63 protein-coding genes and 7 pseudogenes (1 of these 70 running past the window's edge) are annotated in these 86,761 nt (G+C 54.6%); 30 read left to right on the top strand and 40 right to left on the bottom strand.

Features of this window, described 5'->3' with window-relative positions; genetic code table 11:
- A partial coding sequence (locus SJI19_RS13500; protein ID WP_323478779.1) for an aldo/keto reductase occupies positions 1-729 on the bottom strand: 729 nt, incomplete at its 3' end.
- 165 nt (positions 730-894) lie between these two features.
- Between SJI19_RS13500 and SJI19_RS13495 the strand changes: the two genes are divergently transcribed.
- The gene (locus SJI19_RS13495) at positions 895-1,830 is read left to right on the top strand and encodes a LysR family transcriptional regulator (protein WP_323478778.1); all 936 of its coding nucleotides are present in this window, start codon (positions 895-897) and stop codon (positions 1,828-1,830) included.
- Between the two features lie 154 nt (positions 1,831-1,984).
- Here the strand turns inward: SJI19_RS13495 and SJI19_RS13490 are convergent, their stop codons facing one another.
- The 13 genes from SJI19_RS13490 to SJI19_RS13430 form a co-directional block, all read right to left on the bottom strand.
- The gene (locus SJI19_RS13490; RefSeq protein WP_323478777.1) at positions 1,985-2,476 is read right to left on the bottom strand and encodes a hypothetical protein; all 492 of its coding nucleotides are present in this window, start codon (positions 2,474-2,476) and stop codon (positions 1,985-1,987) included.
- Between the two features lie 11 nt (positions 2,477-2,487).
- Positions 2,488-3,204, bottom strand: coding sequence for a hypothetical protein (locus SJI19_RS13485; protein WP_323478776.1), 717 nt, complete (start codon positions 3,202-3,204; stop codon positions 2,488-2,490).
- A gap of 57 nt (positions 3,205-3,261) precedes the next feature.
- A complete protein-coding gene (locus SJI19_RS13480) occupies positions 3,262-4,821 on the bottom strand; it encodes a formylglycine-generating enzyme family protein (RefSeq protein ID WP_323478775.1) in 1,560 nt (519 codons plus the stop codon).
- The gene (locus SJI19_RS13475; protein WP_323478774.1) at positions 4,811-6,139 is read right to left on the bottom strand and encodes an ABC transporter permease; all 1,329 of its coding nucleotides are present in this window, start codon (positions 6,137-6,139) and stop codon (positions 4,811-4,813) included. The genes SJI19_RS13480 and SJI19_RS13475 overlap by 11 nt, the downstream gene beginning before the upstream one ends.
- Positions 6,120-6,818 carry an ABC transporter ATP-binding protein gene (locus tag SJI19_RS13470; protein WP_323478773.1) on the bottom strand — a complete coding sequence of 233 codons (699 nt, stop codon included), beginning with the start codon at positions 6,816-6,818 and terminating at the stop codon, positions 6,120-6,122. Before SJI19_RS13470 ends, SJI19_RS13475 begins: the two co-directional genes overlap by 20 nt.
- Positions 6,819-8,774: a vWA domain-containing protein gene (locus SJI19_RS13465; protein ID WP_323478772.1), complete on the bottom strand. Its 1,956-nt coding sequence runs from the start codon at positions 8,772-8,774 to the stop codon at positions 6,819-6,821.
- Between the two features lie 9 nt (positions 8,775-8,783).
- Positions 8,784-9,812, bottom strand: a complete 1,029-nt coding sequence (locus tag SJI19_RS13460; protein WP_323478771.1) for a hypothetical protein — start codon at positions 9,810-9,812, stop codon at positions 8,784-8,786.
- A gap of 6 nt (positions 9,813-9,818) precedes the next feature.
- Entirely contained in the window at positions 9,819-12,545 is a 2,727-nt protein-coding gene (locus SJI19_RS13455) for a putative virulence factor (RefSeq protein ID WP_323478770.1), read from the bottom strand.
- The gene (locus SJI19_RS13450; RefSeq protein ID WP_323478769.1) at positions 12,542-15,544 is read right to left on the bottom strand and encodes a virulence factor SrfB; all 3,003 of its coding nucleotides are present in this window, start codon (positions 15,542-15,544) and stop codon (positions 12,542-12,544) included. Before SJI19_RS13450 ends, SJI19_RS13455 begins: the two co-directional genes overlap by 4 nt.
- A gap of 4 nt (positions 15,545-15,548) precedes the next feature.
- The gene (locus SJI19_RS13445; protein WP_323478768.1) at positions 15,549-17,117 is read right to left on the bottom strand and encodes an SrfA family protein; all 1,569 of its coding nucleotides are present in this window, start codon (positions 17,115-17,117) and stop codon (positions 15,549-15,551) included.
- 414 nt (positions 17,118-17,531) lie between these two features.
- A complete protein-coding gene (locus tag SJI19_RS13440) occupies positions 17,532-19,073 on the bottom strand; it encodes a VWA domain-containing protein (RefSeq protein ID WP_323478767.1) in 1,542 nt (513 codons plus the stop codon).
- Between the two features lie 352 nt (positions 19,074-19,425).
- Entirely contained in the window at positions 19,426-21,249 is a 1,824-nt protein-coding gene (locus SJI19_RS13435; protein ID WP_323478766.1) for an EAL domain-containing protein, read from the bottom strand.
- Between the two features lie 401 nt (positions 21,250-21,650).
- The gene (locus tag SJI19_RS13430; protein WP_323478765.1) at positions 21,651-22,577 is read right to left on the bottom strand and encodes a hypothetical protein; all 927 of its coding nucleotides are present in this window, start codon (positions 22,575-22,577) and stop codon (positions 21,651-21,653) included.
- Positions 22,578-23,060: 483 nt separating this feature from the next.
- On the opposite strand from SJI19_RS13430, the pseudogene treF reads away from it, so the two are divergent.
- The 5 genes and pseudogenes from treF to SJI19_RS13405 all read left to right on the top strand — a co-directional run.
- A pseudogene (gene treF, locus SJI19_RS13425) lies at positions 23,061-24,749 on the top strand (alpha,alpha-trehalase TreF); the annotation flags it as partial.
- Positions 24,750-25,052: 303 nt separating this feature from the next.
- Positions 25,053-25,394: pseudogene (locus tag SJI19_RS13420) on the top strand (hypothetical protein); the annotation flags it as partial.
- 206 nt (positions 25,395-25,600) lie between these two features.
- Positions 25,601-26,161 (top strand): RNA polymerase sigma factor, encoded by a 561-nt coding sequence (locus tag SJI19_RS13415; protein ID WP_323478763.1) that lies wholly within the window; start codon positions 25,601-25,603, stop codon positions 26,159-26,161.
- Positions 26,158-26,378, top strand: a pseudogene (locus SJI19_RS13410) (hypothetical protein); the annotation flags it as partial. The gene SJI19_RS13415 and the pseudogene SJI19_RS13410, both read left to right, overlap by 4 nt.
- Positions 26,320-26,535: pseudogene (locus SJI19_RS13405) on the top strand (helix-turn-helix domain-containing protein); the annotation flags it as partial. The pseudogenes SJI19_RS13410 and SJI19_RS13405, both read left to right, overlap by 59 nt.
- 317 nt (positions 26,536-26,852) lie before the next feature.
- On the opposite strand, the gene SJI19_RS13400 reads toward SJI19_RS13405, so the two are convergent.
- The 3 genes and pseudogenes from SJI19_RS13400 to SJI19_RS13390 all read right to left on the bottom strand — a co-directional run bounded on the left by SJI19_RS13400 (position 26,853) and on the right by SJI19_RS13390 (position 30,019).
- Positions 26,853-27,098: a type II toxin-antitoxin system ParD family antitoxin gene (locus SJI19_RS13400; protein ID WP_323478762.1), complete on the bottom strand. Its 246-nt coding sequence runs from the start codon at positions 27,096-27,098 to the stop codon at positions 26,853-26,855.
- A gap of 168 nt (positions 27,099-27,266) precedes the next feature.
- On the bottom strand, positions 27,267-27,440 hold the full coding sequence (locus tag SJI19_RS13395; RefSeq protein ID WP_323478761.1) for a hypothetical protein: 174 nt from the start codon (positions 27,438-27,440) through the stop codon (positions 27,267-27,269).
- A 528-nt stretch (positions 27,441-27,968) separates the two neighbouring features.
- Positions 27,969-30,019, bottom strand: a pseudogene (locus SJI19_RS13390) (YgiQ family radical SAM protein).
- 369 nt (positions 30,020-30,388) lie between these two features.
- Between SJI19_RS13390 and SJI19_RS13385 the strand changes: the two are divergent.
- Complete coding sequence (locus SJI19_RS13385; RefSeq protein WP_323478760.1) at positions 30,389-31,309, top strand: Rpn family recombination-promoting nuclease/putative transposase; 921 nt, start codon at positions 30,389-30,391, stop codon at positions 31,307-31,309.
- A gap of 166 nt (positions 31,310-31,475) precedes the next feature.
- Here SJI19_RS13385 and SJI19_RS13380 read toward each other — a convergent pair whose 3' ends face one another.
- Both SJI19_RS13380 and SJI19_RS13375 read right to left on the bottom strand, forming a co-directional pair.
- Positions 31,476-31,622, bottom strand: coding sequence for a hypothetical protein (locus tag SJI19_RS13380; protein WP_323478759.1), 147 nt, complete (start codon positions 31,620-31,622; stop codon positions 31,476-31,478).
- A 227-nt stretch (positions 31,623-31,849) separates the two neighbouring features.
- Positions 31,850-32,866: an AraC family transcriptional regulator gene (locus tag SJI19_RS13375; RefSeq protein ID WP_323478758.1), complete on the bottom strand. Its 1,017-nt coding sequence runs from the start codon at positions 32,864-32,866 to the stop codon at positions 31,850-31,852.
- 80 nt (positions 32,867-32,946) lie between these two features.
- Here SJI19_RS13375 and SJI19_RS13370 point away from each other — a divergent pair, with 80 nt between their 5' ends.
- Positions 32,947-34,173 carry an MFS transporter gene (locus tag SJI19_RS13370; protein WP_323478757.1) on the top strand — a complete coding sequence of 409 codons (1,227 nt, stop codon included), beginning with the start codon at positions 32,947-32,949 and terminating at the stop codon, positions 34,171-34,173.
- 139 nt (positions 34,174-34,312) lie between these two features.
- Complete coding sequence (locus SJI19_RS13365; protein ID WP_323478756.1) at positions 34,313-34,939, top strand: NADPH-dependent F420 reductase; 627 nt, start codon at positions 34,313-34,315, stop codon at positions 34,937-34,939.
- A 66-nt stretch (positions 34,940-35,005) separates the two neighbouring features.
- Here the strand turns inward: SJI19_RS13365 and SJI19_RS13360 are convergent, their stop codons facing one another.
- Complete coding sequence (locus SJI19_RS13360; protein WP_416347541.1) at positions 35,006-35,746, bottom strand: SDR family NAD(P)-dependent oxidoreductase; 741 nt, start codon at positions 35,744-35,746, stop codon at positions 35,006-35,008.
- 114 nt (positions 35,747-35,860) lie between these two features.
- Between SJI19_RS13360 and SJI19_RS13355 the strand changes: the two genes are divergently transcribed.
- A complete protein-coding gene (locus SJI19_RS13355) occupies positions 35,861-36,451 on the top strand; it encodes a TetR/AcrR family transcriptional regulator (RefSeq protein WP_323478754.1) in 591 nt (196 codons plus the stop codon).
- A 209-nt stretch (positions 36,452-36,660) separates the two neighbouring features.
- Positions 36,661-36,993 (top strand): FlxA-like family protein, encoded by a 333-nt coding sequence (locus tag SJI19_RS13350; protein ID WP_323478753.1) that lies wholly within the window; start codon positions 36,661-36,663, stop codon positions 36,991-36,993.
- A gap of 1,772 nt (positions 36,994-38,765) precedes the next feature.
- Here SJI19_RS13350 and satP read toward each other — a convergent pair.
- From satP to malK, 4 genes are all read right to left on the bottom strand, one after another.
- Positions 38,766-39,323: an acetate uptake transporter gene (gene satP, locus SJI19_RS13345; RefSeq protein ID WP_323478752.1), complete on the bottom strand. Its 558-nt coding sequence runs from the start codon at positions 39,321-39,323 to the stop codon at positions 38,766-38,768.
- Between the two features lie 228 nt (positions 39,324-39,551).
- Positions 39,552-40,454 (bottom strand): maltose operon protein MalM, encoded by a 903-nt coding sequence (gene malM, locus SJI19_RS13340; RefSeq protein ID WP_323478751.1) that lies wholly within the window; start codon positions 40,452-40,454, stop codon positions 39,552-39,554.
- 86 nt (positions 40,455-40,540) lie between these two features.
- Positions 40,541-41,812 (bottom strand): maltoporin, encoded by a 1,272-nt coding sequence (locus tag SJI19_RS13335; protein WP_323478750.1) that lies wholly within the window; start codon positions 41,810-41,812, stop codon positions 40,541-40,543.
- 39 nt (positions 41,813-41,851) lie between these two features.
- Complete coding sequence (gene malK, locus SJI19_RS13330; protein WP_323478749.1) at positions 41,852-42,961, bottom strand: maltose/maltodextrin ABC transporter ATP-binding protein MalK; 1,110 nt, start codon at positions 42,959-42,961, stop codon at positions 41,852-41,854.
- A gap of 407 nt (positions 42,962-43,368) precedes the next feature.
- On the opposite strand from malK, the gene malE reads away from it, so the two are divergent.
- The 3 genes from malE to malG all read left to right on the top strand — a co-directional run bounded on the left by malE (position 43,369) and on the right by malG (position 47,118).
- A complete protein-coding gene (gene malE, locus SJI19_RS13325) occupies positions 43,369-44,553 on the top strand; it encodes a maltose/maltodextrin ABC transporter substrate-binding protein MalE (protein WP_323478787.1) in 1,185 nt (394 codons plus the stop codon).
- Positions 44,554-44,667: 114 nt separating this feature from the next.
- Entirely contained in the window at positions 44,668-46,215 is a 1,548-nt protein-coding gene (malF, locus tag SJI19_RS13320; RefSeq protein WP_323478786.1) for a maltose ABC transporter permease MalF, read from the top strand.
- 12 nt (positions 46,216-46,227) lie between these two features.
- A complete protein-coding gene (malG, locus tag SJI19_RS13315) occupies positions 46,228-47,118 on the top strand; it encodes a maltose ABC transporter permease MalG (RefSeq protein WP_323478748.1) in 891 nt (296 codons plus the stop codon).
- A gap of 209 nt (positions 47,119-47,327) precedes the next feature.
- On the opposite strand, the gene SJI19_RS13310 is transcribed toward malG, so the two are convergent.
- Positions 47,328-48,263 (bottom strand): LysR family transcriptional regulator, encoded by a 936-nt coding sequence (locus SJI19_RS13310; RefSeq protein ID WP_323478747.1) that lies wholly within the window; start codon positions 48,261-48,263, stop codon positions 47,328-47,330.
- Between the two features lie 162 nt (positions 48,264-48,425).
- On the opposite strand from SJI19_RS13310, the gene SJI19_RS13305 reads away from it, so the two are divergent.
- A complete protein-coding gene (locus SJI19_RS13305) occupies positions 48,426-49,304 on the top strand; it encodes an SDR family oxidoreductase (RefSeq protein WP_323478746.1) in 879 nt (292 codons plus the stop codon).
- A 218-nt stretch (positions 49,305-49,522) separates the two neighbouring features.
- Here SJI19_RS13305 and malQ read toward each other — a convergent pair whose 3' ends face one another.
- Positions 49,523-51,598, bottom strand: a complete 2,076-nt coding sequence (malQ, locus tag SJI19_RS13300) for a 4-alpha-glucanotransferase (RefSeq protein WP_323478785.1) — start codon at positions 51,596-51,598, stop codon at positions 49,523-49,525.
- On the bottom strand, positions 51,598-54,009 hold the full coding sequence (gene malP / locus SJI19_RS13295; RefSeq protein ID WP_323478745.1) for a maltodextrin phosphorylase: 2,412 nt from the start codon (positions 54,007-54,009) through the stop codon (positions 51,598-51,600). Before malP ends, malQ begins: the two co-directional genes overlap by 1 nt.
- A 243-nt stretch (positions 54,010-54,252) precedes the next feature.
- On the opposite strand from malP, the gene malT reads away from it, so the two are divergent.
- A complete protein-coding gene (malT, locus tag SJI19_RS13290) occupies positions 54,253-56,967 on the top strand; it encodes an HTH-type transcriptional regulator MalT (RefSeq protein ID WP_323478744.1) in 2,715 nt (904 codons plus the stop codon).
- 110 nt (positions 56,968-57,077) lie between these two features.
- Here malT and SJI19_RS13285 read toward each other — a convergent pair whose 3' ends face one another.
- Positions 57,078-58,079 carry an Ldh family oxidoreductase gene (locus SJI19_RS13285; RefSeq protein ID WP_323478743.1) on the bottom strand — a complete coding sequence of 334 codons (1,002 nt, stop codon included), beginning with the start codon at positions 58,077-58,079 and terminating at the stop codon, positions 57,078-57,080.
- A 305-nt stretch (positions 58,080-58,384) separates the two neighbouring features.
- A complete protein-coding gene (locus tag SJI19_RS13280; RefSeq protein ID WP_323478742.1) occupies positions 58,385-59,845 on the bottom strand; it encodes an MFS transporter in 1,461 nt (486 codons plus the stop codon).
- A 117-nt stretch (positions 59,846-59,962) separates the two neighbouring features.
- On the opposite strand from SJI19_RS13280, the gene SJI19_RS13275 reads away from it, so the two are divergent.
- Entirely contained in the window at positions 59,963-60,835 is an 873-nt protein-coding gene (locus tag SJI19_RS13275) for a helix-turn-helix transcriptional regulator (protein WP_323478741.1), read from the top strand.
- A gap of 57 nt (positions 60,836-60,892) precedes the next feature.
- Here the strand turns inward: SJI19_RS13275 and SJI19_RS13270 are convergent, their stop codons facing one another.
- Positions 60,893-63,139: a TonB-dependent siderophore receptor gene (locus SJI19_RS13270; protein WP_323478740.1), complete on the bottom strand. Its 2,247-nt coding sequence runs from the start codon at positions 63,137-63,139 to the stop codon at positions 60,893-60,895.
- A gap of 313 nt (positions 63,140-63,452) precedes the next feature.
- On the opposite strand from SJI19_RS13270, the gene fes reads away from it, so the two are divergent.
- Together fes and SJI19_RS13260 are read left to right on the top strand one after the other, a co-directional pair.
- Positions 63,453-64,757 carry an enterochelin esterase gene (gene fes / locus SJI19_RS13265; protein WP_323478739.1) on the top strand — a complete coding sequence of 435 codons (1,305 nt, stop codon included), beginning with the start codon at positions 63,453-63,455 and terminating at the stop codon, positions 64,755-64,757.
- The gene (locus tag SJI19_RS13260) at positions 64,735-64,947 is read left to right on the top strand and encodes an MbtH family protein (protein WP_323478738.1); all 213 of its coding nucleotides are present in this window, start codon (positions 64,735-64,737) and stop codon (positions 64,945-64,947) included. Before fes ends, SJI19_RS13260 begins: the two co-directional genes overlap by 23 nt.
- A 131-nt stretch (positions 64,948-65,078) precedes the next feature.
- Here the strand turns inward: SJI19_RS13260 and SJI19_RS13255 are convergent, their stop codons facing one another.
- Genes SJI19_RS13255 through fepD form a run of 3 tightly spaced genes read right to left on the bottom strand, consistent with a single transcriptional unit; the run spans position 65,079 to position 67,872 of the window.
- Positions 65,079-65,888 carry an ATP-binding cassette domain-containing protein gene (locus SJI19_RS13255; protein ID WP_323478737.1) on the bottom strand — a complete coding sequence of 270 codons (810 nt, stop codon included), beginning with the start codon at positions 65,886-65,888 and terminating at the stop codon, positions 65,079-65,081.
- Positions 65,885-66,886, bottom strand: coding sequence for an iron-enterobactin ABC transporter permease (fepG, locus tag SJI19_RS13250; RefSeq protein ID WP_323478736.1), 1,002 nt, complete (start codon positions 66,884-66,886; stop codon positions 65,885-65,887). Before fepG ends, SJI19_RS13255 begins: the two co-directional genes overlap by 4 nt.
- Positions 66,883-67,872: a Fe(3+)-siderophore ABC transporter permease gene (fepD, locus tag SJI19_RS13245; protein WP_323478735.1), complete on the bottom strand. Its 990-nt coding sequence runs from the start codon at positions 67,870-67,872 to the stop codon at positions 66,883-66,885. Before fepD ends, fepG begins: the two co-directional genes overlap by 4 nt.
- Positions 67,873-68,005: 133 nt before the next feature.
- Here fepD and SJI19_RS13240 point away from each other — a divergent pair.
- Positions 68,006-68,149 (top strand): annotated as a pseudogene (locus SJI19_RS13240) (MFS transporter); the annotation flags it as partial.
- Between the two features lie 18 nt (positions 68,150-68,167).
- Here the strand turns inward: SJI19_RS13240 and fepB are convergent.
- Positions 68,168-69,124: a Fe2+-enterobactin ABC transporter substrate-binding protein gene (fepB, locus tag SJI19_RS13235; protein ID WP_323478784.1), complete on the bottom strand. Its 957-nt coding sequence runs from the start codon at positions 69,122-69,124 to the stop codon at positions 68,168-68,170.
- A 579-nt stretch (positions 69,125-69,703) separates the two neighbouring features.
- On the opposite strand from fepB, the pseudogene SJI19_RS13230 reads away from it, so the two are divergent.
- Both SJI19_RS13230 and bhsA read left to right on the top strand, forming a co-directional pair.
- Positions 69,704-69,865: pseudogene (locus SJI19_RS13230) on the top strand (SDR family oxidoreductase); the annotation flags it as partial.
- 251 nt (positions 69,866-70,116) lie between these two features.
- Positions 70,117-70,374 carry a multiple stress resistance protein BhsA gene (bhsA, locus tag SJI19_RS13225; protein WP_323478734.1) on the top strand — a complete coding sequence of 86 codons (258 nt, stop codon included), beginning with the start codon at positions 70,117-70,119 and terminating at the stop codon, positions 70,372-70,374.
- A gap of 67 nt (positions 70,375-70,441) precedes the next feature.
- On the opposite strand, the gene SJI19_RS13220 is transcribed toward bhsA, so the two are convergent.
- From SJI19_RS13220 to SJI19_RS13210, 3 genes are all read right to left on the bottom strand, one after another.
- The gene (locus SJI19_RS13220) at positions 70,442-70,972 is read right to left on the bottom strand and encodes a DUF1993 domain-containing protein (protein ID WP_323478733.1); all 531 of its coding nucleotides are present in this window, start codon (positions 70,970-70,972) and stop codon (positions 70,442-70,444) included.
- A gap of 134 nt (positions 70,973-71,106) precedes the next feature.
- Complete coding sequence (locus SJI19_RS13215; protein ID WP_323478783.1) at positions 71,107-72,159, bottom strand: DUF1615 domain-containing protein; 1,053 nt, start codon at positions 72,157-72,159, stop codon at positions 71,107-71,109.
- A gap of 183 nt (positions 72,160-72,342) precedes the next feature.
- Positions 72,343-72,846: a M48 family metallopeptidase gene (locus tag SJI19_RS13210; protein ID WP_323478732.1), complete on the bottom strand. Its 504-nt coding sequence runs from the start codon at positions 72,844-72,846 to the stop codon at positions 72,343-72,345.
- 327 nt (positions 72,847-73,173) lie between these two features.
- Between SJI19_RS13210 and dhaK the strand changes: the two genes are divergently transcribed.
- From dhaK to dhaM, 3 genes are read left to right on the top strand one after another with little or no spacing between them, the layout of a single operon-like run.
- Positions 73,174-74,244 carry a dihydroxyacetone kinase subunit DhaK gene (dhaK, locus tag SJI19_RS13205; protein ID WP_323478731.1) on the top strand — a complete coding sequence of 357 codons (1,071 nt, stop codon included), beginning with the start codon at positions 73,174-73,176 and terminating at the stop codon, positions 74,242-74,244.
- A gap of 15 nt (positions 74,245-74,259) precedes the next feature.
- The gene (dhaL, locus tag SJI19_RS13200; protein ID WP_323478730.1) at positions 74,260-74,895 is read left to right on the top strand and encodes a dihydroxyacetone kinase subunit DhaL; all 636 of its coding nucleotides are present in this window, start codon (positions 74,260-74,262) and stop codon (positions 74,893-74,895) included.
- 26 nt (positions 74,896-74,921) lie between these two features.
- Positions 74,922-76,391 carry a dihydroxyacetone kinase phosphoryl donor subunit DhaM gene (gene dhaM, locus SJI19_RS13195; RefSeq protein WP_323478729.1) on the top strand — a complete coding sequence of 490 codons (1,470 nt, stop codon included), beginning with the start codon at positions 74,922-74,924 and terminating at the stop codon, positions 76,389-76,391.
- Here the strand turns inward: dhaM and dhaR are convergent.
- A complete protein-coding gene (gene dhaR / locus SJI19_RS13190) occupies positions 76,372-78,216 on the bottom strand; it encodes a dihydroxyacetone kinase operon transcriptional regulator DhaR (protein WP_323478782.1) in 1,845 nt (614 codons plus the stop codon). The two genes, dhaM and dhaR, sit on opposite strands and share 20 nt — an antisense overlap.
- A gap of 327 nt (positions 78,217-78,543) precedes the next feature.
- A complete protein-coding gene (gene surE / locus SJI19_RS13185; RefSeq protein ID WP_323478728.1) occupies positions 78,544-79,320 on the bottom strand; it encodes a 5'/3'-nucleotidase SurE in 777 nt (258 codons plus the stop codon).
- 293 nt (positions 79,321-79,613) lie between these two features.
- Here surE and SJI19_RS13180 point away from each other — a divergent pair, with 293 nt between their 5' ends.
- Positions 79,614-80,768 carry a Fic family protein gene (locus SJI19_RS13180; protein WP_323478727.1) on the top strand — a complete coding sequence of 385 codons (1,155 nt, stop codon included), beginning with the start codon at positions 79,614-79,616 and terminating at the stop codon, positions 80,766-80,768.
- A gap of 265 nt (positions 80,769-81,033) precedes the next feature.
- Positions 81,034-82,395, top strand: coding sequence for a hypothetical protein (locus SJI19_RS13175; RefSeq protein WP_323478726.1), 1,362 nt, complete (start codon positions 81,034-81,036; stop codon positions 82,393-82,395).
- Positions 82,396-82,400: 5 nt separating this feature from the next.
- Here SJI19_RS13175 and SJI19_RS13170 read toward each other — a convergent pair whose 3' ends face one another.
- Entirely contained in the window at positions 82,401-83,357 is a 957-nt protein-coding gene (locus tag SJI19_RS13170) for a sugar-binding transcriptional regulator (RefSeq protein WP_323478725.1), read from the bottom strand.
- 185 nt (positions 83,358-83,542) lie between these two features.
- On the opposite strand from SJI19_RS13170, the gene dalD reads away from it, so the two are divergent.
- The 3 genes from dalD to SJI19_RS13155 all read left to right on the top strand — a co-directional run.
- On the top strand, positions 83,543-84,943 hold the full coding sequence (gene dalD / locus SJI19_RS13165) for a D-arabinitol 4-dehydrogenase (protein ID WP_323478724.1): 1,401 nt from the start codon (positions 83,543-83,545) through the stop codon (positions 84,941-84,943).
- 32 nt (positions 84,944-84,975) lie between these two features.
- Positions 84,976-86,445 (top strand): xylulokinase, encoded by a 1,470-nt coding sequence (xylB, locus tag SJI19_RS13160; protein WP_323478723.1) that lies wholly within the window; start codon positions 84,976-84,978, stop codon positions 86,443-86,445.
- A 151-nt stretch (positions 86,446-86,596) separates the two neighbouring features.
- Positions 86,597-86,761, top strand: partial view of a substrate-binding domain-containing protein gene (locus SJI19_RS13155; RefSeq protein WP_323478722.1) — the 5' portion only. 795 nt of this gene lie beyond the right edge of the window; the window shows 165 of its 960 coding nt (coding positions 1-165); the start codon lies at positions 86,597-86,599; its stop codon lies beyond the right edge, outside the window.

Here is an 86,761-nt window from a genome sequence, read left to right as displayed (position 1 = left end):
GACTCCCGAAAACGTTTCCCCTTTGTCGAATGCTTCGCCGTTACGGTTGAAAGAACGGTGATCGTCAGAGGCAAAGGCAGTATCGGATTTCATTTTTCCGGTCAGCAGGCCAGAAGCCAGGGGAACTCGGGCAATGATGCCCACATTACGTCTTTTGGCTTGGTGAAGCAGGAGTTCGGCAGGACGCTGTCTGAAAATGTTGTAAATCAGTTGGATAGAAGACACATTTGGATACTCGAGTGCCTTTAGTCCTTCTTCGACTTTTTCAACCGATACTCCGTAGTGGCGTATTTTCCCTGCGCTGACCATGTCATCCATTATGTCAAAAACTTCGGGGGTGTAATAAATTTCTGTCGGCGGACAGTGCAGTTGAACCAGATCCAGCGCGTCGCTTTGCAAATTCTCCCGTGACCGGTCGACAAACGCATGTAGATTTTTTGCGGTGTAACCTTGTGCAACGTGAGGAGAAAGACGACGACCTATTTTAGTTGCCACAAACGGGCGTTCACCCCCACGTTCTTTAAGCACCTCGGCAATGATTTGTTCGGAACGCCCGTCACCATACACATCGGCCGTATCAATAAACGTAATGCCCGCATCCAATGCAGCATTCAATGCACCTTTGGCATCATCCCTACTGACTTCGCCCCAGGTACCCCCGATAGCCCAAGCGCCAAACCCGATTTCTGAAACACTGTGGTCTGTTTTACCTAGAATTCGTTGTTTCATGACGTCATTCCTCACTGCGGTTGACGGAAATTTGCGCGAAAACTCGCAAACTGTCCTGTTTGATTTTTTTAGACGTGACCTGAGCTTAGCCTTTACGCGCGAGGATAACCCGTGATAAAAGATGAATAAGGTTCATTCAAGCGGTTAATAGGGTTCATCTTAGTTATGGAACGTGTTGATTTTGCCGATCTTCAGGCTTTTCTGACGGTGCTAAGGTGTCGAAGTTTTAAACTCGCCGCCATTGAATTGGGCCTATCATCTTCCGCGGTAAGTCACGCAATGCGCCGGCTTGAAACGCGACTGGGCGCCAGATTGCTTAATAGAACCAGCCGAGCGGTATCTTCAACTGCGCTTGGGTTGGCATTAGCTGAAAAGCTTGCCGGCGGGTTTGACACGATTTCAACTGCGCTTGAGACGCTGAACGCTCCTGGCAGAGGACGATTTGGTGTGCTGCGGATCAACGTATTTGCCGATGCTGCCCATCAGCTTATCGTCCCCACGTTACCCGAGTTTGCGATGCGTTGTCCGGACGTCAGATTAACCATTGTAGTGGAAGATCGGCCGGTCGATATTACCGCCGAGGGGTTCGACGCCGGGATGCGTTATGGTCACCTGGTTCCGGAAGATATGGTAGCCGTTCCTCTTACCAGCGCACAAAGATGGATTGTTGCCGGCTCACCGGACTACTTGAAACGACAAGGAACGCCACAGACGCCAGCTGATCTGGCAGGGCATACCTGTCTTCAACTGCTACTGGGGAATAATGCCAGTTTTCGCTGGGAATTCGACGCAATGGGGGAAAATTTTAGTATGAAGGTTCCTGGCCTTATCACGATCAAGGATACAGCAACCACCGTATCGGCAGCCAAAGCAGGGATAGGCTTAGCCTACGTGCTTGAATCGCGTATACACGATGAGCTTGCCAGGGGAACACTCGTTAACGTGATGCCCGAACACTTTTGCCACGGCGAACCTTTTCACATTTACTACAGCAGCCGCCGACATGTGCACCCCGCGTTGAGAGAGCTGGTGAATATTATCCGTGTACAAAATGGGTTGCAGTCTCTTCCTGATTTTCCGCGCGAATTGAATAAGGAATGAGTGAAGATATTGGGTCGAGGTGCTCAGCACCCAGGCAACAGCATTGGTAAGAACTACAGCGCCGCCGTTTCGGCGGCGCCTTGTTTCACCTTTTGTGGAAATAGCCTCTGTGTATCATTGCCCCAACGTCGTCTTGCTCTTTAGATTCTGAGTCCTAATTTAACTCCAGATCCTGCTGCAAGCTGCTGACCTGGCTGCGCAAGTCCTCCAACTGCAGTTGTTTATCCAATACCGATTGGGATGGCTGCTGCTGCTGCGCTTGGTCCAGGCTGGTTTGCAGATCGTTGATCTGCTTTTGGTATTTCTTTTGACCCGCGGCTTTTTGTTTGAGCTGTGTCAGCAGGGTATTCATGGAACGATTGAGTTGGTCGGCACTGGCCTGGCGGCTCTTGAGTGAGCTGTTAGACTGGTTCTTTTCCTGTTCGATAGCCGCCAGCACCGCCTTGAACTCGTGGTTCAGGGCTTGCTCATGGGTTAACGTCTGCTGTTTGACGTTCACCCGCTGATCGTAGGTGCCGGAGTAGCGACAGTTAAACTTGGAGACGATGCTGACATCGCCGGTTGTCGGATCGCAGTCTGACATGCTGCTGGCGCAGCCGCTTAATGTGGCGACCAGTAGGATCAGCATCGGAGGTAGAATTCGCATCTGAGGTTCCCTTAGCTGACTTTTATCGCGGTACGTTGCGTGTAAAGGCTGTCCAGTTCGCCTTGCAATGACGCTACTTGGTGATGCATTTTTTCGATTTCGCTATCCAGTTTGACGGTGTCGTTGCCTTGGCGCTTGGACGCGACGGAAATATCGTCCCATTGTTTAGCATGGGTTTTCATATCGGCGACGGTTTTGCGCAGGGTGACGATATTCGCGTCAATGACCGCCAATTTTTTACTGGCAACGGCTTTGTCGACGTGTTTGGCGGCAATATCCTTGTCCAACTGCGTCATGGTTTTACGGTTGTCGGCAATCACTGATTTGGCAACGGTGGAGGCATTTTGCAGTTTTTTGTTTTCTGCCTGCACATCATTAATCGAGGCGTTTAACTGCAGCTCTTTACTGGCGTATTTTTGGCGTTGGTTATCCAGATAGGCATTTGCGCCCATGCCGACACCACAGCCGGCCACGGCGGCGGCGGCGATGCAGACCGCCTTATTACCGCTGTTGCTGATTGCACAGGCCAAAGTACCTAGGGCAGCACCGCCAGCGCAGGCTTGCCAACCTGATTTGCTGAAAAATGTCACGTCCGGGTTGTTCTGTAACCGGCTGTCGGCCTGGGTGGCGTTACTGGCGCTGACACCCTGGCCGGTGGTTTGGCAACCGGTCAGCACGAGGATCATACTCAGAAACAGCATTTTTGCCCATTGCGTGGTCGTCGTCATTGTAAATTTTCCTTCCCCATAAATACATCTTGTTGTTTTAATTATTGAATTGACTAGTTATTGTGTGTTTTTGCAGTTATCAAGCCACTCACTGCGCGCCACTTTTCCGTCTTTCCAATAGCCTTGTAAATTTTTCCAATAATTTTCCAGGTAATTGTTTAAATTGGTTTTTCCGCGTGCGGCCATTTGTTGTTGCACCACGTTAACCTGGGGTTTGACCTGTTCGATGCTATAGGTGGTGCCGTTATCCACCAGCGTGTCGGCGTAATAGCTGACGATAAAATCAAGTGCCTTTTTATGTTCGTCGAGTTGCTCCTGGCGACGGTCGCAGTTGGCGTCCACCGCCGTGCCGGCGGTTTTGCAGTTTTTGACGTACAGTGAATTGAGGCGGTCGTAGAATTCGCCGTCGTCCTTGAGCTTGGTGCAAAGAAATGCGCCCAGTTGCAGCGAGGAGCGTACCGCCTGGTTGCGCTGTTCATCGCGCAACTGACTATTGGCACGCATTTCGCCACGCAACTTTTCCAATTGTTTCTTTAACGTCTCATCCTGCACTTGCGCGGATAGGGTGTTAAGACTGGTTAATGAGGTATCAGCTGCCTTAGCCGTGCCTTTGGCGGTTTCGGCGGCGGTGCCGAGGGCTTTCCATTCCTGCTCAATTTGCTTGATACGATCGCGCGAAGTCAGTGTGGGTGCGACCACCACCAGACGCATGCCGATGGTCTTGTTTTCGTTCTGGCCAGCATTGGTATAATAGGGTTGTTCGGCGCGCAGTGAACTGCGCAGGTCGGCCTGGGGCGAGAGGAAGCTGCCGCCGCGGATGACATAGCCACCGGCTTTGCCGTGCTGACGGTCGAGTTTGTTCAGGCGAAAAGGCTCAAACATCATTTCCGCCGCGTTGCCGAGCATGTCATGCAGGCCGAGCGGGTTAGGTTTGAGCAGTCCTGCCAGTTGAAGTTTGCCGTTGGCTGACTGCGCGCCGGCAAACCAGCCGTAACTGGTGAGGCCTTCCGGCATTGGGAACCTTTGGTCGCGGAATTCCGCCGAGGAAACCGCCAATCCCCCCCGGGCGGCAAATTCCCATTCGGTTTCGGTGGGTAGGCGCAAGAAACCTTTGGCGCCGTCTTCGACGGGAAGGGCGTCGGGTTTTTCCTTACGCAGCCAGAGGTTGTATCTATTGGCCAGATCCATCGCATCAATCCAGCCGATATTGACCTGCGGCAGGCGCAGTGAGTTGTCCGGCACCGGGCAGGTGGCTGCAGTCAGCGCCTGATATTGCAGTTGGGTGAGTTCGTATTTCGCCATCAGATAGTAGCGGCTTTTACCTTTTTTGCCCTCGGCAAAGCTGCCTGCGATATGTTCGGGGCGGGTTTGTTCCAAATAGCCCCATTCATCACTGTCCTGACCGAGGGTGATGCTGTAGTCATCCAGTGGTTGAGCGAGCGGGATCGTTACTTTACGAAACGCCATGGCCCCGTCGCAGGGTAGCGGCAGGATCACGTCGTCGGGTAGTGGTTTAGGATTGAAGAATTTTTCGTCCCAGGCAGCATGGCCGGGTAGTGAGGCGCAGGCCAACGTAAGGCCCGTCACCAGCAAAAGCAGGCGTTGTTCAGATATCACGAAGGCTCTCCGCAGGTTGGATCTGGATCGCTCTTGCCGCGCCGATGCCCGCCACGACCACAGCAATGGTCAGCGTACTGGCCAGCGCCAGCATCAGGTGGGCCGGTTGGAGGCGGCAGACAAAGGTATTGCCGGGCAGATGGCGGCCCAGGATATGGTTAAACAGCGTGCTGCCGGCCAAATAAAGCATCAGGCCGCACAAGAAGGCGACGCCGGTGAGCAGCAGTGCTTGCAGCATGATATACAGCGATACTGCGCGACTGCGAAAACCCAGTAGGCGCAGCACGGCCATATCTTTGCGTTTGCGATCGATATTGGCCAGAAAGGCACCGATTAATGATGCGATGCAGCCGAGCAGCGAAACCCAGGCAATCACAGCGAAAATAACGCCCAGTACATAGGTAATCGCGCGGACAGATTCAATTTCCGCCTGCCGGGTCACCGTCTCGATATGCTGCTGGTTCAGCCATAACGCCAGCGGCGCCACTGCGTCGATATTGCGCGCATAGACCCGTGCTTTGGCAAACTTGTCGCGTATCGGTGCGGGACTCCCGGTATCGACGCCAAATTGTGGAACGTGAAAGCCGTCGCGAAAATCTTCCATGGCAACCAACTGCGGCAAGGTGACAAACGCGGCGGGGCGGGCAAAACGCGCTGCAGACAGGATGCCGCTGACGGTCATGATCATGTGGCCTCGTTCGCTGACGCCGTCGAGTTTGCGCGCCACAAAAAATTGCAATTGTTGACCCACTTTTATCTGCAAGCGTGCGGCTGCGCTGGCGCTTAAGACCAGATGTGCCGCATCAGGCGGGAGCGGGACACCAGCCAGCAGTGGATCGCCTATGGCGGTGGGCAACACTTCCGCATTGGCCACGAACAGTCGGCTGTCGCGCACCAGGTCGCCTTGCGTGTTCAGCGCCCGGGTCAGCGGTACGGCAAAACCTACCTCAGGACGTTGTGCCAGTTCGGCCAGCCATGGCAGTGGGTAGTTGCCGTTGCCGATCATGCGGACTTCCAGGTTGGCCGGGTCGTTAAGCAGTTCGGTACGCAGTTGGCCGACGATGCCGGTTTTTAGGCCGAACAGCAGCAACAGCGGTGCGATCACCGCCACGAGGGAAAAAATGATGCACAGTGCCACTTGGCGGTCATGCAGCAGATCGCGTATCGCCAGGCTCATCAACAGACCAAAACGGAGCGGTACGGCCGATACCTGATCATGGCTGAAATGGGATCTGGGGTGGTCATCACGTTTAATGGGGTCGGGACGCGCGTTGGTCGCATCGTGGCCGCGTTGCGGTTTATTGGGATTCAAAGACACTGTCCCGTTCTCCCTGCGGCCTGCCGTGCAGGCGGCGAATATGGAATGCGTCCACCAGTTGCCAGTCATGACTGACCACCAGAGCGCTGATATGCAACTCGCCGACCATCTCCAGCATTAAGGCAAACAGTTGACGGGCGTTATGGGGGTCGAGCGCCGCCGTGGGCTCATCGGCTAACAGCAACTGCGGCTGGTGCGCGATAGCACGCACAAACGCGACGCGCTGGCGTTCACCAATGGACAGTTGGCGCGGCATTTTTTTCAGCAATGGCGCCAGCCCCAGGTGCGCCACCGCTTTATCTACCCATACTGAAGCGATCGGCATGCCCAGCATCCGGCGCGGCAATTGGATATTGTGTTCAATGCTGAGATAGGGCAGCAGTCCGCCGTTTTGCAACACAAACCCCAGCCGGCGGGCGCGCAGGGCTGATAACTGATTTTGATCGCCGGCCAGCAGCGGGCGTGCCGCATCGGCGTGGTCAGGGCCGAGGCAATAACCGGCCAGCCGGTCAGGGCGCAGGATCAGGCCAATCATTTCCAGTAATGTGCTTTTACCGCACCCGCTCGGTCCGGTCAGCGCCGCCACTTCGCCGGGTTTAAGGCTGAGCGACGGCAGGCTGACCCCGTATCCTTGCTGTTTGCCACCCCGGTGGATGGCCATATCCGTGATCGTCAGCACTTAGGGTAAGTTTTCCAGTGGCACCGGGTAGACGTTATCACGCGGGTCGCTGCCGGGAGCCAGGGAGATCCAGCGGTCGACATCCTGGTTGTAGCGTTGGTAGTACTGCAGTTTGGTATTCAGCCGACGAATAAATTTCTCCTGTTCCAGCCCATCCCAGCTTTTCCACGTCTCCTCGTCGAGACCGAGGACTTCACTTAGGTATGGCAGGCCGGCGATGTATTCTCCCAGCAAGCCCAGTTCGCCCAGTTTAGTGGCGTTGTGCTGTTTGAGCTGGTTGGGATCGTTGCCCATGGTGGCGGCAATGGAACGCAGTCGGACAAACATATCATCCGGGGAGATCATGCCTTCATTGGCGGCATCGGCGATTTTTTTCACCACTTCGCTCAAATCGCTGAGTTCGCTTTTGGTCAGCAGCACCTTCACTTCAGTGGTGGGCAGGTTCTGTTTGACTAAATCGCGATCGCTGATCCAGGCTTTAAATACCGGTGGTGCTTTGGTGCCCTGGGTTTCGCCCAGATAGGCCAGGCGCATGGCGTGGCCCAGCAGTGCAGCATCTTGCAGCATTGGCTGTTCCGGTTTGCCGTTGTAGGCCGGATCGGCACCAAGGGCGCTGCCGGCAGTGGCTTCACCGCTGTAGGCGGTTTTGATCTGACTGGTGATGGCATTGGACAGGTTATCGACCATGGAGCCGAAGCTGTTGATATCCCCGGAATCTATCGGGTAGTACAGGGGTTTGTGCAGGAACGGATTGAGTGTCAGGTCCTCATACTGGGCCTGTGCCGAGGCATGATCTTTGACGCCGGACGGGGTTTTCAGATGCAGCGCATAGAGCGCGACGCCGCGATAGGCTGCTTCCTGGCGCACCTGCGCCGCGTCCAGGTGAGTAGACGACAGTGCGTCTGCGCCGGTCAGCGCGCCGGCATCGGTGATCAGCACGACGTAGCGTGCACCAAAATGGGTCCAATCGATTTTATCCAGCGCCAGCATGACGCCGCCGTAAGCATCTTCATCCACTCGGCTGCTGGAGACGGTGGCCTGTTGCAATGAACTGACCTTGGCCAGGAAATCCTTGCCATCTTTTACCTTGTTGGGGTCAACAAACATTTTGCTGTCGTACTCCAGCCCCGGTACCGCTTTTATATTGGAACGGTAGGCCACCAGACCAAATTTGACTTGTCCCAGCAACTTTTCCTTTTCGATGCGCTGATAGACTTTTTCGATCGCCTGTTTGGTGCGATCGATATACGGCCCCATGGAGAGAGTGGAGTCAATAACAAACACCACCGATGCCGAAAAGCCTTTCAGCATATTTTGCTGATCAGCCGGCGCGGCCTGGGGTTTGGCCTTGCTTGGTTCGGTAACCGACGCGACGTTGAGCACCCGTACCCGAAAACCGTTGTCGGTAAATACCTCATCGGAATCGAGCACCGGTAGCAGATAGAAGTTTTTCAACTGATCGATCATATAGTCTGGCTCGCGCGCCAGAACCTGAGGGTTGTGTTTATGCGCGGCCAAATCAGCCTGCAATGGAGCGACCAGCGTGGCCGGCTGTTTGCTGTTCAGGATATTTTCCACCTGTGCTTTGTCTTTGAAAAACAGCAGTGGATCGCGCCCCACCGGATTAGTAAACGCTAACGTCAGCTGCATTTTCCAGTCCACGGTGCAGGCGGCTTTCATCCAGCCTGAAACCTTGCCGAAACTGTCCGGACCGATTTGTAGCCACTCATCGGCCCCGGCCTGCTGGCGTTGATAGACGTAAAAACGACTAAAGGCGGGCTGGGGCTTGCCTTTGGCGCCTACGGTGTCCGCCAGTTCGCAGCCGGGAGTGGTTAACACCCGCTGAAACAGCGTCTGTTTTCCTGCCTGCAGCAGCGGTCGTGGTTCGGCCAGTGCTGCGCTGCCGGTGAATATCAGACCACACAGTAAACCACCTATCCAATGCAGAGACTTCATGGCACATCCCTATTTTTTTAACGCGTTCAGCCGGGTTTTCGCCTCGGCATTGTGAGCATCCTGGTTAATGACCATTTCGTACCAGTAGACGGCGGTTTCGGCATCGGCAGTGAAACATCCGCCTTTCACTGCGGTCAGCGGATCGTATTCATGGGCATATTTCAGTGCGATGGCGGTATCGCCCGACTGCGCTTTGTAGGCGTACAGTCGCTGGGCTACATCGCAGTGCTTCTGTTCTTTAGCCTGGCTGATGATCGCCAGTACCTGGGCGCTGTTTGGCTGGGACTGAAGGCAGCCTTTGACAAAATCCAGTTCCCCGGTAGTTTTCATGGTCTCAGGTGCGCAGGGTGCCGCAGCGTCCGCCGCCGTAACACCCGTGGCCGCTGTGGACGGTGTCGTAGGCGTAGCCGGTATCGGTACGGTTTCTGCCGCCGGTGAACGGGTCGCAGGCGATGTCATGCCGGCGGAGGGTTTAAGCAGCAGCCAAGCGCCAATGAGCCCGGCAAGCACTAACACGGCCAGTAATAACCACAGCCAGGTTAACGGTGGTTTTTTTACCGGCGGCACCGGCAGCGGCGGGTCAATGTCCGGTGGGGGAGTGACGATGGGTTCCGGGGCTGATTCGGCCACCGGCGGCTCACTGAGCGGTTCTGTCAGCGGTTGCAGCCGGTTGGGGATGACATTGCTGCCGCCGGCCAGCGAACTGATGACGTCGTTGTCAATTATCAGCCTGCCTTCATCTATTCTGAGGTTGTCGGACAGCTTCAGGCGGTAGGCGTTTTCCCTACTGGCAAGCAAGGGGTCGACAATGTCCGGTCCCAAACCGACGGAGAAGCTGTCGCCATCCTCTTGCAACCGGGGCAGGATATGGAACACCTCACTGCCCACCCAGGCGCTGTCGCTGGCCAGGAAACGTTGATCCTGGTTGCGTTGCACGGACAGGGTGACATTGTTCGTATCCCCTGCCCATTTGTGGATCACCAGCCGGGCAAATCCCGGCCGGGTCGGATTTTCAGGCTTCAGTTCTAGCTTTAACACGTGCGGTTACTCCGGCAACGACGGTTTAATCAGGTTAAGGATCACGCCCAGGCGTTCGTTCTGCTCGGCGCTGATTTCGCGTCCGGCAGAATGGCCCGCATTGTTTTTAATCATTTCACCCAGTCCGACCAACCAGTCGTAAATATATAACGCGGTGTAATTTATCGGCACTGAGGTCAATTTCATAAGCCGATCGGCGTCCCCCCAGCCAACATTTATCCTGTCTGGCACGGCAAAAATTTTATGGCCGCGATGATACCGGCTATCGGGACGGTTGGGCTCGGTGATCGCCAGATACCCTAGCCAAGAGATAAAATCCCCCAGCACGGTAAGTACTCGCGCCACCTGACGTTCCACCCGGCTTCCACGGCGCACACCCACCTGCTCGGTGCCGGCCAACGTCCTGATCAAGGCACTCTCGACATCCAGGCGCATGCTGGCGGTGATTAACTCGTCAGCCAGCGTCGCCACCATGGATTTTTCTATGTTGATCAGCTCGATAAACGGCAGGTTTTCCGGTAGGTTACGTAGGTGATTAATCCAGTAACGCAGCACTACCCGGGCAAATTCCACTTCGTAGCCATTACCGACCGGCATCGTTGTCTCATTGGCCTGCGGTTGCGCGCAGGGGGTATCGCCGAACAAATCGATATCACCAACAATACCGAAGGTGTTGGCTGCCGGGATGCTGTCTTCTGTGGGGGCGCTATCGGAATCGGCCGTTTCCTGTGAGGATACCGGTTCTTGGAGATAGAGGTTGCGCAGCGCGTCGCGATCTGGCAGCAGGCGATCAAGCAATTCGCCATGCACGCCGGTGCGCTGTTGCAGTACCTTGAGGATATCCTCGGCGATACGCTGTTTTTTGAGATAATCTTGCGCGCCATCGGGTTGAAACCAGGTACTCAGGCGGTTATCCACCAATTCCCGTTGCACTTCATGCAGTTGTTCGGTGATGCGATCGAGTTTGACCTCGGGGCGGGCGACGGTGCTCAGGTAATCCGCCAGACGGCGCATGCCGCCGTCGTCCAGTGTCAGCATCGCATCCCACGCTTCGCCCGGCCGATCCACATGGCGTTTCACCAAGCTATCTTCGGTGAACATGCTACGCATTAGCGCTATTTTTTCAGCACTGTTGGCCTCCAGGGCAACTTCGCCCTGCTGTTCGATACGGATAAAGGAGGTGGAATGGCGCGGTTTTCGGACCAGGAAAGTAGTATTAAACGGTTGTCCCGGTTGCCATTGCTGGAACCACGGGTATCGACCAAAATGCTCGATCATCGCCATCTGGATCAGACCTTTCTCCCCCCAGGACTCACGTAACATTGTATCGTTATAGCCTAGCGAGTTGGTAATCCGCTGGTCGAACATGGTAAGGGCCCATAGCAAACCGGAAGGACGGCGAGCACGGATCTCGGCGGTTTCGCCCTGGGTGTGTGTGATCCATTTCTCCAGCGCCCCGCCGACCTCAATAACATCGGACTGTTTGCTTGAGGCGGCGCACAACACCAGAACATTCATCTCTTGGTGATCGGTATAACGTTCGAATAAATAAGACACTTTGCTGCGTAGGATCAGCTTCGCCAGTGGTTTGCTGGTATCACTGTTAACCTCGCCGCCCCCGCCGTCCATCGAATCCATGTTCAAACGGCTGCGGTAGCCGGGAAAATCCAGTATATCGACCTGTTCAAACAGTGTTTTCTGGGTTGAGGCCAGCAAGGGGATCACCAGTTCCACCGTCAGGGCCGCCAGTTCCGCCAATGACAGCTCAACTGGCGCGCCGGTTCGGCCTGCCGTTACCGGACACACTTGTATGCGCTTATCATCCGGGGTATTGAGGCGTTCGAGCATAGAGACATTCATAATGCTGTCGGACTGTATGAAGACACCGTCCTGTTCGCTCACCAGCGTGCCGAGGGGTGCCAGTACGCCCTCCGCACCGCCCAACCGCTGCAACGTATGGGCAAAACGGCCGTAGGTTTCGGTCAGTTCGGCGATGTCGCCCCATAACAGTGAAAACAGCTGCGCACGATCGTCGATAGTCAGATAGGGCGCCAGCTCCACCGCCGCCGGCCAAAAACGTACCGCCAGCGGTTTTTGGCTGTTTTCAGCGTGATAGGTCAGGTAGTCCCATAGCGAGACCACATCATCGTTGCCGAGTCCAGACACCGGCGTGGCCTGCCGTCGCGCCGTCAGGCGCTGTAGATGCGCGTCGATGCGGGATTCAGTGAGCTCCGCGCCGGCGAATTTTTGCTGATTAAAATCATACAAAAAAGCATTAGCCAGAATCTTGCCGATCTCGACTTCGCTGAACAACTGCAGTTTGACCGGGTAGTCCGGGTTGTCCGATACCGCCTGGCGGCTGAAACGGGTTACCAGACCGGTCGATTCCTTGCCGTTACCCGCCGGGTTGATATGATCGAGAAAATCCAGTTGCCGGCCGCCGAGGCAGGTTTCCAGCCGGCCGTTGTCGCCGGCGGCCAGCGCCGAGATTAAATATGATTTGCCTGCTTGAGACAGGCCAAAAAAGCCCACGGTAACCGGCTTACACACAGCGTTGGCCAGGTTTTGCGCTTTATTGCGACTGCGGCGTAGCTTAAATACCAGGTTATCCGCCTCGGCGTTAAGTCGCGGTGCCTGGGGGCGAGCATCCTGGATCCAGTCGATCGCCTGGCCGGCGCCTTGGTACACCGCCTGCCAGCGGGTGGTTAATTGTTCTGGCGTTAACCTGTTCATTTGCTTAATACGCTCCCGCTGTCGAGCCAATAATGGGTCTCGCCCAGGCTAGCATCGGCCAAGGTGTTGAGTTTCAGGCATAGGGCATGTCGCGATACGCTGGCACCACCCACTCGTGTCACGTCGGCGATCTCGAAACGCTCGGGTCGGCCGTCGCGCCCGTTCTCTTTTCTCGCCAAACGCAACTGCACCCGCAACACTTGACCGGCGGCAACGTCTGCGGCCAGGTTAGCGGATCGGTCGCCGCCAGCAATGGAGAGGGTATACAGCGGCGATGCCGGCCAGCGCTCGTTGTCTAGCTGGCGAAATCCCAGGCGTAGCGTGCCGCGCATTTCGAAGCCGCCTTCGGCATCCAGTTCGTCATCGTCGTTATCCATATCAATGTCGCGGTAATAGACATTGTCATCGGTGACTGCATTATGTCTATCCAGCATGCCCAGGTGACGCACCGTGGAATAGGGACGTAAACCGCTGGCGATAAAAAAGAAGTTTTGCAGCCGCAGGTTCAGCGCCAGCAGGCAAAGCATGGCGCCAACGGCGGCAGTGGATTTTGGATCGTCGATACAGCCGAGTTTATTAAACGGATACCAGCCGCCGGTATGATAACCGTGTAACGGCAGGATCCTGGCGGGTGGCAGCGGTTGTAATTGCTTGAACAGCGCCTGGATCCCCGGTAGGCGTGAAGGCCGACCGGTGAGCAACAACACGTCGCAGGAGTAGTGGTATAGCACTTCGCATAACGCGCGAATGCTCTGGGTGATATTCATGCGGTCGGAAAAAAACTCGGCGTGCAGTTTGACCAAGGCAATGTTGAGCGGCACCTGCAAAATATCAAATGTACTGGTGGTGGGCAGCAGATCGCGCCGTACCTCGGCGTTGATATAGTCCAGCACCTTTGCCGTCGGTTGCTGCAAAAGCAGTGCGCCAAAGGTGGTATTGATTTGTGCGCCGGTATCCAACGGATCGTAGCTTTCATAGGCCTTAAGGATTGACAGGCCGATCGGGCTGAAGATCTGCAGGGTCAACTGCTGGCGCATTACCTGCTGCTGCGCCTCTCGCCCTTCGCTGCCGAACAGGCGCGACATCAGTGCCTCGGGCACCGCCACCCCGGCCTGTTTGAGCGCTGTTCTTAATGCGGGCAGCACATAGAGCTGGATCACATCGAGCAGGATGTCATCGCCGGCGACTTTAAATCCCTCGCGAAACAGCTGATACGGCATGATTTGCACATTGCTGCCTTGGCCGTCCAGCGCATATTGGGTAATCACCAGATCGGTGGTGCCGCCGCCGATATCAATCGAGGCAATTCTTAAGGTTTTACCGGCGGGTTCGAGGTCCGACAACACTTTATCCGGCCGCGCCATGCTGGCGAAAAATTCTTCGGTGTGGCCACCATAGTTGACCTGGGTTTCGTTAAACAGGTAAACCAACTGGCCGCAGGTGGCTTCATCCCATTCCACATGGATGTTCGGCACCGGGACCGTGCTTTTGCTTTTGTCATCCTCGGTGACCATATCGTCGTCCGCCGGATGCCATCCCATGGCTTTCCACACTAGCGCAATGGCTTGATGCATACGCTGGCGGAAGATTTCCCGCTCTGGTTTTGGCATTGCCGGCGGTACGGTAAGGATAATGGTGCGCAGTACGCGTGCTGCTCGAGCGTGATTCATCTTCAGCCGCTGTGCTGCGCTGTTGATCTGCATTAGCGCCTGGGTCAGTACTTCGCACAACATAAAGGTCATCAACGAACTGCGGCTATAGTTCGGCGAGAATACCGGCATACGTTCATCAATTGGCAGGCTATAAAGCGGTTGGCCGATGTCGTTGAGCAGGTAGGTGAGTGGCGCAGCGGTGGCCAGCGGTTCGTGATCGGATTTGACGAAGGCGCGATTAAAGCGCCACCCGAGGGTGTATGGCTCTTCATCCCACAAGTATCGTTTGGGGCTGGATACCCCGGTGGAGCCTTCGGTCCCTATGCGTTGCGCGCCCATGCGGCTGGCTTCATTGCCCACGCGGACAATCGTTGGCCACATAAACGCATCGTTGCGCCCGCTTTTTACCGAGAAATCCTGTTTACCAAATTCCGCCTGGGCAAACTCGATACGGCTTTCAAACGGCTCGTTATAGACATAATGCGGCTCATTAAGATCGCGCAACTGCAGTTCATAGAGCTGTGTAAGACCTTTCTCCTCGCCTGGGTGATCCTCGACCAGAATGCCGCAGGTGCGGGAGTTGCCCACATCCAGGATCAGATCCACCTGGATCGCCGGCTCTTGCTGCGAAATGGCGTTGATCTGAATTTCCGGCACCGTCAGCAAACGGCCCAGTATATCGAGCAGGTTCAGATAGTGTGCTTGGTATTCAAACTCGCACAGGGCCAGCTCAATATCTTCTTCATGCATGCGTAGGCGCGTGGCGGCCTGTTCGGTGAACACTTCACGCAGCCAGCCGTCGACCCAGCTTAAATCAAGGAAGTCGCCGAGTTCATTGCTGCGAAACGCCAGCGCAAAGCCGACGCCGGATTTAATATCGCTTTCGCTGGGCGCCAGGTATTGGGTGTTGGTGCGATCTGGGTAAATTTTGGTATCAAACGCCATGCTCACGCGATGCGTATGGCCTTCCTGATCGGGGGTATCCAGCGTCAGGATCTGCACCCTGGCCCAGTTAATCGGCCCGGTACTGAAGGTGCGTGGCGGATTAAAACGGAAAAAAGGTAACGGTAGCCAAAGGCCGTCTAGCAGCTTGAACGACCGATCGAGGGGGACGCTGTATTCCGGTTTCTCTACCTTGCGTGGCGTGCCTGCGGCGGCCGGCAATAGATAATTATCATCGCGTTCGTTGTATTCCAGGCGCAGTAACGGGCCGTTGGCGCTTTGCCGCACAAATTCGCCGGCGCGTTCTTTGCGCAGCAACGGTGTCAGTGCAAAGTCGAGGAACTGGATGCCGCTATCGCGGATAAGTGTGATTTTTTCTTTATAATCAGTAATATTCGCCAGCATGGTGTTATTTATCTCCTCGCTTCATGGTCATCGGAAATACCGTTTTGGCGTCGTAACGTCCGGTGCAGTCGGCGGCGCTTTTGGCGCCGGGCCGGCAGGTTATTTCCGGCATTTTGTAGCTTGACCCATCGCTGCACTGCGCCTGGTTCTGGTTATTGATGGCCAGCCCGCCACTGCGGATATGGGTGTTGATGTCGCTGCGGCAGGTAACACCGTCGCCGCGGGTTACCGCGACCGTGCCCTTGCCGTCCTTGATGTGATAGTCCAGGCTCAGTGGTTTGCCGGTGCGTTGATCCTGGATGCCGGCGCCGGCTTGCCAGGAGCCGTTAAGAAAATCGGTGGAGCCGCTCTTTAGCGCGGCTTGGGGAATGGTCAGCGGTGTTTTGCCGATCGCTTGCCCAGGATCTACCGGGGACATGCCACCAGCCGATTTGTCCGTTTTGGTGGGGTCATTGCCTGCGGCGGGATCTTTTGCCGTGGTGGGGTCAATACCCGCCGCCGGATCCTTCGCCGTGGTGGGGTCATTGCCTGCGGCGGGATCTTTTGCCGTGGTGGGGTCATTGCCTGCGGCGGGATCCTTCGCTGTAGTGGGGTTATTGCCTGCAGTCGGATCTTTTGTCGCCGCCGGGTCATCGCCTACAGCGGGATCTTTCGCCGTGGTCGGGTCAATGCGTGTTTCGGCATCGTTGGTCACCAGGGGTAATACGCCTTTATCCGTGATCCCTTGCACGGTTTCGCCCGTGTTGCCGGGCAATGTCATTAATGTCCCGTCACCGGACCTGTTCACGCCGGTGACGGTTGTCGGTATACCACCCGTATTGATGGCTTGGCCAGTGGGTGTTTCGACGTGTCCATCCGGCAGGGTAAGCGCAGGTATCGTCGGTGACAGGCTTGGCAGGACAACACCCGGGATACAACCGCGCAGCAGCAGTGGCACCAGTAACAGCAGCAATAACAGTAGCGACAGCCATCCAAAGCGGCGCCAGTGCCACCAGGGACGCACAATGGTTGCCGTTTCAAGGGGCAACGCGGTGGGGGTGGATGTGGCGGCAAGCACCGGCGCGCGCTGATAAGTGGGCGTCGCCGCGACCACCGGTGGACGCAAACAGTCAAGGGGATCGGGGCGGGATTGATGATTAGCGGTAACAAACCCCCAGAAGGTTAATACCGGTTTGCCATCGACCAGGAACACATGGCTGTGATCGGGAAATTGCAACGCTTTGTCCAACAGTGTGCCAAACAGTTGATGTTCTGGTTTTTCACTGTCCTGCATCTGGCGGCTAAGGTCTTGCATCGCGCCATAGCGTTGTTCCAGTTGGCTGAGTGCTGAAGCGCGCTCCTCTTCGCTGGCGGCCGACCAGGGGATGACATTGCCTTCGATAGGGGAATACCAATCGATACGATCGCCGCCTTCGTTGGACTGCGGGACCGCCAGGCAATCGGCTATAGGCTGTTGGCGCCTGAGGCGCAAGGTTTCTCTAAGCTGTAGCGCGGCAGCATACACCGGCTGCCCGCTTTCCCCCAGGGCCAGGAAATCTTTCCGACTACCACTACGCAATAATGGTGTTGCCACGTAAAACAATCCTTTTGCCAAGTCCCTTCCCCAACAAAGCAGGGCGTGCTGTACAGCCGACAATGGAGAATCTTGGTTTTTTTTGCCGACGGACAGGCGGTTCCATACCTTTTATTTCAGGAAAATAAGGAAAACTAAGTCGCATTAAAAAATTGGGCACTGACACGCGCTCAATTCCGGCCAGAAATAAACGTGCGATTCGAATAAGTGGGATTGTAAGAAAAGGATAAGGTTATGTCTACTTATGTAAAAAATAAACCTTTTATTACGCTATGTAACCTTCGCTGATCAACATTATCCCTGATGGATGAGGGATAGCAGTTTGTTATCAATAAGATAAGATAAATAATGAAAAATACGCTATCTTATTTTGGTAACACTCCAATAATTATTGGAATGTCTTGGGGATTTGGCTTAATGAAGGCAATTTTTCGGAATATAAGATTCTATTGCCCGATTCATCATGGCCGACATTTCATTGGCGTGATTGGCAGTAAAAACCTTACCACCGGTGCTTTGCGCTACACAATTGCCCGCACCAGCCCCCTTGATATCCACGACATTGACCACCAGCCGAGGTTTGATCCGCTTTAACTCCCGAGCTACCGCGCAAGGATCGCCGCCACAGGTTTCCGCCCCGTCGGATACCAACAAGATAATAGCATCGCGATTAACCCCATCTACCCGTTGGCCGGCTTGGCGCAACGCATTTGCCAACGCGGTTTTGCCGCCCGGCTCAATACGGTTAATTGTGCGAATCAGTTCAGGACGCTGATGCAAGGAAAAGAAAGCGCTGGTCCTGACCAGGCTGCAGCTTTCGGCGGTCACCATCGCCACGTTCATATCCGACGGCAGTCGACGAATAATCTCGGTGGTTGCGGTGCGGGCGGCGGAAATCCGCCGCGGTTCGCGATCGATATTGGGCACCGGTATCCGGTTTTCCCACATCGCCTGTTCCAGTTCGCTCGCATCCATACTGATGGCCATCGATCCGGATGCGTCAAACACCACCACTACCTGCGGCGCCAACTCCGCTGGTCGCTCCTTTGGGCATAGCGACTTGACGCTATCGAGAAACCGGGTCTTGCATTTTTTTTCAGCGTTAGCGGCCCGCCCGGCTTTTTTTTCATCGACAATGCACTGTTCGGTGACTGAGAGTTGCACTACCGGTACTTTCGGTGTTGGCGGCTTGACCGCCGGAGTCTCGGGCTTGACAGCCACCGGCGGCTCAATGATCGGCTTGGGCAGTTCAACCGGGGGGTCAACGTTAGGCAGCGGCGCTGCTGCTACTGGCGCGGGCGGCTCCACTACCGGGACGGGTGGGATAACCACGGGGGCTGGAGCGATAACGGCAGGGGCCGGCGGCAGCGCGCGCGGCCAGAACCACCAGGCGAGCAAAGCACAGAGTAACAGCAGCAGTAACAACAGAAGCCACCACCACCGACGCCAACGGCGCGGCGCGACGGCCAAAAGGGGGGCGACTGACGGTGGGACGACCTCGGGATTGACCTGCGGCGCGTTTAATGGCACCACTGGCGGCAGATCAGGCAGTGGTTTTTCGCCCCAACAGGTGATCACCGGTTGCCCGTTTAAAGAATAGACATTGGCATCGTCGGGCAGGTTGGATGCCTGGCGCAACAATTGGATGTCCTGTTCATCATGATCCGGCTGCGCGGCCAGAGTATCGGCTAACTGGCGAACTGCCGTCAGTTTTTCCAATAGACTGTGGCGTACTTTTTGCGATTCACCTTCCTGCAGCGACGTTATCGGCTGCGGTTGTCCGTTAATATCGCTCGACCATTCAATGACGTGTCCCGCCTCGCCGCCCGGCCGGGCGTAAAGCATTGCGATGCGCGCCGGAAGATGCTGGTGTAACAACGCCATTAACCGGTTGTAACCGGCAAGCGCACTTTCGGCACGGCGTAATTCAGTGGTCTGGCGAGCAATACGGTTCATGGATTGTCTGGGTAAGATCGGCTGACAGGTTGAGCGTGCTGTGGAATATAACACAGGGTTTATGAGGGAAAGCGGGACAACGCCAAATAAACCCTAGACGGAAAGCCCGCAAAGGGTCCCGTCCAGTGATGCCTGGTCGTAATAGACACTATCGCCTAGGCGGCCAAAGACCAGGCAATAAACGTTTGCCGCTGCCGTTAACCGCGATGCGTCCGACGGGTGCTGGGTATTTTGTTATTCCGTGCTCCCGGTCGGTACCCCATTGAGGGCAGCTGATTTTTATGACGTTGGTCGAGGGCGTTACGGGTGACGCTGACTGTATCCAGGCTATTTAGCGCGGTGCAAGACCTGTTTAATTATTGGCTGCTCCCGCCGTGGGGACGCTTGAAATAAAGTGATTATACGGCAGGTAGTTTTTAAGCCAGATGACCAACTTGTCCGCGCTAAGGGGGGGCGAATGATAATATCCCTGTACCTCGTCGCAGCCCAGCGCCCGCAGTGCCAGGAACGTTGCTCGGTCCTCCACGCCTTCCGCCAGCACGGTATAATCAAGTTGCTTAAGCATACTGATGACATGGCTGACGATGATCTGAGTGGCCCGGTCGGTGGTCAGGGCTTTAATCATGGAACGATCGAGCTTGATAATGTCCATCGGCATGTTACGTAAATAACTGATATTGCTGTAGCCGGTGCCAAAGTCATCCAGAGAGATGGTAAAACCGCGTAATTTAAGCATCTCAAGGCCATTAAGTGCCTCCGCACTTTGCAATATCCATTCTGTTTCCAGGCATTCAACCCCGAGCAGTGATGTAGTCAGGCCACGCTGGCGCATGTTGTGCTCCAGTATATCGGCAAAATCCGGTCGGGATAAATCGTCAGCGCTGAGGTTAATGGACACCGGTAAATGGATGCCTTGGGCTGACCATAGCTCAATTTGATTCAGGGCAGCGTTAATGACCCAATCGGTAAGCGGGGACATCATGGTGGTCTTTTCCAGCAGCGGAATAAACCGGTCGGGTGTGATATTGCCCAGTTCCGCGTGCTGCCACCGGAGCAGTGCCTCAACGCCGGTAACCCGGTCGTTATCCATGGCAATTTTAGGTTGAAATACGAGATAAAGCCCGGGTTTGCCATTAAGATAGGGGAATAAATCATTAATCAGCCGAAAATCCTGTTTTTTTCGTTCGTCGTCGGCCGGTTCGTAAGCCTGGGTTCTGGTTTTCCGGCTGATAGCGTCATGCAGGGCGCTGAGCGCACGGCGCAAGATTTCGGTGGGTGCCAGCCAGCCCGGCGAGAAGCTCACGTAGCCTGTCGAAATGTGCATATCAATGTTGATTTGGCTACTGATATGCGCGCTCAACCCCGATAACTGCGCGTTGAGCGCCTCGAACTGCTGGGCGTCGGCATCGTCCATAATTAGCGCAAAGCGGCCGGTGGCGAACGCATAGAGTTTGCCTTCCGATGTTAACTTGAGTCTGAGCAGACAGGCCATATCCCTGAGCATATCATCAATGACTTCCACGCCCAGCGAACGGGCAATTTCATAGGCATAAGGCATGTCAATACAGTAAATCAATATCAACCGAAAACGCCCAATAGCGCCGGACTTTTGCATCAGTTCCAGATCGGTTAATAACCGCTGGCGGTTGGGTAGCAGGGTTACTGCATCGATATAACCAATGTTGTGCCAAGCTTCCAGGAACGCCGAAATCAGCCCGGCCAACACCCGGAAAGACGCGATTTGTTCGTGGCTCAAGCTGTTCGGCTGAGTATCGAGTAGGCACAGGGTGCCGATGATGATGCCATCGCGTGATCTTAACGGTGCCCCGGCATAAAATCTGACATGGGGCGCGCCTTGGACATAAATATTGTCTTTGAATCGGCAATCAAGACGCATATCAGGACATACGACGATATCGCCGGTTGCTATGGTATGCAGGCAAAATGCGTCTTCACGGCGGGTTATTTTTAGTTGTAGCGCCAGTCCGCACGCGGCCTTGATATAGTGTTTCTCATCGTCGAGTATTGAAATGAAACTGGTGCTTATGCCCAGCATTTTGCCGGCCAGTGCGGTCATTTCTTCGAGAATTTGGTCGCGATCGTGTTCATCGGCTTTTAGCAGCTTTATCGCCGCCAAGCGTTTTTCTTCGTCATGGCTCAGATCTGTCAGCATCATCCAGGCTCTTTCAGGCTGTTCTCATTAAAGAAACATGATTAGCATCAACGTACTAACAGCATCGGCAGTGTGCCGGATTATTCCATTGAGTCGTTATGCCGCCGAATCAGTTACCCTTTGTAATAGGGTTATCGGCTAATTGAGCTGATTATTGAATGCCCGTGTGATAAATAGGCCCCTGGCGGAGATCACTGCACACCCTTTGCCGGGAACACGCGATCCCCAGACAGTCGATAGACGCCCACAGTGTGGGCGGCATATATCTGTGACGCGACTATTTTGCGTTGAGTTGAGTGGAGGCACTGCGTGGCGGCGCTTTCGTTAATGCATTACACGATGCGGTCTATAGCGTAGACACGTCATGAGCGCGGCAGCGAGGCTACAGGTGTGGTTTATCGCCATCATGACAGGATCGCCGACAGCGGACGATGACGCTCAATAGTCCATCCCAGGTGGATAATTTCCGGAAAACCTTGCATGATTTTGTTGATGTCGGCTGCCGGAAAGGCGGGATTATTTTTGGTTTTTAAAAAATCGACCAAGCGGTAAACACTTAAGGCAATGGCAAAAATCTGTTCCTTGGCAGGGTATTTATCCGTTTCATTTTTTTTACACACCGGGTTATGAATTTGCGCATAAATATAATCATTAGCAGCTTCTATAATGTGACTCAATACGATACCTGCCGTTTTTCCGTTTTTAAAATAACCACTGGGAATTATAATTTTTTCGGAATACTGATGGTATTGATCAGCTGAGAAGAGATATTTTGTTATCATTTCTACGCGTAGATTTTTCAATGCCATCGACTCAGATATTTTGTTATTGATATACACAGTTAGGTTAGAAAAACTAAAACTCATTCCTGACCGATTAGGTAATGAGATGACGATGTTTTTTTTAAAGTCGTTTTCTGCGTCCTCCAGCACGACATCTTCTGCTATGGAGAGGTCGCTAATGTGATTGATGATGTTGGCATCTGTTTTAATGTCCAGCTTAGGGTAAAGGGTGCCAAAGCGTGATGGGGCGCTTTGGCATACTGATTGCTGTGTAGCCCGGTTTATCTGATCTTTTTCTCGTTTGAACAGGGACATGTCGGCTTGGTTTTCTGATATGTCCGTCGTTATCGGTGATAAAACGATTTCATCATGATTAACCCCTGATGAGGTGGTGGTGCGCGGGATGCTGTCAAGTGATAAGCTGAAGGGTCGATTGCCCACATGGGTTAAGCCGTCTGATAAGACATTATTGCCAGGATCTGCCGTTGATGAGCACGGTGCGGGTGTCATTGGATTGGCGCTTAAAGACGGTGAATTGATCTTATCCATAATGATGTGATCCTTAAAAAATGACGAATGGATAATTTACGGTAAAAGCCTATTTACTGTCGCTTAATACTGGGTTTATTTTAATGACGAGTGATGTCTTGTTTATTTTTATATCGCATTTTCTACGACAGCACATATTAATCAAAAGTGTATTTTTTGTTTATTAATGATATGTTGCCGAACTACCGTCGTGTCTTTTTTCATGACTTGAATTAATGTCATATTTAGCAGGCGGGCCAGCAGTGAATAGTCAATATCTATAAACGTAAAATTACCTAGAGCAATGGTTTGTATCAATATGAGAGATCATAAAACAAAAGGTATAAATGTCAATTCACGGGATAAGAAATAATGTAGGCTGGTGATGAAATACGAATGCGTCCCATCAGTCACATGCAAACTAAATAAGCCATACTATACTCAAAAGGTGAGTTTTATCGCAAGTAAGCAGGGCGACAAAACGATTTTTAAGCCAATAATCGAATGAAGCATGCGGTAAAGCGACATTCCCATGCTGGCGCTTTATTTATCTGTACCGGCAAAAAGGAGAACGTTATTCATCATTCAACTCATCAGCTCCGGGCGAATGACACGACGGATAGCCTCAACGACGGTCTTGATACCCCTTTGCAGGTTTCGCATCACGAACCCGCGCCGGTCACTATCTGCGGACTGCCCGATTGCGATGTGTTCAGCCCGGCGGATCGCTACGCCGAGCTGTTTGAGGCGGTACAACTGTCGCGCATCTTCAGCGACAGTAAAACCTTTGTCGATTGCGCACCCAAAATTGACCCGGATCGTATTCTGGCGTGTTACCGCGCGTTATCTTCCCGACCCGACTTTGATCTTAAGGCATTTGTCAGCGAGCATTTTGATGTGCCTGTGGTGCATGAAAGTCACTATGTCGCCGATATCCACCAGGCGATTACCGAGCATATTGATGGGTTATGGGAGATATTGACGCGCCGGCCCGAGCAGCACCCCCGTCAATCTTCGTTACTGCCCTTACCCAAGCCTTATGTGGTGCCGGGCGGGCGATTTGGCGAGGTGTACTATTGGGACTCCTATTTCACCATGTTGGGCCTGGCCGCCAGCGGACGCACTGACCTGCTGCGTGCCATGGCGGATAATTTTGCTTTTCTCATTGATCATTATGGTCATATCCCCAACGGTAACCGGACCTATTATCTCAGTCGTTCGCAACCGCCGCTGTTTGCCATGATGGTGGAACTGTTTGAAAAACACGACCTGCAGCTTGCTGAGCGTTATTTTCCGCAGTTGCTGGTCGAATACCAGTATTGGATGAAAGAAACGAGCGTGGTCAAACCCGGCGAGGCGAGTCGCCACGTGGTGAAACTGTCGAACGGGGTGGTGCTGAGCCGCTACTGGGATGACCGCGACACGCCCCGGGAGGAGGCCTATTTTGAGGATGTGCAGACCGCACGCCGTTCATCGCGTCCCGCCAGCGAAGTCTATCGCGAGCTGCGGGCGGGGGCGGAGTCCGGCTGGGATTTTAGCTCGCGCTGGTTTGGTCAGGCCGACGATATCGGCAGTATCCGCACCACGGCCATCCTGCCCATCGACCTGAATGCCTTTATGTATCAGTTGGAAACCACTCTAACCCGCCTGGCGGAAAAAATCGGCGATCTCGCTATGGCCGGTCGTTTTCGCGATCGGGCTCAGCAGCGCCGGGGGGCGGTAGATGCCCTGCTGTGGGATGCCGATAGTGGAACCTATCGCGATTATGACTGGCGTTTGGCTAAACGGGGCGTGCTGAGTGCCGCCTGCGTTGTGCCGTTGTTTGTCGGGATGGCGAGTCAGGAACAGGCCACGGCAGTGGTAAACGTGCTGTCGGAACAACTCCTTTTCCCCGGTGGCATCATGACCTCATTGTCCGACAATCAGCAGCAATGGGATAAACCAAACGGCTGGGCGCCGCTGCAGTGGATGGCTATTGCCGGGCTGCGGCGTTATGGCGCGGATGCCTTGGCTGAAACCATCGCTACGCGCTGGCTCACGGTGGTCGGCGATCACTATAAGCAAAGCGGTAAGCTGGTGGAGAAATACGACATTTCCGGCGCGGTGGACGCCAGGGGCGGTGGCGGGGAATATCCGCTGCAGGACGGTTTTGGCTGGACCAATGGCGTGGTACGCCAACTGCTGACGCTCTATCCGCAGCATCATGTCAACCAGGCTCGGGCCGTAACGGCAGCCAAATCGATATCCGCCAGCAGCAATGATCGCGCCATTCCCGGCCAGTTCACCTAGGCCAATTACGCGGAGAGTCTTGATAAAGACAGGAAAACCGTATGAATTTTAAAGATAAAGTGGCGCTAGTGATCGACGGGAGTCTGCTGTGTAATGATGCGGAGCAGTGAGGAAAAATAAAAACGTTTAAAAAATCATGCTGCCGGTGAAAATATTTTATCCGCTGATTCGTCTACCTATGTATATAGATAACGTGGAGTAGATAAAATGAGAGATCGTAAGGGTAAAATGTTAGCCATGATCGTGGCGGCAGTTGTGGTGATGACCACGCTGGTGATGCTGTTGTGGAATGCGCTGCTGCCGGCTATTTTTGGCATCAAAAGCATCGGTTTTTTCCAAGCATTGGGGCTGCTGATCCTGTGCAAGATCCTGTTCGGCAGTTTTGGTGGCCGGGGCTTGTTCGGGCGGCATGGCCGTGAGATGCGCGAGCGCTGGATGGCGATGACACCGGAGCAACGCGACGCTTTTATCAACCAGCGCGGCGCGGGCCGTGGACGAGGTCATGGCTGCTGCACGTGGGGGCGCGGTGGCCGTGGCGATCGCCACGAACGTTTTGACCGAGACGATCGCACTGATCGCTATGAGGACAACACGCGTTCTGGCCATAATGATCCCCGCGATCGCCATGATGCCAATGAGCACTCTGACCGTGTTGATCCCAACGCTCGGCATGACGTCGGTGAACGTTCTGATCATCATGATTCGAGCGATAGCAATAAAGGTGAAAAGCCCATCGATAATGGCGACCAACGGTAATGGTTAACGCCACGCAACGACACCGCGATCTGCTGACTGCACTGCGTGGCTACCAGCGGCGCCTGCTGGCCTTTATTACCGGACGAACGGGTAGTACGGCTGATGCGGAAGATATCTATCAGGAGATCAGCTACCGCCTGATCAAGGCCGATAGTTATCTGCATCCCATTGAGCAGGTGGGTGCCTGGTTGTATCGCGCCGCTCGCAATGAGCTTATTGATCGCTCACGCAAACAGCGTGAGCTGTTATTGGACGATGACATCGACGAAGACTGGCCGGTGGGAGACGAACTGTCCGACGTGCTGTTTGGCCAGCAAAGCAGTGCTGAAGATGACTATCTGCGCCAACTGGTGTGGGAAGAACTGGCGCTGGCGCTGGCGGATATGCCTCCCCTGCAGCGGGAGGCGTTTGAAAAAACTGAACTGCAGGATTACTCGTTTAAACAGCTGGCCGAAGAGACCGGTACCGCTGTTGAAACCCTGCTGTCACGCAAGCATAAGGCAGTGCTGTTCCTGCGCCTGCGGCTGCAGGTGCTGTATGAAGGGATAACCGGCGTCTGAGCCTGGAATCTGCTTTATCTGAATATGGAGTGATTTCCCAGATCCCACTTGGCCGCGTTACGGTGATGACCACCGGTCGATCCGACGAGATAAAAACCCCTATGGGGTGATCGAATTTACCCATACCAAACGGTCAATTGATCAAATTTTGATGGATACCACCCAGCAAAGAGATTCACCGCTACGCAAGGCTACGAAAAAGGCCGCCGTGCGCGATAATGGATCAGTACGGACTCAACGCGGCGGATTTGGCGTCGGAGTTAGGTTCAAAATCCAATGTGAGCAATATCCTGAATGGGCGCCGCGCGTTGACGGTGCAGCATATCAACGTGTTGTCGACGCGTTTTAATGTGCCGGCTGAGAGGTTTATTTGATAAAGGTGCTGTAGGTTATTGACTACGTGCAGTGTCAGTTTAAAGCGATAAATAGCAAGTTAATTTTAATATTCGATGATAGTTATCAGTCTATGAAAAAATACTGAAACTACCCAAAGGACTCAGTTATAATGAACACATGAATTTTGATTTATGTTTCATTTTATGATAATTACACATTTTTCCCATCACATATATAAAATGTATGGATCTCTCGGCATATCAGTCGAAGTATTCTTATTGCTCAAAAATTCGAATGTTTAACGCCATATATCTAAGGGCAGATTAAATGTTACATGCTGCCTTTTAGAGAAATACTAAATATTTTTTCTTAATCTGCTCAATATAAATTCGCGATCCCATTTGAGGGTTTCGCCACTGTTGTCACCGTCTTCAATCATACGACACAGTGCTGCAAACTTCGACCCCGCTTCACGTTCACGTCGTGCTCGTACGGATTCCCTCAGTACCTCGCTAGGTGTAAGATAATCACCACTTTCAATTAAAGAATTTACATATTCCTGTAGCTCATTGCCTAAATCAACGGTCATTGTTCGTGTCATGTTAGCCTCCCATCTTGTCATTTCGATAATTATAAGGTTTATTCTTACAATTCATATCAATCGAAGGATCAGTTGTCATCGATTAAACAATGGCCGTTGGTATATCGATAAAAGTCAGTCCACATAAGTCGCGTGCGGTTGATCAGTTACCGGTTAATGTATTAGCTGTTATTCCGCCAGAACTTCCATATCCAACGTATGGTTAAGCAATTCCAGTCGTTCAGAGAGAATATACATTAATAGCTCTTTGACTACTGGATGAGGTATTTCAATAATGGCGTAAGCCAGAGCGCGGCAGTGATCAACGACTTCTTCGAGGGTAAGCGGGTGATGTTTAACCATGGCGCACCCCCATTACATTTACGTTGATATTTGTACGGATAGGTAGACTAATGCTGGACATAAAGCGTCTCCATTCTCAATTGGGTTAATAGTAAACATGTAACATATATGTTTGGACGCCAAGGGGAATTCGGAACGCCAATTCCGGCTACGGATTTTGCCGCAGCCAGAAGACTATACCTTACTTTTTTTTGGCAATATAGACTTAGCCATGCCTGAATGCCTAAGATTTATTTATTCGCGAAGCTCACCACAATTATCGATGCGAATTATAGCAGGAATTTTCAGCCGAATGCAAAACGAATTAATAAGATAATAATAGGAGATTATTAAATTCTAACGATGATAATTAATACATGTTATTATCTTGCTTCTTTTCGTCGCTGGTAATCCCTTTTAACTAACCGTGCCACTATTTTTTAAGGGTTATCACGGACATACTCAGCCGGCGCCTTTAGCACCGGCTCTCCCTTTCGCCGGTGGGGATAATACTGATAAAAACTGGGTTGACGGCGGACTGACCTTGCGTTAACCCTTGCCGCCGGACTTTTTCGCTGTCCTCGCCGCTGGCGGCTTGTCCAAGCCGTTAAACCGGGTCAACGCCGGTTTGGCCCGGGGATCGCGCTGTGGTCTGCCCGCCCGACGCTCGTCTATCGACACCGGCGGCACCAGGCACTCCGCACGGCGGCCGATCAGGTGGTGTTGGCCCATGGCGGTCAAGGCTTCACGGATCAGCGGCCAGTTAGCCGGATCGTGATAGCGCAGCAGGGCTTTATGCAGGCGGCGCTGGCGTTCGCCTTTAGGTACCACCACCTCTTCGCTGTCATAATCCACTTTGTCTAGCGGGTTTTTGCCGCTGTAATACATGGTGGTGACGCTGGCCAGAGGCGAGGGGTAGAAATTCTGCACCTGATTGAGCCGAAAACGGTTCTTTTTCAGCCACAGGGCCAGGTTGACCATATCCTCATCACGGGTGCCGGGGTGAGCCGAGATAAAATAGGGGATCAGGTACTGCTCTTTGCCCGCCTGGCGGGAGTAAGTGTCAAACAACTGCTTAAAGCGCTGATAGCTGCCCATGCCCGGTTTCATCATTTTGGACAGGGGGCCGGTTTCGGTATGTTCCGGCGCTATTTTCAGATAGCCGCCCACATGGTGCTCCGCCAACTCCTTGATATATCGTGGATCCTGCACCGCCAGATCGTAGCGTACGCCGGAGGCGATCAGCACTTTTTTAATGCCGGTAAGCGCCCGGGCGCGACGATAAAGTGTAATGGTCGGTTCGTGATTGGTATCCATGTGCGGACAAATTTCCGGATAGACGCAGGAGGCCCGCCGGCAGGTCTGTTCTGCCCGCGGCGATTGGCAGCGCAGCATGTACATGTTGGCGGTGGGGCCGCCCAGATCGGAGATCACGCCCGTAAAACCCGGTACGCCGTCGCGGATCTGTTCGATCTCACGCAGGATGGAGGCTTCCGACCGGCTTTGGATAATGCGGCCTTCATGTTCGGTAATGGAACAAAACGCACAGCCGCCGTAGCAACCGCGCATGATATTGACTGAGAAGCGGATCATGTCATAGGCCGGGATCGGCGAGTTGCCGTAGGCTGGATGTGGCACCCGTTGAAACGGCAGCGCAAAGACCGAATCCATCTCTTCGGTTAACAGCGGGATGGCTGGCGGGTTGATCCAGACATAATAATCACCATGCTGCTGCATCAAGGCGCGGGCACAGCCGGGATTGGTTTCATGATGCAGAATGCGCGAGGCATGGGCGTACATCACCTTGTCGTTTTTGACCTTATCAAACGAGGGCAGCAGCACATAGGTTTTTTCCCAGGGCTTGGGTTTGGGGGCCCTCATGCTGACCGGGCGCGCGGCGTTATTGGCCTCCACGGTGTGCGAGGTACAGGGCAGATCGTCGCCATAAGGATTCACCATCGGCTCAATGTGTCCTGGGCTATCAAGACGAGTGGAATCGACGCCGGTCCAGCCGGGCAGCGCCGTTTTACGCAGCACGGCGGTATTACGCACGTTGTTAATGTCGCTGATGGGTTCACCCGCCGCCAGCCGATGGGCGACCTCCACCAGCGGGCGTTCGCCGTTGCCGTAGATCAGCATATCGGCTTTGGCCTCCACCAGCACAGAACGGCGCACCGTATCCGACCAATAATCATAATGGGCAATACGTCGCAGACTCGCTTCAATGCCACCAAGGATCACCGGCACATCGCCGAAGGCGTGTTTGCAGCGTTGGGTATAAACCAGCGTGGCGCGATCCGGTCGTTTTCCGGCAAGATTATCCGGAGTGTAAGCATCGTCGTGGCGCGCCTTACGATCTGCGGTGTAGTGGTTAATCATCGAATCCATATTGCCCGCTGTGACGCCAAAAAAAGATTGGGTTTGCCTAAGCGTTGAAAGTCGGTTTTCGTGCGCCAGTCTGGCTGGGCGATGATGCCTACCCGAAACCCCTGGGCTTCCAGCATCCGCCCGACGATAGCCATGCCAAAGCTTGGGTGATCCACGTAGGCATCGCCGGTTACCAGGATGATGTCGCAACTGTCCCAGCCCAACGCATCCATCTCAGCCCGTGACAGGGGCAAAAACGGCGCGCTGCCAAAACATTCGGCCCAATAAAGCGGGTATGAAAACAACTGACGTTCGGGGAGTAGCAGGGTGGTCGGCACGGGGAACTCTTGAGCAGAGGGAATCTTTGGGGCCAGGAGTTTACCTATGTTGCCAGATAAAGATCGGAAAATTTGCGCCAAAAATGAGGCAGATCATGAAAAAAACACCGAGCGGAATCCGCATCTTTTCCGCGTAAGACGTCGGCAATGTGATGCGGTGTTTGTCCGTTATATGTGGAATGAGCATCGCAGTTCCGTCGTTCTTCATGTCCCGTATTTTGCCTGTTGAAGCACGGTATAGCTTTCTGACTTTATAGTGCGCCGATGCAAAAAACTCTCGCTCACCACGACGCGCTGTTTAAAAACTACCTCGGTGATATCACTGTAGCGCGGGATTTTCTGGACGTTCATCTGCCGCCGTCGCTGCGAGAACGCTGCGATCTCAGTTCCCTGGCAATGGTGCCGGGTTTTTTTGTCGAGGACGATCTGAGTACCCATTGCTCTGATATTTTGTACTCGCTAAAAACCCGCGACGGACCAGGTTATATCTATTGTCTTATCGAGCACCAAAGCCGGCCGGAAAAAATGATGGCATTTCGCATGATGCGCTACAGCATCGCCGCCATGCATCAGCATATTAAACAGGGTGGTAAAACGTTGCCGGTGGTCGTGCCCTTGCTGTTTTACCATGGGGAAACATCTCCTTACCCCTACAGTACCCATTGGCTGGATTGCTTTGCCGATCCTTCGCTGGCAAAATCAATGTATACCCAGCCCTTTAGGTTGATCGATACCACGGCCATGCCGGATTCGGAGATCCTGGCGCACAAGCGGGCCGCAGTACTGGAACTGTTGCAAAAGCATATCCGCAGCAAGGATATGCTGGAATGGAGTCATTCTATTGGCCGCTTGTTAAACGAGTGGCCTGTTAGTAAGGAACTGGTGCGTGCGCTGTTGTACTATATTGTGGAGTGTGGGAACACGTCGAAACCGGACCAATTTTTGCGTAATATCGCCGCCGAAGCGGCAAATAATGAGGAGGACGTAATGACTATTTCTCAGGAGTTGCAACGTGTGGGCCTGCAGCAGGGCATAGCGCAGGGAATGGAAAAGGGCGTAGAGCAGGGTGAAAAAAATGCAGCACTGCGCTTTGCTCGCCAGTTGATTTCGGACGGTATTGAGTATGCTGTGGTTAAGCGTTATACCGGCTTGTCCGATAAAGAGATCACCGCTTTAGCCAATTAATAGTGCTTCGGTTGTCAGCACAAAAGTGCCGATAGCGGCGTTGACTGGTGCCCGTCCCCATCCCGGTTTTTCGCGTGCGCAGCTTAAGCAAAAAAAGCCCACCCGTTCTGTTTGCCGAAGGGGTGGGCTTTTTAATGAATTTTTTTGTGTATATTACTGCGTTGTATTATTCAGCAGTATTGGTGTGCTGCTGGGTGCCTTGAGCGACCGGATAGGTGTTGGCATAGTTGTGATAATCACCCGCAGCGGCCATTGAAACGGCAGGTGCGATAAGGGCGGTAACAAGTGCTAGAGCGGTCAGGGTCTTTTTCATGATTGATATCCTAAGTTGTGAAGGTGAAAGCGTTTGCTTTCGATAGGATTAATATAACGCCTGTTAAGATAATTGGATATCGAATAAATTCGCTGTAGTTGTTCATAATAATTGAATGTTTTGTTTTGTCCAACACCGCAGAATCTACAACTGAGGTGGTGGCTTGGCAGCGGAGGGTGAGATATCGACGTCATGGGAATGCCTTTTGCCGCTGGCCACACGCCGGTTTATGGCATTTTTGCGTTGGCGTTTCGCGCCGCTGTCCCCTTGGCGGTTGGCACAGTACGGCCCTCCCGTTCAGTCCTAAAGTAACTCGGTGCCTCACCGATCACCCGCTTAAACGCCCGACTAAACGAGGCTTCCGATTCATAACCCAACCGTTGCGCCACCTCGGAGATGCGCGCCGAATCGCGGATGATCCACTGTCTGGCCTGATGCATACGCACCTGGGCCACGTAACGGGCTGGCGTTTCGCCCACGATGGCGGCAAATTTACTGGCGAAGCTCGAGCGTGACGCGCCCATCAGCTTGGCTAACTCACTCAGTGACCAGTCGCGCTGCGGACTGGCGTGAATCGCCGCCAACACATGGCCGATTTCGGGATTGCGCACCGCCGCGATCCAGCCGGTGGTTTGTCCACAGCCGTGTTCTACCCAGGCGCGAATGATCTGCGCTGCCAGCACATCGGCCAGGCGCGCCAGAATGCCGCAAGCCCCCACGCGTTTCATGGCCACTTCGCTGCTCATGGCTTCCAGCAGGTGCATAATGGTGGGCTCGTTTTTCAGCAAATCATTGGCGTGCATTATGTCCGGCATCATACGCATTAGCGGGTGCAGGTGGTCGAGATTAAATCGCATGGAACCGTAAAATAGCAGGCATGCTTCGTCTTCTCCGCCGGCGTTGAAATCAAAGATATTGCGGGTAAGCGCCTTACATTGCCAGCGCGGGAAGGGCTGCGCGGTGGCGTCAGGATGGCTGGCCAGCGCATGGGCGCTGCCGCGTGGCAGCAGTACGGCGTCCCCCGCGCTCAGTTGCACCCACTGTTGATCAGGGGTCAGCAGTGAGCAGCCATTTTCCGCGACAAACACAAAACAGGCTTCCTGGCGAGCCGGAAAGGTAAACGCCCAGGGGGCGGCAAGCTGGCAGCGACCGTATTCCACTCCATCCAGCCGCAGGCCTTGTAGCATGTCGGTTAAAGGATCGTTGGAAAAATGCGGTGTTGATTTGGACGAATGGCTAAGCATTATGGCTTTTCCAGCATGGATGTTCCAAGTTATGGACTGTACCATCCAGACTTACTGTTGAAAAGATCCCTGGAAAGTTTATGTCCGAAAAGTCTTGCATCGACGCGTTAGCCCTCGACTGTGCCGGTGGTCGTGTTGAAGGTAACCTGATCATGGCCGCTTGGAACGCGGTATTGTCCTTGTCCATCGGCGTGTTTGCGCTGGTCACGGCGGAATTTCTCCCCGCCAGCCTGTTGACGCTTATCGCCACGGATCTGGGCATTTCAGACGGTGTCGCCGGCCAGGCGGTCACTGCGACAGCGCTGGTGGCGGCGCTTGCCGGGCCGGCAGTCGTGATCGGTACCGGTCGTATCGACCGGCGCCGGGTGGTGTGGGGCCTGACGCTGCTGCTGGTATTGTCGAATTTGCTGGCGGCGTTCGCGTCTTCGATCTGGGTGCTGCTGGTATCCAGGGTGATGCTGGGTGTGGCGCTGGGCGGCGTGTGGTCACTGGTGGCGGCGCTGGCGCTGCGTTTGGTGCCCACCCGGTTATTGCCGCGGGCGATGATGATTATTTTTACCGGTGTGTCGGCGGCTACGGTGTGCGCGCCGGCGCTAGGCGCCTATCTAGGTAATTTGTGGGGCTGGCGCGCGACCTTTTTGGCTGCCGGTGGGCTCAGTCTGCTGGCACTGCTGACCCAACTGCTGACCTTGCCGCGCTTACCGCCGGCGGACGTTCCTAGCCTGAACACCTTCTGGCTGCTGCTGCGTCGGCCGGGTATTCGCGTCGGGCTGGGCGCCGTGTTATTGGTGATTTCAGCACATTTTGCCGGTTTTACCTATATTCGACCTTTCCTCGAGCAGGTGTCCAGAATGGATGTCACTGCTATCTCCCTGGCGCTGTTGGCCTTCGGCGTGGGTGGGTTCTTGGGTAACCTCGCCGGCGGTTTTATTGCCGAACGCAGCCCTCGGTGGTCAATCGTCCTGGCGGCATTGATGCTTGCCGCCATGGCTTTATTGTTGCTGATCTATGGGGCATCGGGCGAGCTAGCGCTGGTGGCGACGGCGGCCTGGGGTTTTGCTTTTGGCGGTATTCCGGTGGGTTTTCAGACCTGGAACACCCTGGCGGCGCCGGATCATGCGGAAACTGCCGGCGCCTTACTGGTCACCACGTTCCAAATCGCCATTTCCCTGGGCGCGGTGGTGGGTGGCCTGCTGGTAAACGGTCGGGGCGCGCCTGGCGCCATCGGCTACAGCGCCCTGGCGGCACTGGCCGGTGGGCTAGTGATGTTCTTGTTTGGCCGCCATAAACCCCACCGGCCAATATGAGCCGCTGGGTCAAACGGCCCGAACCGTCAAACCCACCCGATGACAATGTGTTTAAGTTTGACGGTACCCCATTATCGTAGTCCCCAACAGTTGGTTAAGGCCGCGCGGGCCATCCGCGTCACGCAAAGGAACCCATCTCATGAAAATAGGCATAATAGGGGCCGGCTATGTTGGCCGCGCTTTAGCCGCTATGGCGGTAAAACAGGGTCATGATGCCATGATCAGTAATTCACGTGGCCCGCATACGTTATTTAGCGACGCCGCAATGTTGGGCTGTAAAATCGGCACTATCGACGAAGCGGCGCAGTTTGGCGATATCGTGATCGTTGCTGTTACGTTCAAATATTATACTGCGGTACCCGTAGGACGGGTGGCGAATAAAATCGTTATCGACACTAATAACTATTACCCGCAACGTGATGATGCTTTTGAAGCACTGGACAATGGCTCCACGACCAGCAGCGAGTTGCTGGCGGCTCATCTGCCGGAGTCCACGATCGTCAAGGCGTTTAATGCCATCAGAATGACCGATATCGAACGTGACAGCCAGCCAACCGGTTCATTTGACCGCCGGGCACTACCGTTATGTGGTGATGATCTTGATGCCAAGCGTAAGGTGAGCGATCTTTACGATCAATTCGGTTTTGATACGGTTGACGTTGGCCCGCTGGCCGAAGGCTGGCGTTTCCAACCCAATACCCCAGCGTACTGTGTACGTTTAAATAAGACGTGGCTGCCCAAAGCCCTGGCGGAGGCGGTTCGTTAGGCTGCCTGCGCCCAGGCGTTTTTTGATTTTATCGAACACCAGGCGCAGGACTTTCAGCCGTGCTGATCACGCATTGATGCCGCCATCAACGTTGATGCCGGTGCCTGTGATATGGCTTGCCGCAGGACCAGCCAGGAACGTCACGGCTGCGGCAACGTCCACCGCGTTGCCATAATGACCCAGCGCAATGAACTGGCGCTGCACGTCGGCATTTTCGCCGTCGGCGGGGTTCATGTCGCTATCGGTCGGACCTGGATGTACCAGATTCACGGTAATGCCGCGTGGTCCTAAATCTCGGGCCAAACCACGCGTCAGCGATAGCAGCGCCGATTTGGTCATTGCATACACGCTGATACCCACCATGGGTACGCGTTCAGCCAGGCAACTGCCGATATTAATAATGCGGCCACCCGTGCCAAGATGCGCCAACGCCGCCTGGGTAGCCACCACCAGGCCGCGAATATTAACATTGATCATGGCATCGATATCCTCCAGCGCCATTTCTTCCAGCAGGCCGCCGCGCGCAATGCCCGCATTATTCACCAGAATATCCAATCCACCCAGCGCGGTCACGGCTTGGCTGACGGCGTCGCGGACCGCCGCCGGGGATGCACTGTCGGCCTGGATAGCCACCGCCTTGCGGCCCAGCGCGTCGATTGCCCTGACGACTTCTTGAGCTTTATCCGCTGATTTTTCATAGGTTATCGCTACATCGGCGCCCTCTTGCGCCAGCAGTAGCGCCATTGCCTTACCCAATCCGCGACTGGCACCGGTGACCAGCGCGCGTTTATTTACCAGAGTGTTCATCATCGCTTCCTATTTATGTGTTAATCGATACATAAAGACAATAAACAAAATTGTATCCCGGCGTCAACCGGATTATCATATCGATTGGCACAGAATGAATAAGGCGATATTTTCATGGCGGCAAGAGGGCGTCCTAGAAGCTTTGATCGTGAGGCGGCGCTGGCCGCAGCGATGAAAGTGTTCTGGCAACAGGGATACTCCGCGACATCAATGGCGGATCTTTATGCGGCGATGGGCATCAACTCGCCCAGTTTGTATGCTGCCTTTGGCAGTAAGGACGATCTTTATCTGGAAGCGATTGCCCACTATGAACACGTAATTGCTCCGCAGATCTGGTCGCCGCTAGGTAAGGCGGCCAGCGCGCGCGAAGCAGTACGGCAATGGCTTAAATGTTCCGCGAAAATACTGACTCAGGATGACTTCCCCCCAGGTTGCATGGTGGCCTTGTCAAGCGTCGCCAGCGAAGGCAATGCGCGGTTGGGCGCTGTGGTAATACGTTCTCGTCAGTGGGGAATTGATATACTTCGTGGTCGACTCGAGCAAGGCGTTCAGAAACGGGAGTTGCCGGCGGGTACCGATACAGAGGCGCTGGCGCGACTGTACGTGGCGATTCAGCAGGGGATTTCGATCCAGGCCCGTGACGGCGCGAGTTTTGCCATTCTGGATGCGGTAGCGGATAGCGCAATGGCCTTGTGGCCAGCGTAACGTGGGGACGTGCTAGTTATCCGGCCGGGGAGTGGTCGCGTGTTTGCCGTTCACACTAAGGTGGTGTGTCCGTGTTGTTTTACCTCGTCTTGTTGGTTGATGCTTACACTTTCTTAACGGTTATTTCGCGTTTTCTTTGTTGATACAGCGCTAAATGTTTCTTCCACTGGGCCGATAACCAGCTAAGTATATTGTTACAGGAGGAAACTATGTCCAATACTATTACGTCATCTATCTCAGCGAGCTCATCGGGTGGGGGCAACAACGTTGCCTCACAAATTAAAAATATCACTCAGCAGATCACCAAACTGACTAAGCAACTCAATAACTTATCAAAATCCAGCGCGACTGCGGAACTAAAGAAACAACAGCAACAATTGCTTGAAGTGCAAATCAAAATGTTGCAAGCGCAGATTGCCCAATTGCAGCAACAACAAGCGCAAAAGGTAACGGCAAAACAAGACAGCATCGCGCCCACGGAAACGAAGATCGACGGTGTCAACAACAAAACTGATACTAATCAGGTGGATGTTTATATCTAAAGGCGTGACTTGTCTTGCCTGTGCCACATTAGGGCGAGGTGGGGCGGGTTAATGTCGGCGAATGCCCTTTATCTGCTGATGTTAGGTATAGATAGGTTTCATGTGCACCAATCCAGGTCGGCAATCTCTTGTCGGCCTTTATCGATGAACGTAAGCCTCTGGTGGTGGGTGATGACATGTTATCGTCGCCTTTTTCATCGATTAAGTCGTCTAATGTGACATAGCAATAATCTTGAAAAATAGTCTATTGACTTACCGTTGGAAAAGGGTAGATTAAATATCAACGCAGGCACAATCGGTAATGAAGTTTAATTAAGCCTACGTTCCATTGAATATGCGATAATGGCCATGTAGCAATAAGATATTCACGTCCCGAAGGTTGAGTTTGTGATAAGGCAAATAACGTGAATGATGTAACGCTATGTAACAAATCAGTATAATCGCATTAGAGGGTGAGTCATTTGTAGACGCGATGAAGTAAGGTCTTGTAGTTAGTTAATATTCACGTCATGAAGGCCAAGTTTGTGTTAAGGCAAATAACGTGAATGATGTAAAGCCATGTAATGAATCAGTAAAATCGCATCTGAGGTTAAGTAGTTTGTAAGTGCGATGAAGTAAGGTCTTGTAGTTAGTTAATATTCACGTCATGAAGGCTGAGTTTGTGTTAAGGCAAATAACGTGAGTGATGTAAAGCCATGTAACAAATCAGTAAAATCGCATCTGTGGTTAAGTAGTTTGTAAGCGCGATAAAGTAAGGCCTTGTATTTAGTGAATATTCGCGATTGTGGGGTTGTAACCAGCTAATTGAGGATTTCGCGAAGACGGTAAGGTCATGCTACAAAAGTATATATCGCGATGGGTGATGTACTAGGTTGGTCAGTAGCATCTGAGCTGATTAACAAATAGAAGTGTCGGGATTTCCCTTAGTTTAGTAAATATATCGGAGGAACGTTCGTTATAGATACTCGATATTTCCGTTGTGAAGATGTACATCGTATGAAGTTCGCTTTACTCGTTGAAGTTATTAATGTTAAAACCTAAAATTGTACCACACTAAAAAGCCTTGACCTCAACGTCAAGGCTTTTTCATTTGTGTGGTGGTAGGGTTTAATCGTGGTGCTGGCTGGGCACCGACAGGAACCACTGGACCCGTTGGTGGATTAGGCCGCCGCTGCTGGCGGTGAGGGTCTAGTTTGTCCCTCGATAATGTCGTTTACGCAGGCGGCAATATAAAAGTCGCTCCGAACGCAGTACCTATGGCTAACGTGGTATAGATCAGCGCTTTACTTAACGCGTTTATTAGGATGACGGGCTGGTTGGAAACATCGGCTAGGCGTTGGATCATATTGCAATCGTCATGACTGCCATCAATAAAGAGGGGAGGCTTCTCGGGCACAGATTTTATTTTTTGGCGTGTTGTCGCAATATAGGTTATAGATCTCGGTCATAGGTTATTATTATGTTATTAATATTCCATTATACATATCAACAAGCAATCCAAGACTAGAGTAATTTATAATAGCCAATAACGATACACAACCTTATCCCGAACTTTTTTTATTTTCTTATCTCCGATTTATCGCCGCGCCATATTCATTTTTTGCCATTGTATCGATTGACCTCACGCACAGTAAATCGCCTGCGCCCTGTATCGGTCAAGCCATCTTAACATTGAGGTGGCCGATTTGGCGGTGAATCCGGCCAGTAAGGTTTTGGCCGGGTTGTTTAGCCGCCGCGCAATGCGGCCGATGAATCATCGGGATACTGGTCGATTAGCCGATGGGCATGACCTGGCGATCCATCTGTTCATTGATCACTTCCGCCATGGCCAAGTAGATGGCACTCGCGCCGCAGAATAAGCCGATATAACCGGCCGCTACGATGATGGCATGATTGCCGGTGATATTGCCGGCGCAGAGCATGGCGAACAGCACCGTCAGACTGCCGAATACAATCTGCAGGGCGCGGCTGGCGCGCAAGGTGCCGAAAAACATAAATAGCGTAAATATGCCCCATAGCCCTAAATAGACCCCGAGGAAAACCGCATCGCTGGCGTCGGCCAGGCCCATGCGCGGCAACAGTATTATCCCTACCAGACTCAGCCAAAACGCGCCGTAGGAGGTAAATGCCGTGGTGCCGAAGGTATTGCCATGTTTATATTCCATAATGCCGGCAATGATTTGTGCAATGCCGCCGTAAAAAATGCCCATACTGATAATAATTGAGGTCAGTGGAAAGAAACCGGCATTATGCAGGTTGAGTAAAATGGTCGTCATCCCAAAGCCCATAAGTCCCAGCGGACCGGGGTTCGCTAACGTATTGGTATGCATATATCCTCAGCAAAAAGCAAAGCAAAATGGAGTGGATTGACCCTTCTGTTTCGCGCCAACTGGCGCGGACAAGCGGTCCGTCCGGTGGTGAGCCGCGGCATCATAATGAGATTGTCCGGCTGAAGCAATGCCATAGAGTAGCACTTCACGATTTTTACTTCGCTGAAGGAAAAAAGGTGCGCCAAAGCGCACCAGTAATCTGCCAACGGTCAGTAGGGTCGGGATACGTTATCCCTTGCCTTTTACGCTACTGATAAATGTTTGCCGTGCCGACGTTGATCCAAGCCGCTCTGCCTCATTGAGCAATTTTAGCGCTTTATCAATATTGCCGTCGTTCACTGCCTGTTTGATCGACTGGTTGAAATAGCTTTCAGTATCGTTAAGCACCGGGGCGGCGGGTGCCATGGTTGTGGTGGCCGCGAGCGGTTGGGCCGTGCCCACCACTACCGGTGCAGGTGAAGGGGAGGAAAACGGCTGGCCGATCATGATATTACTGCTATTTTGTTCGGTAACAACTTCAACTTTGATCTTCCCGGTACCGGCATGGTGGGCGATGGGGTCCGGGATAGACGGTGCTGAGGTGCCGATGCCTTCGGCATAGGCTTTAGCCGGGTTGGTGAGTGTGGTGGTGCCGGCGAGATCCTGGCGGGTGGTATAGATGAGCAGATAGATTTGCTGTTGGCCCAGTGCTGGCGTGAGTTTCATCGTGCCGCTCAGGCGTTCGCCCGCTGTCATACCCGGTTTTTGATAAGGGAAATAGCTGCTGGGGAAAAAAGCTGCCGGGCGCAGTTGTTCATCTAGAATCAGAACGTTGGGCACAAAGACCTGACCGTGGTCGACAATGCTGCTGAGTGTAATGTCCAGCGTGCCGCGATTGGCCGGCAGGGTAAACGCCGCTACCGCACCCTGGATATTTCCTTGTGAAAGCCGTGGAGAAGCGGAATCCAACGTGATGTTCTTGCTCGACGGGGGTATCAGCGCGTCCCATGGTAACTGTTGTAATGCCGATGGCGATAACGACGGTGCCACCGCGATATTTTCCGATCCTAACCGGGGGGCGGCGTGTGCCGCCGCAGGCGACCCTATGATCAAGGCTGCCGTCAAACAGAGTGTCAGTATGTTCTTATTCATTATTATATTCCTGTAAGCAAGATCACCGATACGGGGTAGGCAATACCCCATACCGGTTAAGGAAAGCTACGGGTTCAGAACAGGTATTATTTCCACCAGGCTTCAAACTGGACGCCGAAGGTCACTTCATTGTCTTTGCCGCGGCTGAACGTTGTGGCGCTGGTGTCGTTGCGCGCCAGGCCGGCATCGTCATAGCCCCATTTTTCATTCCAATTCGCATAGGTGGCAAACAGGCGGATGGCCGGACGCGACCAGATGCTGCTGCCGGCTTGCCACTGCTGTGCCAGGGTGACTTTATATTGGCCGTTGCGATCGCCGGTTTCCTGGGATTTAACATTGTCGTAGCCCAATTCCAGTAGTGTGCTCATGATCGGTGTCCATTTGTACATGGGGCGGATGCCCGCGGTGTACCAGGTGGTGCCGTTATGATTATCACGATCCACATTCTGGTACATGGCCACGTACATCAATGACCATGTGTCGTTGAAATCCAGTGCACCGTGATCCAATACCCGCAGCATGCTGCCGTTATTATCAATACTGGCGCCTTGTGAGCGGCCGTTATTGTCTGACGTCATGGAATCGGTGGCATATTGCAAAACCACTTTGTTAAAGCCGTTAAACATGCTCTGGGTATGTTCGGCGGTGAGCATATAACCGTCTTTCGACGCGCCGTCGGCCAGGCTGTAACCGTCCTGGGTGTTGGCGCTGCCGTAATCCACCCCAATTTCCAGTTTGCCGCCAGGGTTGGTGTTCAGTTCCGCCAAACGGACGTCAAAGATGTCGTTGACGGTGGCGCGTTCTTCTCGTTGTTGATCGATCCAGCCGTAGGAACCACCGCTTTCCCCGTCGCGGGTGACTGCCAGGGACAACTTACCGAAACCGAGGTCTATATTTTCCAGACCGGCACCCGGGCCGGACACGTCCCAGTAGTAGAAGTCGATCATATGGACGTCGTGGCGCTGGTAGAACCGTTTACCTGCCCAGAGCGTGGCGCCGGGCAGCGAGTCAATGATATTTTTGCCTTGGACGTTCACTTCGCGAAAGCCCGGAGTGACCGATTCCCAGTCGCTTTGTTGCGAAACGGAATAAGCGAGGTTGGTATCGAAATAAAAGCTTTTATCACCCTCTTTCCACAGCTGTTGGCCCAATTTAAGCTCAGCGTAGGTTTCACATTCATTGCCTAGACGGTATTTACTGGCGGCGCCGGTTGCCTGAAAGCACTGTTGCTCGCCGCCGCTGCCGGTCCAGCCGATACCGGAACGGGCGTAGCCCGCGAAGTCTACAGCCATCGCTTGTGCTGAAAGCGCGCCACCGAGGATTGCCACTGACAAAGGTAAAATACGTAGGTTAGTCATTATTTTCTCCTGATTATTGTTGCCTGCGAACAGGCAGACTTAGACGCCCGGTTCCTGGTGTAATCGCCGGCAGGCGCTACCATCCTCTCGAAATAAATGGCAACGCTGGGGCGGCAGGCCGATAGCGAATTGGGCACCCTCGGTGACCAACACCACGTCGTTTTGACGGTAGACGAGGTTGAGGCGGATGGAGGGAATTTGAATATGGATCAGGGTTTCATACCCCAGTTGTTCCACGACTTGCACCACACCCTCCAAGATGACATCGGCGATGGTGCTTGCCTGCAGATGCTCCGGTCGGATACCTAGGGACATATTGGCGCCGACCGCTACCCGACTGCTTTCCACCGGCAGCCAGACTTTTTGGTTGTTAGGCAGTTCAACCTGTACCTGGTCGATGGCGATGGCAGTGACTTTTACCGGTAGGAAGTTCATTTTGGGTGAGCCGATAAAACCGGCGACAAAACGATTGGCTGGGTAGTGATACAACTCTAGGGGTTTGCCGACCTGCGCCACACGACCCCCTTCTAGCACGACGATTTTGTCGGCCAGCGTCATGGCTTCGGTTTGGTCATGGGTGACATAAATCATGGTGCGTTGCAGGCGCTGGTGCAGGCGGGAAATCTCGATACGCATTTGCACGCGCAGTGCGGCGTCCAGGTTCGACAGGGGTTCGTCAAGCAGGAATACCTGCGGTTCCGCCACCAAGGTGCGACCAATGGCCACCCGCTGCCGTTGACCGCCGGACAATGCTTTGGGGCGACGCTCCAACAGGTGCCCAAGCTGGAGGGTGTCCGCGACCTGATTAACGCGGCGATCAATGTCGTCTTTTTTGACATGGGCCAACTTCAGGCCAAAGGACATATTGCCGGCAACGGACAGGTGCGGATACAGCGCGTAGGACTGGAATACCATTCCTACCCCGCGTTCGGCGGGCGGCACCTCGTTCATCCGACGATCGTTAATTTTCAGTTCGCCGGAGGTGATCTCTTCCAACCCGGCAATCATCCTCAATAATGTGGATTTTCCGCAACCCGACGGGCCAACGAACACCACAAATTCCCCCTCGGCGATCTCCAAATTGATGTCTTTGGCGATCACGTTCTCACCGTAACTTTTGCAGATATTTTTCAGAGTAACGTTTGCCATAGGTGTATATTCCTGCCTGTTATTACTCTGCCCACCGGCGTTGCGGTGATGGCAGGTTGATCAATTGATGGCCAGTGTGAGTGAAGTGCGCCGGACATAAATCATCCGGTAGGTTTTTTTTTAAGGGGGAGTCGTGGGGAGGACGGGAATGTGGTTTCCCGTCACCGGGGGCAGCGTGACAGAGAAAAGCGTGACAGTCGTTGCAAATATGTAGTCTGTTTTATGTGCGATAGCACGCAAATCACCCAGGAGTGTTATTGCGATCACATTGGGAGATGTGGGGGCGTAGGGTGGAGGAGGATGAGGGGGATAACAATTGTGCGCAGTATAGCGGTTGTGTCAATTCCCAGCGATCCCGCGCCGTCGGATCCTCGCTAAAAGTAAGGAAGGATAGAACTATGGCTAGCATGAAATCCGCTATATGTACCCTGACGTTGTCCGCCGTGATGTCGGTGATGGCCTGTTCTTCAGCCTTTGCCAAAATAGAAGAAGGTCGGTTGCTGATTTGGATCAATGGCGACAAAAGTTATAATGGCTTGGCAGAAGTGGGCAAGAAGTTTGAAAAGGACACTGGCATCAAGGTGACGGTGGAACACCCCGACAAGCTTGAAGAAAAATACCCCCAGGTCGCGGCAACCGGCGACGGTCCCGACATTATCTTTTGGGCGCACGATCGGTTTGGTGGTTATGCTCAATCCGGCCTGTTAACGGAAGTGACCCCCGACAAGTCCTTTCAGGATAAGCTATTCCCTTTCACCTGGGACGCGGTGCGCTACAACGGCAAGCTGATTGGCTATCCCATCGCGGTGGAAGCCTTATCGCTGATTTACAATAAAGATCTGATCGCCACGCCGCCCAAAACCTGGGAAGAGATCCCCGCATTAGATACCAAGCTGCGGGCCAAGGGTAAAAGCGCCATCATGTGGAACCTGCAGGAACCCTATTTTACCTGGCCGCTGATCGCGGCCGACGGCGGTTATGCCTTTAAGCATGAAAATGGGGGGTATAGCACCAAGGATGTGGGTGTCAATAATGCGGGCTCCCGCGCTGGCCTGCAGTTTATTGTCGATTTGGTCAAAAATAAGCATATCAACGCTGATACGGATTATTCCGTTTCCGAAGCCGCCTTTAATAAAGGGCAAACCGCCATGACTATCGACGGGCCTTGGGCGTGGGGGAATATGGAGAAAAGCGGCATCCATTACGGTGTAGCGGTGTTGCCGACGTTTAAAGGCCACCCTTCCAAGCCGTTTGTCGGTGTGTTGAGTGCCGGGATCAATGCCGCCAGTCCGAATAAGGAACTGGCGAAGGAATTTTTAGAAAATTACCTGCTGACCCGAGAAGGTCTGGAAGCCATGAACAAGGACAAACCCCTTGGCGCGGTGGCGCTGAAAAGCTATCAGGCAGAATTGTCCAAGGATCCGCGCATCGCTGCCACGATGGAAAACTCGCAGAACGGGGAAATTATGCCGAATATTCCGCAAATGAGTGTCTTCTGGTATGCCGAACGCAGTGCCGTGAAGAATGCCATCAATGGTAAACAAACGGTCCAGCAAGCACTGGACGGGGTGAAAGCCCGTATCACCAAATAACCTGTCGGGTATCGGGCGGCCTTGAGCCGCCCGGTTTACTCATCAGGTCGACAGATTGGTTTTTTGTGGTCATCCGTCGTAATAGGAAGGGTTATGTCTGATATTTATCCTGGCATGGTCGCGACCAAACACCCGCGTTGGTGGTGTCATCGCGGGATCAAATGGTTGTTGATTAGCGTTGTCGCATTATTGATTGCCTGGTTGGTGATCGCCATGTACGTACGCGGCGAATATTTGTTTGCCATATTGTCGCTTACCCTGGCCAGCACCGGGTTGTATGTTTTCGCCAGCGGTCGGGCATACGCCTGGCGTTATGTTTATCCTGGTCTGGCGGGTATGGGGTTGTTTGTCTTGTTTCCGCTGGTGTGTACCGTCGCCATTGCGTTTACCAATTACAGCAGTGTTCATCAGTTAACCTTCGAACGTGCCCGAACGGTGTTGCTTGAACAGCAGAACCTGTCCGGCAAGCCTTATAATTTCGGCTTATATCCAGTGGGGAATCAATGGCGGCTGGCGCTTACCCTTCCGGCTGGCGGCTGGCTGGTCTCACCAGCGTTCTCCTTTGCCCCCGACAAGGCGCAAATCTTACCGATGACCGCCTCACCCGAGGCGCCGGTGGGGGAACGGGCGACGTTGCGTGGTATTACACAAAATCGCCTGGGGCTGGGTCAGTTGGTGTTGCAATTACCCGACGACACCCGTGTGCGCATGAGTTCGTTGCGGCAATTTTCCAGTTTGCAGCAGCGATACATTCCCGGGGATGGGCTGCGCTTGACCGATAGCCTGACCGGTGTGGTGTACCGACCGGATAACAGCACCGGTTTTTACCGTGCCGTGGGCGCCGATGGTCGGTTCGGCGACAATAAGCTCAGCCCTGGATATACCGTCTCGGTGGGATGGCATAACTTTCTGCGAGTATTGAATGACCAGGGTATCCAAAAACCGTTTCTTTCGATCTTCGTCTGGACGATCGTGTTTTCCTTGCTCACGGTAGTGCTAACCGTCGCGCTCGGGATGGTGCTGGCTTGCCTGGTGCAATGGGAAGCCCTGAAAGGCCGGGCTATCTATCGGATGATGCTGATCCTGCCTTATGCCGTGCCTTCTTTTATTTCCATCCTGATCTTTAAGGGGCTGTTTAACCAGAGTTTTGGCGAAATCAATATTGTGCTGCATGCTTTATTTGGTATACAGCCTAGCTGGTTTAACGATCCGACCCTGGCACGGGTGATGCTGGTGGCCATCAACACGTGGTTGGGATATCCCTATATGATGATTCTGTGCATGGGATTGTTGAAATCCATTCCGGACGATTTGTATGAAGCCTCGGCCATGGACGGTGCGGGACCTTTCCAAAACTTTTTCCGTATCACTTTACCCATGTTGATCAAACCTCTGACGCCGCTAATGATTGCCAGTTTTGCTTTTAACTTTAATAACTTTGTTCTAATCCAACTGCTGACCAATGGCGGACCTGACCGTATCAACGCGACTACGCCGGCGGGTTATACCGATTTGCTGGTGAGTTATACCTATCGTATTGCCTTCGAGGGTGCCGGCGGACAGGACTTTGGCCTGGCGGCGGCGATTGCCACCATTATCTTTTTATTGGTGGGTGGCCTGGCGTTGCTTAACCTGAAAGCGACCCGTATGACATTTGATTAAGGAGCTCTATCGGTGGCTATTGTTCAATCAACCTCGCATCATATCCGGCTGGTGGCGACGCATCTGCTGCTGCTCGGTTTTATTGCCATGATCGTGTTCCCGCTGCTGATGGTGTTGGCGATTTCACTGCGGGTCGGCAATTTTGCCACCGGCAGCCTGATCCCCGAGCATATCTCCCTGGAGCACTGGCGGCTGGCGTTGGGATTTAGCGTGCGGCAAGCGGACGGCAGCATTACCCCGCCACCGTTTCCGGTGTTGTTGTGGTTATGGAACTCCGTTAAGGTGGCGTCGATCACCGCCGTGGGTATCGTGGCGCTGTCCACTACATGCGCCTACGCGTTTGCCCGCATGCGGTTTTGTGGTCGCAGCGTGCTGCTCAAAAGTATGCTGATTTTCCAGATGTTCCCCGCAGTACTGTCACTGGTGGCGTTGTATGCGTTGTTTGACCGGCTTGGGCAGTACCTGCCGTTTATCGGTCTCAATACCCATAGCGGCTTAATATTTGCCTATCTGGGGGGCATCACGCTGCACGTCTGGACCATCAAAGGCTATTTTGAAACCATCGACGGGTCACTGGAAGAAGCGGCTTCACTCGATGGTGCCACCCCCTGGCAGGCGTTTCGGCTGGTGCTGCTGCCGCTGTCGGTGCCGATCCTGGCGGTAGTGTTTGTGCTGTCGTTTATCGCGGCGATCACCGAGGTTCCCGTTGCGTCGCTGCTACTGCGCGACGTGAACAGCTTTACTCTGGCGGTGGGCATGCAGCAGTACCTCAATCCACAAAACTATTTGTGGGGTGATTTTGCTGCTGCGGCAGTACTCTCGGCCATTCCGATTACCTTGCTGTTCTTGTTGGCTCAACGCTGGCTGGTGAGTGGCCTTACCGCCGGGGGTCTTAAAGGTTAACCCGATGTTATTGCTGTTGTTGTTGTATCTAGGTCCTGTGTCTTTGGCGACGTCATGTCGCCTTTTTTTTGCCGATGGTCTTTCTTTCATCGGCGTTTCCTGCCGGTCTTTAACCGGGTGAAATCGCATTGACTCACGCGGGGTGGATTGAATCAATCTTACCACCCCAGTTCATGCAAAAGGATTTTGATGACATTTCGGTTCTCCTTTTACTGCGAGCGTTTTGTCTCCCGGATCTCCGGGGGGGTCACTCCTTTCCTCATATTATCTGGAAAGTAGTCACAGATGAAGTTGATGAATGCGCTTATTTTCGGGCTGACGAGGCGGCGTGAAGCATGTAATACCCAAGCTTCAATAATGGGCTGGGTCGACATACCCCAACTCACCAGCCGCCCGGTTTCGATGTCATCAGCAACGATGGTCATAGGGATCAGTGCAGCTCCTGCTCCTGCATATACCGCATCGCGGATCGAAATTGGGGATGACAGCCGCAGCACGGCTTCAGGGTAAAATAGTCTCGTTCGGCCATCCAGAGGATCGACCACTGACCACACGTCGTCATCACCGGTACCTGTACGCATTACGGCAGGAAAAGTTGACGCCGCGATGTTATCGGCTCCCGCTGCAGGCTGAGGCAGTGTCGGTGGTGCCACAAGGATCAGTCGGTTGCGTAGAAAACAGCGGCCGACAAGCTTGTCCTGTGGACTGGGATTAGCCCGAATAACAACGTCATATTCATCGGCAAACAGGTCGACAAACCTGTCCTCGGTTGTCACTTCAGGGACCACATCAGGGTAGGCTTTGATAAACGCGGAAATCAGAGGCCCGAGCGTCCAATTGGTAAAAAGTAGCGGGGCGCTGATCCGCAGGCGTCCACCGGGCCGGCCAAGCCCTGCTTTTACGTCCTGCAACGCTTCTGCAATCGCACCAAACTGCGAGTCGGTGCGTGCATGCAGTACGGCACCTTCATCCGTCATGCGCAGCGGACGAATTCCGCGCTCAATAAGGCGTACTCCAAGGCTTTCTTCCAGCTCTCGCACCCGTCTCGACAGCGAGGCTTTTGACTGCCCCGTGGCTCGGCTCGCTGCCCCAAAGCCTCCGTACTGGATGACCTGATTAAAGTCAGAAACTGCCGTCATGTTCATAACTGTTCCTTTAATGAGACGATATGTCTTGATTCTACCACTATGCATCTGAAAGTGATTCAACTAGGCTTCAGTTACAGGGAAAAACGCGTGGCATCAACCTGCGACGTTCCTGATGAACTTATTCCTGAAAACTGATTTACGAACTCATCGGAGTACATCATGAGCATACTTGTTACCGGAAGTACCGGCCGCATCGGCACCGAAATTATCAGTCAGTTGGCAAAAAGCGGTGAAAAAATCAATGCGCTGACGCGATCACCGAAAAAGGCAACTTTTCCTGCAGGCGTCACCGCCGTTGGCGGTGATCTGCTGGACGCTGATGCCATGCGCCAAGCCCTGAACGGCGTGAAAACGCTCTTTCTGCTCGTCAGTAATGCCCCGGATGAACTGACCCAGGCCATAAATACTCTCGGTCTGGCGCGGGACGTTGGTGTACAGGGCATCGTCTATCTATCCGTGGCGCGCAGCGAAGAATTTACCGACGTGGCGCATTTCACCGGTAAATTCGCTGTGGAAAGGATGATTGAACAATTAGATTTACCCGCGACCATCCTCCGCCCGTCGTACTTTTTCCAGAACGATGTCTTGCAAAAGGAACCGTTACTGAATGCCGGGCTGTACGTTTCGCCGGTAGGTAATAAAGGCGTGTCAATGGTGGATGTTCGTGATATTGCCGATGCTGCCGTTATCGAATTGATCCGCCGTCATCGGTCGACGCGTCCACTGCCGCGCGAAATCTACGAGCTGTCCGGCCCCGACAGCCTGACTGGCCAGGGGCTGGCCGCCATTTGGGCGCAAGCGCTTGACCGTGATGTGTCCTATGCAGGTAACGATCTTGATACCTTTGAGCAGAACATCAAGGCTCATGCCCCCGCCTGGAAAGCGTACGACATGCGCGCAATGATGCGGCGCTATCAGACTGACGGTGCAGTTGCGCCGCAGGCGGATATAGCACGACTGACCGATTTGCTTGGCCGTGCACCGCGAAACTACCGCGACTTTGCGCTGGAAACAGCTCGCCAGTGGAAAGCGAAGTAGCCTCCTGTGCGCCTTTTTGAAACCAGGCGTCTGGCTGCAGGGTTCAGGCACCAGATAGTCTGACTACCCCAGGTTAAGGAACACCCGATGAGTGCATCGTACATATTGTTTGTTGGCCAGCGCGGCATTGCCTTCGGCGGCTGGCGGTGACAGAGTATGTGAATGATCTGGACGTGGTGCAATGCGCCGCGTCATCCACCGCCTTAACCGATGTTGGTTTAAAGGCGACGTCGGTTGATATCCCTTAATAAACGGTTAATGCCGGGGTTGGCGAACATCTCCTCCAAGGTGCGCGTCAGCTTGCGGCGCCAGTTAGGGTACTGATCGCTGGTACCCGGCACGTTGACCGGTGTGGCAATATCCAGCCAATCTTCTGGTTGCACGCCGAGTAACGCACTGGCGCTGTCAGCCAGGTAGCGGTGCATAGCGCGATTAAGTCGTGGCGACATCACCAGGCCCTTGGCCTGTTGGGGCGTGTTTTTGGGCAGACTGCCGTGACGGTGCAAAGCGTCGAGCAGTCCCTGGCGTGACCGTTGACGGTCCTCATGCAGGTAGCGCAATACCGCTGTGTCGGGATACAGTCCTAGTTGTCGTCCCAAAAATAAATCACCGGCGCTCCAGTAGCCGCGTAGCGTGGGCAAATCATGGGTAGTGGCGGCGGCCATCGACTGCGGTGCATAGGCCTCGGGTGGCAAGAATTCATGGTGGGCGTTTTGCTCGAAAAATAGCACGTTATAGGAATAAATGCCGTTGTCGCGCAGACGTCCGCGAATTTCTTCCGGCACGGTGCCCAAATCCTCGCCGATCACCATACAGTGATGGCGTTGGCTTTCCAGCGCCAGAATGGCCAGCAGCGCTTCCATGGGATAATGAACATAAGCACCCTGTGCGGCCGTATCACCACGTGGGATCCACCACAGGCGCAGCAGTGACATCACATGATCGATACGCAGAGCGCCGCAGCCCCGCATATTCGAACGTAACAAATCGATAAACGGTTGGTAACCACGCTCCGCCATCGCCAGGGGATCCATCGGGGCCAATCCCCAGTTCTGACCCTGGGGGCCGAGCACATCCGGCGGTGCGCCCACCGACGCACCCAAACAGAATAGGGCCGGATCGCCCCAGGTTTCCGCGCCGCCGTCGCTGACGCCAACGGCTAAATCGCGATACAGTCCGATGGGCATGCCAAGGGTGCGGCACAAATCGTAACATTCGGCGAACTGGCGATCGGCCAGCCACTGTAACCAGAGATAAAATGTTATCTCCTGAGCATGCCCCTGGCGGAACATTGCCACTTCCGCACCCTGGATATCGCGATACTTTTGCGGCCAGGCTTGCCATCCCGAGCAGGCGTTGTCCTGTTGTGCCAGTAATTCATGCAGAGCATCAAATTCTGCCTGGTGTCTCAAGCTGTCGCCGCCGTGGCGCACAAACGCAGCGAAGTCCAGCCGCTGCGGATCGTGCTGCGTCCGCCGGCCGAATTGCTGCCAGCATAGCCGTAGTGCGGTTAATTTTAGTGCGCTAACCCGAGGATAATCCACCTGTACGGCGGCGCGCGCGTCTATCAGTGCGCGCTGCACATCCGGATGTGTCCACCATTGCTGTGCTGCGGGGTTATGGTGGAAATCCTCCACATTATTGATATCAATATACAGCGTATTTAGCCAGCGCCGTGATGACGGGCTGTAGGGACTGGCGTTCGCCGGCATAGCCGGATAGAGCGCATGGATTGGATTGAGGCCGACAAATGCCGCGCCGCGCCGCGCCATTTCGCGGATCATCATTTTCAGGTCGCCGGTGTCGCCGATGCCCCAATTGACCGCCGAACGCAAGGTATAAAGTTGGATACTAGCCCCCCAGAGCCGTTTGCCTGCCAGCAGCGCTGCTGGCTGGTAGCAGCGGGGCGGGGCGACAATAACCAAGCTTGACGCTACCTGTGCGCCCTGGCTTATGGTCAACTGATGGTAGCCACAGGCCAGGCCGCTGGGCAGCCGCAATGGCGTTCCGGCGGGTATGTTTCCCCTTAGTATGGCGCCTTGTTCGGTCGATAATTGCCAGTCACAGTCACCCTGGATGCCCGGGGTGAGCGTCATCGGTTCATCACTGCGCCAGACGGCCACCGGCGGCACGAGTGGCGTTGGCGGGGTGAGCGTGCGTGATCGGTGTCCCATAAGGTCAAGCAGCCGACGTTGGGTTTGCGCCGAGATGGTTTGCCGCTGGCCCAGGGCATTGATATATTCATTGGCGATACCGGCCTGGGCCGAGATTTTTTCCAACAATAAGGGTTCCATCATTCCCCCTGGCGCGCGGCTTGCCAGATCAGCCGCTGGTAGTCACTGATGGCCCGATCGGAGCTGAACATGCCCACCCGTGCGGTGGTTAATATTGCCGCCCGGGTCCAGGCGTCTTGATCCGGGTAGAGTGTGTCGGCGCGGTCCTGTGCCGCACAGTAGTCATCAAAATCCGCCAGCACCAGATAGGGATCGCCACCCGCACCAAGGCTGTCCAGTAACGGCATGAATGCCTGTGTATCGCCGTCGCTGTATGTGCCGTCGGCGAGGCTGAGCAGCAACGGGTCGAGCGAGTGACTGTTTTGGCGCCATATCAAGGGATCGTAGCCGTCGGCCCGTAGGGCCTTGGCCTGTGGTACATTCAATCCGAACAGAAACATATTGTCCTCGCCGACCTGTTCGGCAATTTCGACGTTGGCTCCGTCCAGCGTGCCGATGGTCAGCGCCCCGTTCAGCGCCAGCTTCATATTACCGGTGCCCGACGCTTCAGTGCCGGCGGTGGAGATTTGTTCCGAAAGATCGGCCGCTGGGATCATCAGTTCCGCCACCGAGACGCGATAGTCGGGAATAAAAACCACTTTCAGTCGATCGGCAACCCGCGGATCATTGTTGACGCGTTCTGCTACGCTATTGATGGCGTGAATAATATTTTTGGCCAAGCGATAACCGGGTGCGGCCTTGCCTGCGAATAAAAAGACCCGCGGTACATATTTCCCTTGGGGGTCGGCGAGCAGACGTTGGTAGCACCACAGGATATGCAGTAGCTTGAGGTGTTGGCGCTTATATTCATGTAGCCGTTTGATTTGTACATCGAACATGGCGTCGGGATTGAGGCTAATGCCGCACAGCTGTTGGACATAGGCCGTCAGCCGCAACTTATTGTCTCGCTTGATGTGTCGATACTGTGCGCGAAACTGTGCATCGTCGGCGTAAGGTTCAAGCCGTTGCAGTGCGTCCAGGTCGGTGACCCAGCCCTTACCCAAGGTACCATCGATGAGTGTCGACAGCGCCGGGTTGCACTGCTTGAGCCAGCGTCGGGGGGTAATGCCATTGGTGACATTATGAAATTTCCCCGGCCATAGCCGGTAATATTCTGGAAATAGATCCTCGGTAACCAGACGCGAATGCAGCGCCGCGACGCCGTTGACCGCAAAACCGCCGATAACGCATAAATTGGCCATGCGCACTTGTTTATCCGCGTTGATCGCCAGTTTGCGCCAGATTGCCTGGTCACCCGGCCATAGACTTTCCACCTGGGGGCGAAAATGCGCGTCGATTTGGCGGATCAGTGCGAAATGACGTGGTAGCAAGCTACGCATCAACGGTTCATTCCACCGCTCCAACGCCTCTGGCATCAGCGTATGGTTAGTATAAGCAAAGGTGTTGACGGTGATGGCCCAGGCGTTATCCCAGTCCAGTTCATGTTCATCAAGCAGGATGCGTAATAATTCCACTATGGCGATACTGGGATGAGTATCGTTGAGTTGGACGACCTCGAAATCTGGCAGGCTTGCCAGCGTGCGACCCGCGGCCAAATGGCGGCGCAGGATATCCGCGATGGAACAGGCGCACTGAAAATACTGCTGCATCAGTCGCAGCCGCTTGCCCGCCGGATGACTATCATTGGGATAGAGTACATTGGTCAGTGCGCCAGCCTCGATGCCTTGTTGTTCCGCGCGTAGATATTTTCCCTCGTTAAATGCCGTTAAATCAAACGGCTGTTCATGTCCGGCTTGCCATAACCGCAAGATTTGCACTACGCCGTTGCCATAGCCGCACACCGGGAGATCCCATGCATCACCCTTGAGCCACAACGCCGGTTGCCATACTTTGCGGCCGTCGGGTTGGGTGATGAGCTTACCGCCGAAACCCACGTCGACCCGCAGTTCGTCATGCTGGCGGAACCAGGGATAATCATGGCGTAGCCAGTTATCCGGCGCTTCGTGCTGCTGGTGCTCGCTAAAGGTCTGGCGGAACAGGCCAAATTGGTAATTTAAGCCATAACCGATAGCGGGTTGGCCGACGGTGGCCATAGAATCCAGGAAGCAGGCGGCCAGCCGGCCGAGACCCCCGTTGCCCAGTCCTGGATCGGTTTCCTGCTCCAGAATGTCGCTCAGTTTCACATCGTATTGATCAAGGGCTTGTTCAACCGCCTCGTACCATCCCAGGTTGATCAAATTGTTCGCGCTCAGCCTGCCGAGCAGGAATTCCATTGAAATGTAGTTTACCCGCCGGCGCCTGGGGGGTGGGGACGCGATGTCCTCGGGTGGGAGCATACTGGACACCGTACGACAAACCGCCTGCCACCATTGGCGCGCGGTCATCTGTCGTGGGTCGCTGAAACCTGCTTGCCGCCACTGATAGGCGAGTGCTGCGTCGAATTGCGAGCTGCTAAGGGATTGCACCGGCATAAGATTCTCTCGTTCTGGTGAGTCAATGAGGGTAGGCCGTTATCATGACGTTGGAATTGGGGTTACTCATCCTCCTGACGAGGAGGAAATGAGGAGGAGTCGCAAGGCGTAGTGAAAATTGTGACAGGGCGCAATTTCCCATAATGGAAAATGGATAACCTTTAATAATAAATAATTACAATCTTATTACAAAACGTCACTGCAGCGCTTGACCGCTATTTCGAATCGTCGGGAAAATAAAACATGTTGATTCCATCGAAACTAAGACGGCCAGCGAGGCTGCAAAACTCTGTATTGCGTCAGCGGTTACTGGACCGGCTTTCGGCTGCAGCAAACTACCGTTTAGCGCTTATCACCAGTCCTGCAGGTTATGGTAAGACCACACTGGTGGCACAGTGGGCGGTGATACAGCAGGATCTCGGCTGGTATTCGCTTGATGAAAGCGACAATGAGCCGGAGCAGTTCGCCAATTATCTGGTAGCGGCGATTCAACAGGCGACGCAGGGGCATTGTTTGCGCAGCGAAGCGTTGGCACAAAAACATCAATATGCTAGCCTCGGCACATTATTTGCCCAGTTATCGGTTGATCTGGCCGACTGGACGACCCCGCTGTTTGTCGTGATTGACGATTATCACCTCATTACCAATCCGCTGATTCACGATGCCATGCGTGGCCTGTTGCGTCACCAGCCGGAGAATCTGAAGCTGATTTTGCTGTCACGCAATCTGCCGTCGCTGGGCATCGCCAACCTGCGCGTGCGTGATCAACTGTTGGAAATCGGTAGCCAGCAGTTGGCTTTTACTCATGATGAAGCGAAATTGTTTTTTGATTGCCGTCTCGATCTTCCCATCGCGACCCAAGATAGTCATCGGTTGTGTGATGAGGTTTCGGGCTGGGCGACTGCGCTACAATTGATTGTGCTCTCTACCCGCCAGTCCGGCACGCCGGCCAGTAAAACCGCCCAGCGGTTGTCGGGCATTAATTCGAGCCATTTGTCCGATTATCTGGTGGAGGAGGTGCTTGATCGGGTAGATGGCGCCACCCGGCGTTTTCTATTGCGCTGTTCGCTATTGCATTCGATGAACGATGTGCTGATCGACCGCTTGACGGGCGAGGAGAACGGTCAACAGTTGCTTGAGCAGACTGAGCATCAGGGTCTGTTTATCCAGCGTATGGATGACAACGGCGAGTGGTTCCGCTTTCATCCGTTATTCGCCAATTTTCTGCGCCAGCGCTGCCAATGGGAGTTGGCCGCTGAACTGGCGGAAATCCACCATAACGCGGCGGCTGGCTGGTTGGCTCTGGGGTTTCCTGCGGAAGCCATCCATCACGCGATGGAGGCGCAGGATCAGGATATGATGTGCCAGATCTTGTTGGAAAACGGCTGGGAGTTGTTTTATCACGGCGAGCTGGCGCTGTTGGAACGTTGTTTAAAAAAATTGCCCTACGAAGCCTTAATACAACGTCCTCGCCTGGTGCTGCTTAAGGGCTGGTTGGCCCAGAGTCAGCATCGCTGCGCGGAAGTCGCCAGTTTAATGGCGCAAGATCGTGATGAGATGGCTAAGCACAACGTGGTCATTTCGTCGCGGTTGCAGGCTGAGTTCAGTGCTCTGCTGGCGCAGGTGGCCATTAATACCGATCAGCCCGATGAGGCGGAGACGTTGGCGGAGGAAGCGCTGCGTTTTTTGCCGCAGTCGAATTATTATGGCCGGATTGTCGCCACCTCGGTCACTGGCGAAGTGGCCCATTGCAAAGGTCAGTTGGACCAGGCGTTGACCATGATGCAGCATACCGCACAAATGGCGCACCAACATGGCGTGTATCATTACGCCCTGTGGGCGTTGTTGCAGCAAAGCGAAATTTTGATCGCTCAAGGGTATCTGCAGGTGGCGTATGAGATTCAGGATCAGGCGTTTGAGTTGGTTGGCGCCCAGCATTTGGAACAGTTGCCGATGCATGAATTTTTGCTGCGTTTGCGTGCACAGTTGCTTTGGTCTTGGTCACGCCTTGACGAAGCTGAGAAAGCCGCCAACGATGGTTTGAACGTTCTGGCCAGTTCCCAACCGCAACAGCAACTGCAATGCTTGGCGATCTTGGCCAAAATCGCCCTAGGGCGCGGTGATTTCGATCATGCGCGGAGTCATCTGCATCGTTGCGAAAATCTAATGAGCGGTGCTCATTATCATAGTGATTGGGTGACTAACGCCGATAATCCCCGAGTGCTGTTTTGGCAGTTGACCGGCGACACCGAGGCCGCCGCCCGGTGGCTGAATCAGACGGTAAAACCGGATAATGTCGATAACCATTTTCTGCAAGGTCAATGGCGCAATATTGCCCGGGCGCAAATATTGCTTGGTCAGTTTGATGAGGCAGAAGTGGTGCTCGATGAGCTTAACGATAACGCCCGTCAGCTGAATCTGGTTAGCGATCTTAATCATAATCTATTGCTTAATAATCTGATTTATTGGCAGACCGGGCGGGAAAAAGAGGCTCAGCGGGTGCTGATGGAGGCATTGTCGTTAGCCAATCGTACCGGATTTATTAGCCAATTTGTGGTTGAAGGCGAAACGATGGCGGTGCAGTTGCGCCAATTGTTACAGCTCGGGGTGCTGCCTGAAATGGAGCAACAGCGAACACGGCGCATTCTGCGTGATATTAATGCGCATCACCGCCATAAGTTTGCCCATTTTGATGAGGATTTTGTCCAGCAGTTGTTGCATCATCCTCAGGTGCCGGAGCTGATTCGCATTAGTCCTCTGACCCAGCGTGAGTGGCAGGTGTTAGGGTTGATTTATTCGGGTTACAGTAATAATCAAATTGCTGGGGAGCTGGATGTCGCTTCCACCACGATTAAAACCCATATTCGTAATCTTTATCAAAAACTGGGGGTGGAACAGCGGCAGGACGCAGTGTTGCAGGTGAAAAAAATGCTGACGATGATCGGTTATTCGGTGTAGTGGGGGAGTGGAGCGCATGGTGCGTTTTCCCTTTACACGGTTTGCTTCGAGCGCCGGTGTCGACGGGCTTAGCGTGCCATGGGTAGGGGCACGCCGCCAAGATCCTTCTCTTAATCCAGTAGCGCCAGTAAATCACGATAGAGTGTATCCGGTAGAGTGATCCCCTGTTGTTGGCTGCGTTGACGGGCCTCATAACGACGCTGCGAGGGTAACCGGCCGTTTTGCGCCATGGCAGTGAACAGCGGTTCGGCACGGGCGAGATGTTCCGTGGCCTGGTCGCCAAGAAAACGCTGTGGGTCTAGGATAATAATCAGTTCCCCGTGATAAGGCAGTGCGCCGGCGCCATGGTCCCAGTCTTTGGACTCAGCACTGGTGAAATCGCCGATTAACGGGCCGGCAATCAGTTCAATCATGGCTGAGAGCGCGGAACCCTTGTGGCCGCCAAAGGTCAGCATGGCCCCCGACAATATCGCTGCAGCATCGGTGGTGGGTTGGCCGCCATCGTTTATTCCCCAGCCGAGGGGTACGGGTCTTTCTTCCCGTCGATGCAATTCAATGTCACCCCTGGCAATGGCGCTGGTGGCAAAATCAAAAACAAAGGGCAATTGTCCGGCACGTGGCCAGCCAAAGGCGAAAGGGTTGGTACCGAACAGCGGTTTGCTGCCGCCCGCGGGTGCTACCCAGGCATGGCTGGGGTTGCAGGCCAGCGCGACCATGCCCGCGGCGGTGATGTCCTCAATTTCCACCCACAGGGCGGAAAAATGGACACAGTGGTTGATGGCAAAAGCGGATAAGCCATTTTGTCGGGCTTTTTCCAACGCCAGCGGCAGTCCCCGCCGGAACGCCAGGGGCGAGAAGCCGCCTTTGGCATCCACCTTTAGTAACGCCGGGGCGACATCGATAATTTCTGGTTGTGCGTCGGGTACCACTTTGCCGGCGTTGAGGGTAGCAATACAGCCTAACAGGCGGTACAAACCGTGGGAGGCGCATTCGTCTCGTTGGCCAGCGACCATAACGTCGGCGATGGCTGCTACCTGTTCTTCACTGAAATCATGATGGCGTAGGATGTTTTGTGCCAGGATGCGGGTATCTTCTAATGAAAGTTGTGCCACAGGTCATTCCTCGAATGTCAGTGTTGTTGCGAAACTTTCTCACGATTAATCGCGATATGCTTGTAAAATCTCGCGGTTGAGTCGGTCGATTTTGGTACAGGGCTTGCTGCGGGTTCGGTGATCGCGCGCTTTCCCTTTTACACGGTTTGCTTGAGCATCGGTGATCGCGGGCGTAGCGTGCCATGGGACCTCGGTTGGCCGGAAACATCACGGCCAATTCGACCCCATTGGCGCGCTTTCCCTTTTACACGGTTTGCTTGAGCGTCGGTGATCGCGGGCTTAGCGTGCCATGGGGTGCTTTCCCTTTAACCGGACCTGCTGCGAGTCCGGTGATCGCGCGCCGCGTCTTGGCTTGGTAGCGCCGGAATTTGATGTCGTGATATTACTGCCCGAACCACCAAAACCAACATCAGGATCCATTCAGCAATTAACACAGCAAGGACGGCGGTTTTATAGTTGCCATGCTGTTGAAGCACCAGGGTATAAACCGTGCCCAGTAGCATCGGGCCCAGGCCAAACGCCGCTTGCTGCACGGTGGACAACAGGGCACTGCCGGCCCCGGCATGATCTTTTGGTACGTCCGACAGGCCAATGCGATAAAAGCAGCTAACAATAAAAGATTGGCCTAAACCAATCAATGCCGTTGCCGGGCCCAATGCCAGCGCGCCGACATCAGGCCAGGCGATCTGGAAGGTGGCCATTAATGCCAACAAACCGGCCATTTGTAGAGTACAACCCGTTAGCAGTGTTGTTAATTTGCCCCACTTTTCCACCGCGCGAGTAGAGTACATTGAACCAAGAAAATAGGCCGTGCCCAAGACAATAAAGGCATTGCCGGACTGAAAGGGCGTCATACCCAGTCCGGACTGGAGTGTCAGGGCCACGGCAAACATAAAGCCGCTCCAGCAGGAGAAAAATAGCACGGCAATCGACAGGCCGAATCGCACACCGTTGAGACGGATCAGGCTGGGTGGCAGTAAAGGCGAACCTTGGTTGTTTTCCAGCGTGACTTCTACCCACCACAAGCGATTGAGTAACAGTGGGAAGGCGGCAAGCAAAAGAATGCACGGCCACGACCAGTGTAGTAATGGACCCAACGCCAGCGCAACCAGCAGGCAACCAATGGCACCGGCCAGCAGCAGCGTGCCGGATAAATCAATCGAGACCTGTCGGGATTTTTTGGTTTCAGGGATGGTGCGTGAGGCCAATAAGACGATCAGCAGGCACAGTGGAATATTAATCAGAAAAACGCTGCGCCAGCCGTAGCCGCCAATATTGGCGAAAATCAGGAATCCGCCCAATACTTGACCGACAATGAAGGCCAACCCGCCGATACCGCCATACAGGCCGATGGCACGAGTATGTTCCCGGCCGTGCAAACACACATGCAGTGTGGCAAGAATTTGTGGCACGACCAGCGCCGCACCAATGCCCTGCAATGCGCGAGCGAGCAACAGTAGCCAGACTGAGTTAGCGACGCCGCACAGCAGTGAGGCGGCGCCAAACAGCACCACGCCTAGCGTAAATACGCGACGGCGGCCGTAGTTATCACCCATTCGCCCTCCTGTGGCCAGGCTCACGGCGAAGGCGATACCGTAAACCGCCACAATCAACGCTAACTGAATGGAGGACGCATGCAACGTGGCGGACATGGCGTCCAATGCCACGTTGACGATGGAAAAATCAATCATCGGTAGCAACTGACCCGCCAGTAAGACCAGCAGACCACTGCGGCCCAGGGTTGGGGAATCAAAACCGGTTTTCATCAGGTTAACGCCTTGTCATCACGAAGAGAGAGGCTTAGGATCAACGATTAATAAAACGGGTACCAGTTTTTGGTTATCCTAGTATCAATGCTACCAGTGTCGTCCGGAGTCCTCGCCATGCCTGAATCTCTTGTTATTCCTGCTGACCAAAATAATCGTCAGTTACTGGGGGCGTTTCTTCGCCGTCGCCGTGAAAGCCTTGATCCTAACCGGCTCGGACTTCCCCGGATGAGAAACCGTCGTACACCGGGCCTGAGGCGCGAAGAGGTTGCGCAGTTGGCGGACGTGGGGGTTACCTGGTACACGTGGCTTGAGCAGGGGCGTCAGGTTAACGCCTCAACCAAAACCTTGGCAGCTATCGCCATGGCATTACAGTGTAATGAAGCGGAAACCCAGCATGTATTTTCGCTGGCAGGGCATAGCGCATCGGTTCAGACCGCAGCCAGAGTGTGTCAGAAGGTGTCGGCGCACGCACAGATCATGCTCAATGCGCTGAACCCGTTCCCGGCAATGGTTCAGACTTCGCGCTTCGATATTCTCGGCTATAACCAGGCTTGGCGTCGGCTGATTAATATCGATATACAGGCTATCCCGGAACACGATCGCAACTGTATCCTGTTGGCATTTACCCACAGCGGCTGGCGCAGCTCGATGTTGGACTGGGAAACGCTAATGCCAAACATGGTGGCGATGTTTCGCTCGCAAATGGGCGAGAATCATGAGGATCCGCACTGGAAATCACTGCTGGACCGTCTGCTTTCTAACTCAGAGGAGTTTAGGGAAATCTGGCAGCGTTATGAAATTCGAGGCATTGATAACCAGGTGAAGCGGTTTTTCCATCCGAATGTTGGCGCGATGAACCTGCGGCAGAATAACTGGTGGTCAGCTCCTCGTAATGGTGATCGGCTGCTGGTGTATATTCCGGATGATGAAAACAGCGCCGAGGCGCTGGCGAAGCTGACGGGGAGCGACTTATCGTGTTCAAATTAGCCGTGAATATCACGGCTAATTTGTCACTCTGCATTGTTCTCCTTTAATCGATTGGCCTCAGAAGTGGGTGTTCAGGCTTAGATAAAATGTTCGGCCCGGTTCGTTGTAAGTGGCGGCACCAGCGCCGTACATGTAGGCGTTGGTGGCAGCGTTACCGGTGGTTTGGGCATTGCCGGCGCGAAACTGGCGCTTGTCGAACAGATTGTCGATGCCTAGGGTCAGGCTGGCGTATTTGGTCATGTCATAGGTGCCGCTAAGACCGATAACCGAGTAGGGGCTGACCTCATGCCTTTCGCTGCCGGTAATACGTTCACCCTTGTAATTGTATTTTTTCGGTTTCTGTCGGCCATACCATGCCAGGGTGGATTGTAGCGAGAGATCTTGGTTTAGCTGCCAGCTTAAGGTTGAGTTCAGTGTGTACTGCGGAATAATTGACAGATAGTCACCGGTCTCCTTGTTTTTGCTTTCCAACATGTAGGTGATGTTATTGCTTAACGTGATATTGGTGCTGACAGGAATATTCAGCGTGCCTTCCAATCCCTGTACTACTGCTTTTGGTACGTTTTCCCAGCGATAGATATCCGCCGCACCGGTGGACGATACGCCGGAAGGGAGATACCCCGCCTCGATCTTGTTGCGGTAATCATTGCGGAAATAGGTTATGCCCGCCTGGTAGCCGTCGTGTTTGAACTCCAGCCCGATCTCTTTGTTGATACTGGTTTCCGCATCCAGGTCTTTATTCCCCATGAGGTAGCAGCCGCCGGTGCTGGCAGCGCAGCCTTGGCCACGGCTATACAGTAGGTAGTTGGGATTGGTCTGGAACAGGCTAGGCGCTTTGTAGGCACGAGCGATTCCCATTTTAAGCGTGAAGTCGTCGCCGAGGCCTTGGGATAGATTCAGCGATGGGCTCCAGTTGTTACCTACAATGGAGTGGTGGTCGAAACGCAGGCCGGGCACCAGCATGGTGCTGTCAGTGAGCTCCATATTATCATCGGCGAACAGTGAAAAGATCTCTGCCGAGGAATAGGGGCTGCGTCCGGTGCTCGAGATCCCGGGGATTGCACCACCCAACAGTGTTTGGGTGTTGGAGGAGGGGTCCTTCATTTTCTGCTGATTCCACTCGCTGCCGAAGGTGGCGGTCTGGTTAACCCCCAGTTGGAAGGGAATGCTGATTTCCGTGTGCGCCAGAAGGTTGTCGAGCTCGATGGTGGAGTAATCATCGTTGGCGAAGATGCCTTCGGTGCCGCCGGCCAGCCCTTCGTTTAAGCGGGTGTTTTTGGTACGTTCGTATTGTAGGTAATCCATGGTGCTGATGCCGCTATCCGAGGTGCCGCGATAGGTCAAGGCGTGGGTTTGCCGGTAAATCCGGTTGGTCTCGTTGCCATAGTTATCTTTTACCAGGGTACTGGTATTGGTGTTTTGGGTATCGCCGGCGTACAGGTTGCCCTGGCGGCTATAAGTGGTCTCATATTCCAGGGAGTGCAACGGCGCCAAATCCCAACGGAAAAGGGCATCGATATTTTTATCAATCACCCCTTCGCGCCCGGCGGGTATGGTGTCGGCATAGGTACCGGTGCGTAGGGACTGATGTCCGGCGTTAATATCCTGTGCATCGGCCTGGGTTTTACTGTAACCGCCAGTCAGGCGGAAACTGAAAGCGTCGCCCAGCGGTCCAGCGAGGCCGAAGTTGGTGCGTCTGGTGGCACCTTCATCATCATGCTGGGGCATATTCAGATAGGTATTCCAGGAACCATGCCATTGCCGGGTGGCGTTCCGTTTGGTGATGATGTTCACGACACCACCAGCGGCGCCGTTGCCGTAGAGCGCGGCTGCCGGTCCGCGCAGTACTTCAATTCGTTCAATCATCTCCGGTGGTACCCATGCGGTGTCGCCTCGGGTATCCCTTTCGCCGCGCCAACCCTGGCGTACCGAGTTACGGCTGCTGACCGGCAGACCGTCAATCAATACCAAGGTGTTCTCCGGTCCCATGCCGCGGATATCGATCTGGCGGTTGTTGCCGCGTTGGCCGCTGGTGGAGTTGCCGGTCAGGTTTACGCCGGGCATGGTGCGGATAATTTCCGATACATCTCGCGCCGGTGGGCGTTTTTTTATCTCGTCAGCGCTGATGGTGGAAACCCCCGGCGCCTGTAAATTTTGTTGTGCAGCGGTCACGACTATTGTGTCGCCGGTGGCGGTGCCCGCCGGTTTTCCATCATCGGTGATGGCGGCCAATAAGAGTCCTGGGGTGCCTAGGCCCAGTCCAATAAGGGTCGCCAAGGAGTAATGCGCTAACCTGATGTTCATAGTATCCCTTTAAAAGATAAAGAATTGCCGTTCTCAAAAGCACGTATTGACGCGATGGGGCGTGCTGCAACGGTAAAAAGGTCTGTGGAAGTCACACTATGAGCAGCCCCGATGCGGGGTAGCCCGACGGCGGCGGTGCCGAGTTGTTCCATGTTAACGCTATGTTAATAAGGAGTTGTTCGGCGTTGCCAAGCGCCTTTTTGTCCGCTGTTATAAATACGATTGCGGTCCAAAAATGACTTTTTACACACTATTGCAAATCGAAATAATTATCAATAGTATTAAGTTTCCCATTTGCACGGTACCCTAAACTATGCGTAGTGTGATGTTGGCCCGCCGCGATGTGGGCAGTGATGACTGGTGGCGAGAGGTGGCGCAACGGGGCACGCCGTGGGTGGAGCCGCACTCACCTGGATTTTGTGCTGTGACATTCCTGTGGCGCGATCCCATAGGTAGTGGGCGTGCGTCGGCGATCCGGCGGGTCTGGGTGTATATCTGTGGTATGACGGATCATCACAGCCGTACCGCGCCGCAAAGTCTGGCGCGGATTGACGGTACCGATGTTTGGTGCTGGCAGACGATATTGGGTTCGGGCTGGCGGGGAAGCTACTGTTTTATCCCCTGTTGCGATAATGCCGCCTTTAGTGGCCTCGCGTCAGGGGAACCTTTGGATCCCGTCGCCTTGCGTGATGGGTGGCGCGGCGTGTTGTCCGGCGCCGTTGCCGACCCGCTTAATCCCTTGCCGGCCTGGACGGGTGGACGCGGCCATCAGGTCTCCGGACTGCATATGCCGCAGGCACCGGCACAGACAGCATGGGCGACATTTGATCGCGTCGGCCCGTTAGCCGGCCGTACGTTGCCGCCGTTACCCGCACCAGCCTCGTTGGAACGGCATCGCTGGCAGAGTGAACTACTGGGTAATAGTCGTGATGTTTGGATTTTTACCACCGGGCTGCGCCAGGCAACCCGGCGTCCAGTGGCACTGTTGCTCGACGGGCAGTTTTGGGCCCGGCAAATGCCGCTGTGGTCGCCGTTGATCGCATTGACGCAGTCGGGCGAACTGCCTGCCGCGGTGTATGTCTTGGTGGACGCGATCGATACTCGTCAGCGGGAGCGGGAGTTAACCTGCAATCCGGCGTTTTGGCAGGCGGTGCGGCTGGAGTTATTGCCCCAGGTGGCGAAGTGGGCGCCTTACCGTGCCGACGCCGCCTCGACGGTGGTGGTGGGGCAAAGTTTCGGTGGTTTGTCGGCGATGTATGCGGCGTTGCATTGGCCTAGGCTGTTTGGCTGTGTGCTGAGTCAATCCGGATCGTTTTGGTGGCCCAATCGTGATGTCACCAGTAAGGGACGCGCCGATGCGTCCTGCCGGTTGTTGGCAGATATTGATCACGGGTTGGGGGCCGGTCAGGGTCTTAAGTTATTTATCGAGGCTGGTGCCAGGGAGCCGCTGGTACGGCAGGTTAACGATCGGGCCGTCGAGGCGCTGCGTTTTGCCGGCCATCAGGTGGATTACCGGATAGTGGACGGTGGTCATGATGCGTTGTGCTGGCGTGGTGGATTGCTGGATGGACTGGTCGCGCTTTGGGGAGGGTTATTTGGAACAATTAAATCCGTTTGACGATCCGGCGCAAGTTTGTCGGGTACGACACAATGAACAGCGGCAGTACAGCCTATGGCCGGATTTCAGCTCGGTACCTGCCGGCTGGACGTCGGTGTTCGGCCCGTCGCCGCGCGCCGAGTGTGTCGAGTGGCTTGAGAGCCCTTGGATGGATAGGCGTCCGGCAAACCTGGTCGCGCTACGTAGATAAGCTCAAGATACATGAGCTGGATTGTGCTCATGTGGATATTATCTCTCCCGCATCATTTCAGTCGCTTGGGCCGCTATTGAACCTAGTATTAAGAAGGTTTAACACTGGGGCCGGCCATTGACCGCGATCCCTTAGTGCTGGGCGCGGCCAAGCGGCACGATCAGCGGTGTATGGGATACCGGATCGTCGATGATCACACAGCGCAGGCCAAACACCTGCTCCACCAGTTGGGCGGTAACGATCTCCGTTGGTGCCCCTTGGGCAACGATCCGCCCGTCGCGCATGGCGACCAGATGGCTAGCGTAGCGGCAGGCATGGTTCAGATCGTGGAGTACGACGACCAGCGTATGGTCGCCGCTATGGTTTAGCTCAAGTAATAATTCCAGCAGATCAATTTGATGGGCAATATCGAGCCAGGTAGTCGGCTCATCCAACAGTAATAGCGGCGTTTGCTGCGCCAGCACCATAGCGATCCATACCCGTTGGCGCTGTCCGCCAGAGAGTGTATCCACCAGCCGGCCAGCCAGTTCACCGACGCCGGTATCCTGCATCGCCTGTGCCACCGCCCGTTCATCATCCGCGTCCCAGCGGCTAAACAGCTTTTGGTGCGGATAGCGCCCGCGTGCCACCAAATCCGCCACCGTAATATCGCCGGGCGCCTGGGAACTTTGCGGTAAAAGCCCAAGGCGCCTCGCCACCTCTTTAGTGGCGTAACTATTGATGGCCCGACCATCCAGCCATACCATGCCTTGTTCGGGGCGCATCAGGCGGCTAAGGGCGCGCAGCAAGGTCGATTTACCGCAGGCATTCGGTCCGATAATCACCGTCAGTTCGCCATCGGGGATATCGATGGACAGATCGCGTGCGATGATTTTTCGATCATACCCGAGCGTGAGATTATCCGCCCGCAGACGGGACGGTGGCGGGGCAAGGGCGCTCATTTTTTTCGTGACTCCCTGAGTAACAAGCCAATTAAATAGATGCCGCCGATACAGACAGTCACGACACCGACGGGAAGCTGATAGGGAATAAACAGGCGTTGAGCCGCGATGTCCGCCGCCAGCAGCAGCAGTGCTCCAGTAAGGGCGGCCAGCGGGATGGCCAGCGTTTGGGTGTTGGCCAGGCGGCGGGAGATCTGCGGTGCCACCAGGGCGACAAACGAGATTGGCCCGGCGGCGGCGGTCGCGGCGGCGGTAAGGATAACACCCGTCAGTATCAGCAGCAGGCGCGAGGTTTCCACCGGCACGCCGAGGGCACAGGCGGCATCGTCGCCCATTTCGAGCAGGTGCATCCGGCGCGACAACGCCAGAGCGGTTATCAGCGCGATTGCAATGGGTAGCGCCACCGGTACTATTTTTGCCCACGTCATGCCATTAAGCGATCCGGCGCTCCATAATCCGGCGGTGAGCGCGGATTCCAGCGACGCACCGACCACCAGCCACGTATTAAGCGAAACCAACAGGGCGCGGATGGCGATACCGATAATAATCAGCCGAAAGGGTTGAATACCGTCGCGCCAAGCGAGCAGATAGACCACCGCTGCGCTGAGTATTCCGCCGACCAGCGCCGCGCCGACGATGGCCGACGGCCCGCCGCTAAATAGCACGATGGCGATGAGCACGGCGCTGTGCGCACCGGTATTGAATCCCATGATATCCGGGCTGCCGAGCGGGTTACGCATTAGCGATTGAAAAATCGCACCGCTGGTTCCCAGGGCCGCGCCCAGCAGCAACGCCGTCACCACCCGCGGCAACCGCCATTGCGTTACCATCACGTGAATATTGTGCGGCGCCGCGCCGCGCAGCGCGTCGAATGCTTGCGCAATACCAAGTTGCGTCAAACCGGCGCACAGACTATATACCGCCAAGGCCAAACAGGCGATCGGCAGACCAACGGCGGCGATGGTCAGCCTGGTGTGGGTCGAAACGAACCGGTTCATCGCCGCCCCAGCGTCGGGTGGCGGCGGACCAGGACTATCAGCACCGGCGCCCCCACCAGTGCGGTGATCACTGAAACCCGCAGCTCGCCGGGGACAATAACTCGGCCAATCATATCGCTACCCAGCAGCAGTACCGGCGTCAGCACCAAGGTCCAGGGCATGATCCAGCGATGATCAGGGCCGGTGATCCAGCGGGCGATATGCGGCATCATCAGCCCGACAAAGGCGATGGGGCCGACCAGGGCCGTAGCTGATCCGCACAATAAGGTAATGGCGGTCAACCCCACCAATTGCGTTAAACCGACCCGGGTGCCAAGGGCCGACGCCAGCTCGTTGCCCATGCTAAGGGCATTGAGGGCTCCCGTCAGATACAGGGTCAGCGCTGTTCCCAGCATGATGGGCCATATCACTAGGTTAACTGCTGTCATGTTGCGGATATCCAGCGAACCGGCTTGCCAAAAACGCAACTGGTCATACACCAGGGGATGCAGCAGTGCAATACCCGATGCCATGCCGTCCAGCACCGCGCCCAGGGCCACACCCGCCAGGGTCAGGCGAATCGGATTTAGCCTGCCGCGGCCCAGCGCGCCAATGAGCGCCACCAGTAACGCCGCCGCCAGCGCGCCGGCAAAAGCGAACCAGAGATAACTGTCGATGGATGCGGCGCCAAAGAACGTAATGCCTATCACCACGGCAAAACCAGCCCCGGCGTTGACGCCAAGAATACCGGGATCAGCCAGGGGATTGCGGGTAAGGGTTTGCATCAGCGCACCGGATAATCCCAGCGCCAGGCCCGCCAACAGACCGGCCAGCGTGCGCGGCAAGCGGGCATCAAGCACAATAACGCAATCGGCGCTGCCACAGCCGTCGGTGAGCGCAAGCCATACCCGATCAACGGGTATGGCTTTGGCACCGATAAATAAACTCATCGCCATCATCAGCAGCAACATGAAACACATTAATAACAGACCAACGGAGTGGCGCATAAACGGCTAAACCATAAATGTATATGATAATGATATTTATTATCGTTATTACTCGCATATAGTTATGATAACATGAGCGCGCTCCTTATTTCAGCCTATATGGTTGCCAAATCTAGGTTATTTAGCCGCTAGTATGAACAACCCCTCTTTGTTGCTTAACATCAGTCTGCTCAAAACCCATCCGGCGTTCCGGGCGGTGTTTCTTGCCCGCTTTTTATCCATTCTGGCGTTGGGGCTGCTGGTGGTTGCTGTACCAGTACAGATCCAGGCCCTCACCGGGCGATGAACCGAAGATTTATCGACGGATAAAATGGCGTTCCAACTGGGTCAACAGATGATCGGCGCTGTAGTAATCCAGGCGGAAGGTATCGTTACCCAGGGCATAGACCTGATGATTGCGCACTGGCGGCAAATGCGCCAGGAACGGATTGGCCAGCAGGGCTTGGGTGTCGGCGTCATTGCCGGCAAACAGCAGCAGGGTCTGGCCATTCAGGCCGGCGGCCAGGTTCTCTCCGGAAAGCTGAACGATATCCTGGCGGCGGCCCATGCTTTGACCGGTGGCCAATGTACTGGGCGGTTCAGCCAGCGTAAAACCTAATTGCTGCAGCAACTGACCTTGTGGGGAATGTGCGGTCCATACATTGGCCGCCTTGCCGTCCCGTTGATAGACCAGGGCCGAAACCGGTTGTGGCGGCAACGCCAGACGCGACTTCAACGCCTGGGCTCGTACGTTGAATTGGCTGATGGCTGCCTCGGCTCCGGTTTCGTGGCCGGTAGCCCGGCCCAGATCACGCGCCAGTTGTTGCCAGCTTTCATCGTCGTAGCTGATGATAAGTGTTGGCGCCAGCGTAGATAATTGGTCATAGAGACGTAGAGCCGAGTCGCCGCCGGTGGCGGCGATCACAATAAGATCGGGATTTTCCGCGGCAATGGCTTCGGCATTGACCTCGCCAATGTAGAGCCGCTTGACCTGTCGTTGTTTTGCCACCTTACCCCATTGCCGTAAAAATCCCTGATCGTCCGCTACGCGGTTATTGGGCGTGGTGGCACCGCTGGCTATAATCGGCGCGCCGATGGCCAGCAGTGTGCCGGTAAGGGTCACGCTGGTGGACACAATACGTTGCGGCATCTGCTCGAGGGTTACGGGGCCGTGCGGGCCGTCAATCACTCGCGGCCAGTGGTCTGCGGCGCGCGCAGGCGTCAATTGTAACAGCAGGGGCATCGCCAGCAGGGTGATCAACGCCAGGTGCATCAGGGCCAGTCTGCGCCTTTGGTGGTCTATTTTCATTGTGCTATTTCCTACATCATCAACCGGTCTCTTCGGTGGAAAATGGGCATTTGGCCACCAGGGGGTGCCCTCCGGCCGGGGAACAAACCGCAGCTTACATTTATTGACATGGCTGATTCTACGACGTAGTTTATTCCCTATCAATACAAATAATAATTATTCTTATTTCTATTATTATTAAAGTACGGAGATTGTAATATGGCCACATTATCGCTGCGACAGACCATAATCCCTGCGACAGGCCATACCTGGTGATAGGAAGGCCCTTGCCGCCGGTTTTTTTATGTTGCCTTTTCGTCGTTTTGCCACCGTGGATGTTTTAGTCGCATGTCTATCTGCGCGAGCGACGGACATCAACCGGAGGGTATATTTCAGCGAGAACTGCGGCGGCACTTTAACCGGGCTAGCAAGGCCGGCATAAAAAGGCCGGTGGTGGTGGGGTTGGATCTACGTTTTGCTGGGGAGGATTATCCGTTTCGCACGCAGCTACTGGCTATTACCGATGCTGGCCAAGTCGAGCGGGTAAGCCAGGGTTACTTGCCGATTGCCGGTTTCCCCGACCTGTTCAAGCTGGGGATACCACTGGGCAAGATAGGCCACCCGCAGGAGGTGGCTGATGTGATTTTATTCCTGGCCTCCCGCCACGCCAGTCATATCACCATGCAGGATATCGTGATCGACGGCGGTGCTACGCTTGTGGCCTGAAGCGCTAATGGTGTGGGGATAGGTGCGGCCGGGCTGTTAAGCGTATCACTCTCGTTCACGCATGCCAGTAAAGCAGGGAAAGAAAATATAAGACTATAAAAAGTTATTTTTCAAATGGTTAATTAATATATTAATGATCAATAATAAAATTAGTTGACCGCAGGGCGCGCCGGAGCTAGTATTTAGTTATCGAACGTTAAGTAATTGACGTCATGATTTAAAACCGATTAACTTTATACGAGAATATACCCATGAAAAACGTAAAATATACCGTCGCCGCCCTCGCGCTTAGCCTTGTATCATTTGGTAGTTTCGCCGCCGATCTGGTAACGTCCGCGCCAGCCAACCAGCGGGTGGTAGGCGTTATCTCCGCTACCGGCGGCAGCAACCTCTCTTCTCTGGAAAGCCAACTGGCTGCCAAAGCCACTGAGTCAGGTGCCAAATCGTTCCAGATCACCTCCGCCACCGGCCAGAATAAACTGCATGGTACCGCGGTAATTTTTGAATAATTCTCGCGACTATAGCTAATAAAAACGGGACGGTCAGTGATGCTGACCGTCCCGTTTTTTTTATTGGTTACTGATCAAATGACCCCAGATAATCGCTTTTACCGATCGCCAGGCCCTGATTACGCAAGATATCGTAAGCCGTGGTGACGTGGAAAAAAAGATTGGGTATGGCCAGCCGGAACAGATAATCGTAGCCGCTGAACGTGCGCTCGGTGCCACGCATATTCATGACAATAGGCCGCTCGCCCGCCGCCGCGAAAGACTCGCGGGGCAAACTATTGAGAAAGTCCAGGGTTTTACCGATACGCGTCTGCAACTGGGCCAAGGTGGTTTCGGTATCAGGAAAGCTCGGTATTTCACTGCCGGACAAGCGTGCCGCGCAGGATTTGGCCGCGTCGCTGGCCGACTGCACCTGCCGCGCCAGGCTGAACATGTCGGGTGCCAAACGGGCATTGACCAGTTCGGACTCGTCGATCTGCCGCTCGGCGGCAAACGCCACTGCTTTGTGCAGTAAGGATGATAAATTGGTTAACGCCTTGATAAATACCGGAACCGAGACGTGATAATAGGTAAGGTCTTGCGGTAATGGATGAGTCATATGCGCCTTCTGTTTGTTATAGATAGCCTGACTTAAGCGTCGTTGAGCCTCTGCCGGCCCACCATCAAGGTAGAGCCGGTGGTGTCGGGGGTCAACTTTATTTTAACGATCGCTATTAATTGATCGGGATAGTTTTACTTCTCCCCGGCCTTAGCCAGGCAGCGCATATAACGTTGATCGACCCGTTTGGCAAACCAGGCAGTGGTCAGGGTGCGGGTAATTTTCGGGCTGTGCAGGGTAATACCGGGCAATATTGCCCGGGGTAACGGCGGGTGCTGGGTGCGATCCGCCAAGGCGAATACCCGCTGATAAAGGTCGGTTTGCTCGAACTGGGCCGTTTCGCCTTTGTCCAGGGCACGTCTAATGGTCGCAGCGCCCACATTGAGCCGTTTGCCCAGCGTGCGCACCGCCAACTCAGTCGCCCCGGGGCTCTTTTCGCCATAGTTGATCAGGTCGCCGTCCAACGCCAGCGGTTTGCCGGAAAGGCGACTGACCGCATGTTGAAATGCTGCGTTGCGACTGGCATACCAACCGGCGTTAAAATCGGCAAAGCGGAATATCTGCCGGTCATAATGGGTGGGATAAGCCAATAAATGCACAATACCAAAATAGAGTCCGCCGCGGCGGCTAAATACCTCGTGGCGCAGCGTGTCGGCAACCGGATAAGGGTAGCCCTTGGCATGAGTTTCGGCAAAGCTGATGCTGACCTGCATCGGGCCGCCGGTATGCACCGGATTAAAATTACCGAACAATCGCTGGCCCATGGGTACCATACCGATAAAATCATCGAAAATCGCACTCAGCTGCTTTTCCGTTCGCACCGCATCCAGGCGTTCACTGTAGCTTTGCCCGTTGGGGGACGGGATATGCAATGCTGCATGAACCACCACCGCCGGGATATGAATCTGGCCGGCACGCCGGTCAATCTCTTGCCACGCTATTTTTCCCAGACCGGGCACCGGCGCATCGGCCTGAAAACCCGATTCTTGCCCAGCTACTGCCAGCACCGAGCAAATATTTTCCGTTGAGGGCGCGATATGCTGTGCCTTGAACGCCGCCATGATATCGCTGGCCCATCCCGCGCGGTCGGGGACAGAGGCCGGCATGAGCCGGATGATTTTTCCTGGCACATTCTCCGCCCTCGTCTCGGGGGTATGCGCTGGCTGGCTGGTGCATCCACTGAGCATAAACAGCAGGATGATGATCGCCAACCGCCGGTGACGACCAGGGGATCTGACGGTTTTGGCTACGGATGCATCAGTGGGCAAATACGGGTATGACGGCACGATAAATAATGGCATACAAGCGAGTAAACCTCGTTAGGGCATGACGTGGGAGTTGCTGTAGTTGCGTTCAATGCACTGGGTCGCTTATTCCTGCGGCAGCACCAAAGAGAGTTGTGTCAGCCATAGGCGGGTATCGAATTCCAACTGGTGATACCGCGGCTCCATATGACAGCACAATTGATAGAACGCTTTATCATGCTGTTTTTCTTTAATATGTGCTAATTCATGTACCACGATCATGCGCAAAAAATCCGCTGGGGCGGTTTTAAATACCGTGGCGATACGAATTTCTGCTTTGGCTTTCAGTTTGCCGCCCTGTACGCGTGACACGGCAGTATGCAACCCCAGCGCATTTTTCAGCACATGGATTTTGCTGTCCCAGGCGACTTTGTTGATCGGTGCAGCGTTACGCAGATAATGCTGTTTTAAATCCAGGGTATAGGCATACAGCGCTTTGTCGCTGGTGACCTCGTGACCTTTGGGATAACGTTCGGCCAGCACCTGGCCCAGCTCTTGCCTGTCGATAAGCGTACGCACCTGCGCCAGTAAATGTTCCGGGTAGCCCTGCAGATAAGTCAACGGTGTCATACACGTCCTCGGGATCGCCAGTTAAAGGATGTTGGATGACGCTAAGGATACCGGAAAGCATGGAAAAGCACGATTGCCGGCGCGTTTTTTAACAAACACGTTCTGTGCGGCAGCTCACTTTTCGCCATAATCCATTGGCGGTATGTTTCATATGTAAACAAGCCTGTGGGGAAAACGTTGCAAAATGGAACCTTTCTGGCTGGCCTAACCCTTGATGAAAAGCCGGCTTATAGTCATAAAGGCCTAATACTGTAGACGGCAGGCAAACTTTCGGCACAGCTCAACGCGGCTATGTCATCACGTCCATATCCTTGTGCGGAGCAGCAAATGAAAAAATTAATCAACAGCGTTGAAACGGTTTTACATGAACAGCTTCTTGGCCTGGTTGAAGCCCACCCTATGCTCACGTTGCATCAAGATCCCCTGTTTGTTACCCGTCACGATGCGCCAATCGCCGGCAAGGTGGCGCTGATGTCCGGCGGCGGCAGCGGGCATGAACCGATGCACTGCGGTTATATCGGCGAGGGTATGTTGGCCGGCGCCTGCCCTGGCGAAATTTTCACCTCACCGACCCCCGACCAAATGTTTGAGTGTGGCCAGGTTATTGACGGTGGCCAGGGGGTTTTGATGTTAATTAAAAACTATACCGGCGATATTCTTAATTTCGAGACGGCGGCGGAGCTACTGCATGCCGGTGGCACCACCGTTGCCACGCTGGTGATTGATGATGACGTAGCGGTCAAGGATAGCCTGTATACCACCGGACGGCGCGGCGTCGCCAATACCGTGTTGCTGGAAAAGTTGCTGGGTGCGGCAGCGGCGCGCGGCAATTCCCTTGACGCATGCCGGGCGTTAGGCGAGCAGCTTAACAATCAAGGCCATTCCATCGGCATTGCCTTGGGCGCCTGCACCGTGCCGGCCGCAGGGAAACCCTCGTTCACGCTGGCGGAAAACGAGATGGAATTTGGTATCGGGATCCACGGTGAACCGGGTATCGAGCGGCGGCCATTCAGTTCGCTCAACGAAACGGTAGACAGCATGTTTGCGACCCTTATCGCACACGGTGATTACCAACGTACGTTGCGCCATTGGGATCGCCAGGCTGAGGATTGGCGGGAGACGCGCCAGAGCAAACACGCCTTGGTCAAGGGCGACCGGGTGGTGGTGTTGGTCAACAACCTGGGGTCGACACCCTTATCGGAACTGTATGGCGTTTGGCACCGCCTGGCGCGCTGTTGTGACGAGTTTGGCCTGAAGATTGAGCGCAGGCTGATTGGATCGTATTGCACCTCGCTGGATATGCAGGGCATGTCCATCACTGTGCTGAAAGTCGATGATGACATACTGGAATTGTGGGACGCGCCGGTGAATACGCCGGCTTTGCGTTGGGGTTGTTAATTCTTGGAGGAACCCATGGTTATTACCAAACAGCATATTGTCAGTTGGTTACAGCGTTGCGCCGAGGTATTTACCGCACAGCGGGACTTTCTGACCCAATTAGATTCGGATATTGGCGACGGCGACCATGGTCTGAATATGAATCGCGGCTTTAACAAAGTGCTGGAAAAACTGCCGTCGGTGGCGGACAAGGATATCGGTTTTATTTTAAAAAATACCGGTATGACGTTGTTGTCGAGTGTGGGCGGCGCCAGCGGTCCGCTGTTTGGTACTTTTTTTATCCGCGCGGCGCAAAGTACCAACGCCAAACAAAGCCTCGATTTGTCGGCGTTGTGCCAGATGCTTAAAGAAGGTGCCGAAGGGGTGGTGATGCGCGGCAAAGCCGAACCCGGGGATAAAACCATGTGCGATGTCTGGTTGCCGGTGGTGGCGGCGCTGGAACTGGCGTGCCAACAGGATCTGGATCTGCTCAACGCGCTAAAACAAAGCGTCGACCGGGCGCAGCTGGCGCTGGAAGCCACCATCACGATGCAGGCCCGTAAAGGCCGGGCCAGTTATCTGGGCGAGCGCAGCATCGGCCATCAGGATCCCGGTGCGACATCGGTCATGTTGATGATTGAGGCGCTCTACCACGTCGTGAGTGATGAGTGATCGCGCAACACCATAACGGGGGAAAAATGGTCAATATCGTAGTGGTTTCCCATAGTCTGCTGTTGGCGCAGGGCGTTGAACAACTGGCGCAGCAGATGATTCATGGCGATTGCCGTCTGGCTATCGCCGCCGGGGTCGACGATCCAGAGCACCCCATTGGTACCGATGCAATACAGGTCATGGCAGCCATTGAATCTGTCTTCGACCCTGCGGGTGTTTTGGTACTGATGGATCTTGGCAGCGCGCTACTTAGCGCAGAAACGGCGCTGGAATTGCTGGATCCCGCCATGGCGGCGCGGGTGATGTTATGTGCCGCGCCCTTGGTGGAAGGCACGCTGGCCGCCGTGGTGGCCGCGGCCAACGGTGGGGATTTGTCAACGGTCAAGGCCGAAGCGCTGGGCGCGCTGGCGGCTAAATCCAGCCAGTTGGGCATGACGTCCGCGCCAGCGGTGGAGGCCCCGGCGTCACAGGCAATGCCTGCTGACTGCCCAAGCGTGAGCTGGACCGTGCTCAATCCCAACGGACTGCATGTGCGGCCAGCGGCCAAATTAGCCGCCACATTGGCGCCGTTTAAGGCACAACTGGCGCTGGAGAAGGGCACACAGCGCGTGGATCCACGCAGCCTTAATCAATTGGCAACCCTGCAAATTCGCCAAGGAGACCACATCCGTCTGTTGGCTGCTGGTTCCCAGGCGACTGAGGCGCTCGCGGCATTCGACGCGCTGGCGCGACAAGGGTTTGGTGAAGCTCTCACGAATACCTTGGGCGATAATCTTGCCAGCAATACGCTGACCGGTACGCCGGTGCCGCCAGGTCACGTCAGGGCACCCTTGCAGTTCGTCCAGCCCGTACGCCACCAGGCCAGGCGAAACAACCTCGAAGCGCAAGACATCCCTGACCAGCAGCGGCGCCTGGATGCGGCGTTAGCGGCAACGGCTGATGATTTGGACCAGTTGGCTTGTCAGGCGCAAGCAGCGATGGGGCGCGAGCAAGGTGCCATTTTCAGTGCCCACGCCATGTTGCTGCAAGATGAGGAGATCATCGACGCAATGCGACGGCGAATGGTGCGTGACCGACTTGGCGCCGGGGCCGCGGCGGAACAAGAACTGCTGGCGATGGCGGCGCAATACCAAGCGATGGCGGATCCCTATTTGCGCGCCCGTGAGCTCGATATCCACGATATTCTTAACCGACTGCTGGGCCATTTGGCCGCTGAGCCAGTGGTGCCGTTGGTTATCGATGATGGCATTATTTTGGTAGCGCAAGATCTGCTGCCCTCGGAAATGGTTGGTTTGGATCGCCAGCGGGTAAAAGGCATTTGTCTGAGTCGGGGGGATATTCTGTCACACACTGCCATCCTGGCACAGGCGCTGGCGATCCCCATGGTCGTGGGCGTCGCCGGATGCATGGACATCGATCACACTGATCAGGAGGGGATTTTGGATATCACCACCGGCAGCCTGCGCGTGACGCCGGCTAACGTTCCACAGACTTAAATGTCTCAATATCCAGGCCATACAGCTTTATTTTGCGCCAAAGGGTGGTGCGACTAATGCCCAGTAGCGGCGCCATGGCATTAAGCCGACCTTGGCAAGCCAGCGCCGCGTGCACGATGGCCTGTTGCTCCACATCCGCCAGCGAGAGCGGCGGTTGCGCAGCAGCGGCATCCGGGTCCCACAATGTTCGTTCACCTAATAAATGCGCCGGTAGATCGCCAAGCATAATATGATTATGACGACAGGTCATGGCGGCACGTTCTACCGCGCTTTTTAATTCCTGATCGTTGCCTGGCCAAGGATAAAGCATCAACTGATGCACGGCGTCCTCACCAATACGATAGCTGCAGTGGAAATGCCGGCCCAGTGCCGTCAGCGTGTCTTGTACCAATAGTGGTATATCTTGCTGACGCTGGCGTAGCGGTGGAATATGCAGTTCAAAGGATTGCAACGCATAAAACAACTGGCGGCGAAAACGATTCTGTTTAACCAGTAACGGCAAATCAGCCCCGCTGGCGGCGATGATCCGCACGTTCACCGGGATCACCCGATTAGAATTAACGCGCATCAGCATGCCGGTTTTAAGGGTTTGCAGTAGGGCGGACTGCATTTCCGGCGACAGGTATTCCACCTGTTCGAGATACAGCGTACCGCCGTTGGCCAACTCAAATTTACTCGGTAACCCGGCTTCACCCTCGCTGGCGTCGTTGCCCAGGAATTCACGTGCCATCAGATTTTGTGGCAACGCCTGGCAATTGAGCGCGATATAGGGGCCGTCGGCACGCTCGCTGCCGTTATGGATCGCCTGGCCAAGGCGCTGTTTGCCCACCCCTTCCTCGCCACGGAGCAAAATCGGATGCCGACCTTTGGCCGCCTGTTTGCCATAACGCACCAGCCGCCGCATCTCCGTAGAGCCGAGCGGCATATCGGTAAAGGTATGGCTTACGCGGCCAAGCTGGTTATGCACCAGTTGCTGCAGCAGTTCCTGCGGATGGAGCAGGGCGATAAAACCGCACCGATCGCCATCCGGGATCGGTTTAAGCGTCAACAGGACCGGGATAAAGCGTTGCTGGCTTTCAAAGGTGACCTGCACATGACTCAAGGCACTGCGGTTTTGCATCGCCTGGATCACCAACGCCGGCAAGGTCAACAGCTCCAGCAACGGTTTGCCGACGCTGGTGGTGGCGTCCAACCCCAACACGCCCGCTGCACGGGCGTTGAGATATTGCAGGCCGCCGTGCTGATCCCAGGCCAACACCCCATCCTCCACCCCGGCAAGCAGCGCGTTTAGTGCATTAAGATGGCGATTGGTTTCGGCCAGCAGGCTATCGGCGTGCAGATAATTACCCACTTCCCGTGCCAAGACCAGCGTCAGGGACAGATCACCGGCGGCTTTCTCTGCCAACGGGCCGCCGAGCACAATGGCCGCCCGCTGGCGCCCGCTATTGTCGTAAACCGGTGCGGCGCAAAAGTACCAAGGATGCAGCGCGTGTTTAAAATGCTGCCTACCGGCGACCAGCTCCGGGGTACCGCTGGCGGCGGCCAGCGCCGGCGCATTGGTACCCATCCCGCCCTCACTCCAGTAGCTGCCGGCCACCACGCCCAGAGCCGCCAATTGCGAGAGTGTCTGCTGATGACCGCCTAGCCATAAGGTGCAGCCGCTCTCATCGAGGATCAGCAAGACGCAGGGACGCGACTCCATAAATTCATAGGCGTCTTCCAGCGCCGCTTGTCCCAACACTAACAGATCATTTTTTCGCTGGCAGATGGAATCAAAGGTGGCCCCGGCCGCCCGGTGCGGCGGGATCCAAACGCTGTCATCCATGAGTTTGTGACAGCGGTCCCAGGATTGTTGAATGGCAAGTGGCGTATCCGGCGAGGCTTCTGCGGCGCAATCATGACCTGGGATGAGGGTAGACGCCGATTTTACAAACACCATAAGTGGATCCAGGACGGTTAGGTTGGCAACGTCGTTATTAGTGCAGATGACGGCGTCGAATTCTGTTAAGCCCCAGGCAAAAAAACGATATTAACCCCCGCTGCGAGGCCCGGCGCGAGGGTTAGCGGTTTTCCCCGTTAATGTGCGCGCATTGCTGCGACGGTCATTCGCCGCCGCGACAGCATCGCGACCTTGCCTTAACGGATGACCGGCTTAAAAATTCTGGCCGTAGACCTCGCCGAGGCGTTGGTATTCGGTCATTTCGGTGCGCTCGAAGGTGAGTGGCGTCACCGAGATATAGCCATCTTCATTGGCTTTTAGTTCGCCGGTTTCCGGACGATGCAAACGCCCGTGGTCGACCCTGATCCAGAAGTAGTCCTCGCCATTGGGATCCGGCGTCGGAATGACCAGCATCCCGTTCACCTTGCCCATGCCTTGCGTGGTGACCCTGATGCCTTTGACCTCATTCGCCGCCATATCGGGAAAATTGACGTTCAGACACACCCGATCGCTCCAGGTATCCTGCAATAAATGCTGTAAGGTCGGCACCAGGTGACGCGCGGTACTGTCCCAGTTCACCGCCCGGTCTGGATCGCGATTTTGGCTTAAAGCAATGGAAGGAATACCGGAGAGCATACCGGTCATGGCCCCACCCACGGTGCCGGACAGTAACGTTTCAAAGCCCAGATTGGAACCGTTATTCACGCCCGACAGTACCAGATCGGGCGGCGCATCGCGCATCGCCTGATGAATCGCAAACGCCACGCAGTCGGTAGGCGTGCCGCCCACGGCAAACCGCCGCGGACCATGATTAAATACCCGCACCGGCGCACGTGCACTTAGGGAATTCGCCACGCCGCTTTGATCCTGAGCGGGGGCGACAATCCACACTTCATGGGCAATTTCCTGCGCGGCTCTGGCTAGAAGTTCCAACCCCGGGGCGTCAATGCCGTCATCATTGGTCAATAAGACGCGGTTCTTTTTTTTCATAGTCAGGTTCTCTCCATAGGGTAATGCCAAATGGCATCATGAGCGGTATTTATGCGACCCACAGTCTAGTGGGTGATGGTTAATATGATAAGACAAAACCGTTACCGGGGGGATAATATCTGTACAACTGTCAGCGTGGGGAAGGGGCTGGGCAACAGACCCAATGAATTCACCGTTAAATTCCCTACGGTATAGTAACTTAATGAAACTAAAATAAGGCAGGGGCTTATTTTAAGTTAAGGCTTAAGTTAAAATAAGCCCCTGCCTTATTTTAACTTAAGCAAGGATAACCCATGCAACGCGGACTTACCGGCCACTACGTTCCTAGCATAGCGGGAGGTATCAGCTGTCAGGCATTTGTTCCCCTCGCGTTGCCGCCCTCGCCTGCGCTGATGATTGACAGCAAATTGCAAAAGCGGATTAATGAGGCTAATCGCGCGTTAGGCCGCCTGGACGCGATCAGTATGCTACTGCCTGACACTAACCTTTTTCTTTATAGTTATGTCAGAAAAGAAGCGGTGATGTCATCGCAAATTGAAGGGACGCAATCATCGTTAACCGACCTCATGTTGTTTGAGATGGCCGGTTTGCCAGGGGTGCCCATGGATGATGTGCAAGAGGTGTCATGCTATGTGAAAGCCTTATCTCTGGGGGTTCAGCGCATCAACGAAGGTTATCCGATTGCTTACCGGCTACTCACTGAGATGCACCAGGCGCTGATGACCTCCGGTCGGGGCATTAGTCGGGGCCCCGGTGAATTTCGCGAAAATCAGGTATGGATTGGCGGTCATCGTGCTGATGAAGCGGCCTTTGTTCCCCCTCCTCGTCATATTTTGCGCGATTGTTGGAGCGACCTGGAAAAATTTATCAATGATCAACCCGAGGCAACAGATCCCTTGGTGAAGGCGGCATTAGTCCATGCACAATTTGAGACTATCCACCCTTTTATGGACGGTAATGGACGTCTCGGGCGTTTGTTGATACCGCTTATCCTGGTGGAAGCTAAGGTTTTAAAGCAGCCTTTATTATATTTATCGGTTTTTTTCAAAAAACATCGACATATTTATTATGAGTGCCTGCAGCAAACCAGGATGACCGGCGATTGGGAGGCGTGGCTATTATTTTTTGTCGATGCGGTAGCCGCGACCGCGACTCAGGCGGTTGAGATGGCCCAGGCGCTCAATCAGTTACATGCGCAAAATAAACAGCTACTGTCGACACTGGGTCGTTTGTCAGGTTCAGCCAATCAGGTGCTGGATGCGCTTTTTGATAGTCCCATACTCAATATTGCCACGTTGGTTGCGCGGACCGGGTTGACGGCGGCGACCACCGGTAAAGTCTTGGCCTCATTGGTGGACGATCTTCAACTGGTAACCGAAATCACCGGGCAGAAAAGAGGGCGGATATATGCCTATAAAAAATACCTGGACATACTGAATAAGGATTAAATTAGCCGAGGCGACGACAGATTCTATTGTCGCTGGCCGACTATATAACGTTATACAAAGCGTATGCGTCTTACTTAGCTGCAGCGGCAATAAGTTAGAATGGATTGGTATTGGGCGGCGGTTTCAGGATGGTGTTAACTTTTAACTTATTAGCGGTTTATGCGGCGAATTACGCACTACCGCAATACCGCAATCATCGAAATATGAAAGTTTCCATCGCCTCAAGTGGCTACGCTGTGTGGGTTTTCTACTAGGCGGGCCCACTATGGCAGATCTTACCGGTATCTCATCAACACCGTGCAGTCTATCCGATTGCAGTATACCTCACGATCATCCCGCACCCGAGGGGCCGGATGTTTTGGGTAGCATTGTCGGCTGCAGGAACGATTGTCAGCAGGTAACCTGCCGCCAAGGGCAAACTGCAACGATGGACGAGCATGAGCCCTCGCCGTCGATGCTTAAGCAAAAATCGTCGGCCGATTTCACGCCTCCCCCGGTGCAGGCGGATTTGTTACCTCCGTTAAACACGCTACTGGGCAATCTCTTAACGGTTCAGCCGGAGGGCAGCAACCCTCCCTGCAGGCCATTAATCGATCGGTCCGTCGCCATGACGCGGTCTACTGAACCGTCCCAACCCCATAAGGTTTCCCTTCTTGCGGTTCTGCGAACCTCAGCGCCGCCGCCAAATAAAGCCATACCGGGTGTGGCACAATCGAATATGTTCGTCTCCCTCTTCACCCATCCTAACACCGTTAAAATCGTCAGGACCGCCGTATTGGGCGTGACGGTGGCAACGTTGTTGACTTCGGTGGCGTTAGTGGTTGGCGCGACAATGTGGCCGCTGCTGATTGTGGCGGCGGTTGGGTTGACCCTCGGGGCCCTGGCCGGCTGGTTCGCCAATGGCTTATCAGAATCCCTGGCCGAAAAAATGACACAAGGAATTGCTGACAAGCCATTAGGACAACAGTTGCTGATCGGCAGTACGCTGGGCGGACTCGTCGGCGGTCTTCATGGCGCCCGTAGCCGAGGCGCTCTGGCTATCGCGGCCGCCAGCTCCGCTCGGACATTGACGTTAGGCGTACGTCTGGGCTGCTCTATGCGGGGAGTCGCGGGGGCCGTCGCGACGGCCAGTGCCGTTGGCACGGCGGACACAGTGGCGCAAGTGATGGTCAGCAATGCGATGCGTTGGTCTGCTGCACTAGGCGGTTCCATCGGGGGCTTTGTGCTCAATTCCGTAACCGACAGCACCAAAGTGGGTGAGTCGGCGGGTAAAGGCGCTGTGGCGGGAGGGCTCATCGGCCGGGTGATGGACAGCCATTTTCTGTTGGGTATCGCCACCCTTTGGTCGGATTGTTTCTACGGTTTAGGTAAAAAAAGCCGGTATGCGGCAGCGGGCGCCATGACCTACCAAATGATCGCCAATAGTGATAATCCAGGTTATTGGGAACAAACCGGCGCAACGGTTGGCGGTATTGCCGGCGGCCTGGCAGGGGCCATCAATATCCGCACCGGCATGGATGTTACCCAACCCAGCAAATGTTTGAAGATGGCCACCGACGGGATGTTCGCGTCATTGCTGACCCGGTTGCGTGCGGTAGGAAATATTATTTTGCTGGCCAGTGAGTAAGGATATCAGTCGCGTTGGGTTGACATCAGCCTGTTGGCGGTCTCTTCATCCGTCACCAGCCCGTTGATCCAGTTGCCGTTCAGCACCGCCTGGATAGCCAGGAACTTTTCGTCGCCGCCGGCAAAGGCGATCACCGGTTTTTTCGGCCGGGAGGGGATTGTCACGCTGGTGAGACGATCGTCTAGGTCGCTGGCGACCCGTCGGCCGTTGGCACCAATAAAATGCCCGACAATTTCCGCCACCACGCCGGCCGCGTTCAGGCGGGCCACTTCCTCGCCGGTGATAAATCCGTCGGTGTGCAATGGGCACTGGTCATTCACCTGGCCGATGCCGATAAAGGTCACATCTGCCTGTGCCGCTTTTTCCATCACCATGCGATAAATGCGGTGGTTGCACCATAATTCCTTATCCGAAAGATTATCCGCGTATAGCGGTGCAGGCAGAATAAAATATTTGCCCTGGGTTTTCTCCGCCATCCAAAGTGGCACATCATAGCGGGTACAGGAGCCGTCGGAGGCGATGGCGCCGATAAGCGACACGCAGCTATGCTGAGGGCGATCCATGCCGGTCAGTTCGTTGATGGTGGCGCGCAGCGTCCGACCAGACCCCACCGCAATCACCTGTGGTTCAGATACCTCGATAAACTGCGTAATCACTTCGGCTCCCGCCACCGCAATCATGCGGTTCAGGCTCAAACTGTCCATGCCGGCGGAAGGCACGACCATGCAGGCCGAAAGCTGGAACTGCTGGGCCAACTGCTGGGCCAATGCCGTACAGTCGGCCACCGGATGGGTAATATTGACCCTGACCAGGCCGTTCTCCGAGGCCAGCGCCACCAGGCGTTGCGCTGCCTGGCGCGACACGCCAAGCACGTCGGCAATATCATGCTGGGTCTTGCCGGCGACATAGTACATCCACGCGGCGCGCGCAGCTTGGTCCAACTTTCTATCGATTTTACTCATTGATCATACTCACTTTTAGTCGTAGCAAAACTATACCCGTCAAACGATAGCGGGGTAAATCGATCATTTCCATTGTGTGAGCTAAAGCTCGTTTAGTGGGCTATTATTCGACTAAGCTTTATTTCTAAGCAATTACTCAAATTTTGAGCTTATGCTCACCCCTAGTTCGAGAGGTAATATACATTATGACCACATCAAATCAGTCTATCTGGATGCATATTGGCGCCGGTTCGTTCCACCGTGCCCACCAGGCCTGGTACCTGCACCGTCTATTGCTTCAGGGAGACCAACGCTGGTCCATCGCCTTGGGGAATATCCGTGATGATGCCAATCCACTGTTGGACATTCTGGCGACCCAAAAAGGGGAGTACGTACTGGAAACGGTCACGCCGGCGGGTGAACGCAGCTATGAGAAAATCACGTCGATCCGCAAAATCATCCCTTGGGATGAACAGCTTACCGCACTGGTGGAGCAAGGCGCAGCAGCCCAGACACGGGTGATTTCATTTACGGTAACCGAAGGCGGTTATTACCTCGACACACATTTCAAACTCGATCAGGCCAATGCGGATATTCAGGCCGACCTCAAGGGCGGTGCCCGGACCATTTACGGTGCCATCACGCGGATCCTGCAGGCCCGGCGCGCCCAGAACACCGGCAAGGTGACCCTGCTCAGTTGTGACAATGTACGCCACAACGGCGAACGTTTTAGCGAAGGGTTGACGGAATTCCTGACGTTACGTGGCGAGAACGAACTGCTGGCCTGGCTGGCGACCCATACCTCTACGCCGAACACTATGGTCGACCGTATCACCCCGCGGCCGGCAGCCGATATTGCCGGCCGGGTAAAACAGCAATTAGGCATAGACGATCGGGCACCGGTAATGGGCGAGTCGTTTATTCAATGGGTGGTTGAGGATAATTTTGTCGCCGGCCGTCCAGCGCTGGAAAATGTCGGTGTTGAACTGGTGGCATCCGTGGCAGCCTATGAAGAAGCGAAGATTCGTATCCTTAACGCCAGTCATAGCTGTATTGCCTGGGCCGGCACGTTGATTGGCCAATCCTATATCCATGAAAGCACGGGTACTGACCAGATTCGGCAAATGGCCTATGACTATGTCACCCAGGATGTCATCCCTTGCTTGACGCCCAGCCCACTTGATTTGGCCCAGTATCGCGATGTGGTGCTCGACAGATTCAGCAACCCCTATATTCGCGATACCAATCAACGGGTGGCAGCGGATGGTTTTTCCAAAATTCCCGGATTTATCACCCCGACCCTGATTGAATGCTATAGCCGTGGGCAGTCGCCTAAGGCCACCGCAGTGCTACCGGCACTGTTTTTTATCTTCATGCGTTGCTGGCATAAAAGCGAACTGCCCTATGACTATCAGGATGGCATTCTGAATGAAACCGCCACCCACGCCATGTTTACTGCGGCCGATCCCATCGCGGTATATGCCCACGACGCCAAGCTATTTGGTCCATTAGCCAGCAAACCGCAATTTGAACAACTGCTGCGCGATACTATTGCCCGGCTCGACAACTGGGTAACAACCGCGACTACGCTGACCACCAGTCATTAAATCCATCCACCTTTACCTAGAGGGAACGACATATGTATCTCGGTCTTGATTTAGGCACTTCGGAGATAAAAGCCGTCATTATCGACGACGCCGGAACGTTAGTGGCCAGTGAAGGCGAGCCGTTAACGGTACAGCGGCCTCATCCGCAATGGTCGGAACAGGATCCGGCCGAGTGGTGGGCGGCCACCCAGCGCGCCGTCACACGTTTACGCGCCCGCCATACGGATATCTGGCCGGGGATCCGCGCCATCGGCCTGTCCGGCCAGATGCATGGTGCGGTATTGCTTGACCGGCGCGATCGGGTACTCAGACCGGCGATCTTGTGGAATGACACCCGCAGCGCGTTGGAATGTACCCAGTTGACCGAACGGGCGCCAGAGCTGCACCGTATTGCGGGTAATCTGGCGATGCCTGGTTTTACCGCACCGAAACTCTTGTGGGTGGCAACCCATGAACCGGAGATTTTTGCCCAAACCGAGACTGTGTTGTTACCTAAGGATTATCTGCGCCTGATGATGAGCGGCGACAAGGTTTCCGACATGTCCGATGCTGCGGGTACCTTATGGCTGGACGTGGCCAAACGCGATTGGTCTGATTCCCTGCTGCACGCCTGCGGCCTGACCCGGGCCCAAATGCCGGCGCTGGTGGAAGGCTCGGCGGCATCTGGCCATTTGAGCGCTGATATTGCCGATCAGTGGGGCCTGTCTAAAAGCGTGGTGATTGCCGGTGGTGGGGGTGATAACGCCGCCAGCGCCGTGGGCATCGGCGCGGTGAATAACGGTGACGCCTTTATTTCGCTGGGTACCTCCGGGGTCATCTTCGCCGTGAACGAACGTTTCAGCCCTAACCCGCAGTCGGCGGTACATGCCTTTTGCCATGCCCTGCCCAACCGTTGGCATCAAATGAGCGTCATGCTTACCGCTGCCAGTGCCTTACGGTGGTTATGTCAGTTATTGCGTACCGATGAAATTACCCTGTTGGCGGAAGTGGCGGCACTTAGCCTGGACGATCAGAAGCGGGCACCGCTGTTCCTGCCCTACCTTTCCGGTGAGCGTACCCCGCATAACGATCCCATCGCCAGCGGATCGTTTCATGGATTAACTCACTCGACGGAGCGCGCCTCGCTGGCTTACGCGGTGTTGGAAGGGGTGGCGTTTGGCTTGGCGGACGGTTTACACGTCATGCAACAAGCCGGCAGCCACATCGAACAGTTTTCATTGATCGGCGGTGGTGCCCGCAGCCCTTGGTGGGCTCAACTGATCGCCGATGTGGTGGATATTCCGGTGGTGACACACCAGGATGGTGCGGCCGGCGGCGCGTTGGGCGCTGCGCGCCTAGGCTGGCTAGCCGTGGGCGGTAACGAGGCGCAGGTATGCCGTAAGCCAGCCGTCCATACCCGCTTCATTGCCGGGACTGAACGTGCCGGGCAGTTGTCAAGTCGGTTGGCGCTGTTTCGGTTTTTTTATCGCCAGCAGGTGGAGGCCCGCCAACGGGTGCGCTAAACCCAGGCTTCCCGGATCCGTCGGCGGAGCGCCACCCGGGAGCCATACAACGCAGTTATGTTTTTAATTTATAATAATCATATAGTTAACTCTGTACCTACGTGAAAAATGATGGGTATACCTAACGTGAAAAACAGAAGGAAAGACATCGATGAAAAAAGTATTAGTGAGTCTCCTGCTGGCGGTCTCAACGGTCGCGGTTTCGGCCCATGCTGCAGATAAGATCAAGGTGGGTTTTGCCAACCGCACCCTTAACGGCGCTTTTTTTAACGGCCTGACCGAGTACATGAAAATCCATGCCAAAGAACGCGGTTAT

The organism is Acerihabitans sp. TG2 (assembly GCF_035013185.1).
In the GTDB taxonomy this organism is placed as follows: domain Bacteria; phylum Pseudomonadota; class Gammaproteobacteria; order Enterobacterales; family Enterobacteriaceae; genus Acerihabitans.
Note: the sequence above shows the minus strand (reverse complement) of the source record. Positions and strands in the feature narration are given on the sequence as shown.

What these genes read in the sequence shown, in the direction of transcription:
- SJI19_RS13495 (WP_323478778.1), top strand. Translation starts at nt 895, where the DNA reads ATGGAACGTGTTGATTTTGCCGATCTTCAGGCTTTTCTGACGGTGCTA.
- SJI19_RS13490 (WP_323478777.1), bottom strand. Translation starts at nt 2,476, where the DNA reads ATGCGAATTCTACCTCCGATGCTGATCCTACTGGTCGCCACATTAAGC.
- SJI19_RS13485 (WP_323478776.1), bottom strand. Translation starts at nt 3,204, where the DNA reads ATGACGACGACCACGCAATGGGCAAAAATGCTGTTTCTGAGTATGATC.
- SJI19_RS13465 (WP_323478772.1), bottom strand. Translation starts at nt 8,774, where the DNA reads ATGAAGTCTCTGCATTGGATAGGTGGTTTACTGTGTGGTCTGATATTC.
- SJI19_RS13455 (WP_323478770.1), bottom strand. Translation starts at nt 12,545, where the DNA reads ATGAACAGGTTAACGCCAGAACAATTAACCACCCGCTGGCAGGCGGTG.
- SJI19_RS13450 (WP_323478769.1), bottom strand. Translation starts at nt 15,544, where the DNA reads ATGCTGGCGAATATTACTGATTATAAAGAAAAAATCACACTTATCCGC.
- SJI19_RS13440 (WP_323478767.1), bottom strand. Translation starts at nt 19,073, where the DNA reads ATGAACCGTATTGCTCGCCAGACCACTGAATTACGCCGTGCCGAAAGT.
- SJI19_RS13435 (WP_323478766.1), bottom strand. Translation starts at nt 21,249, where the DNA reads ATGATGCTGACAGATCTGAGCCATGACGAAGAAAAACGCTTGGCGGCG.
- SJI19_RS13430 (WP_323478765.1), bottom strand. Translation starts at nt 22,577, where the DNA reads ATGGATAAGATCAATTCACCGTCTTTAAGCGCCAATCCAATGACACCC.
- SJI19_RS13415 (WP_323478763.1), top strand. Translation starts at nt 25,601, where the DNA reads ATGGTTAACGCCACGCAACGACACCGCGATCTGCTGACTGCACTGCGT.
- SJI19_RS13400 (WP_323478762.1), bottom strand. Translation starts at nt 27,098, where the DNA reads ATGACACGAACAATGACCGTTGATTTAGGCAATGAGCTACAGGAATAT.
- SJI19_RS13395 (WP_323478761.1), bottom strand. Translation starts at nt 27,440, where the DNA reads ATGGTTAAACATCACCCGCTTACCCTCGAAGAAGTCGTTGATCACTGC.
- SJI19_RS13385 (WP_323478760.1), top strand. Translation starts at nt 30,389, where the DNA reads ATGCAAAAAACTCTCGCTCACCACGACGCGCTGTTTAAAAACTACCTC.
- SJI19_RS13380 (WP_323478759.1), bottom strand. Translation starts at nt 31,622, where the DNA reads ATGAAAAAGACCCTGACCGCTCTAGCACTTGTTACCGCCCTTATCGCA.
- SJI19_RS13375 (WP_323478758.1), bottom strand. Translation starts at nt 32,866, where the DNA reads ATGCTTAGCCATTCGTCCAAATCAACACCGCATTTTTCCAACGATCCT.
- SJI19_RS13370 (WP_323478757.1), top strand. Translation starts at nt 32,947, where the DNA reads ATGTCCGAAAAGTCTTGCATCGACGCGTTAGCCCTCGACTGTGCCGGT.
- SJI19_RS13365 (WP_323478756.1), top strand. Translation starts at nt 34,313, where the DNA reads ATGAAAATAGGCATAATAGGGGCCGGCTATGTTGGCCGCGCTTTAGCC.
- SJI19_RS13360 (WP_416347541.1), bottom strand. Translation starts at nt 35,746, where the DNA reads ATGAACACTCTGGTAAATAAACGCGCGCTGGTCACCGGTGCCAGTCGC.
- SJI19_RS13355 (WP_323478754.1), top strand. Translation starts at nt 35,861, where the DNA reads ATGGCGGCAAGAGGGCGTCCTAGAAGCTTTGATCGTGAGGCGGCGCTG.
- SJI19_RS13350 (WP_323478753.1), top strand. Translation starts at nt 36,661, where the DNA reads ATGTCCAATACTATTACGTCATCTATCTCAGCGAGCTCATCGGGTGGG.
- satP (WP_323478752.1), bottom strand. Translation starts at nt 39,323, where the DNA reads ATGCATACCAATACGTTAGCGAACCCCGGTCCGCTGGGACTTATGGGC.
- malM (WP_323478751.1), bottom strand. Translation starts at nt 40,454, where the DNA reads ATGAATAAGAACATACTGACACTCTGTTTGACGGCAGCCTTGATCATA.
- SJI19_RS13335 (WP_323478750.1), bottom strand. Translation starts at nt 41,812, where the DNA reads ATGACTAACCTACGTATTTTACCTTTGTCAGTGGCAATCCTCGGTGGC.
- malK (WP_323478749.1), bottom strand. Translation starts at nt 42,961, where the DNA reads ATGGCAAACGTTACTCTGAAAAATATCTGCAAAAGTTACGGTGAGAAC.
- malE (WP_323478787.1), top strand. Translation starts at nt 43,369, where the DNA reads ATGAAATCCGCTATATGTACCCTGACGTTGTCCGCCGTGATGTCGGTG.
- malF (WP_323478786.1), top strand. Translation starts at nt 44,668, where the DNA reads ATGGTCGCGACCAAACACCCGCGTTGGTGGTGTCATCGCGGGATCAAA.
- SJI19_RS13310 (WP_323478747.1), bottom strand. Translation starts at nt 48,263, where the DNA reads ATGAACATGACGGCAGTTTCTGACTTTAATCAGGTCATCCAGTACGGA.
- SJI19_RS13305 (WP_323478746.1), top strand. Translation starts at nt 48,426, where the DNA reads ATGAGCATACTTGTTACCGGAAGTACCGGCCGCATCGGCACCGAAATT.
- malQ (WP_323478785.1), bottom strand. Translation starts at nt 51,598, where the DNA reads ATGGAACCCTTATTGTTGGAAAAAATCTCGGCCCAGGCCGGTATCGCC.
- malP (WP_323478745.1), bottom strand. Translation starts at nt 54,009, where the DNA reads ATGCCGGTGCAATCCCTTAGCAGCTCGCAATTCGACGCAGCACTCGCC.
- malT (WP_323478744.1), top strand. Translation starts at nt 54,253, where the DNA reads ATGTTGATTCCATCGAAACTAAGACGGCCAGCGAGGCTGCAAAACTCT.
- SJI19_RS13280 (WP_323478742.1), bottom strand. Translation starts at nt 59,845, where the DNA reads ATGAAAACCGGTTTTGATTCCCCAACCCTGGGCCGCAGTGGTCTGCTG.
- SJI19_RS13275 (WP_323478741.1), top strand. Translation starts at nt 59,963, where the DNA reads ATGCCTGAATCTCTTGTTATTCCTGCTGACCAAAATAATCGTCAGTTA.
- SJI19_RS13270 (WP_323478740.1), bottom strand. Translation starts at nt 63,139, where the DNA reads ATGAACATCAGGTTAGCGCATTACTCCTTGGCGACCCTTATTGGACTG.
- fes (WP_323478739.1), top strand. Translation starts at nt 63,453, where the DNA reads ATGCGTAGTGTGATGTTGGCCCGCCGCGATGTGGGCAGTGATGACTGG.
- SJI19_RS13255 (WP_323478737.1), bottom strand. Translation starts at nt 65,888, where the DNA reads ATGAGCGCCCTTGCCCCGCCACCGTCCCGTCTGCGGGCGGATAATCTC.
- fepG (WP_323478736.1), bottom strand. Translation starts at nt 66,886, where the DNA reads ATGAACCGGTTCGTTTCGACCCACACCAGGCTGACCATCGCCGCCGTT.
- fepD (WP_323478735.1), bottom strand. Translation starts at nt 67,872, where the DNA reads ATGCGCCACTCCGTTGGTCTGTTATTAATGTGTTTCATGTTGCTGCTG.
- fepB (WP_323478784.1), bottom strand. Translation starts at nt 69,124, where the DNA reads ATGCACCTGGCGTTGATCACCCTGCTGGCGATGCCCCTGCTGTTACAA.
- bhsA (WP_323478734.1), top strand. Translation starts at nt 70,117, where the DNA reads ATGAAAAACGTAAAATATACCGTCGCCGCCCTCGCGCTTAGCCTTGTA.
- SJI19_RS13220 (WP_323478733.1), bottom strand. Translation starts at nt 70,972, where the DNA reads ATGACTCATCCATTACCGCAAGACCTTACCTATTATCACGTCTCGGTT.
- SJI19_RS13215 (WP_323478783.1), bottom strand. Translation starts at nt 72,159, where the DNA reads ATGCTCAGTGGATGCACCAGCCAGCCAGCGCATACCCCCGAGACGAGG.
- SJI19_RS13210 (WP_323478732.1), bottom strand. Translation starts at nt 72,846, where the DNA reads ATGACACCGTTGACTTATCTGCAGGGCTACCCGGAACATTTACTGGCG.
- dhaK (WP_323478731.1), top strand. Translation starts at nt 73,174, where the DNA reads ATGAAAAAATTAATCAACAGCGTTGAAACGGTTTTACATGAACAGCTT.
- dhaL (WP_323478730.1), top strand. Translation starts at nt 74,260, where the DNA reads ATGGTTATTACCAAACAGCATATTGTCAGTTGGTTACAGCGTTGCGCC.
- dhaM (WP_323478729.1), top strand. Translation starts at nt 74,922, where the DNA reads ATGGTCAATATCGTAGTGGTTTCCCATAGTCTGCTGTTGGCGCAGGGC.
- dhaR (WP_323478782.1), bottom strand. Translation starts at nt 78,216, where the DNA reads ATGGATGACAGCGTTTGGATCCCGCCGCACCGGGCGGCCGGGGCCACC.
- surE (WP_323478728.1), bottom strand. Translation starts at nt 79,320, where the DNA reads ATGAAAAAAAAGAACCGCGTCTTATTGACCAATGATGACGGCATTGAC.
- SJI19_RS13180 (WP_323478727.1), top strand. Translation starts at nt 79,614, where the DNA reads ATGCAACGCGGACTTACCGGCCACTACGTTCCTAGCATAGCGGGAGGT.
- SJI19_RS13175 (WP_323478726.1), top strand. Translation starts at nt 81,034, where the DNA reads ATGGCAGATCTTACCGGTATCTCATCAACACCGTGCAGTCTATCCGAT.
- SJI19_RS13170 (WP_323478725.1), bottom strand. Translation starts at nt 83,357, where the DNA reads ATGAGTAAAATCGATAGAAAGTTGGACCAAGCTGCGCGCGCCGCGTGG.
- dalD (WP_323478724.1), top strand. Translation starts at nt 83,543, where the DNA reads ATGACCACATCAAATCAGTCTATCTGGATGCATATTGGCGCCGGTTCG.
- xylB (WP_323478723.1), top strand. Translation starts at nt 84,976, where the DNA reads ATGTATCTCGGTCTTGATTTAGGCACTTCGGAGATAAAAGCCGTCATT.